Consider the following 114,623-nt stretch of genomic DNA (forward strand, 5'->3'; position numbering starts at 1 on the left):
TTCGTTGAGCACTCATGTGCGCACACTCCGAAAAACAGAAAGCCCCGGCGAATGGCTGCGCGGGGCCTTTGTCGATGGGCCTCGGCGGGTGCATGGATGCACGTCCGGCCGGGGCGGTCGGTGTGCGTGTCAGGTGTTCAGGAAAAGCTTCATTGATTGGTGCTGTCGCCCGGGAGGTTGGTCGTCACCGGGCGCGGTGAGAAAAGAAACTGTTGCCGAAAAACGAAGGGCGGATTCTGGCGAGCGCCTGCACGAACCGCAAGGCCGACATGCGCGGCTGTGGCGCAAAGCCGACGCGGCACAAATCTGCAACCGGGTGCGAATCCAAACGCGAAGCGGCCCCGTATCCGATCCAAGCGCATCGCGCCTCCGAGCTGTTGGCGGTTTCCACAGACACCTTCAAGAACCATTCTTTCCAGGAGCCTTCAATGAAAAAACTCATGATTGCGGTCGGCGTTTCGGTCCTGCTCGGCGCTTGCGCTGGCGGCATGGGCATGAGCGGCAGTGGCAGCAGCGGCATGTCGTCGAACCCGATGGTCGGCGGCGCCGCGATGTACCCGACGAAGGACATCGTCGACAACGCCGTGAACTCGAAGGATCACACGACCCTGGTCGCCGCGGTCAAGGCCGCAGGCCTGGTCGACACGCTGAAGAGCCCCGGCCCGTTCACCGTGTTCGCGCCCACCAACCAGGCCTTCGCCGCGCTGCCGGCAGGCACCGTCGACACGCTGCTCAAGCCCGAGAACAAGCCCACGCTGACCAAGGTGCTGACGTACCACGTGGTGCCCGGCCGCATGGACGGCCCCGCGCTGATGAGCGCGATCAACGCGGGCGGCGGCAAGGCCGTGCTGAAGACCGCCAGCGGCGGCACGCTGACCGCGACGATGAACGGCGGCAACATCTGGGTGACCGATGCCAAGGGCGGCACCGCGATGGTCACCATCGCCAACGTGTACCAGTCGAACGGCGTGATCCACGTGATCAACAAGGTGCTGCTGCCGGGTTGATCCTCCTTCAGGTCCGCTGCGCGGCGTCCGCCTCGTCGCGCAGCCATTGGGCGAAGTCCTGCGCGTCGCGGTTGCCCGCGGCGCGCTTCGACATCTCGACGAAGTAGGCGCGGCGCGACACGGCGCCTTCGCCCAGCGGCGCCACCAAGCGGCCGTCTCTCACGAGTTCGCGCAGCAGCGGCATCCGGCCGATCACCACGCCCTGCCCCGCCACCGCCGCGGCCACCGCGTCGGCATAGTGGGTGAAGCGCAGCGTGCTCTTCATGCGCAGGTCGGCCAGGCCCATCACGCGCAGCCAGGGTTCCCAGTCGGTCGTCGCCGTTTCGCTGGGGTCGGCGTAGTCGACCGTGAGCAGCGTGAGGCCCGACAGGTCCGACGGCGCATGCAGCGCATCGGCGAGCCTGGGCGCGCACAGCGGCACCACCGATTCCTCGAACAGCGCCGGCCCCACGCCACGGCTGATCGGCGCGAAGCGCACGGCGATGTCGATGCGGCTGCTTTCCAGGTCGAGCACATCGAGCGTGGCCGACACGCGCACGTCCACCTGCGGATGGGTGCCGGTGAAGCGCGCCAGCTTGGGAATGAGCCAGAGCGACGCGAAACCCGGCGTGGTGGTGATCGCCACCTGGCGCGGCGCGGAGTTGGCGCGCACGCGCGCGGTGGCGTCGCGCAGGCGCTCCAGGCTGTCGGTGACGGCGCGCTGCATGACGCCGCCGGCCTCGGTGAGCGACAGCGCGCGGTGGCGCCGCTCGAACAGCAGCACGCCCAGGCTGGCCTCCAGCTGCTGGATCTGCCGGCTCACCGCCGACTGCGTCAGGTGCAGTTCGCCGGCCGCGAGCGTGAAGCTCAGGCGCCGCGCCGCGGCCTCGAAGGTGCGCAGCAGCTCGAGCGGCGGCAGCTCGCCGGCCGGGGCTTTCGCATTCTCTGGGTGCATGCAACGAGTTCCGAATGACCGCGTGTAAGTGCGGGGCCGGCTCACTATATTCATTCGTATCACGAATGCAATGGAGCTTGCCATGAGCACCTCTCCCACCAAATCCGGAGCCACCCCGCGCTTTCACGTCAGCCTGCCGACGCGTTCCGTCTTTGCCGTGCCCGACGGCGCCGGCGTGGGCATCGAATGCCGCAGCGGCTCGGTCTGGGTCACCCTGGACCGCGACACGCGCGACATCGTGCTCGCGCCGGGCGAGCGCTTCGAGAGCACCGAACACCGGCGAGTGCTGGTGTCGGCGCTGGAGCCGTCGTGCATCACCGTGTCGGATGCGCAGCCGGCCGCGATTCCCCTCGCCAGGCGCACCGGCACGCGGTCGCCTTGGCGACTCCTGCCCCACGGGTTGTCCCCGGCTTGACCGGGCACCATGGGCGTCGAACCATCGATGCCCATGAGCCCCGATGCATCCCGATTGCCGCCGCTGTCTGACGGGCGGCTTTTTTGCTTTGGGGCGTCCGGCATTTCACAGGCTTCCTGAACGAAGGACATGAACATGGCAGAGGCATACATCGTTGCCGCGGCGCGCACGGCCGGCGGCCGGCGCGGCGGCAAGCTCGCGGGCTGGCACCCGGCGGACCTGGCGGCGCAGGTGATAAACGCGCTGGTGGCACGCAGCGGCATCGACCCGGCGGCGGTGGAGGACGTGATCCTCGGCTGCGTGAGCCAGGTGGGCGAGCAGGCCACCAACATCGCGCGCAACGCGGTGCTGGCGTCGAAGCTGCCTGAATCGGTGCCGGGCACATCGGTCGACCGGCAATGCGGCTCGTCGCAGCAGGCGCTGCACTTCGCGGCACAGGCCGTGATGTCGGGCAGCATGGACGCGGTGATCGCGGGCGGCGTCGAGAGCATGACGCGCGTGCCGATGTTCACGCCCAACGTGCTGCCCGCGAAGGCGGGGCTGGGCACCTACATGAGCCCCGCGATGAAGGCGCGCTACCCCGGCGTGGAGTTCAGCCAGTTCACCGGCGCGGAAATGATCGCCAGGAACTACGGCATCGAGAAAAGCGCGCTCGACCGCTACGCGCTGGAGAGCCACCACCGCGCGATCGCCGCGACCCGCGTGGGCGCGTTCGACGACGAGATCGTGCCTGTCGACGTGCTGCTGGCCGACGGCACCCGCGGCGGCGAGGCGCACACGGTGGACGAAGGCATTCGCTTCGACGCGACGCTCGAAGGCATCGCGGGCGTGAAGCTGATCGCCGAGGGCGGGCGCTGCACCGCCGCCACCGCGAGCCAGATCTGCGACGGCGCGAGCGGCGTGCTGGTGGTGAACGAGCGCGGCCTGAAGGCGCTGGGCGTGAAGCCGCTGGCGCGCATCCACCACATGAGCGTGATGGGGCACGACCCGGTCATCATGCTGGAAGCCCCGCTGCCCGCGACGCAGCGCGCGCTGAAGAAGGCCGGCATGAAGATCGGCGACATCGACCTGTACGAAGTGAACGAAGCCTTCGCGCCGGTGCCCATCGCATGGCTGCAGGCGCTCGACGCCGACCCGGCGCGGCTCAACGTGAACGGCGGCGCCATCGCGCTGGGCCATCCGCTGGGCGCCTCGGGCACCAAGCTCATGACCACGCTGATCCACGCGCTGGCGAAGCGCGGCAAGCGCTACGGCCTGCAGACCATGTGCGAAGGCGGCGGCATGGCCAACGTGACCATCGTGGAAAGGCTTTGAAGGCGATGAGCGACCAGGCTTTCATCCTCCACGCGCTGAACGACGGCATCGCCACGCTCACGCTGAACCTGCCGGCCAAGCTGAACCCGATCGCGCGCGAACTGCAGGTCGAGCTGCGCGACGCGCTCGAGCGCATACGCGACGACCGCACGGTGCGCGCAGTGATCCTCACCGGCGCCGGCAAGGCCTTCTGCGTGGGCGCCGACCTGAGCGCGATGGCGCCAGGCGAAGCCGGCAAGTCGCTCGGCACGCAAACCGCCGAGTGGATGCAGGAACTCAGCAATCCGCTGATCGAGACGCTGCGCACCCTGCCGGTGCCGGTGGTGGCCGCGGTGAACGGCCCGGCAGCCGGCGCGGGCGTGGGCCTGGCGCTCGCGGCCGACGTGACCATCGCGGCGCGCAGCGCCTACTTCTACCTGCCCTTCCTGCCCAAGCTCGGCATCGTGCCCGACCTCGGCTGCACCTGGGCCATTCCGCGCCGCGCCGGACGGGCGCGCGCGATGGGCATGGCGCTGCTCGACGAGCGCGTGGACGCGGAGCGCGCGGTGCAGTGGGGCCTGATCTGGTCCTGCGTGGACGACGCGCAGCTGATGGAGGAAGCCACCGGCGTCGCGCAGCGCCTCGCCCGGCTGCCGGCGCATGCGGTCGTCGAGGCGCGCGAGGCCTTCGACGCCTCGGAGCGCCACTCGCTGGGGGAACAGCTGCACTACGAGAGCGAACGCCAGCGCGAGCTGATCGACCGGCCGAGCTTTCGCGAAGGCGTGAGCGCCTTCCTGCAGAAGCGCCCGCCGGTCTTCGAGAGCCGCTGACATTCCGACACCGGCGTCCGCTGGCGCCGGCCCGGGGGCTGCGTGACAATGCCGCGCATGCCCATCCCCAATGCCTTCTACGCCCAATCAGGCGGCGTCACCTCGGTCATCAACGCGTCGGCCTGCGGCGTGATCGAGACGGCGCGCCGGCACCCGGAGCGCATCGGCAAGCTCTACGCCGGGCGCAACGGCATCATCGGCGCGCTGACCGAGGAGCTGATCGACACCGGCGCCGAACCGGCCGAAGCCATCGCGGCGCTGCGCACCACGCCGTCCGGCGCCTTCGGCTCGTGCCGCTACAAGCTCAAGTCGCTGGAGAAGAACCGGCGCGAGTACGAGCGGCTGATCGAGGTGTTCAAGGCGCACGGCATCGGCTACTTCTTCTACAACGGCGGCGGCGATTCGGCCGACACCTGCTTCAAGGTGAGCCAGCTGTCGCAGTCGATGGGCTATGCGCTGCAGGCCATCCACGTGCCCAAGACCATCGACAACGACCTGCCGCTGACCGACTGCTGCCCGGGCTTCGGCTCGGTCGCGAAATACGTGGCGGTGTCGACCATCGAGGCCTCGTTCGACGTGCGCTCGATGGCGGCGACATCGACCAAGGTGTTCGTGCTCGAGGTGATGGGGCGGCATGCGGGATGGATCGCCGCGGCCGGCGGGCTCGCCGCGGACCAGGGCATTCCGGTGGTGGTGCTGTTCCCGGAGATCGAGTTCGACAAGGTGCGCTTCCTGGCGCGTGTCGACGAACTGGTGAAGCAGCACGGCTATTGCTCGGTGGTGGTGTCCGAGGGCTGCCACCACCTCGACGGCACCTTCCTCGCCGAACAGGGCACGCGCGATGCCTTCGGCCATGCGCAGCTGGGCGGCGCGGCGCCGGTGGTGGCGCAGATGGTCAAGGACGCGCTGGGCCACAAGTTCCACTGGGCCGTGGCCGACTACCTTCAGCGCGCGGCGCGCCACATCGCCTCGGCCACCGACGTGAAGCAGGCCTACGAGCTGGGCCAGCGCGCGGTGGAGCTTGCGCTGGAAGGCCGCAACGCGGTGATGCCGACCATCGAGCGCATGTCCGACGTGCCGTACACCTACCGCATCGGCAGCGCACCGCTGGAGGCGGTGGCGAATGTCGAGAAGCCGATGCCGCGCGATTTCATCTCGGACGACGGCTACGGCATCACCGAGAAGTGCCGCCGCTACCTGCTGCCGCTGATCGAGGGCGAGGACTACCCCGCCTACAGCGGCGGCCTGCCGGTGTACACCACGCTGCGCAACCTGGCCGTGCCGAAGAAGCTGCCGGCCTTCGAGATCGCATGATGGCAACCGGCACGGCGGTCATCGACGCCACGCGCTGCCCGCTGTGCGGCGGGCCGAACCGCTGCGCGATGGAGATCGAACGCGAGACCGGCCGGGCGCAGCCGCCCTGCTGGTGCATGCAGGTCGACTTCAGCAATGCGCCGCTGACCAACCTGCCGGAAGAAATGCGCGGGCTGGCGTGCATCTGCATGCGCTGCGCAACGGGCGCCGCGCCGCAGCGTCAGGACTGAGCGGCGTCCTGGGACTGCGACTGGGTCTGCGTCTGCGATTGCGTCTGGGGCTGCACAGCCTCCGGCGCGGCCACCTCGCCCGACATCACCATCGACGGCGTATCGCCCTGCCGCTGCTGCGTGATCACCTGGTGGATGAACTGCAGCTTGCCCACGGCCGTGCGCGGCAGCACGAAAGGGTAGTAGTCGGGCTGGCCCATGCTGCGCGACAGCTCGTTGAGCACGTTGGTGAGCAGCACCCAGCCGTTGATGAAGTCGAGGAACTGGCCGGCATCGGGGTGGTCCGGCTGCCACAGGTCGTCGAGGGTGAACAGGTCGTTCGTGAGCTCGACGTTGGCCGCATCCACGCCGAAGCTCATCGCGGTGTCCGCCGTGTCGGCCATGTGCAGGTAGTGCGCCCAAGTCTCGGCCCAGTCTTCCCACGGATGCGTGCTGGCGTAGCTGCTGACGTAGCGGTCGGTCCAGTCGGGCGGCGGGCCCTGTTCGTAGTGGGTCTGCAGCGCGGCCGCGTAGTCGGCGCGCTCGTCGCCGAAGAGCGCGCGGAAGTCGTCGATCCACGGCGTGGGCTGCACCAGCAGGTCCCAGTAGTAGTGGCCGATCTCGTGGCGGAAATGGCCGAGCAGCGTGCGGTAGGGCTCGCGCATCTCGGCGCGGATGCGCTCGCGCACGGCGTCCTCCGCCTCTTCGGCGTTGAGGGTGATCACGCCGTTGTCGTGGCCGGTCATGACGTGCGGGCCGCCCGGCACGTTGCTCAGGAAGTCGAAGGTCATGCCGTGCACCGGATCGGCGTGGCGGCTCACCACGGGCAGGCCGAGCGCGAGCAGCTGCGATATGAGCCGGCGCTTGGCGGTTTCCAGCTTGCGCCAGAGTTCGCCGTTGCTCTCCATCGACAGGTCGGGAATGGTGCGGGTGACGCTGCACGCGAGGCAGTAGCCCGGTGCCAGGCCGTGCGGGTCGGCGGGCGGCTGCTCGCCTTCACGCGCGGCCGGCACCATCCAGCTGCAGGCGGCGGGCGTCATGAGGTTGGCGCAGCGGTGGTAGGTGGGGCCGTGCGGGTCGCCGAACACGGTGAAAGTGTCGGGCTGCGCGCCTTCGCCTTGCGCCGGCGCGAGCGGCACGACGCCGAGGCGGTCGACCACGTAGCCCAGCGGCGTGTGGCAGGCCAGGCATTCGCTGTTGCGCAGGAACACGGGGCGCCCGCACTGGCAGCGGTAGGCCCGGCTGACGGTGGGCGCGGCGAGCTCGGTGGCGAGCGTGGACGCGCCTTCGGGTTCGGCGGCGGCCGGGGCGCCGCCTTGCGGATCTTGGGCTTCGGTCAGGGAATCCATGTGGTTGTCTTGATCTTCTGGAAGACGTCTTCTGGAAGACGCGGAGGGGACAGCCGGGCCATTGTGCGACCCGCGCGCACGGCCCCCATCGCGCAAACACCGATATGCTTGTAGGACGACGGACCCCGAGACATTCCGCCGCCCCATGACCTCCCCACAGACACCCGAAGAAGCCGCGAGCACGCCGGCCCCGCCCTCCATCGGCACGCTGCGCCAGCGCTATGGCGAACGCTATCGCTGGTACCTCCTGCTGTCGGTCATGGTGGGGACGATGGCGTCGATCATGTCCTCGACCATCGTCAACGTGGCCATTCCGGGCATGAGCCATCACTTTTCGCTCGGGCAGGAGCGCGCGCAGTGGGTGAGCTCGGGCTTCATGGTGGCGATGACGGTCTCGATGCTCACCACGCCGTGGCTGCTGTCGCGCTACGGCTACCGGCGCACCTATGTCGGCACGATGGTGCTGCTCCTGCTGGGCGGCATCGTGGGCGGCGTGGCCAACGACTTCTCGCTGGTGCTGTTCGCGCGCGTGGCCGAAGGGCTGGCGGCGGGGGTGGTGCAGCCGATTCCGGCCATCATCATCCTGCGCGCCTTCGAGCCGCACGAGCAGGGGCGCGCGAGCGGCATCTTCGGCATGGGCGTGGTGCTGGCGCCGGCCATCGGGCCGAGCATCGGCGGTGTGCTGGTCGACCTGTTCGGCTGGCGCTCGATCTTCTTCATGGTGGTGCCGTTCTGCCTGGCCTCGCTCTGGCTGGCCTACAAGTTCGTGCCGACCACGGCGCCCGGCGGCGTGGCGGCGGTGCGCGGCGGCGGGCTCGACGGGCGCGGGCTGGCGCTGGGCACCATCGGCACGCTGTGCCTGCTCAACGGGCTGGTGGCGCTGCGCGGCGATTCGCCCCTGCAGGCAGGGCTGCTGCTGGCCGGCGCGCTGGCGGCGTTCGGCGCCTTCGTGTGGTGGCAGCGGCGGCTGGCGGCTTCGGGCGGCACACCGCTGATGAACCTGGCGCTGTTCCAGTACCGGCAGTTCGCGATGGGCAGCGTGGTGGCGTTCATCTACGGCACGGCGCTGTTCGGCTCGACCTACCTGCTGCCGGTTTACATGCAGGTCGGGCTGCACCTGTCGGCCTCGCACGTGGGCACCATCCTGCTGCCGGCGGGCATCGTGCTGGCGCTGACCATCGCCGGCGTGGGCCGGCTGGCCGACAGGCATCCGACCTGGGTGCTGGTGACCATCGGGCTGGCGCTGCTGGCCGCGTCGTTCGCGCTGATGATGGTGCTGCGGCTGGACAGCGCGCTGTGGCTGCTGGTGGCGTTCGCGATCATCGGGCGCATCGGGCTGGGTTTCATCCTGCCCTCGCTCAACCTGGGCTCGATGCGGCCGCTGGCCAAGCCGCTGATTCCGCAGGGCGCCAGCGCCATCAACTTCGTGCGCATGCTGGGCGGCGCGGCCGGCGTGAGCCTGTGCGCCATCGTGCTCGAGTGGCGGCTGGCGGCGCACGGCGATTCGCTCGCCAACCCGATGAGCAGCCCGGCGCGGCTGGCCGCCTTCGACGAGGTGTTCGCGATGCTCGCGGGGCTGTGCGCGCTGGCGATCTGCGCGGCCTGGCAGCTGCGGCAGGGGCCGGCGGAGACTGTGCGCAAGCCTGGGTAAACCCCGGCGGCGGAAGACGGGGCTTTCGATTTCAATTGTTATCAGTTGTATCGAACTCGCCAGCGAGCCCCATTCCCATGCATCGCAGAAATTTCATTGCCGCTTCGGCGGCGGCCGTCGCCGTGCCCGCGCTCGGGCTCATGGCTTCCGCCCAGGCCGCCGAAAGCGGCGTGGCGGACACCGAAATCGTGCTCGGCCTCACCGGCATCCTGAGCGGGCCGCTCGGGGCGCCGATCAAGGTCGTGGTGGCCGGCGCGGGACTGGCTTTCGACGCGGTGAATGCGCAGGGCGGCCTGTCGGGTCGCAAGATCCGGCTGGTGTCGCTCGACGACGAGCTGGTGCCCGAGAAGGCGGTGGCCAACTACGAGAAGCTGCTCGCCGAGCACCGCGCCTTCGCCTTCTTCGGCTGCGTGGGCTCGGGCACCACCGCGGCGGCGGCCAAGTTGCTGAACCAGAGCGGCGCGCCGATGGTCGCCGGCTATGCGGTGTCGGATTCGGCGCGCGAGAAGGTCGCGGGCTCCGGCTACTTCGTGCGCGCCACCTTCGCGCGCGAGGCGCAGGCGCTGGTTCAGCACCTGACGACCATCGGCGTCTCGCGGATCGCGGTGGCCTACCTCGACAACCCCGGCGGCGCCGAAGTGGCCAGGCTGGTCGAGGCCGCGCTCGCCACGCTGCAGCTCAAGCCCGTGGCCGCCGTGCCGGTGAAGGGCGACGGCTCGGCCAACGAGGCCTCGGGCAAGGCGCTGGCGGACAGCAAGGCGCAGGCGGTCATCATGTACCTGGGCGGCGGCATCGGCGGCGAGGTGATGAAGAGCGCCTGGGCCGCGGGCGGGCGCCAGATGTTCTATGGCATGTCGATCGTGCCGGGCGACGTCACGGCGCGGCTGGTGGGCGACAAGACCAGCGGGCTGGCCATCTCGCAGATCGTGCCCTACCCGTGGAGCGAGGTGGACGCCGGCGCAAGAGAGTATCGGCAGCTCGCCGAGCGCGCCAAGGTCGACGTGGGCTATCTGAGCTACGAAGGCTACGTGAACGCGCTGGTGATGATCGAGGCGCTGCGCCGCACCGGGCGCGACCTGACGCGCGCCAGGCTGCATGCCACGCTCAAGGCGATGAAGCTGCGGGTGAACAACATGGATATCGATTTCACCGGCGCCAGCAACACCGGCTCGCGCTTCATCGAGATGGTGCGGGTGACGAAGGAAGGCAAGTTCCTGCGCTAGCGGACGCCCGGCCGCGCGAATCGCGGTCTAATTGCGGGCATGTGTCAATTGCTAGGGATGAACTGCAACACGCCGACCGACGTGACCTTCAGCTTCACGGGGTTCGCGCAGCGCGGCGGCCGCACCGATCACCACGCCGACGGCTGGGGCATCGCGTTCTTCGAGGACCGCGGGCTGCGCCACTTCGTGGACCACCAGCCGGCGTGCGAATCGCCGGTGGCCGAGCTGATCCGGCGCTATCCCATCCAGAGCCGCAACGTCATCGCGCACATCCGCAAGGCGACGCAGGGCGAGGTCAACCTGCAGAACTGCCACCCGTTCGTGCGCGAGCTGTGGGGGCGCTACTGGGTGTTCGCCCATAACGGCGACCTGAAGGAATTCCGCCCGCGCCTGCACGGCAACTTCCACCCGGTGGGCAATACCGACAGCGAGCATGCCTTCTGCTGGATCATGCAGGAGCTGGCCAAGTCGCACGCGGGAGTGCCGAGCATCGAGGAGCTGACGCTCACGCTGCGCGAACTGGCGCCGCAACTGGCGAGCCACGGCACCTTCAACTTCATGCTGTCCAACGGGCAGGCGCTGTGGGCCCACGCGTCGACCAACCTCTGGTACGTGGAGCGGCAGCATCCGTTCGTCACCGCGCAGCTCTCCGACGAAGACCTGGCGATCGACTTCGCGCAGCACACCACGCCCAGCGACCGCGTGGCGGTGGTGGTGACGGCGCCGCTCACGACCAACGAAACCTGGACGCAGTTCGCGCCCGGCGAGCTTCATGTGTTCGTGGACGGACGGCTTTCGGGGTACTGAAGCCGAGGTTGCAACCTTTCTACTGACACATTTTCGCAACAGTGCAATAAAGTATCAGCGGACGGACGAAAGTGCGAGAACAATAACTGTTCTCATTTGCATCTTTCGAACCGTCCATGCCCGCATCTCATTTCCATCTTCGGCCTGTCGTGGCCGCAACGCTGCTCGCGCTCCATGCCGTGGCGGCACTGGCCCAGAACAACGCGGCCGAACCGGCCGCCGCAACGGCGTCGAGCGGCACGCTGGCCACGGTGAACGTGGAAGCCAGCGCCGACGCATCGGCCGAGGGCCTGGCCAAGCCCTATGCCGGCGGCCAGGTGGCACGCGGCGGGCGCGTCGGCATCCTGGGCACCCAGGACATGATGAGCACGCCCTTCTCCAGCACCAACTACACCAACGAGCTGATCCAGGACCAGCAGGCCAAGAGCGTGGCCGACGTGCTGCTGAACGACCCGTCGGTGCGCCAGGCGCGCGGCTTCGGCAACTTCCAGGAGCTGTACGTGGTGCGCGGCTTCCCCGTGTACTCGGACGACGTGTCGTACAACGGCCTCTACGGCATGCTGCCGCGCCAGTACATCGCCTCCGAATTCTTCGAGCGCGTGGAAGTCTTCCGCGGCGCCAACACCTTCCTGAACGGCGCGGCCCCCGGCGGCAGCGGCATCGGCGGCGCGATCAACCTGCTGCCCAAGCGCGCGCCCAACGAAGCGCTCACGCGTGTCGGCTTCGGCGTGCAGAGCGGCGGCCAGGGCTTCGTCAATCTCGACCTGGCCCGCCGCTTCGGTCCCGACGACAGCCTGGGCGTGCGCGTGAACGCGGTGCGCCGCGAAGGCGGCACCGGCGTGAACAAGGAAAGCCAGCAGCTCAGCGCCTTCGGCGTCGGCCTCGACTGGCACAACCGCAACGTGCGCCTGTCGGCCGACTTCGGCTACCAGGACTACGACCTGAAAGACGGCCGCCCGAGCCTGACGCCCTCGTCCACGCTGCCGATCCCGCGCGCGCCCGACGCCCGCACCAACTTCGCCCAGCCCTGGACCTATTCGAAGGAAAAGGACAAGTTCGCCACCTTCCGCGGCGAAGTCGACATCACCGACAACATCACCGCCTGGGCCGCCGGCGGCGTGCGCCGCAGCAGCGAAGACAACGTGCTGTCGAACCCGACGCTCACCGACGCCTTCGGCAACACCAGCAACACGCGCTTCAGCAACACCCGCGAAGACCGCATCGGCACCGGCGAAATCGGCGTGCGCGGCAACTTCACCACCGGCCCGGTGAAGCACACGCTGGTGGCCTCGGCCGCCAAGTACAGCAACGACCGCGACAACGCCTACGCCATCTCGGCGCAGAGCGTGCGCAACAACATCTACACGCCGTACGCGTCGCCCTACCCGGTCGCCAACGGTGCTTTCGTGGGCAACACGCTCGACGACCCGCGCCTGACCGACCGCATCGAAACATCGAGCGTGGCCGTCGCCGACACCATGGCGTTCATGGACGACCGCCTGCTCGTCACCCTCGGCGCGCGCCGCCAGACCATCAAGCAGACGAGCTACGCCTACAACACGCTCAAGCAGACCAGCGACTACGACAAGAGCAAGACCACCCCGGTGGCCGGCGTCGTGTTCAAGATCACGCCGACCGTCTCGGCCTACGCCAACTACATCGAAGGCCTCGTCAAGGGCAACGTGGCGGGCACCACGGTGAACAACCGCCCCGTCACCAATGCCGGCGAAATCTTCGCGCCGTACCAGGCCAAGCAGAAGGAGATCGGCGTCAAGTACGACGGCGGCACGCTCGGCGCCAGCGCCGCGTTCTTCACCACCGACCAGCCGACTTACTACTACGCCGGCCAGACCTACGGCCTGTACGGCAAGCAGCGCAACCAGGGCCTGGAGTTCTCGGTGTTCGGTCAACCGGCCAAGGGCCTGCGCCTGCTCGGCGGCCTGACGCTGCTGGACGCCAAGCAGAAGAACACGCAAGGCGGCGCCACCGACGGCCTGACGGCCATCGGCGTGGCCAAGCAGCAAGCCAACCTGGGCGCCGAATGGGACGTGCCGGGCCTGCGCAACCTGTCGCTGAACGCCCGCGTGCTCTACACCTCGAAGCAATACGCCAACGCCGCCAACACCCAGTCGGTGCCGTCGTGGACGCGCTTCGACATCGGCGCGCGCTACCTGGTCGACCTGGGCAACGGCCGTGCGCTCACGCTGCGTGCGCGCATCGACAACCTGTTCAACAAGTCGTACTGGGCCTCGGTGGGCGGTACGCAGGGCAGCAACTACCTGGTGCTGGGCGCGCCGCGCACCTTCTCGCTGAGCGGCACCATCGACTTCTGACGCTGGAGCTCAGCGGCCCTGCGGCTGCAGGGTCGCTTCCAGCGCATCGATGAACATCGCCGGCACGTCGAAGCCGGTCTGCTCGGTGATTTCCTGGAAGCAGGTCGGGCTGGTCACGTTGATTTCGGTGACCGAATCGCCGATCACGTCGAGCCCGATCAGCAGCAGCCCGCGCGGCGCGAGCACACGGCCGATGGTTTCCGCGATCTCGCGGTTGCGCGCGGTCAGCGGCTGCGCCACGCCCTTGCCGCCGGCCGCAAGGTTGCCGCGCACCTCGGTGCCTTGCGGAATGCGCGCCAGCACGAAGGGAGCCGGCTCGCCCGCGATGATCAGGATGCGCTTGTCGCCCTGGACGACCTCGGGCACGAAGCGCTGCACCATGATGGTCTCGGCGCCGTCCTTGTTGAGCGTCTCGACGATGGAGCCGAGGTTCAGCGCGTCCTGCTTCACGCGGAAGATGCCCATGCCGCCCATGCCGTCGAGCGGCTTCAGGATGATGTCGCCGTGCTCCGCGTGGAAGTCGCGCACTGCCTGCGCGCTGCGCGTGACCAGCGTGGGCGTGACGAACTGCGGAAACTCCATGATCGCGAGCTTTTCCGGGTGGTCGCGCAGCGCGCGCGGCGAGTTGACCACCCGGCCGCCCTCGCGCTCGGCCTGCTCCAGCAGGTGCGTCGCGTAGATGTACTCGGCGTCGAAGGGCGGGTCCTTGCGCATCAGCACCGCGTCGAAGTCCTTCAGCGCCTTCGACTCGGTGATGTCGACGCGGTACCAGTCCTTCGCGTCGCCCGTCAGCGTGATCTGCTGCACCGTGGCGGTGACGAAACCGCCCGACTTCCACTGGATGTCCTGCGGCAGGCAGGCGGCGATGCGGTGGCCGCGGCGCTGGGCCTCGCGCATCATCGAGAAGGTGGTGTCCTTGTAGATCTTGAAATGATCGAGCGGGTCGGCGACGAAGAGGATGTTTTTCATCAGGCGTTCTTTCTTGCGGTGCCACGAACGGCGGGCGCCGCCGGGTATCGGGGCGCGATGTTGCCGGAAGCGGCGATGTCCTTGCCGGCCGGGGCTTTTTCTCCATGCGCGCGGCCGGGCTGGAGCAATCGCATCGCGCGATTGTGCCGGGAGCCGTCAGCGCCAGATTGTCAACAATCTGAGCGACACAATGTCAACCATCGGGCACGGGACTTGCACGAACCCGCTTGCGACATCCCGCCGTGCACCGCCATGGCCCAGCAAGATTGGAGAACCCCGTGGAAGCATCCGTTTCGCAGCAGCACCATCCCGCGCTCGACCCCGCCGCCGTGGTGGACGAGTTCCTTCGCCTGGTGATGATTCCCGACCCCCAGTCGGCCTCGCGCTTCACCGCACCGGACATCCGCATCCGCTTCACCGGCAACCGGCCGATGCAGGCACCCGGCGACACCTCGGCCTTCAATGCGAAGCGCTATGCGTGGGTCAAGAAGAAGATCGAGCGCACCGAGACGGTGGCCGGCGGCACGCCCGAGGAAACGGTGGTCTACAGCCTCGGCACGCTCTACGGCGCATGGCCCGACGGCACGGCGTTCGACGGCAATCGGTACGTCGACCGCTACGTGGTGCGCCACGGCCTGATCGTGCAGATGGACGTGTGGAACGACAGCGCCGAATGGCTGCTGGTGCGCGCCGGCCTCGCCGTGCTGTGACGAGGCCGCCGGCATGACGACGCGCTGGCCCGACCGGCTCCCCACGCACGACCGCTTCGACTACCTGCCCATCACGCGGCGGCCCGGCTACGTGTGGCCGAACGGCGCGCGGCTGGCGGTGTACATCGGCTTCAATGTCGAGCACTTCGCCTTCGGCGACGGGCTGGGCGCATGCATCGGCCCGGCTTCGCCGCAGCCCGACGTGCTCAACCACGGCTGGCGCGAGTACGGCAACCGCGTCGGCGCATGGCGCTGCCTCGATCTGTTCGACGCGCTCGCGCTGCCCACGGGCGCGCTCGTCAACACCGCGCTGTACGACCACTGCCCCGAACTGGTCCAGGCGCTGGTGGCGCGCGGCGACGAACTGATCGGCCACGGCCACAGCAACGCCGAACGCCAGGGCGTGCTCGACGAGGCGCACGAGCGCGCGCTGCTTCAGCGCTGCCGCGAACGCATGCTGCGCGAGAGCGGGCAGGCGCCGGCCGGGTGGCTCTCGCCATGGATCTCGGAAAGCGCCGTGACGCCCGACCTGCTGGCCGAGACCGGCTACCGCTACACGCTCAACTGGTGCCACGACGACCAGCCTCTGCGCATGCGCACGCGCGGTGGAGAAGGCTCGCTGTGGTCGGTGCCGTATCCCCAGGAGCTCAACGACATCCCGATGATCGTCGGCCGCCTGATGGACGCGAAGGACTTCAGCGCGATGGTGATCGACAACTTCGAGGAAATGCTCGAACAGTCGCGCACGCAGCCGCTGGTGATGGGCCTGGCGCTGCATCCGTACATCGTGGGCCAGCCCTACCGGCTGCGGCATTTGCGCACCGCGCTCGCTTATCTGGCGCGTGCGCGCGACCGGGGCGACATCTGGTTCACCACGCCGGGCGCGATCGCCTCGCACGCGGAACAGATTGCGAAGGAACGGCCGGGGGAGTTCGCCTGAGGCGCTCCGCCAGGCCTCAGATCTCGATCTTCGAGCCCAGCTCCACCACCGCGTTGTTCGGTAGTCCCAGGAACGCCGCCGCTCCGCTCGCGTTGTGGTGCATCTGCGCGAACAGCTTCTCGCGCCACGGCGCCATGCCGCTGCCGAGCGTGGGAATCACCACGTCGCGCGACAGGAAGTAGCTGGTCGTCATCGCCTCCAGCTGGCAGCCGCGCATGCGCGCGTTCTCGAGCGCGCGCGGCAGGTCGATGTCGTTCTTGAAACCGTAGTGCACGATGATCTGCCAGCAGTGGTGGCCCAGCGGCTCGATCTCGATGCGCTTGTCCATGGGGATCCAGGGCACCTCGTGGTTGCGCACCGTGACGAACATGTTCTGCTCGTGCAGCACCTTGTTGTGCTTGAGGTTGTGCAGCAGCGCATTGGGCACCACGCCCGGCTCGGCCGTGAGGAACACCGCCGTGCCGTCCACGCGCACCGGCGGGCTCACGAACACCGAGTCGAGGAAGGACTTCAGGTCGATGGCGTCGGCATGCTGCGCCTCGCCCATGAGGCGGCGGCCTTCCTTCCAGGTGATCATCAGCGTGAAGACGAAGCCGCCGATCATCAGCGGGAACCAGCCGCCTTCGAACAGCTTGAGCAGGTTCGAGGCGAAGAACATGAAGTCGACGAAGAAGAACACCGCCGTCGAGCCGATGCACAGCAGCAGCGGCAGCTTCCATGCATAGCGGATCACGAAGAAGGTCAGCACCGTGGTGATCAGCATGTCGGTGGTCACGGCAATGCCGTAGGCCGCGGCCAGGCTGCTCGACGAGCGGAACATGACCACCGCCAGCACGATGGCCACGAACAGGCCCCAGTTGACCAGCGGAATGTAGATCTGCCCGGCCGTGCGCACGCTGGTGTGCTCGATGTTCAGGCGCGGCAGGTAGCCCAGCTGGATGACCTGGCGCGTGACGCTGAAGGCACCGGTGATGAGCGCCTGCGACGCGATCACCGTGGCCAGCGTGGCCAGCAGCACCAGCGGAATGAGCGCCCATTCGGGTGCCATCATGAAGAACGGGTTCTTCACCGCCTCGGGGTTCTCCAGCAGCAGCGCGCCCTGGCCGAAGTAGTTGAGCGTGAGCGCCGGCATCACCACCGAGAACCACGCGATGCGGATCGGGCTCTTGCCGAAGTGGCCCAGGTCGGCATAGAGCGCCTCGGCACCGGTCACGCACAGCACGGTGGCGCCCAGCAGGATGAAGCTGGTGCCGGGGTTGTCCCAGATGAACTTGAGCGCGTAGAACGGGTTCAGCGCCTTGAGGATTTCAGGGTGGTGCACGATCTGCGACACGCCCAGCACCGCGATCGACAGGAACCACACCAGCGTGACCGGCCCGAAGAACTTGCCGATGCCCGCCGTGCCGCGCTTCTGCACCACGAACAGGCAGAACAGCACGACCAGCGTCAGCGGAATGACGTAGTGCGTGAAGTGCGGCGACACCACTTCCAGGCCTTCCACGGCCGACAGCACGGAGATGGCCGGCGTGATGACCCCGTCGCCATAGAACAGCGATGTGCCGAAGATGCCCACCACCAGCAGAAGATGGCGCAGCCTGGGCTTGTCCGCCACCGCGCGCGAGGCCAGCGCGAGCATCGCGACCAGCCCGCCCTCGCCTTCATTGTCGGCGCGCAGCACCAGCACCACGTACTTGATGGAGACGATGACGGTGAGCGTCCAGAAGAACATCGACAGGATGCCGTAGACGTTCTCGACCGTGAACGGCACGTGGCCGTGGCCGAAGACTTCCTTGACGGCATACAGGACGCTGGTGCCGATGTCGCCGTAGACGACGCCGATGGCGCCGACGATCAGGCCGGCGGAGATGGTTTTGGGGGCTGACACGAAGTCGATGGGAAAAGGGCTGGCTGTATCAATCGACGTGTCAGACACGCGGGGGAGCGATGGCGGCGGATTCCGCGCCATGCATCCCCTCCGCCCTTTGGGTTCCGTTGATGTGGGGCCGCTATTTTGCCGCCGCCCGCCGCCGCCGCAAGCCGGCCCCCGCAATCATTCGTAGATTTCGGCGTCCGGGTTGGTGGCTTCCATCTCGTAGCTGGCGGCCACCATGGCCAGCCGGCCGACGACGCCGTACATGTAGAAGCGGTTCGGCGCACTGGCGCCGGGCTTGGCGCCGGGCTGCGGCAGATGTGCGCTCTCGGAGAAGGCCAGCGGCACGAAGCTCGCGCCCGGCAGCTTGAGGTTTTCGTCGGGCGCCTGCTCGGCATGCACGCGGTAGAAGCCGCCGACCACGTAGCGGTCCATCATGTAGACGACCGGTTCGGCCACGCCGTTGTGCACGCGCTCGTTGGTGAGCACGCCTTCCTGGACGATAAGCTCGGTGGGTTCGCGCAGCTCGCGCAACTCGCGTGCTTCCCGGCTGTTGGCGGCCTTGGCGGCCGACGCGCCGCGCGGCTTGCCGATCAGCGCCTCGACGTCTTTCACGTCTCGCACCGTCACCACGCCCGGGCTGCCGCTGTCGCTGTGGCCGCCCTTGACCACCACGAACGGCTTCTCGTTGATGCCGTATTCCTTGTATTTGCGGCGCACCTTGGTCAGCACCGCGTCCACGTGGCTGGTCAGAACGTCGATGCCGCGGCCCTCGGCCACGTCGACGCCCTCGGCGCGCGCATAAATCGGGTTGATGAGCCATGGGTCGATGCCCAGCAGCTTGCCGAAGCGCTTGGACAGCTCTTCGTAGCTGTGCAGGTGGTTGCTCTTGCGACGCACCGACCAGCCCGCGTGCAGCGGCGGCAACAGGTACTGCTCGTGCAGATCCTCGAGGATGCCGGGCGTTCCCGCGGAAAGCTCGTTGTTGAGCAGAATTGTGCAGGGATCGAAGTTCTTCAGCCCCAGGCGGCGCTTGGTGCGCACCACCGGCTCCAGTGTGACGACGTCGCCGCCGGGCAGTTCGATCTTCTTGGGCGACTTGATGGCCGGGTCGATCGACCCGACGCGCACGTTGAGTCCCGCCATGTGGAAGATGCGCACCAGTTGCGCGACGTTGGCTAGATAAAACGTGTTCTTGGAGTGATTTTCCGGAATGACGAGCAGGTTGCGCGCCTCCGGACAGATCTTCTCAATGGCTGCCTGCGCCGCCTGCACGGCCAGCGGCAGCATTTCCTTGGTGAGGTTGTTCCAGCCGCCGGGGAACAGGTTGGTGTCGACCGGGGCGAGCTTGAAGCCGGCGTTGCGGATGTCCACGGCGCTGTAGAACGGCGGCGTGTGTTCCATCCATTCGAGCCTGAACCAGCGCTCGATGGCGGGCATCGAGTCGAGCACCCGCTGCTCCAGTTCGTTGATCGGGCCGGTCAGGGCGGTGACGAGATGCGGAACCATGCGGCGGCCTTGTTGGTTTTGTGCTTAAAGGTAGAGCGGAATTGTAGGATTTGGGGATGGCCGCCCCAATGACAAGACGGGAGAAAGCGGACTTGCCTCAGCCGATCCGCTCTCCACGGCTTCTCAACTCCGGACTTCGCCCTGCCCGAGCACGACGTACTTGAGCGAGGTCAGTCCTTCGATGCCGACCGGTCCGCGGGCGTGGAACTTGTCGGTGCTGATGCCGATTTCGGCACCCAGCCCGAACTCGAACCCGTCCGCGAAGCGGGTGCTCGCATTGACCATGACGCTGGCCGAGTCGACCTCGCGCAGGAAGCGCTGCGCATGCACATGGTCGCGCGTGACGATGGCGTCGGTGTGATGGCTCGAATAGCGGTTGATGTGGGCGATGGCCTCGTCCACGCCGGCCACCACCTTGATGCTGATCACGGCGGCCAGGTATTCCTCGGACCAGTCCGACTCCACTGCATCGACCACCCTGGCCTGCGGATCGATGGCGCCGTCGGCGCGCAGGATGCGGGCGGCCTCCGGGTCGCAACGCATTTCCACGCCCTTGGCCGCGAAGATGGCGGCGATCTCGGGCAGGAAGTCTTCGGCGACCGTGGCCGACACCAGCAGGCCTTCGGCGGCGTTGCAGGGGCTGTACTTCTGGGTCTTGGCGTTGTCGACGATGCGCAGCGCCATGTCGAACTCGGCCGTGTCGTCCACGTACACGTGGCAGTTGCCGTCCAGGTGCTTGATGACCGGCACCTTGGCGTCGCGGCTGATGCGCTCGATCAGACCCTTGCCGCCGCGCGGGATGATCACGTCCACGAACTCCGGCATGGCGATCAGCTGGCCGACGGCTTCGCGGTCGGTGGTCTGCACCAGTTGCACCGCCTCGACCGGCAGGCCGGCTTCGGCCAGCGCCTCGGACACCAGCAGCGCCAGCGCCTTGTTCGATTCGATGGCTTCCGAGCCGCCGCGCAGGATGGCCGCGTTGCCGCTCTTGATGGCCAGGCTCGCGGCCTCGATGGTCACGTTGGGCCGGCTCTCGTAGATCATGCCGAAGACGCCGATCGGCACGCGCATCTGGCCCACGCGGATGCCGCTGGGCTGCTGCTTCATGCCGATGATTTCGCCGATCACGTCGGCCATGCCGGCCAGTTGCTCGGAGCCCTGGGCGACGGTCTCGATGACCTTGGGCGTGAGCTTGAGGCGGTCGACCATCGGCGCCGAGAGGCCGGCGGCCGTGGCGCGCTCCAGGTCTTTCTGGTTGGCCGTGGCCAGCACCGGGCCGGCTTCGCGCAGGCGCCGGGCCAGCGCCTTCAGTGCTATGTTTTTGGTAGCTGCATCCGCACGGGCCATGAGGAATGCAGCGGCTTTGGCTTGCAGACCCAGGGTCTGCATGTGCTCGCTGACGTTGAACGCGTTCATGCCCCTATTTTCCCACGCCGATCCGCGGCCGGGCTGCGGCGGGCTTTTTGATGGCTGGAGCCATCCTCGGATCAGGCGCGGATCAAGCCAGTCAAGCGCGCCTGGGGCCTGCCGCCGCGCTGCTGCAGGCGCGGCACAGCATCAGCGCCAGCCGCTGCAGCGCCTGCCAGCCGCTGGCGGGCCAGTCGGGCTGCTTCAGGCCCTTCACGATGCCGTCGACCACGTGCGCGGCGCGCAGCAGGCGGGTCAGCATGCGGTCGTCCAGCCGGGGCAGCACGCGCTCGAAGGCACGCTCGCGCGGACCCCAGATGCGGTTCTCGCGCAGCGCCATCGGCAGCGGACGGCCCGAGGCCATGGCGTCCTTCACGCGCTTGAGTGCGCGGATGTCCTCGGCGATCGTGTAGTGCACCAGCACCTCGGCCTCGCCCTCGGCCTGCAGGCCGTCGAGCATGCGCGCCACGCGCTGCGGGTTGCCGGCCAGCACGGCTTCGGACAGCTTGAACACGTCGTAGCGCGCCACGTTGTTGACTGCGCCCTCCACCTGTTCCCAGCTGAGTTCGCCCGCCGGGTGAAGCAGCGCGAGCTTCTGGATTTCCTGGTGCGCCGCGAGCAGGTTGCCCTCGACGCGGTCGGCAAAGAACTGCAGCGTGCGCTGGCCTTCGTCGCCGGGCATCACGCGCTGGCCCTGCTGGCCCAGTCGCTGCGCGATCCACTGCGGCAGCGCATTGCGCTCGATCGGGTCGACCTGGATGCTCGCGCCGTTGTTCTCCAGCGCCGAGAACCAGGCGCCGGTGCGCGTGGCCTTGTCCAGCCGCGGAAGCATCACCAGCGTGAGCGTGCTGTCGTTGCCGGGCGCCGACTCGGCCAGCTGCTGCAGCGCCGCGCTGCCGTCCTTGCCGGGCTTGCCCGACGGAATGCGGATCTCCACGATCTGCTTGTCGGCGAACAGCGAGAGCGAGCCGCCGGCCGCGAGCACCGCGCTCCAGTCGAAGTGCGCGCCGGCCACGGTGTACGAGCTGCGCTCGGTGTAGCCCTGCGCGCGCGCGGCGGCGCGGATGGCGTCGGCCGCTTCCTGCGCGAGCAGCGGCTCGTCGCCGTGGATCGTGTAGAGCGGCTTCAGGCCCTTCTGCAGATGGGCCCCGAGCGAGGCGCTGGCGAGTTGCATCGACGGATTACAGCGACTTGACCGCGGCGATGCGGCGCATCAGCTGCTGCGCGATGTCCGACTGCATGTCGCGGAACAGCAGGTCGGCTTCGCCTTCCTTGGCCAGCGCGTTGGTCTCGTTGAAGCTCAGGTCGCGCGTCTGCGAGACATCGGCGGCCGGAATCAGGTCCTTGCCGCCGGGAGTGCGCAGCCGGAAGCGGATGCGCAGCTGCAACTGCAGCTCCCGCACCAGGCCCGCCGAATTGGTCGAGATCACGATGCGGTTGCGGTCCTCGCCCAGGATCTCCAGGATCACGTCGGCCTTGGACGCGTCTTCCGGCGGCAGCACGGTCACCGAACCGGTGGCCCGCAGCTCGCGCCGGATCTGGTTGATCATGGCCGTGTTGCCCGACACCGACAGCGTCTTGAACGCAAACACCGGCGCCTTGCGCAGCTCGAAGCCGCAGCCGGCCAGGCCGAGCGAGGCGCCGGCCGCCGCCAGTCCGAGGAGAAGGCCGCGGCGCGGCAGCGAGACATTGCGATTGTTCATGCTTGAGTCGTTCGTTCAGAGAACCACGTTGACCAGGCGGCCGGGAACCACGATCACGCGCTTGGGTGGCGCGCCTTCGGCGAAGTTGACGAAGTCGTCGCAGGCCAGCGCGAGCTTCTCGATCTCGTCCTTCGAGGCGCCGGCCGGCACGCTGAGCTTGCCGCGCAGCTTGCCGTTGACCTGCAGCATGAGCTCGATCTCGTCCTGCACCAGCGCGCCGACGTCGACCGTGGGCCAGGGCGCGTCGAGCAGGCCGCCCAGGTCCTTGTCGTAGCCGAGTTCGTTCCACAGCTGCTGCGCGATGTGCGGCGTGGCCGGGTACAGGCAGCGCAGCAGGATGCCGAAGCCCTCGCGCACCGCGGCGGCGTCGCCCGCGCTGCCGTCGGGCTTGAAGCCTTCCAGCGCGTTGAGCAGCTTCATCGCGCCCGACACCACCGTGTTGTATTGCATGCGCTGGTAGTCGTAGTCGATCTGGCGCAGCACGGTGTGCACTTCGCGGCGCAGCGCCTGGGCGCCCTTGCCGAAGGTCTGGCCGGCCAGCGCGGCGGGAGCGACGTCGGCCTGCGCCGCGCCGAAGTTCCACACCCGGCGCAGGAAGCGGTAGCTGCCCTCGACGGCCGCGTCGTTCCACTCCAGCGTGGCTTCGGGCGGCGCGGTGAACATGGTGTACAGGCGCGCGGTGTCGGCGCCGTACTTCTCGATCAGGTCCTGCGGGTCGACGCCGTTGCGTTCGCTCTTGCCCATCTTGCCGACGCCGCCGTACTCGACCTTCGTGCCGTCTGCAGTGGTGCCGCCGATGATGCGGCCCTGCGCGTCGAGCACGGTCGTGACCTCGGCGGGCGGGAAGTAGTCCTTGCCGCCCTTCTCGTTGCGCTTGTAGAAGATGTGGTTGAGCACCATGCCCTGCGTCAGCAGCTTGCTGAAGGGCTCGTCGGCCTTCAGCAGGCCGAGGTCGCGCATCACCTTGGTCCAGAAACGCGCATACAGCAGGTGAAGAATGGCGTGCTCGATGCCGCCGATGTACTGGTCCATCGGCATCCAGTAGTCGGCGCCACCGGCCACCATGGCTTCGTCGTTCTTCGGGTCGCAGTAGCGCATGAAGTACCACGACGAGTCGACGAAGGTGTCCATGGTGTCGGTCTCGCGCCGCGCGGGCTTGCCGCAGACGGGGCAGACCACGCCGGCATGGAAGCCTTCGTGCTTGTGCAGCGGGTTGCCCGAGCCGTCCGGCACGCAGTCGGTCGGAAGCACCACGGGCAGGTCCTTCTCGGGCACCGGCACCGCGCCGTGTTCTTCGCAATGGATGATCGGGATCGGCGTGCCCCAGTAGCGCTGGCGGCTCACGCCCCAGTCGCGCAGGCGCCAGGTGGTCTGCAGCTCGCCCAGGCCCTTCTGGCCCAGCGCATGCGCCACGGCGGCCACGGCCTCCTTGTAGCTCATGCCGCTGAAGTTGTCGGAGTTGATGGTCACGCCGCGCTGCTTGTCGCCGTACCAGTCCTGCCACTTGTGATAGTCGAAGTGCGGCTCGTCGTCGACCAGCACCACCTGGATGATCTCGATGCCGTACTTGTTGGCGAAGGCGAAGTCGCGCTCGTCGTGCGCGGGCACGCCCATCACGGCGCCGTCGCCGTAGCCGATCAGCACGTAGTTGCCGACCCACACCGGCACCTGCTCGTCGGTGATCGGGTGCGTCACCGTGAGGCCGGTGGGCACGCCCTTTTTCTCCTGCGTGGCGAGCTCGGCCTCGGTGGTGCCGCCGCTCTTGCACTCCTCGATGAAGGCCGCGACCTTGGGGTCGAGCGTGGCGGCGTGCGCGGCCAGCGGATGCTCGGGCGCCACGGCGCAGAAGGTCACGCCCATGATGGTGTCGGCGCGCGTGGTGAACACGTACATGCGGCCGTCCTGGATCAGCTTGCCGTCGGCACCCTTGATGTCATGGGTGAAGGCGAAGCGCAGGCCTTCGCTCTTGCCGATCCAGTTCTCCTGCATCAGCTTGACGCGCTCGGGCCAGCCCGGCAGCTTGTGCTGGGTGTGCTCGAGCAGTTCCTCGGCGTAGTCGCTGATCTTCAGGTAGTAGCCCGGGATCTCGCGGCGCTCGACCGTGGCGCCGGTGCGCCAGCCCTTGCCGTCGATCACCTGCTCGTTGGCCAGCACGGTCTGGTCGACCGGGTCCCAGTTCACGACCTGGGTCTTGCGGTAGGCAATGCCCTTTTCGAGCATCTTCAGGAACAGCCACTGGTTCCACTTGTAGTAGCTCGGGTCGCAGGTGGCGATCTCGCGGCTCCAGTCGATGGCCAGGCCCATGGCCTGGAGCTGGCCCTTCATGTAGGCGATGTTCTCGTAGGTCCACTTGGCCGGCGGCACGCCGTTCTTCAGCGCCGCGTTCTCGGCCGGCAGGCCGAAGGCGTCCCAGCCCATGGGCATCAGCACGTTGTAGCCGCTCATGCGCAGGTAGCGCGTGAGCATGTCGTTGATGGTGTAGTTGCGCACGTGGCCCATGTGCAGCTTGCCGCTGGGATACGGCAGCATCGAGCAGGCGTAGTACTTCTTGCGGCTCGCGTCCTCGGTGACGCGGTAGGCATCGGCGGCGCTCCATTGCGCCTGGGCAGCGGACTCGACGTCGCTGGGTTTGTAGCTGGGATTCATGGCGGTTCGGCAAGAGCCCGGCGCAAGGCGGCCGGGAACGCGGGATTATCGCGCCGGACTAGACTCGTCCCCAGGCTTCGCGCACTTCGTGTCGCTTCTCCTTCCCCCTGCCGGGGGCAATGCCGGCGGCCCGCCGAAGCCGGCTCCACGGCATTTCGCGGAATAACGAAGCCCGAACAGTGCGCCACGGGATGGAATTCGCCATGAAATTGTTTTTGAAACATCTTGTCCTGTGCTTCGCCGCAGTCGCCGCCACGCCGCTGTGGGCACAGCACAACGACAAGCCCCTGCGCATCGTCGTGCCCTTCGCCACCGGCGGCGCCCAGGACGTGATTGCCCGCTACCTGGGCGCCAAGCTGACCGACAGGCTGGGCCAGCCGGTCATCATCGACAACAAGGCCGGCGCCGGCGGCATCGTGGCCGCCGACGCGGTGGCCAAGGCGACCGACGGCGCCACGGTGCTGCTGGCCACGGGCGGCGCGGTCACGATCGCTCCCCACCTGCAGGCCAGGCTGCCCTACGACCCGGCGCACGAGCTGGTGCCGGTGGCCCTGGTGGCCGACACGCCCATGACGCTGTCGGTGCGCACCGAAAGCCCCTACAGGACCGTGGCCGACGTGCTGCGCGACGCCAAGGCCAGGCCGGGCCAGGTGACCTACGCCTCGACCGGCAACGGCACCGTCTCGCACCTGACCGGGGCGCTGCTGGCCCAGGCCGGCGGCGTGGACCTGCTGCACGTGCCCTACCGGGGCGCGGCGCCCGCCATGACCGACCTGCTGGGCGGGCAGGTGGCGACCATCGTGACCAGCGTGGCCTCGATCGAGCCCATGGTGGCCAGCGGCAAGGCGCGCGTGCTGGGCACCTTCTCGCGCGTGTCCCTCCCCGGCATGGGCTCGGCGCCCACCATCGGCGAGGCCACCGGCCTGCCGGGCATGGAAGTGCCGGTCTGGGTCGGCGTGATGGCGCCGGCACGCATGCCGGCGTCAGGCATCGAGAAGCTGTCGGCGGCGCTGATGGAGGTGTGCAACCTGCCGGAGACGAAGCAGCGCTTCGCCCAGCTGGGCGCCGTCAACACCTGCGGCGGCCCGGCCGCGCTGGGCAAGGTCGTGACGGAAGACAGCCAGCGCTGGGCCAAGGTCATCAAGCAGGGCGGGATCAAGGTTGAATAAATCGGCACACCGCGTCGGCATCGCCGGCGCAGGGGCGATCGCGCTGGCCAGCGCGGCGTGGCTGCGGCAGGCGGGGCACGGCGTGACCGTGTGGTCGCCGGGCGGCCGGGGCGCGGAGGCCCTGCGGACGCAGGCGCTGGAAGCCGGCGGCATCCAGTCGTTCTCGGTGACGGTCGAGGTCGCCGGCGACGCGGCCGGCCTTTGCGCGGCGTCGGACGTGCTGCTGCTCGCCCTGCCCGTCAACGGCCACAGGCGGGTGATGGACGCGCTGCTGCCCTTCCTGCGCGACAGCCAGACGGTGATCGTCAGCTCGATGGCCTCGCTGTCGTCGCTCTATCTCCATGAGGCAGCCAGGCAAGCCGGCCGGCAGATCACCGTGGCCAGCTTCGGCACGACCGTGCTGACCGCGCGCCGGGCGTCGGCCACGCAGGTCAAGGTCATGACGCGGCGCAAGGCGGTCGGCGTGTCCGCCCTGCCCGGCGCGAAGGCGCACGAGGCCGTCGCCCTGTGCAGCGCACTCTTCGGCGACGGCTTCTTCGCGCAGGAAAGCGCCCTCGCCAGCGCGCTGGCCAACGTCAACCCGCAGTCGCACGGTCCGCTCGCGGTGTTCAACTGGACCCGCATCGAGCGCGCCGAGAACTGGCCGCAGTACCACTGCATGACGCCCGGCGTGTCGCGCGCAATCGAGGCGCTCGACCAGGAGCGCCGCGCCGTGGCGCGGGCCTTCGGCATCGAGCTCGGCCCCATCGAGGCGCACTTCGCGCGTTCCTTCGGCACCACGTCGGAAAAGCTGGCGGACATCGCCGCCGAACTGCACGCCAAGCGCGGCGGCCCGCCCGGCCCGGTGCAGGCCGACACCCGCTACGTGACCGAGGACATGCCCTACGGCCTGGCCTTCATCGAGGCACTGGGCGCCATCGCCGGCGTGCCCACGCCCGCGACCCGCACCATCGTGGACGCGGCCTCGCTGGTCAACGGCATCGACTTCCGCCGCGAGAACGACCTGCTCGAACCGCTGGGCCTGGCGAACGAAACCGTCGCCGGGCTGCTCGCGCGGCTGTAGCAAGGGCGGCGGCCCGGGGCGCGCACGGGGCTTGCCACTGGCCCGAATCTCGCATGCCACAATGATTTTTCCGACCACAGGGACCGGCATGGGCACCAGCGACAAGAGCAGCGACAAAGGCGGCAGCGAATGGTGGCGCGGCGCGGTGATCTACCAGATCTATCCGCGCAGCTTCAGCGACAGCAACGGCGACGGCATCGGCGACCTGCCCGGCATCACGGCCCGGCTCGACCACGTGGCGGCGCTCGGCGTCGATGCGGTCTGGGTCTCGCCCTTCTTCCGCTCGCCGATGAAGGACTTCGGCTACGACGTGTCCGACTACCGCGCGGTCGATCCGCTGTTCGGCACGCTGGCCGACTTCGACGCCATGCTCGCGCGCATGCATGCGCTGGGCCTGAAGCTCATCATCGACCAGGTGCTCTCGCACACCTCCGACCAGCACGCCTGGTTCGCCGAAAGCCGCAGCTCGCGCGACAACCCCAAGGCCGACTGGTACGTGTGGGCCGACCCCCGGCCCGACGGCACGCCGCCCACCAACTGGCTGTCGGTGTTCGGCGGCTCGGCCTGGCAGTGGGATTCGCGGCGGCGGCAGTACTACCTGCACAGCTTTCTGGCCGAGCAGCCCGACCTGAACTTCCATTGCGCCGAGGTGCAGGAGGCCTTGCTCGGCGAAGTGCGCTTCTGGTGCGAGCGCGGCGTCGACGGCTTCCGCTTCGACGCCTGCAACCACCAGTTCCACGACGCGCTGCTGCGCGACAACCCGCCGGCCTCGCCCGCGTCGATCGACGAAGTCAGCACGGTTCGCGCCGACAACCCGTATGCGATGCAGCAGCACCTGTACGACAAGAGCCAGCACGAGAACCTGGCGTTCCTCGAAAACCTGCGCCGGCTGCTCGACGGCTACGGCGCGGTCGCGCTGGGCGAGGTCGGCGACGAGAACGCACCGCCCGTCATGGCGCAATACACCGAGAGCGGCAGGCGCCTGCACCTGGCCTACAGCTTCAGCCTGCTCACGGCCGACCACAGCCCCGGGCACCTGCGCCACCAGGTGGAGGCGCTCGACGGCGCGCTGGCGCCCACCGGCGGCTGGGGCTGCTGGGCCGTGTCGAACCATGACGTGCCGCGCGTCGCCACCCGCTGGAGCGGCGGCGCACCCGCCGACACGCGCCGCGACCGCCTCTGGCTGACGCTGCTGCTCACGCTGCGCGGCAGCGCCAGCATCTACCAGGGCGAGGAACTCGGCCTGCCCGAGGCCGAGGTGCCCTTCGAGCTGCTGCAGGACCCCTACGGCCGGGCGTTCTGGCCTGAGTTCAAGGGCCGCGACGGCTGCCGCACGCCGATGCCCTGGACCGCCGACGCGCCGCACGGCGGCTTCACCACCGGCACGCCCTGGCTGCCGGTGTACGGGCCGCACCTGCCGCTGGCCGTCGAGCGGCAGGCCGACGAACCGGGCTCGATGCTGGCCTTCAGCCGCGCCCTGCTGCGCTGGCGCCGCACACAGCCGCTGCTGCGCACCGGCGGCATCGCCTTCATCGACGCACCCGAGCCCCTGCTGCATTTCGAGCGCAACGACGGGAACCAATCGCTCCACGCGATCTTCAACCTGGGAAGCGCGCCGGTGTCGATGCCCTCGACCGATCGGTTGCAGTCAGTGCAGCCTCTCGTCGGACAACCGCTCGCGCCGACTTCCGCCGTGCAGACCGTGAACGAAAAGCGCATGCTGGTGCTGGCGCCCTATGGCGTCTTCATCGGCATGCCCGCCGAAGAAGGAATGAGCTGACCGCCATGCCCCCGAAGCCGTTGTCCGAATCAGAAATCCACGCGCTCATGCGCGCCGAACATGGCGATCCGTTCGCCGTGCTGGGGCCGCACGAGACCGCCGAGGGCCTGGAGGTGCGCGCGCTTCTGCCCGGCGCGCAGCGCGTGGCGGTGGTGCATTCGCGCACCGGCTGGCCGCTGTCGATCCTTTCGCGCCACGGCGAGTCGGACCTCTTCAGCGGGCTGGTGCCGGCGGCCGAGGCCCGCATGGGCTATTCGTTCCAGATCGACTGGGACGCCCACACCTCGCGGCTCGAGGACCCCTACCGCTTTCCGTTCGTGCTCGGCGACACCGACGTCTGGCTGCTGGCCGAGGGCACGCACCTGCGACCGTGGGAGCGGCTGGGCGCGCACCTGCGCGAGATGAACGGCGTCAAGGGCGTGGCCTTCGCGGTCTGGGCGCCGAATGCGCGGCGCGTGTCGGTGGTCGGCAACTTCAACAACTGGGACGGCCGGCGCCACATGATGCGGCTGCGCCGCGAGTGCGGCGTGTGGGAGATCTTCGCGCCGCACGTGACGGTGGGCGATGCCTACGAATTCGAGATTCTTTCGGCCCACGGCGAAGTGCTGCGCAAGGCCGACCCGTTCGCGTTCTCGGCGCAGCTGCGGCCAGACACCGCCTGCGTGGTGCAGCCGCTGCCGGCCGCCGTGAAGATGCCCGAGGGCCGCGCCGAGGCCAACGGCCGCCACGCGCCCGTCAGCATCTACGAAGTGCACCTGGGCTCGTGGCGCCGCAAGAACAACGGCCACGAGTGGCTCGACTACCGCGAGCTGGCCGACACGCTGGTGCCCTATGCGCGCGACATGGGCTTCACGCACATCGAGCTGCTTCCGATCAGCGAGCACCCGTTCGACGGCTCCTGGGGCTACCAGCCGATCGGCCTGTACGCGCCGACCTCGCGCTTCGGCACGCCGGGCGACTTCCGGCATTTCGTCGAGGCCGCGCATGCGGCGGGGCTGGGCGTGATCCTCGACTGGGTGCCCGCGCACTTCCCGACCGACGCGCACGGCCTGGGCCGCTTCGACGGCACCGCGCTTTATGAGTACGCCGACCCGCGCGAGGGCTTCCACAACGACTGGCAGACGCTGATCTTCAACTACGCGCGCACCGAGGTGCGCAACTACCTCGTCGGCAATGCCCTCTACTGGCTGGAGCGCTACGGCGTGGACGGCCTGCGCGTGGACGCGGTGGCCTCGATGCTCTACCGCGACTACAGCCGCAAGGCGGGCGAGTGGATACCCAACACCTTCGGCGGACGCGAGAACCTCGAGGCCATCGACTTCCTGCGGCGCATGAACCGCGTGGTGGGCGTCGAGCGGCCCGGCGCGGTGACGCTGGCCGAAGAGTCGACCAGCTTCCCCGGCGTGACCCGCCCGCCCGAAGACGGCGGCCTGGGCTTCCACTACAAGTGGAACATGGGCTGGATGAACGACACCCTGGCCTATGCGGGCACCGACCCGGTCTACCGCAAGCACCACCACCAGAAGATCACCTTCGGGCTGATGTATGCGCACAGCGAGAACTTCGTGCTGCCGCTGTCGCACGACGAGGTGGTGCACGGCAAGGGCTCGCTGATCGGGCGCATGCCGGGAGACGAGTGGCAGAAGTTTGCCGGGCTGCGCAACCTGTATGGCTACCTCTGGGCGTATCCCGGCAAGAAGCTGTTGTTCATGGGGGGCGAGTTCGCGCAGTACGCCGAGTGGAACGCGGACCGCAGCCTGGACTGGCATCTGCTGGAGCACGCGGCGCACCAAGGCGTGCGGCGGCTGGTGCGCGACCTGAACAACGTGTACCGGCATTTTCCGGCGCTGCACGAGCTCGACCATGACGGCGGCGGATTCGAGTGGATCGTGCATGACGATGCGGATCAGTCGGTGTTTGCTTTTATCCGGCGGGCTCGTGACGGAGCATTCGTCATTGCTGTCTGCAACTTCACGCCTGTGCCTCGGCATGGGTATCGGCTGGGGGTTCCTCTTGCTGGTTCTTATCGGGAGATCATCAATACGGATGGGGTTGTTTATGGCGGGAGTGGCGTGGGAAACGGGGTTGTCGAAAGCGAGCCTGTTGCTTGGCATGGGAAAGCGGACTCCTTGTCTGTCAGCTTGCCGCCTTTGGGTACTGTGATGTGGGTGTTGGTTTGATGTTTTTGGGTGTTTGTTTTCCGGGGCCGGGTCTCGCCCCGGCAGGCGACCTACTTTTCTTTGCTTCGCCAAAGAAACGTAGGCAAAAGAAAGGCGACCCTGCTGTCTGCGTCCCTTCGCTTCGCTACGGGCAACCTGCGGTGCTCGACTCCGGCGGGGGTCCGCAGAACTCGCTTCGCTCAAACAGCTGCGGCCCTGATCCCGCCTGCGTCTGCGCTCCTCGGCGCAGCCAGAAGGGATTGGGAAACCAAACGCGCCATCGCTGCGCTCGGCGCGGTGGCGCAGCCGCGCAGCGGCTTTGCCACACGGGGCCGAGCGACGCAAAGGCCCGAGTGGGTTCCCCTCCCCTCTGGCTGCGCCGAGGAGCGGAGCGTTTCGCGGATCAGGGCTCGCAGCTGTTTGAGCGAAGCGAGTTCTGCGAGACCCCGCGAAACGCGAGCACCGCAGGTTGCCCCGTAGCGCAGCGAAGGGGTCGCAGACAGTGGGGTCGCCTTTCTTTTGCCTACGTTTCTTTGGCGAAGCAAAGAAAAGTAGGTCGCCTGCCGGGGCGAGACCCGGCCCCGGGCAGCAAGCCCCCTGCAAGGCAAGCAGCATGCTGAGCCCAGGCCACCCCTTCCCCCTGGGCGCAACGGCCACAGAACAAGGCATCAACTTCGCCCTGGCGGCCCCAGCAGCCGAGGCAGTAGACCTCTGCATCTTCGACACCACAGGCAATAACGAACAACAGCGCCTGAGACTCCCGCAACAGACAGACGGCATCTGGCACGGCCATCTCCCCAGCGGCAAGCCAGGCCTCGTCTACGGCTACCGAGTCCACGGCTCCTGGTCCCCAAAAGAGGGCAAGCGCTTCAACCCCGCCAAGCTTCTGCTAGACCCCTACGCCCGCGAAATCGTCGGCACCTACGACGGCAGCGACATTTTCCTAGGCCACGACCCCGCCAACCCATACCAGAGGGACACGCGAGACAACGCCGCAGCAGCCCTCAAAGCCCGGGTAGCGGCAGCAACACCACAAAGCAGCGAACGCCTGGCCGGCCACGCCCGCATCCCTGCATCCGACCGCGTCCTCTACGAACTGCACGTCAAGGGCCAGACAAAGCTCCACCCCGCCGTGCCCGCACCCCTTCGAGGCAGCTACGCGGGACTGGCCGAGCCCGCCGTGCTCGACCACCTCCAGCGCCTGGGGGTCACCACCCTGAGCCTCATGCCCGTGCAGCACCGCGCCGACGAACAGCGCCTGCTGCACATGGGCCTGAGCAACTACTGGGGCTACAGCACCATCGGCTGGTTCGCGCCCGAAGCCCGCTACTGGAGCGGCCGTCCCGGCACCACGCCCGCCGGCGAGTTCCGGGCGATGGCCGACGCGATCCACGCGCGCGGCATGGAGCTGGTGATCGACGTCGTCTACAACCACAGCGCCGAGACCGACGAGTTCGGCCCCACCCTGTCGCTGCGCGGCATCGACAACGCCCTGTACTACCGCCTGCGCCCCGACGACCGCGCGCTCTACGAGAACTGGGCCGGCACCGGCAACTGCCTCGACCTGACCGAGCCGCGCGTGCTGCGGCTGGTGATGGACAGCCTGCGCTTCTGGGCCTGCGAAATGGGCGTCGACGGCTTCCGCTTCGACCTGGCCCCGGTGCTGGGCCGCAGTGCAGGCAACGGCGACTTCGACCCGCGCGCGCCGTTCTTCGCGGCCATCGCGCAAGACCCGGTGCTGTCTCGCACGCTGCTCATCGCCGAGCCCTGGGACCTGGGCCCCGGCGGCTATCGCCTGGGCGAATTCCCGCCCGGCTGGCTCGAGTGGAACGACCGCTACCGCGACACCCAGCGCGGCTTCTGGCTGCGGCAGGACCACGAGGGCGACGGAAAGGCCGGCCTTGGCGAGTTCGCGCACCGCTTCACCGCCTCGAGCACGCAGTTCGCGCACGACGGCCGCGCGCCGACCGCCAGCGTCAACTTCATCACCGCGCACGACGGCTTCACGCTGCGCGACCTCGTCAGCTACAACGAGCGCCACAACCTCGCCAACGGGGAAGGCAACCGCGACGGCCACGGCCACAACCTGAGCGACAACTGCGGCGTCGAGGGTCCGAGCGACGACCCCGGCGTGCTGGCCCTGCGCGAGCGGCTGCGGCGCGCGCTGCTGGCCACGCTGATGCTTTCCCAAGGCACGCCGATGCTGCTGGCCGGCGACGAGCTGGGCCACACCCAGCAAGGCAACAACAACGCCTACTGCCAGGACAACGAGACCACCTGGCTTGCCTGGATCGGCGCCCCGTCCGATCCCGCGAGCGACGCGGCCCGCATGAGCGCCTTCGTGGCGCGGCTGGCGGCGCTGCGGCGCGAAGCCCCGGCGCTGCGCAACGCGCGCTGGTGGCCGGCCGAGCCGCCCGAAGGCACGCCCCCCGGCATCCGCTGGCTGCGCCCCGACGGCGAGCCGATGACCCCCGCCGACTGGCAGACAGGCACGGCCCTTGCAATCCTCTTTGCCGCGAGTGATGCAACGGATGAAGCAAGCGAAAGAAAGCAAAGCGCATGGCTGGTGATGGTGAACGCGGGGCCGGACACCGTGCAGTTCAGGCTGCCCGGGGGCGCCTGGCGGCTGTGCCTGTCGAGCGATCCCGCATACGACCCGGGGAACCTGGCGCGGCCGCTCGACGGCACGGCGCAGGTGCCTTTCTCGAGCCTCGGAATTGCAAGAACGTAGGAGCCAGCCGCGCAGCGCGGTGCTAGTCTCGATGCAGAAACTCTGACGGCGGACGAATCACGACAAGCAAACAAACGAACGAATGGAGACTTCAGGATGGACAACCTCGCACCCCAAGCGCCACAGCAACCGCAGCACGAGCTGCAGGCCCACCAGCTGGTCCGCCGCACCATCGCCCTGGTGCTGGCCGGCGGCCGCGGCTCCCGCCTCAAGCAGCTGACCGACCGCCGCGCCAAGCCGGCGGTGTACTTCGGCGGCAAGTTCCGCATCATCGATTTCGCGCTGTCCAACTGCCTGAACTCGGGCATCCGGCGCATGGCGGTGGTCACGCAGTACAAGTCGCATTCGCTCATGCGCCACCTGCAGCGCGGATGGAGCTTCCTGCGGGCCGAGCTCAACGAGATGGTCGACGTGCTGCCCGCGCAGCAGCGCGTGGGCGACGAGCACTGGTACCGCGGCACGGCCGACGCGGTGTTCCAGAACCTCGACATCATCCAGACCCGCTCCACGCCGCACGACTACGTCGTGGTGCTGGCCGGCGACCACATCTACAAGATGGACTACTCGATCATGGTCAAGGACCACGCCGAGCGCGGCCTGGGCTGCACCGTCGGCTGCATCGAGGTGCCGCGCATGGAGGCCACCGCCTTCGGCGTGATGCACGTGGACGGCGACCGCAAGGTCACGGCCTTCCTGGAAAAGCCCGCCGACCCGCCGGCCATGCCCGGCAAGCCGGACGTGGCACTGGCGAGCATGGGCATCTACGTGTTCGATTCCGCCTACCTCTACCGCTTGCTGGAGGAAGACAGCAAGGACCCGAACTCCGACCACGACTTCGGCAAGGACATCATTCCGCGCGCCGTGGCGGAGGGCCGCGCGCTGGCGCATCCGTTCGGCATGTCGTGCGTGACCCGCGCCATGCGCGGCGGCGACAGCCCGACCTACTGGCGCGACGTGGGCACGATCGACGCCTTCTGGGCCGCCAACCTCGACCTGGCCTCGATCACGCCGGAGCTCGACATCTACGACACCAACTGGCCCATCTGGACCTACCAGCGCCAGCTGCCGCCGGCCAAGTTCGTGTTCGGGCGCGACGGCAAGCCCGGCCTCACGACCAACACCATCGTCTCGGGCGGCTGCATCGTGTCGGGGTCGTCGGTGAGCGACTCGGTGCTGTTCTCGGGCGTGCGCGTCCACTCGTTCTGCAACATCTCGCAGGCGGTGCTGCTGCCCGACGTCGAAGTGGGACGCGGCTGCCGCCTGAGCAAGGTGGTCATCGACCGCGCCTGCGTGATCCCCGACGACATGGTGATCGGCGAGGACGCCGAGGCCGATGCCGCGCGCTTCGAGCGCACCGAAAGCGGCGTGGTGCTGGTCACGCGCGAAATGCTCAAGCGGCTTGCGCCCGCCTGATACCCACCTCCCAGCCTCCACGATGCGAATCCTGCAAGTCAGCGCCGAACTCTTTCCCCTGCTCAAGACCGGCGGCCTGGCCGACATCGCCGGCGCCTTGCCGCTGGCGCTCATGGCCGAGGGGCAGGACGCGCGCGTGCTGCTGCCGGGCTTTCCGGCCATCGTCCGCGGCGTGCGCGAACTCGCGCCCGTGGCCGAGTTCGACGCGCCCTGGGGCGAGCGATTCGCGCTGCGGCTCGGGCGCGTGGCGGTCGACGGCACGCCGGGCATCCCGGCCTACGTGATCGATGCGCCCGCGCTCTACGACCGGCCCGGCAACCCGTACGAGGACAGCGCGCGCCAGCCCTACGGCGACAACCACCGGCGCTTCGCGTTGCTGGGCTGGGCCGCGGCGCGGCTCGCGCAGGGGCTCGATCCGTCCTGGCAGCCCGAGGTGGTGCATGCGCACGACTGGCACGCCGCGCTGGCGCCGGCCTACCTGCACTTCGCGCGCGAGGCCGGCCAGATGGGCGCATCGCGCGTGGGCAGCGTGTTCACGGTGCACAACCTGGCCTACCAGGGCCTCTTCGCGCCATGGAACTTCGCGGACCTCGGGCTGCCCGGGCCCGCGTTCCAGATGAACGGCATCGAATACCACGGCCAGGTCTCCTTCATGAAGGGCGGCCTGTGCTACGCCGACCGGCTCACCACGGTGAGCCCGACCTACGCGCTGGAGATCCAGACGCCCGAGCAGGGCTGCGGGCTCGACGGGCTGCTGCGCCAGCGCAGCGGCGTGCTGAGCGGCATCCTCAACGCGGTCGACGACCAGGTCTGGAACCCGGCGACCGATGCGGCGCTGGTGCAGGGCTACCACACGCCCGAAGGCCGCCACATGGCCGGCAAGGCGCGCTGCAAGTCGGTGCTGCAGCACCAGCTGGGGCTGGCCGAGCGGCCGGACGCGCCGCTGTTCATTCTGGTGAGCCGCCTGACCGAGCAGAAGGGCCTGGGGCTGGTGCTCGACGGCCTGGACGCGCTGCTCGCGCAAGGCGGCCAGCTCGCGCTGCTGGGCAGCGGCGAGGGCTGGCTCGAAGACGCATTCAGGCAGCGCGCGGCGGCCGCGCCGCAATCGGTCAGCGTGACCATCGGCTACGACGAGACGCTCGCGCACCAGCTCTTCGGCGCGGGCGACGTGACGCTGGTGCCCTCGCTCTTCGAGCCCTGCGGCCTCACGCAGATGTACGGCCTGAAGTACGGCAGCCTGCCGCTGGTGCGCCGCGTGGGCGGGCTGGCCGACACGGTCGTCGACAGCACGCTCGAGGACCTGGCCAGCGGCGAGGCCACCGGTTTCGTGTTCGACCGCTTCGACGTGGCCGGCTACGAACGCGCCGTGCGCCGCGCCTTCGCGCTCTACCAGCGCGCGCCGGACTGGCGGCGCGTGCGCGGCAACGCGATGCGGCGGCCGGCCGACTGGGGCACTGCGGCTGCTCAGTACATCGATGTCTATCGCCAGGCGCTGGGATGAACGCCTTCTTTTCTTTTTGCCGTTTCGCGTGCTGTTCGGGGGGCGCTCACGCCAGCGGGGTACCTTGCTCCGCGAATGTCCTCCGCCCTTCGGGCTCCCCCTTTATTTCGCTGCGCAAGGCACCCCGCCGGCGTGAGCGTTCAGAGCACTGGTTGATCAGCCAGCAAGAAAGCTGCGTCCATCGTGTACAGGGCGCCGGGTGCTCCCCGCAGCGAAATAAAGGAGGAGGCCGCAGGCCGGGGGACATTCGCGGAGGGGAGTACCCGGTGCCCTGTGCACACACCCCCAACGCCTCCTGACGGCAGATCAGACACACCACCACCCACCCAAAGAGCGCCAACCATGACGATCAAAGACTTCGCCTACGACCATCCCGACCGCGACGTCGCGGCCTTCAAGCGCGCGGTGGCCAACAAGCTGATCTATGCCGTCGGCAAGGACCCGGTCGCGGCCAGCCAGGACGACTGGCTCAACGCCACCTCGCAGGCCGTGCGCGACCAGCTCGTCGAGCGCTGGATGATGACCACGCGCGCCAACTACGCGCAGGACCTCAAGCGCGTCTACTACCTGTCGATGGAATTCCTCATCGGGCGCACCTTCACCAACGCGCTGCTGGCCGTGGACCTGTACGACACCGTGCGCGAGGCGCTGGCCGACTTCGGCGTCGACATGGACGCGCTGGCCGAACGCGAGCCCGACGCGGCCCTGGGCAACGGCGGCCTGGGCCGGCTCGCCGCCTGCTTCCTCGATTCGATGGCCACGCTCGGCGTGCCGGGCATGGGCTACGGCATCCGCTACGAATACGGCATGTTCCGCCAGCGCATCGTCGACGGCCAGCAGGTCGAGACGCCCGACTACTGGCTCACGCGCGGCAACCCCTGGGAATTCCAGCGGCCCGAGGTCAACTACCGGGTGCGCTTCGGCGGCCACGTGCAGAAGCGCGAGGGCGCCAACGTGCCGCCCGGCGCGGTCGACTGGGTCGACACCCACGACGTTCTGGCCGTGGCCTACGACACCATCATCCCGGGCTACGGCACGCAGGCCACCAACACGCTGCGGCTGTGGTCGGCGCGCGCCACCGAGGAAATCGACCTCTCGGCCTTCAACCGCGGCAACTACATGGGCGCGGTCGAGAGCAAGAACCAGTCGGAGAACGTCTCGCGCGTGCTCTACCCCGACGACTCCACGCCCTCGGGGCGCGAACTGCGGCTGCACCAGGAGTACTTCTTCTGCAGCGCCAGCATGCAGGATCTGCTGCGCCGCTACCTGCGCAACCACACGACCTTCGACCAGCTCTCGGAAAAAGTCAGCATCCACCTGAACGACACCCACCCGGTGCTCGCCGTGCCCGAGCTCATGCGGCTGCTGCTGGACGAGCACGGCATGCCGTGGGACGAAGCCTGGGCGCACACGCAGAAGGTGTTCAGCTACACCAACCACACGCTGATGCACGAGGCGCTGGAGACCTGGCCGGTCGAGATGCTGGGCCGCATCCTGCCGCGGCACCTGCAGATCATCTACGACATCAACGCGAAGTTCCTGGCCACCGTCGCGCAGAAGCTGGGCAACGACGTCGAGCTGATGCGCAGGCTCTCGCTGGTGGACGAGACCGGCGAGCGGCGCGTGCGCATGGCCTACGTGGCGGTGCTGGCGAGCCACTCGGTCAACGGGGTGTCGGGGCTGCACTCGGAGCTGATGAAGCAGTCGATCTTCTCGGACTTCGCGAAGCTCTTTCCCGAGCGCTTCAACAACAAGACCAATGGCGTCACGCCGCGCCGCTGGCTGGCGCAGGCCAACCCGCCGCTGGCGGCGCTGCTCGACCAGCGCATCGGCAAGGGCTGGCGGCGCGACCTGTCGCAACTGGAGGCGCTGAAGCCGATGGCCGCGCAGCCCGCCTTCGTGCGCGCATTCCGCCATGCCAAGCGCGAGAACAAGCTTCGGCTGGCCAACTGGGTCGAGCAGCACCTGAAGGTGGACATCGATACCGACGCGATGTTCGACGTGCAGGTCAAGCGCATCCACGAATACAAGCGGCAGCTGCTCAACGTGCTGCACGTGGTGGCGCGCTACCACCGCATCCTCGACGCGCAGGCCACGGGTGCGCCGGTCGACATGGTGCCGCGCGTGGTGGTGTTCGCGGGCAAGGCCGCATCGGCCTATGTGATGGCCAAGCTGGTGATCCGGCTCATCAACGACGTGGCCGGCACCATCAACGCCGACCCGCGCGTGGGCAAGCTGCTGAAGGTGGTGTTCCTGCCGAACTACAGCGTGAGCCTGGCCGAGATCATCATGCCGGCGGCCGACCTGTCGGAGCAGATCTCCACGGCGGGCACCGAGGCCTCGGGCACCGGCAACATGAAGTTCGCGCTCAACGGCGCGCTGACCATCGGCACGCTGGACGGCGCCAACGTGGAAATGCGCGAGAACGTGGGGCCGGAGAACATCTTCATCTTCGGCAACACCACGCCCGAGGTCGCCGACATCCGCGCGCGCGGCTACCAGCCGCGCGACATCTACGAAGGCAACGCCGAGCTCAGGCGCGTGCTCGACGCGATCCGCGACGGCGCTTTCTCGCCGGGCGAGCCGGGCCGCTACCAGGGCATCTACGACGCGCTGGTGAACTGGGGCGACCACTACCTGCTGCTGGCGGACTACGCGAGCTACGTGGCGAAGCAGGCCGAGGTGGATGCGCTGTATCGCGATTCGGATGCGTGGACGCGGATGGCGATCCTGAACGTGGCGGGCATGGGCGCGTTTTCATCGGACCGCACGATTGCGCAGTACGCGCATGAGATCTGGCACACCAAGCCGGTCGTGCTGGGCTGAACCACCTTCGAGGCAACACGCCATGGCATACGCCCGGATGAAAGTCCACGCGGCCGCAGTGCTCGCGGCACTGGCTCTGTGCACGGTCGCGCACGCCCAGAAGGGCACTCCGCGGGAGCACACCTGGCAACGCAGCACCACGGCGGGCCAGGAGGTGCGCATATTCACCTACGTGCAGCAACGCTCCGATTGCAGCCAGGGGCCCGATCCGGTCGTCACCATCCGCACGAAGCCCGCGCACGGCACCGTGAGCGTGCGACCGGGCGCCGTCACCGTCGGCCCGCCGCGGTTCGGCGCGGTCGATTGCAGCGGCCGTACGTTGTCGGGGCAGGGCATCTGGTTCGTGCCGGAAGCGGGATTCAGCGGAACCGACCAGTTCGACTACGAGGTGCAGTTCACCAACGGCGTGGCGCACGACACTGCCATGGTCGAGGTCAAGCCCTGATGCTTCTACGCGCGCGCGGGGCGTTCAGCGCTTGGCGGGCGCGGTGGGATCGGTGGCCGGCTGCGGCGCGTCGGTGACGAAGCCGATGCGGCTCAGGCCCGCCTTGTTGGCGATGCCCATCAGCGCCACCACCTTGCCGTAGGGCACGGTCTGGTCGGCGCGCAGCTGCACCTCAGTGTCCTTGCTGTCGGCCGCGGCCTTCTCGAAGCGGTCGGCCAGTTCCTCGTCGGTCACGGCCTGGTCGTTGAAGAAGACCTTGCCGGAGGCGTCGACCGACACGCTCACGAACTTGGGCGTGTCGTTGGGCTGGCCCGCGTCGGTCTGCGGAAGGTCGAGCTTGATCGAGCTGGCCATCAGCGGCGCGGTGATGATGAAGATCACCAGCAGCACCAGCATCACGTCGACCAGCGGCGTCACGTTGATGTCGGACAGCGGCCGCTGCGCGCCGCCGCCCATCGCGCGCCCGCCGCCTGCGGCGCCGCTGCCCAGTGAAGTGCGACCGAAGGCCATGGCGCGGCTCAGAGCGGCATCGGCCGCGCGGGCGGCGGCGCGGCGGGCTTCGGCGGCTCGCCGAAGCTGCCCAGCAGGTCGTGCGCGAAGCCTTCGAGCTCGGCTTCGATGCGGCCGATGACGCGGCCGAACACGTTGTAGGCCAGCACTGCCGGAATGGCCACGGCCAGGCCGAACGCCGTCATCACCAGCGCCTCGCCGACCGGCCCCGCGACCTTGTCGATGGTGAAGCCGCCGGTCTGGCCCGCGATGCCCGACAGCGCCCGGTAGATGCCCCAGACCGTGCCCAGCAGCCCCACGAAAGGCGCGGTGGCGCCCACGGTGGCGAGCAGGATCTGGCCGGCCTGCAGGCGGCGCAGCGCGCCATGCAGCGCATTGCGCAGGACGCGGGTCAGGCGCTGGTTACGGTCGACCGCGGCGCCCAGCGTGCCCTCAGGGGCGCCGGCGGCCGCGCCGCGGATGGCCGACACCGCCGGCAGCACCAGCGCCGCGCGGTCGAAGGCCCGGAGTTTCTGCTCGGCGTCGGCCAGCGTGGCCGATTGCCAGAAGGCGGCGATGCTGCGCAGCACGTCGCGCGTGCCGCCGCGCAGCAGCCAGGCCTTCCAGAGAATGATGACCCAGCTCGCGATCGACATCGCCAGCAGCAGCGCGGCCACCGAACGGCTGACGCCGTCGCCATGGGTCAGCAGTTCGAGCACGCTCATCGGCCGTCCTTTGGTTTTCTAGCGCAGGCCCAGCACGTCGTACATGTCGAACAGGCCGGTGCGCTGCTCGGCCAGGAAGCGCACCGCGCGCAGGCTGCCCTGGGCATAGGTGACGCGGCTCGACGACTTGTGGGTGATCTCGATGCGTTCGCCGGTACCCGCGAACAGCACGGTGTGGTCGCCCACGATGTCGCCGCCGCGGATGGCCGAGAAGCCGATGGTGGAAGGATCGCGCTCGCCGGTGATGCCTTCGCGGGCGTACACGGCGCAGTCCTTGAGGTCGCGGCCCAGCGCGTCGGCGATGACTTCGCCCATCTTGAGCGCGGTGCCCGAGGGTGCATCGACCTTGTGGCGGTGGTGCGCCTCGATGATCTCGATGTCGTAGCCGGTCGACATGGCCTTGGCGGCCATCTCGAGCAGCTTGAGGGTGACGTTGACGCCCACGCTCATGTTGGGCGCCATCATGATGGCGATGTCCTTGGCGATCCCGGCGATCTCGGCCTTCTGCGCGTCGCTGAAGCCGGTGGTGCCGATGACCGCCTGAACGCCCAGTTCGCGGCACACCGCGAGATGCGCGAGCGTGCCTTCGGGGCGGGTGAAGTCGATGAGCACCTGCGCGTCCTTCAGGCCGGTGCGCAGGTCGGACACGATGGACACGCCGCTGTCGAAGCCCAGGAAGCCGCCGGCATCGGCGCCGAGCGCCGGGCTGCCCGCGATGTCGAGCGCGCCGGCCAGGCGCAGGTCGGGCGCGTTGCGCACGGCCTCGATCAGCATGTGGCCCATGCGGCCCGATGCCCCGGCGATGGCGACGCGGCGCGGCGCGGAAGCGGGATTGCTGGAAGGATTGGAGGTGGATTCGGTCACGCGGATTCAGTCTTCGAAATGGCCAATGGCATGCATGGATTCGGGACGGACGCCGCCTGACTCGGCGGGCGCCGCCCGCTGTTTTCTTCTATCGCTTCGGCTCGTAGCCGCAGCACGCTCAGCGCGTGGCTTCGAGCGGAGGGTACGCGGCCGGCAGCGGCGGCAGGCTGGCCGACGGCGACGAGGTGGCGCTGTTGTCGGCCTTCTTCTCGTCCTTGGAGGGAGCGAATTTCTTGAGTTCGTCCTCGGATGCCTCGAGCGTGGGCACCTTGCCGGAGCGCTTGCGGGTGTCCAGCGTGGCGACGAATTCTTCCTCGCTGGGCATCTCGTCGCCTTCGAAGCGGTCCATCAGTTCGCCGTTGAAGAACACGGTCAGGTGGCGTTCCTGCGGTTCCACGCCCTGGCGGCGGATGGTGAAGACGTAGTCCCAGCGGTTGTTGTGGAAAACGTCGCTCAGCAGCGAGGTGCCGAGGATTTCGCGCACCTGCTGGCGCGACATGCCGGGCTTGAGCGCCGCGACCTGCTCCTTCGAGACGAAATTGCCCTGCACCACTTCGACTTTGTAAGGAGTGACGGCCGTCAGGGCGTTACGCGTGCGCTCGCTGAAACCGCTGCAGGCACCGAGGCCGAGCGTCGCGGCGATGGCGGCGACCAGCAGCCAGGGACGGCGTTGGAGAATGGCAGGCATGGGAGGAAGGGGGGTAGCGATATGATCGGCCATTGTAGCGGCTGCCCTTTTCAGGGCCTTTGCCGCAGCCAAGGGCGCAGGAATCAACATGGCCAACATCGACGAACTCAAGAATACCGGCCTCAAGGCCACCTTGCCGCGGCTGAAGATCCTCGAGATCTTCCAGACCGGCAGCCAGCGGCACATGACCGCGGAAGACGTGTTTCGCGTGCTTCTGAACGAACACTCGGACATCGGCCTGGCCACCGTCTACCGCGTGCTGACCCAGTTCGAGCAGGCCGGCATCCTCGAGCGCAGCCACTTCGAGAGCGGCAAGGCCGTCTACGAACTCAACGAAGGCACCCACCACGACCACCTGATCTGCACCTCGTGCGGCAAGGTCGAGGAGTTCTACGACGCCGAGATCGAACGCCGCCAGCAGATGATCGCCAAGGACAAGGGCTGGATCCTGCAGGACCACGCCATGTCGCTCTACGGCCTCTGCGGGGATTGCGCCAGGAAGCGCTGAACCCGCACCTGTTCCCGCGGCAGGAAGCCAAAGAAAAAAGGGGCGAATGCCCCTTTTTTGCTTTCAGTCGTTGTCGCGGGCGTTTTCCATCGCCTTGTGGTGGCGTGCCACGAAATCGGCATAGGTGTCGATGCCGCGCAGCTGCAGGATGGAGTTGCGCACCGCCGCTTCGACCAGCACGGCGATGTTCCGCCCGGCCACCACCTGGATGATGACCTTGCGCACCGGGATGCCCAGCACGTCCTGCGTGAGCGGTGCCGAGGGCATGCGTTCGTAGTCGCGCTCGAAGCTGTCGCGACGCACCAGGTGCACGATGAGCTTGAGCCTCATCTTCCGGCGCACCGCCGTCTCGCCGAAGATCGCGCGGATGTCCAGCAGGCCGATGCCGCGCACTTCGAGCAGGTTCAGCAGCAGGTCGGGGCAGCGCCCCTCGATGGTGTTCTGGTTGATGCGGTAGAGGTCGACCGCGTCGTCGGCCACGAGGCCGTTGCCGCGCGAGATCAGCTCCAGGCCCAGCTCGCTCTTGCCCAGGCCCGACTCGCCCGTGATCATCACGCCCATGCCCAGGATGTCCATGAACACGCCGTGCATCGACGTGCGCTCGGCGAAGTGCTTGGACAGGTAGGCGCGCAGCAGGTCGATCACGAAGGCCGAGGATTCGCGCGTGGCAAAGAGCGGCAGCTGCGCGCGCTCGCAGATCGACAGCAGCTCGTCCGGCGCGGCCTGGCCGTCGGCCAGCACCAGCATCGGCGGCTCCAGCGTGACGATGCGGGCAATGCGGCGGGCGCAGTCTTCCTGGCTGCCACGCGTCAGGTAGGCCACTTCGCGCGCCCCCAGGATCTGCACGCGGTACGGATGGATGTAGTTGAGGTAGCCGACCAGGTCGGCCGCCGACTGCGCGCGGCTGATGACTTCGGGGTCGAACTGGCGCTCTGACGCCCCGAGCCCGGCGAGCCATTCCCAGCGGAGCGACCCGCGGAACTCCTCGAACATGGCATCGGCGCTGATGACGGTCGGCTTCATGCGTTCAGGAGATGGCGCTCACGCACCAGATTTGTGGCAGGCCAGAATACCGCGGAACCGGCTTTGCCGGGCCGCTGGTATTGCCCCCGGTAGGGGGTTGGCGAAGCGACACGAAGTGCGCGAAGCCTGGGAGCGAGCCACAGGTCAGGCGATTTGGGTGGAGTGCCAGCCGGCGATGAGGCCGTGCAGGGCGGCGGCGTCGGTGCTGGACTTGATCTGTTCGCGCAGGCTGGAGTCGCTCAGCAGCTCGGCGATTTCAGAGAGGATTTCGAGGTGCTTCTGCGTGGCCGCTTCGGGCACCAGCAGGAAGATCAGGAGCGCGACGGGCTGTTCGTCGGGGGCGTCGAAGCCGATCGGGTTGGCCAGCTGGAACACGGCGGCCATCGGCGCCTTGAGGCCCTTGATGCGGCCATGGGGAATGGCGACGCCGTGGCCCAGGCCGGTGGAGCCGAGGCGCTCGCGCGCAAACAGGCTGTCGGTGATCAGGGCGCGTCCCAGGCCGTGAAGGCTTTCGAACAGCAGACCTGCTTCTTCGAAAGCACGTTTCTTGCTAGTAGCGTCAACGCTCACAAGCACTTGAGCGGGCGGCAGGATGGACGCGAGGCGATTCATGGTGGGTGCAGAGCGGGGGCGATTATGCACCCGCTTGGTAAAAACCCCCAGTCCCCCTATTTACTTTCTGTCTACACGTGGTCCGGAGGCCCCGTCCGCCCTCTGAGCGAAGGCAATGCCCCAGCGCAATAGTCGGAAAACAAAAAGCCGCCCGAGGGCGGCCTGTGGGGGAGCCGAGGGCTCCGGTTTACATCAGGCGCTTGGGCGCCGCGTGATGGTGGTCCTGCAGGCGATCCTTGTGGCGGACCACCTGGCGGTCGAGCTTGTCGACCAGTTCATCGACCGCAGCGTAGAGATCAGCGTGGCTCGACTCCGCGAACATGTCATTGCCCTTGACGTGAATGTTGCACTCCGCCCTTTGGCGGCGTTCCTTTTCCTTCTGCTTTTCCACCGTGAGGATCACCTTGACATCGACTACCTGGTCGAAATGTCGCGTGATCCGGTCCAGCTTGCTCGTGACGTAGGTGCGCAAGGCAGGTGTGACGTCGAGGTGATGACCGCTGATCGTCAAATTCATGAATGACCTCCTGGAATTGACGGTTGGGGAAATGACCGCACTCCGGAATGGAGCTTGGCCGGCGAAACAGGTGTGTGGGGAAGCGGGGAGAGAAGAAGAGACTGGGTAAGAAGAAGAAATCTGGGAAGGTCGATTCACTATGCCCAAGCTGTCACGCTATTGCAATACCGGAGTTGCCCAAAGCTGCGCGCGCATCGCGTGCTTCCTGCGGCACGCTAGCGAATCAATAGCAGCATCCGCGCGCGGGACAGGCGCCGCGGCGTTTCGCTCAAAAATGTTTCAGCAGGAAAGACCCCGAAACCCTGCCGCCGTGAGGGCCAGCGGACGGGCTCAGCGCCAGGCGGCGCGCATGCGGTTTCGCAGGTCGATCACGGCAGCGGGCGGCGGCACGGCCGGCGGCCGCTCGGGTGGCGGCGGCCAGGTCTGCTGCTCAAAGCCCGCGAGGTCGGCATCGGCGATGAAGCGCGTGCGGTTGGCATACAGATGCCGGTCGCCGCGCGCCGACTGCTGCGTGACGTAGAAGCGCTGCGGCACCAGCAGGTGCAGGTGGTCGCGCGCCCGGGTCATCGCCACGTAGAGCAGGCGGCGTTCTTCTTCGAGCTCTTGCGCGCTCTGCGCCACGTCGGCCGGCAGGCAGCCGTCGACCACGTTGATCACATGCACCGAGTTCCACTCCTGCCCCTTGGCCGAATGGATGGTCGAGAGGATCAGGTAGTCCTCGTCGAGCAGCGGCGGACCCGGGCGGTCGCTGGTGGCCTCGGGCGGATCGAGCGTCAGTTCGGTCAGGAAGCGTTCGCGCGACGCGTAGCCGGCGGCCAGCCGCGCGAGCTGCTCGACGTCGGCGCGCCGCACGCCCGAGGTGTCCTCGTACAGCCGCTCCAGGTGCGGCTGGTACCAGGCCATCGCCACCTCCACGTCGGCCGGCCATGCGAGCGCAGGAGAGCGCAGCGCCTCGTAGGCCTTGGCGAAATCGGCCCATTGCTCGCGCGCCGCGGAAGGCGGCACGAAGTCGCGCACTGCGGCCACCGGATCGGCGGCCTGGTCCATCGCGTCGAGCAGCCGCGTGCCGGTGACGGGCCCGATGCCCGGGATCAGCTGCGTCACGCGAAAGCCCGCCATGCGGCCGCGCGGGTTCTGCGCGAAACGCAGCACCGCGAGCAGGTCCTTCACATGCGAGGCCTCGAGAAACTTGAGCCCGCCGAACTTCACGAACGGAATGTTGCGCCGCGCCAGCTCGAGCTCGAGCGCCGCGCTGTGCGACGAGGTGCGAAACAGCACCGCCTGCGACTTCAGCGCCAGCCCGCCCTCGCGGTGCGCCAGCACCTTGTCGGCCACCCAGCGCGCCTGCTCCGCCTCGTCGGGCACGAGCACCAGCAGCGGCTTGCCGGCCGATGGCTTGTCGGTCCACAGCGTCTTGGCGTGCCGCTCGGCTGCTTGCGCGATGACGCGGTTCGAGGCGTCGAGGATCGGCTGCGTCGAGCGGTAGTTGCGCTCCAGCGTGACCACGCGTGCGTCCTGCGTGAACTGCGACGGGAAGTCGAGGATGTTGCGCACCGTGGCGCCCCTGAACGAATAGATCGACTGCGCGTCGTCCCCCACCACCGTCACGCCGCGCCCGTCGGGTTTGAGCGCCAGCAGGATCGAGGCCTGCAGCAAGTTGGTGTCCTGGTACTCGTCGACCAGCACATGGTCGAAGCGCGCGCCGACGTGCGCGGCCAGCGCGGGCTCGGCGACCATGCCGGCCCAGTAGAGCAGCAGGTCGTCGTAGTCGAGCACGTTCTGCTGCTGCTTGGCCTCGACGTAGGCGCCGAACAGCTTCTTCAGCTCGGCCTCCCATTCGCCGCACCACGGGAACGACTCCCGCAGCACCTCGGCCAGCGGCGCGCGCGTGTTCACGCAGCGCGAGTAGATCGACAGGCAGGTGCCCTTGCGCGGAAAGCGGTTGACGGTGGAAGACAGGCCCAGCTCGTGGCGCGCCAGCCCCATCAGGTCTTCGGCGTCGCCGCGGTCGTGGATGGTGAAGTTCTCGTCCAGCCCGATCTGCGCGGCGTACTCGCGCAGCAGCCGCGCGCCGATGCCGTGGAAGGTGCCTGCCCACGGCAGCGAAGGCGGCGCCTCCGACTTCAGGCCCAGCACCTTCGCCAGCACCTGGCCGGCGCGCCGCCCCATTTCCTGCGCGGCGCGGCGCGAGAAGGTCAGCAGCAGCAGGCGCTGCGGATCCACCCCGCCGGCAATGAGGTGTGCCACGCGGTGCGCCAGCGTGCTGGTCTTGCCCGACCCTGCGCCGGCGATGACGAGCAGCGGCCGCTCGTCGCGCTCGGCAATCGCCGCTCCCACCCCGTGCTCGACCGCCGCGCGCTGCGCGTCGTTGAGCGTGGCCAGCGCGGCGGCCAGGCGCTCGGCCTGGGTCTTCGGGGCGGTGGAAAGAACGGGGAGCGCAGCGGTCTGCATGGGCACGACTTTACTGTATGCCCGTCCAGTCCAGCCACCTTGCTGCCATGTGGCCGGTGACATAATCGCGCCTCGCTGCAACCGGAGACTCTTCCCATGGAAACCGCCCCGTCTCGGCAGCTTTCAACTCCCTTTCACTGACGCGTTTTCCTCACGCACGTCGGGCCCGGGAATTGAAAGCGCCCCTCCCTCGCCCATCGTCCAGTCACCCCCGGGAGTGAGCCAATGCTCAACATCTTTACGCTCGCCAACGGCCGCCTCGTCCAGGAAGAGATCGAGGCGCTCGAAGAGCTTTCCAAGTTCCAGCCGATCTGGGTCGACCTCGAATCGCCCACGCTCGAAGAGAAGCGCTGGATCAAGCAGTACTACGGCCTGTCCATCCCCGAAGACGCGATGGACGAGGACATCGAGGAATCCGCCCGCTTCTACGAGGAAGACAACGGCGAGCTGCACATCCGCTCCGACTTCCTGATCGACGACGACGAGAACCCGCGCACCGTGCGCGTCGCTTTCATCCTGAACCAGCACAACACCGACCTGCGCAGCCGCGGCGTGCTGTTCTCGATCCACGACGAGGACGTGCCCGTGTTCCGCCTGCTGCGCATGCGCGCGCGCCGCGCACCGGGGCTGATCGAGGACGCCAAGGAAGTGATGCTCAAGCTGTTCGACGCCGACGCCGAGTATTCGGCCGACACGCTGGAGAACATCTACGACGAGCTCGAAGTGGCCGGCAAGAAAGTGCTCTCGGGCAACGTGAGCGACGAGCTGGCCGGCGAGGTGCTCGGCGCCATCGCGCGGCAGGAAGACTTGAACGGCCGCATCCGCCGCAACGTGATGGACACGCGCCGCGCGGTCAGCTTCATGATGCGCAGCAAGATGCTCAACGCCGAGCAGTTCGAAGAGGCGCGCCAGATCCTGCGCGACATCGAGTCGCTGGACAACCACACGGCCTTCCTGTTCGACAAGATCAACTTCCTGATGGATGCGACCGTCGGTTTCATCAACATCAACCAGAACAAGACCATCAAGATCTTCTCGGTGGCCAGCGTGGCGCTGCTGCCGCCCACGCTGATCGCCAGCATCTACGGCATGAACTTCAAGTTCATGCCGGAGCTCGACTGGGCCATGGGCTATCCGTATGCCATCGTGCTGATGGCGGCCAGCGCGCTGGTGCCGATGTGGTACTTCCGCCGGCGCGGCTGGCTCAAGTAGCCGCGCCACTACCCGCGTCTTGCGCGGGCAGCGTGGCCAGCCACGCGCCCACCAGCGCGAGGCTGTAGCGGCTCGCCACCTCCACCACGAAGCGCGCGAAGTCGCCATGCGCGGCATCGTCGGCGCGGTCCGAAATCGTGCGCATCGCGGCAAACGGCACGCCGTAGTCTTGACACACCTGCGCCATCGCAGCGCCTTCCATCTCGACCGCGAGCGCATCGGGCAGCTCGCGCTGCAAGGCCTCGCTCTCCGCGGTGGTGGAGACGAAGCGGTCGCCGCTCACCAGCAGGCCGCGATGCACCCCGGGCTGCCGGAGGCTGAATTCATCCACGGCCTGCTGGCCGACCAAGGCCACGGGGTCGCGCAGCACGTCGGCCGCCACGGCCGCCAGAGCGTTGCCGATGGCAGCATCGGCCGCGAAGCGCGCCATGCCCATCAGCGGCACCTCGTGCTTCGGGAAAAGCGGCGAGGCGTCCATGTCGTGCTGCAGCAGTTCGGTGGCCACGACCACGTCGCCCACCTTCACGCCCGGCGCCAATCCACCCGCCACGCCGGTGAACACGATGGCCCGCACGCCGAAGCGCTCGATCAGCACCGTGGCCGTCACCGCCGCCGCGACCTTGCCGATGCGCGACAGCACCGCCACCACCGGCTGGCCCTGCAGATGGCCCACCCAGAAGTCGCGGCCGGCCACGCGCACACGCTGCTCGTCGGGCATCTGCGCAAGCAGGGCACTCAGTTCCTCGTGCATGGCAGCGACGATGGCGACAGGCGCGCGCGGCAAAGAACTCAAGACATTTCTCTTTCCAGGAACACCGCGGAACCGGCTCTGCCGGGCCGCAGGTGTTGCCCCCAGCAGCGTGGGGGGTTACTTGATATCCACACCATAGAAAGTGTGGCGCCCGAATGGGCTCAGCTTGAAGTCGACCACTTCCTTGCGCACCGGCTTCAACTGCACCGCATGGGCGATGGTGAACCACGGCGCCTGCTCCTTGAAGATGACCTGGGCCTTCTTGTAGAGCGCATCGCGGTCGGCCTGCTTGGTCGCGCTCTTGGCCTTCACCACGAGGTCTTCGTAAGGCTGGTAGCAGAACTTCGAGATGTTGCTGCCGCTGGCCGACTTGGCCGATGCGCAGCCCAGCAGCGTGTAGAGGAAGTTGTCCGGATCGCCGTTGTCGCCGGTCCAGCCCAGCATGCCCATCTGGTGCTCGCCGGCCTGCAGGCGCTTGCGGTACTCGCCCCACTCGAAGCTCTTGATCTCTGCCTTGACGTTGATCTTGGCCAGGTCGGCCTGCATCAGTTCGGCGATGCGCTTGGCGTTCGGGTTGTACGGGCGCTGCACCGGCATGGCCCACAGGTCGGTCGAGAAGCCGTCGGGGTAGCCGGCCTGCGCCAGCAGCTTCTTCGCGGCTTCGGGGTCGTACGGATCGTCCTTCACCGCGTCGTTGTAGGACCACATGGTCGGCGGAATCGGGTTCTTCGCAGCCACGCCGGTCGTGAGGTACACGCCGTCGATGATGGCCTTCTTGTTGATCGCCATGTTGATGGCCTTGCGCACGCGCACGTCGTCGAAGGGCTTCTTCGTCGTGTTGTACGAGAGGTAGCCCACGTTCAGGCCGGGCTGCTCCAGCACCTGCACGTTCGGGTCCTTGCGGATCGCGTCGAGGTCGGCCGGGTTCGGGTACGGCATGACGTGGCACTCGCCCTTCTGCAGCTTGGCCCAGCGCACCGAGGCATCGGGCGTGATGGCAAACACAAGGTCGTCGATCTTGGCCTTGCCGCCCCAGTACTGCGGAAAGGCCTTGAAGCGGATGATCGCGTCCTTCTGGTACTGCACCAGGTAGAACGGACCGGTGCCGATCGGGTCCTGGTCGACCTTCTCGGGCGTGCCGGCCTTCAGCATGGCAATGGCGTATTCCTTCGACTGGATGCCCGCGTACTGCATCGCCAGGTTCGCGAGGAAAGGCGCCTCGGGCTGGTTGAGCACGATCTTCACCGTGTAGTCGTCGATGCGGTCCACCGTCTTCAGCAGCTTGGGCATGCCCATGTCGTTGAAGTACGAGTGGTTCTGGCTCGTGACCTTGAAGAAGGGATCGCTCTCCTTCCACTGGCGCTCGAGCATGAAGATGAAGTCGTCGGCGTTGAAGTCGCGCGTGGGCTTGAAGCTCTTGCTCGTGTTGTGCCACTTCACGCCCTTGCGCAGGTGGAAGGTGTAGACCGTGCCGTCGGCGGAGATGTCCCACTTCTCGGCCAGGCCCGGCACGACCTTGGTGCCGCCGCGCTCGAACTCGACGATGGTGTTGTAGACCTGCGTGGTCACGTCGAACGAGGTGCCGGTGGTGTTCATGCCCGGATAGAAATTCTCCGGGCTGCCTTCCGAGCAATACACCAGCGTCTTGGCTGACACCGCGCCGCAGGCCAGGGTAAGGGCCGCAATCGCTGTCGGTGCCAGGAGCGCCAGGCTTCGTGAGCGGCGCGAAACGGTGGGCTGGGTCTTCATTTGGACTCCTTGGGACACGGTTGAAAAAGCAGGTTGCTAGGGATTCGTCGCCATCGCGATGGCGGCCGGCGGAACATCGGCGCGCACGAGCGGCGCGCCTTCGAGGAACTTCTCCGAGAAATGGCACGCCACCAGCCGCTCGTCGAGCAGGCGCGGCAGCGGGCGTTCTTCGCGGCAGCGCTCGGCCACGTGCGGGCAGCGCGTGCTGAACACGCAACCGGCAGGCGGGTTCAGCGGCGAAGGCAGTTCGCCCTTGAGCACGATGCGCTGGCTGCTGAGCCCCGGCGTCGAAGCCAGCAGCGCCTGCGTGTACGGATGCAGCGGCCGCGCGAAGATGCGTGACTTCGGCCCCTGCTCCACCGCATGGCCGAGGTACATCACGAGCACGTCGTGCGCGATGTGCCGCACCACGCCAAGGTCGTGCGAGATGAAGAGATACGCCAGCCCCAGCTCGGCCTGCAGGTCGGCCAGCAGGTTCAGCACCTGGGCCTGGATCGACACGTCGAGCGCCGACACCGGCTCGTCGGCCACCAGCAGGCGCGGGTTCAGCATCAGCGCACGCGCAATGGCGATGCGCTGGCGCTGGCCGCCGGAGAACATGTGCGGATAGCGGTTCGCGTACTCGGGCCGCAGGCCCACGCGCGCCAGCATCTCGCGCGCCTTGGCTGCGCGCTCGGGCTTGCCCATGGTGGTGTTGATGGCCAGCGGGTCTTCGAGCACCGCCGAGATCTTCTTGCGCGGATTGAGCGAGCCGTACGGGTTCTGGAACACCAGCTGCACGGCCTGTCGCAACTCGCGCTTGCGCTCGGGCGGCGTGTTCACCGCGTCGGCGCCCACCAGCGTGAGCTGGCCCGCGGTCGGCTTCTCGATCAGCGCGACCATGCGCGCGAGCGTCGACTTGCCGCAGCCCGACTCGCCGACCACCGCCAGCGTGCGGCCGCGCTCGATGCGGAACGAGATGTCGCCCACCGCGCGCAGATGCGACGGCGCGCGGAACATGCCGCGGCGGATGTCGTAGGTGCGCTGCAGATGGGTCGCCTCGACGACCACTTCGTTCGAGGTACCGGCCGATGCTTCGCTCATGGCAGCACCTCGTCGGCCGTTCGCCGCTTCGGCGGATCGCTTTCGATGGCCGCCTCGCGCCCCGGCTCGCCGAGCGGAAAGTGGCATCGCACCTCCGCGCCCTGCCATTCGCGCAGCGCCGGCCGCACATGGCAGGCGCGCTCGGTGACGTAGCCGCAGCGCGGCGCGAACAGGCAGCCCGCCGGCCGGTCGTGCACGCCCGGCACCATGCCGCTGATGGTGGCGAGCCGGCCCTCGGGCGCGACGCGTTCGGGCAAAGCCGCGAGCAGGGCCTCGGTGTAGGGATGCTGCGGCGATGCGAAGAGCCGGTCGACGCGCTGGTGCTCCATCACCTGGCCCGCGTACATCACCGCGATGCGCTGCGCCATCTCGCTCACCACGCCCATGTTGTGCGTGATGAGCACCAGCGCCATGCCGCGCTCCCTCTGCAGGTCGCGCAGCAGGTCGAGGATCTGCGCCTGGATGGTCACGTCGAGCGCGGTGGTCGGCTCGTCGGCGATCAGCAGGCGCGGGTTGCAGGCGATGGCCATCGCGATCATCACGCGCTGGTTCATGCCCCCCGAGAGCTGGTGCGGATAGCTGCCCAGGCGCGACGACGCGGCGGGAATGCCGACCTGTTCGAGCAGCTCCGTCGCGCGGCGCTTCGCATCGCGCTTGTCGAGCTTCAGGTGCAGCCGCAATGTCTCCATCAGCTGGAAGCCGATGGTGAAGCAGGGGTTGAGGCTGGTGGTCGGCTCCTGGAAGATCATGGCCACTTCCTTGCCGACCAGCGAGCGCCGCGCCTTGTCGGAAATGCCCAGCAGTTCCTTGCCGGCAAAGCGCATATGCTCCGCGCGCACGCGGCCCGGAAAGCCGACCAGGCCCATCAGCGCCATCATCGTGACGCTCTTGCCCGAGCCCGATTCGCCGACGATGCCGAGCACCTCGCCCTCCTCGAGCGTGAGGCTCACGCCATCGACCGCGTGCAGCACGCCGCCTTGCGTGGGGAACTCGACATGCAGGTCCTTGATGTCAAGCAAAGGCATATCAGTGGCTCCGTCCCGAAAGGCCTGTTCCAGAAACACCGCGGAACCGGCTTTGCCGGGCCGCTGGTGTTGCCCCCTGCAAGGGGGTAGGAGGCCACACGAAGTGGGCAAGCCTGGGGGTGTGCTTCATGCTAGCGCTTGAGCTTGGGGTCGAGCGCGTCTCGCAAGCCGTCGCCCAGCAGGTTGAAGGCTAGCACGGCCATCAGGATCGCCAGGCCCGGGAAAGTGACGACCCACCAGGCGCGCAGCACGAACTCGCGCGCGTCGGCCAGCATGGTTCCCCACTCGGGCGACGGTGGCTGCGCGCCGAGGCCCAGGAAGCCGAGCGCCGCCGCGTCGAGGATGGCCGTGGAGATGCCGAGCGAGGCCTGCACGATCAGCGGCGCGGCGCAGTTGGGCAGCACCTCGCGGAACATCAGGCGCAGCGTGCCTGCGCCGCTCACGCGTGCGGCGGTCACGTAGTCGCGCGAGACCTCGGCGATGACCGCCGCGCGCGTGATGCGCACATAGTGCGGCAGCACCACGATGGCCACCGCCAGCATCGCGTTGACCAGCCCCGGCCCGAGGATAGCGACGATCACGATGGCCAGCAGCAGGCTGGGCAGCGTGAGCACGATGTCCATGAGCCGCATGATCGCGATCTCGAGCACGCCCCGGAAGAAGCCCGCGATGAGCCCGAGCACCACGCCCGCGACCACCGATATCGCCACCACCGCCACGCCGATCGACAGCGAAAGCCGCGCGCCGTGCATGAGCCGCGAAAGAATGTCGCGCCCGATGGCATCGGTGCCAAGCAGGTAGCTCATGGAGCCGCCCTGCTGCCATGCCGGCGGCAGCAGGAAGACGGCGCTGTTGGTTTCGTTGGGCGCATGCGGCGCAATCCACGGCGCGAACAGCGCGACCAGCAGCAGGAAGACGATGGTGGCCAGCCCGATGACCGCGCCGCGGTTGGCCGAGAAGGCCGTCCAGAACTCGCGCCAGGGGCCGGGAGGGGCGGTGCTTTTCGCACCGTTGGAAATGGTTTGTGTCGAGGCCATGAGCTCAGCGCCGGATGCGCGGGTTGATGACGCCATAGGCCACGTCGACGAGCAGGTTCACCAGCATCACGATGCCGCCGAGCAGCAGCATGCCGCCCTGCAGCACCGGGTAGTCGCGCCGGCCGATGGCCTCGATGAGCCACTTGCCGACGCCCGGCCACGAGAAGATGGTCTCGGTAAGGATGGCGCCGGTGAACAGCACGCCCACCTGCAGGCCGATCACGGTCACCACCGGTATGAGCGCATTGCGCAGCGCGTGCAGCCCGACCACGCGAAAGCGCGACAGGCCCTTGGCGCGCGCGGTGCGGATGTAGTCCTCGCCCAGCACCTCGAGCATGGCCGAGCGCGTCATGCGCGCGATCACCGCGAGCGGCACGGTGCCGAGCACGACCGCCGGCAATATCAGGTGATGCAGGGCCGACCAGAACGCGCCGGTGTCGCCGGCGCGCAGCGAGTCGATCAGCAGGAACCCGGTCTCGGGCTCGATGTAGTACTGCACCGCGATGCGCCCCGACACCGGCGTCCATCCGAGCTGCACCGAGAAGAACAGGATCAGCAGCAGCCCCCACCAGAAGATCGGCATCGAGTAGCCGGTGAGCGACGTGGCCATCACGCCGTGGTCGAAGATGGAGTTGCGCCGCACCGCCGCCAGGATGCCGGCCGGCAGGCCCAGCAGCAGCGCGAAGAGAATCGCGCAGACCGCGAGCTCGACGGTGGCCGGGAAGAGCGCGAGGAACTCGCTCATCACCGTGTCCTGCGTGATGAGCGACTTGCCCAGGTCGCCGTGCAGCACGCGGCCGATGTAGATGCCGTACTGCACGATCACCGGCTTGTCGAAGCCGTAGGCGGTGCGCAGTTCGGCGTGGCGCGCGGGGTCGATGCCGCGCTCGCCGGCCATCGTCTCGATGGGGTCGCCGGGTACGAGCCGGATGAGAAAGAAGGCGAGCAGCGTCATGCCGATGAAGGTCGGCACCAGCAAGCTCACGCGGGTCAGGATGAATCGAAACATCGACCCGCGAATATGCAAGATCGATGCCGTGGCCCTACCCGGGCCGAACCCTTACTTTCTGGCGTCGCGCAACTCGCGGCGCAGGATCTTGCCGACCGGCGTCTTCGGCATGTCGGTACGAAACTCTACGATTCGCGGCTGCTTGTAACCCGTAAGGTTTGCCCGGCAGTATTCGCGCACCTGCGCCTCGGTGAGCGACGGGTCTTTCTTCACGATCACGAGCTTCACGGCCTCGCCGGTCTTCTCGTCGGGCACGCCGACCGCCGCGCATTCGAGCACGCCCGGAATCAGTGCCACCACGTCTTCCACCTCGTTCGGGTACACGTTGAAGCCCGACACCAGGATCATGTCCTTCTTGCGGTCGACCACCTTGAAGTAGCCGCGCTCGTCGACCACGCCGATGTCGCCGCTCTTGAAGTAGCCGTCGGGCGTCATGACCTTGGCGGTCTCGTCGGGACGCTGCCAGTAGCCGGCCATCACCTGCGGGCCCTTGATCGCGATTTCGCCGCGCTCGCCCATGGGCACTTCGTTGCCTTCGTCGTCGAGCAGCTTGAGCCATGTGCTCGGCAGCGGCAGGCCGATGGTGCCGGTGTAGGCGGTGCTGTTGGTCGGGTTGCAGGTGGTCGACGGCGAGGTCTCCGAGAGGCCATAGCCCTCGCAGATGGGGCAGCCGGTCTTCTCGAGCCAGAGCTTGGCCACCGCGGCCTGCACGGCCATGCCGCCGCCCACCGAGATCTTCAGGTTCTTCCAGTTGACGGTGTTGAAGTCGGGGTGGTTCGCCAGGCCGTTGAACAGCGTGTTGACGGCCGGGAAGCTGTGGATCGTGTGCTTCGACAGTTCCTTCAGCACGGCGGGGATGTCGCGCGGATTCGGGATCAGGATCAGCTTGCCGCCCGTGCGCATGCTCAGCATCATGCCGACCGTGAACGCGAAGATGTGATACAGCGGCAGCGCGCACACGCCCGTGGGCTGCTCGTTGGCAGGCACCTTGGCCATGGCCGGTTCGTTCCAGGCTTCGGACTGCAGCACGTTGGCGATCACGTTGCGATGCAGCAGCACCGCGCCCTTCGACACGCCGGTGGTGCCGCCGGTGTACTGAAGCACGGCCACGTCGTCCGGGCCGATGGCCGCCGGCTTGAGCGAGCCGCTCGCGCCCTTGTCGAGCGCGTCGTTGAAGCGCACTGCGCCGGGCAGGCTGAAGTGGGGCACCAGCTTCTTGACGTTGCGCACCACGTAGTTGACCAGCGCGCCCTTCAGGAAGCCGAGGCGGTCGCCCATGGAGGCCAGCACGATGTGCTTGATCGGCGTGGACGCGATGCACTGCTGCAGCGTGGTGCCGAAGTTCTCCATGATGACGATGGCCTTCGCGCCCGAGTCCTTGAGTTGGTGCTCGAGTTCGCGCGGCGTGTAGAGCGGGTTCACGTTGACCAGGATCAGGCCGGCGCGCAGGATGGCCGCGACCGCGATCGGGTACTGCGGGCAGTTGGGCATCATCGCGGCGACGCGGTCGCCCTTCACCAGGCCCAGTCCCTGCAGGTAGGCCGCGAAGGCCTTGCTCTGCCTGTCGGTCTCGCCGTAGCTGATGTCCTTGCCCATGAAGCTGTAGGCCGTGCGGTCGGCGTACTTCGAGAAGCTCTCTTCCATGAGCGCAACCAGCGAAGGGTGGTGCGATGCATCGATATCTGCGGGCACACCCTGCGGATAGCTGCTGAGCCAGGGACGATCGGTCATTGGATTTGTCTCCTCCGGGGTCGGACTGTTGAAAACGAAAACGGCGCACGAAGCGGCGCCGAGAGGAAGCGCGCCGCTCGGCGCGGCACGGACCTGGGCCTATTCGATGGCCTTGCCCATATCTTCCACTACTTTCTTGGCATCCCCAAAGACCATCATGGTCTTGTCCATGTAGAACAGTTCGTTGTCCAGTCCCGCATAGCCGGCGGCCATGGAGCGCTTGTTCACGATGACGGTCTTGGCCTTGTAGGCCTCCAGGATGGGCATGCCGTAGATCGGGCTGCCCTTGGTGTGCGCGGCGGGGTTCACCACGTCGTTGGCGCCCAGGATGATCGCCACGTCGGCCTGGCCGAACTCGCCGTTGATGTCCTCCATCTCGAAGACCTGGTCGTAGGGCACCTCGGCCTCGGCCAGCAGCACGTTCATGTGGCCGGGCATGCGGCCGGCCACCGGGTGGATGGCGTACTTCACGGTGATGCCCTTGTCGGTGAGCTTCTGCGCGAGCTCCTTCACCGCATGCTGCGCGCGCGCCACCGCCAGGCCGTAGCCCGGCACGATCACCACCGTCTCGGCGTTGCCCAGCACGAAGGCCGCGTCGTCGGCGCTGCCGGTCTTCACCGGGCGCTGCTCCTTGGCCGCGCCGCCGGTGGTGGCCGCCTCGCCGCCGAAGCCGCCCAGGATCACGTTGAAGAACGAGCGGTTCATGGCCTTGCACATGATGTAGCTCAGGATCGCACCCGAGGAGCCCACCAGCGAGCCCGCCACGATCAGCATCGCGTTGTTCAGGCTGAAGCCGATGCCCGCGGCCGCCCAGCCCGAGTAGCTGTTGAGCATCGACACCACCACAGGCATGTCGGCCCCGCCGATCGGGATGATGATGAGCACGCCCATCACGAAGGCCAGCGCCAGCATCGCGAAGAACGCGCCCCAACTCTCGGTGGCCACGAACAGCAGGCCCAGTGCGATGGTCAGCAGGCCCAGCACCAGGTTGAGCATGTGCTGGCCCTTGAACTGCACCGGCGCGCCCTGGAACAGGCGGAACTTGTACTTGCCCGACAGCTTGCCGAAGGCGATGACCGAGCCGCTGAAGGTGATGGCGCCGATGGCCGCGCCCAGGAACAGTTCGAGCCGGTTGCCGTACGGAATGGCGTAGCGCACGAAGCCGTCCAGCACCACGGCACCGTCGGGCGTCTGCGCGCCGATGAGCGCGGCCACGGGTGCGGCCGTGATGCCGAAGGCCCAGGGCTCGGCCACCGCGGCCACGCCGATGAACACCGCCGCCAGGCCGATCATGCTGTGCATGAAGGCGACCAGCTCTGGCATCTTGGTCATCTCGACCTTGTTGGCCATGAAGGCGCCCAGCCCGCCGCCGACGACCACGGCCGCCAGCACCCAGCCGATGCCGGTGGCGAAGTTCACGCCGAGCGAGCGCGTCAGCCCGTGGATCAGCGCGATGGTCGTCAGCACGGCGATCGCCATGCCGGTCATGCCGAAGATGTTGCCGCGGATCGAGGTGGTGGGATGGGACAGCCCCTTCAGGGCCTGGATGAAGCAGACGCTGGCCACAAGGTACAGCAGCGTGACGAGGTTCATGCTCACTTGGCGGCTCCCTCTTCGGCCTTGGGGGCGCTCTTCTTTTCTTTCTTCTTGAACATCTCCAGCATGCGCCGCGTGACCAGGAAACCGCCGAAGACGTTCACCGCGGCCAGCGCCACGGCCAGCACGCCCATGGTCTTGCCCAGCGGCGTGGTGGTGAGCGCGGCCGCCAGCATGGCGCCCACGATAACGATGGCCGAGATCGCGTTGGTCACGGCCATCAGCGGCGTGTGCAGCGCGGGCGTGACGGTCCACACCACGTGGTAGCCCACGTAGATGGCCAGCACGAAGATGATCAGGTTGATGACGGTATGGGATACGGGATCCATTTGCTCTTCTCCTCGCGTGTTCGCTGGCTTACTTGCGGGTGACCTGGCCGTCCTGCGTCATGCGGCAGGCGGCGACGATGTCGTCCTCGAGGTCGATCTTCAGCGCGCCCTCCTTGGTGACGATGAGCTTGAGGAAGTCGAGCACGTTGCGCGCATAGAGCGCCGACGCGTCGGCCGCCACGAGCGCCGCGAGGTTGGTCTCGCCCACGATGGTCACGCCGTGCTTGACCACCGTCTTGTCGGCTTCCGACAGCGGGCAGTTGCCGCCCACGCCATCGGCGCCCTTGCCGGCGGCGATGTCCACGATCACCGAACCCGGCTTCATGGCCTTGACCATGTCCTCGGTGATGAGCGTGGGCGCGGCGCGCCCGGGGATGAGCGCGGTGCTGATGACGATGTCGGCCAGCGCCACGCGCTTGGCCACCTCGACCTGCTGGCGCGCCAGCCAGCTCGCGGGCATGGGCTTGGCGTAGCCGCCGACGCCGACGGCGGCTTCCTTTTCTTCATCGGTGTCGTAAGAGACTTCGATGAACTTGCCGCCCAGCGATTCGATCTGCTCTTTCACGCTCGGGCGCACGTCGGAGGCCTCGATGACGGCGCCCAGGCGCTTGGCCGTGGCAATGGCCTGCAGGCCGGCCACGCCGACGCCCAGGATGACGACGCGCGCGGCCTTCACGGTGCCGGCCGCCGTCATGAGCATGGGGAAGAAGCGCTGGTATTTGTCGGCCGCGATCATCACGGCCTTGTAGCCGGCGATGTTGGCCTGAGAAGAGAGCACGTCCATGCTCTGGGCGCGCGTGGTGCGCGGCGCGGCTTCCAGCGCGAAGGCGGTGACGCCGGCGGCGGCCAGGCGCTGCAGGCCGGCCGCATCGAATGGGTTGAGCATGCCGATGACGACGGCGCCGGGCTTGAGCAGCCCCGCCTCGGCATCGTCGGGCGTGCGCACCTTGAGCACCAGCTCGGCGGAGAAGGCACCTGTTCGATCGGTGATCTCCGCGCCGGCGGCCTGGTACGCCGCATCGGTCACGCTGGCTGCAACGCCGGCCCCGGACTGCACGCGCACCGTGTGCCCCGAGGCCGAAAGTTTCTTCACCGTCTCGGGTGTCACGGCCACTCGGGTTTCGCCAGCCAGTGTCTCGGCAGGCACGCCTATCAGCATAGAGTTCTCCTCAGAGCAAGGGGGCACACGGAATGCGGGCAGAGCTTACAGCAAGATTACAGCCCGCCGTTGTCGCGCAGATTCCCTTCCCGCTTCTTTTGGAAGGCCTGTATTTGCTGGCCTAGCAGCTATTCAATTGATAGCAAATTCGGGTATTCGATAGCCTGCATATCGGCACTCGGATCGACCTGGACACAACGGCAAGCCTGCGGCAACGCCTTGAATTAACAAGTTGGCTAACAAGTCAATAGAACCGTTTATTTAAAAACCCGATATCTGCATTCAAAAGTAGCTAATTGTTATTAGATCGATTTATAAAAATCAGAATAGCGTGCATTAGTTGCATCCCGATTTTTCTCGCGCCAGTGACCGGTGGATAGACTGCGCCCACCTATCGCCAGCTCATGGAGGCTGGCGAAGGGAGGAAAAAGAGGGATGGAATGCGTATTGCTGTACTCGACGATGGCCCCGACCAACGCAGGCTGATCAACCAAACCATGGTGGCGCTCGGCCATGAGTGCCATACGTTCACTGCAGGAAAGGTGCTGCTGCAGTCGCTGCGCCGGCAAACCTTCGACCTGCTCATACTCGACTGGAACCTGCCCGACATGACGGGCCCCGAAGTGGTGAAGAGCATCCGGGTCGATCTCAAAAGCCGGCTGCCCATCCTGTTCGTGACCGACCGTCGCGACGAGGACGACATGATCGAGGGGCTCAACGCCGGCGCCGACGACTTCATGGCCAGGCCCATCAGGGCGGGCGAGCTCGAAGCCCGCGTCAATGCGCTGTTTCGCCGCTCCTACCCCGCCCGCCACGAGCCCGAGCTGGTGTTCGGTCCCTATCACTTCTATCCGCCTTCACGGGTACTGAAAGTGCATGGCAAGGAGGTCGAACTGAAGAACCGCGAGTACGAACTGGCGCTGTTCCTGTTCCAGAACATCGGGCGGCTGCTGTCGCGCGAGCACCTGCACGAAGCCGTGTGGGGGCTGGGCATCGAGGCGCTGTCGCGCTCGCTCGACACGCATGTCTCGCGCCTGCGCACCAAGCTCGACCTGCGGCCCTCCAATGGCTTCCTGCTGCTGGCCATCTACGGGTTGGGATACCGCCTCGAGACGATTGACGCGGACAGCGTGCTCAAGATCGGAAGGGCACGCTCACAGGCCTGCGGGGAATCTATGCCCCGCTGAAGTCTCCAAAGGTCTTTGGCCATATCGAAGCGAGACAAATGAAACCCATGATCAGGCTCCTGCTCGCCGCCATGCTGTCCTGGAGCTGGATCGGGCCGGCCACCGCCCAGGAGGTGGAGGCCGGCGACATGGTGCGAGGCGGCATGCAGGCGATCCAGATGATCGACCAGGGCAAGACCGGCGAACTCTGGGACGGCGCCACGGCCGCCACCCGCAAGCGCGTGACGCGCGCCGAATTCATCGACCAGGTCGCCAGCAGCCGTGCGCCACTCGGCGCGCCGCGCATGCGAACATGGGTCGCGGTCAACCGCCAGGTCGTGGCCGACCCCGACCACGACACCGACGGCCAATATGTCAGCATCGAATACGAAACCCGCTTCGCCAACCGCCCCGACAGCACGCTGCGCGAACTCGTGAGCTTTCACCTCGACCACGACCGCATGTGGCGCTTCAGCGGCTACGTGCTGCGCTAGAACACAACAAGGACAAGAAAAGATGGCTGCCGCCGCGCGCTGGAAACCCAATGTCACCGTGGCCGCGGTGATCGAACGCGACGGACGCTTCCTGCTCGTCGAAGAACAGGCCGGCGACGGCCTGAGGCTCAACACGCCCGCCGGCCACCTCGACCCCGGCGAATCGCCGGCCGAGGGCTGCGTGCGCGAAACGCTCGAGGAAACCGCCCACCACTTCACGCCCACGGCGCTGGTCGGCATCTACATGGCGCGCTCCCGTCCGCCGGCCGAGCGCGGCGAAGACGTGACCTACATGCGCTTCTGCTTCACCGGCACGCTGGGCGCCTTCGAGGCGGGCCGCGCGTTGGACGACGGCATCGTGCGCACGCTCTGGATGACGCCGGACGAAATCCGCGCCAGCGTGGCGCGGCATCGCACCCCGCTGCTGCTTCAGTGCGTGGAGGACTACCTCGCCGGCAAGCGCTACCCGCTCGAACTCGTGCAGGTCGACGAATCGGTGCGCTCGGCTCCCTGAATCAGACGATGACGCCGCCGCCCAGGCAGCGTTCGCCGTCGTACAGCACGGCGGACTGGCCCGGCGTCACGGCCCATTGCGCCTCGCCGAAGCGCAGGCTGAACGCCGCCGCATTGCCGCCGTCGCGCGCCCCCATCTCGCAGGCCGCGTCGGCCTGGCGGTAGCGCGCCTTCGAGCCGTAGCTCCCGGCGACGGGCGCCTCGCCCGACACCCAGCTCGCATCGTCCGCCTTCAGTTCCGACGACAGCAGCCACGGATGGTCATGCCCCTGCACCACCCAGAGCGTGTTTTTCTCGACGTCCTTGCGCGCCACGAACCAGGGCGAATGGTCGCCCGAGCCCCTCTGCGCGCCCTTCTCCTTCACGCCGCCGATGCCCAGCCCCTGGCGCTGCCCCAGCGTGTAGAAGCTCAGCCCCTGGTGCTCGCCCAGCTTGCGGCCGCGATCGTCCTTGATCGGGCCCGGCTCCTTGGAGATGTAGCGGTTGAGGAAATCGCGGAACGGCCGCTCGCCGATGAAGCAGATGCCGGTCGAGTCCTTTTTCTTCGCATTGGGCAGGCCGATTTCCTCGGCGATGCGGCGTACCTCGGTCTTGTGCAGTTCGCCCACCGGGAACAGCGTCTTCGACAGCTGGGCCTGGTTCAGCCGGTGCAGGAAGTAGCTCTGGTCCTTCGACGGGTCGAGCCCCTTCAGCAGCTCGTGCCTGCCGGTGGCCTCGTTCAGACGAACACGCGCGTAATGCCCGGTGGCGATCTTCTCGGCGCCCAGCCGCATGGCGTGGTCGAGAAACGCCTTGAACTTGATCTCGGCGTTGCACAGCACGTCGGGGTTGGGCGTGCGGCCTGCCTTGTATTCGCGCAGGAACTCGGCGAACACGCGGTCCTTGTAGTCGGCCGCGAAGTTGACGTGCTCGATCTCGATGCCCAGCACGTCTGCCACGCTGGCCGCATCCACGAAGTCGATGTTCGACGAGCAATATTCACTGTCGTCGTCGTCTTCCCAGTTCTTCATGAAGATGCCGACCACCTCGTGCCCCTGCTGCTTGAGCAGGTGCGCCGTCACCGCGGAGTCCACCCCGCCGCTCAGTCCCACCACGATCCGTTGCTTTGCCATAAGCCCGCCATTGTCCCAGCCTCGCGTTAGGGGCTCCCGGTGTGTGGGAAATCGGGAAAACCCGTGTCGCCGGCTTGTCAGCTGCCGCTGCGCGATGCGAAAGGCCGGCGCTAAAGTGCCGCAAAAGCACAGCGGAGACAAGACGCATGGCCACCCCCTTCCCCGCCGCCCGGTCCGGCAACGACACCCCCTGGACGCGCAACTACCCGCCCGGCATGCGCTGGGACGCCGAGCTGCCCGTCAAGCCGGTGCAGCAGATGCTCGACGAAGCTGTCGCGCGCTGGCCCGACCATTCCGCCGTGGAGTTCATGGGCCAGGCCATCACCTACCGCCAGCTCGGTGCGGCCGTCGAGCGTGCCGCCAAGGGCCTGCAGGACCTGGGCGTGAAGCCCGGCGTGCATGTGGGCCTGTACCTGCCGAACACGCCCCACTACCCGATCGCCTTCTTCGCCGTGCTGAAAGCCGGCGGCACGGTGGTGAACTACTCGCCGCTCGACGCCGAGCGCGTGCTGGCCCACAAGATCGAGGACAGCCGCACTGACATCCTCATCACGCTCGACCTCGTCAACCTGTATCCGCAGATGGCGCGCCTGCTCGACAGCTCGCGCCTGCGCAAGCTGGTGGTCGGCAGCCTCGGCGACTACGGCGCCGCGGGCGACAAGGTGCAGGGCCAATTGCAGGGCGCCGGCCAGATCGCGCCCGTGCCCACCGACGACCGCCACCTTCGCTTCACCGACCTGCTCAAGAGCGAAGGCACGCACCAGACGCACCCGCTCGGCGACCTGGCCGAGGAAATCGTCGTGCTGCAGTACACCGGCGGCACCACCGGCCTGCCCAAGGGTGCGATGCTCACGCACGCCAACCTCACGTCGGCCTCGGCGCAGTACTACGAGTCGACCAGGGGCGATCCGCCGATCCTCGACGAGGGCAGCGAGCGCTTCCTGGTCGTGCTGCCGCTCTTCCACATCTTCGCGCTGAGCGCCGCCATGCTGCTCGGCGTGCGCCTGGGCGCCGCGCTGGTGCTGCACACGCGCTTCGACGTGGATGCGGTGATGAACGAGCTGGCCGCCAGCAGGATCAGCGTGTTTCCCGGCGTGCCGACGATGTACACCGCCATCCTCTCGCACCCCAAGGCGAAGGAGATGGACCTGCGCTCGCTCAAGTTCTGCGGCTCCGGCGGCGCGCCGCTGCCGGTGGAAGTGGAGCAGCGCTTCTTCGAACTCACCGGCTGCCACCTGAACGAAGGCTGGGGCATGACCGAGACCTCGCCCGTGGGCACCTTCACGCCCGCGCGCGGCGTTCGCAAGGCGGGCTCGTGCGGCATGCCGCTGCCGCAGGTGCGCATCAAGCTGGTGAGCCTGGACGATCCGTCGAAGGACGTCACCGCGTTCGGCGAAGCAGGCGAGCTCTGCATCAAGGGCCCGAACGTGATGAAGGGCTACTGGAACAACCCCAAGGCCACCGCCGAGTCGATGACGCCCGACGGCTACTTCCGCAGCGGCGACGTCGCGAAGATGGACGCCGACGGCTATTTCTACATCGTCGACCGCACCAAGGACATGCTGCTGTGCGGCGGCTACAACGTCTATCCGCGCGTGCTGGAAGAAGCGGTGTACGAGCACCCCGCCGTGGCCGAGGTCTGCGTGATCGGCATTCCCGACGAATACCGCGGCCAGTCGCCCAAGGCCTTCGTGAAACTGAAGGAAGGCGCGGGCGAACTGACGCTCGATGCGCTCAAGGCCTTCCTGAAAGACCGCCTCGGCAAGCACGAGATGATCGGCGCGCTGGAGATTCGCGCGGAGCTGCCCAAGACCGCCGTGGGCAAGCTCTCGAAGAAGGACCTGGTGGACGAGGAAGCGCGCAAGCGGGCCTGAGCCCCGGCGCTACTGCTTCGCCGTCTGGCCGAAGGCCGCGGCGAGCAGCTCGTAGGAGCGCAGCCGGGCAGCGTGGTCGAACACCTGCGAGGTGATCATGAGTTCGTCGGCGCCTGTGCGCGCGACGAACGCTTCCACGCCCTTCTTCACCGTCTCGACCGAGCCGACCGCGGAGCACGACAGCACCGAGTCGAGCAAGGCGTTTTCCGCGGGGCCGACCTTCTGGCGGTAGTTCTCGACCGGCGGCGGCAGGCGGCCGGGCCGCCCGCTGCGCAGGTTCACGAAGGCCTGCTGCCACGAGGTGGCGCGGAACTCGGCCTCCTCGTCGGTGTCGGCCGCGAACACGTTGAAGCCCAGCATCACGTACGGCTTGCTCAGCTGCGCCGAGGGCTTGAAGGTCTCGCGGTAGATCTGGATGGCCTGCATGATCTGCTGCGGCGCGAAGTGCGAGGCAAACGCATAGGGCAGCCCCAGGTGCGCCGCCAGCTGCGCGCCGAAGGTGCTGGAGCCGAGGATCCACACCGGCACCTCGAGCCCCGCGCCGGGCACCGCGCGCACCGCCTGCTGCGGGTTCTTCGACATGAAGTCCATCAGCTCGATCACGTCCTGCGGGAACTGGTCGGAATCCGATTCGAGGTTGCGGCGCAGCGCCCGCGCGGTGCGCTGGTCGGAGCCGGGCGCGCGGCCCAGGCCCAGGTCAACGCGCCCCGGGTAGAGCGACTCGAGGGTGCCGAACTGCTCGGCGATCACCAGCGGCGAGTGGTTCGGCAGCATCACGCCGCCGGCGCCGATGCGGATGGTGGACGTGCCCGCGCCCACGTACGACAGCAACACCGCCGTGGCCGCGCTCGCGATGCCCGGCATGCCGTGGTGCTCGGCCAGCCAGTAGCGCGTGTAGCCGAGCTTCTCGCCATGCTGCGCCAGCGAGAGCGAGTTGCGGAACGACTGCGCGGCGTCGCTGCCCTCGGTGATCGGGGAGAGGTCGAGGATCGATAACGGAATCATGGCTCGATCATGGCGCGAACCGCCCAACGCCGTCGCGGGAGGGGCTATTCGGTTTGGTATAGCGTGGTCACGCTCGCGAAGTCCCGGCCGTTCTGCTCCACGTTCACCTGGAACGGCACGCTCTCGCCCGGCGCGATGGCCGGCAGGTTTTCCACCAGCTTGAAGCCCGTGAGCTGCCCGCCGCGGTCGCGCAGGCTCACCCACAGCCGCACCTTGCCGACGATGCCGTTGCCCGGGTTCTTCACGCTGCCCGTCACTTCCACGCTCTTGTAGGTGAAGCGCTGGGTGAAGTTCAGCAGCACGCTGCCGGTCTGGGCCTTGGTGCCCGTCACGCGCACTTCCAGCGGCTTGCGCGGGCCCGGCATGGCGGCGCGGCGCATCGGCTTCCACTCGATGCGTGTCTCGGTCAGCTTTTCCATGTCTTCCGGTTCGAGGAAGATGGGAAAGCGCTCGCCGGGGTACAGGTAAGCCAGCCCGGAGATGTTGGTCGTGCCGCGCGCCTTGCTGCCGCTGAAGCGCGAAATCACGCCGCCCGGCGCCAGCACGATCGCGTCGGCGCTGCGGTTCACCAGCTCGGTCAGGAACAGCCGCTGCTGGATGTTGTTGCGCCCGTCGATCAGCGGCAGCAGCTCCAGCTGCCTGGCGTCGAAGCGCTCGCTGTCGCTGGCCAGCAGGTCGTCGGTCCCCAGCCGCAGTTCGGGGTTGAAGTTCTCCGGTCCGCCGGTGGCGCGGATCACGCGGTCGGCGCTCAGCACCGGCGTGCGCGCGCCTGAAGCCCCGACGATGCTGTAGCCGATGCGGTAGTCCCAAGCCGCGACCGCAGCCGCACGGCCGAAGCGGGCGATGCTGACGTCCACCGAGGTCTGCGCGCCCGGCTGGATCTCGTTGGCCTGCCCGTAGCCGTGGCCGATGCCGATCACCTGGCCGGCGTCGTCGTACAGTGTGGCCAGCACCTCGATGCCGCCGATCTCCACGCCGTCGGTGCGCGCATTGGCGATGCGGCCCACCAGCCGCACGCGCTCGCCCTGCTGCACCAGCCGCACGCGCGAGAAGGTCATGCGCGGCCCCTCGGTGGCGCTGTAGGGCTCGGCCAGTTTCTGCACGCGCAGCTCCTGCCGCGTGATGTTCTTGCCGCTGGGCATGTCGATGAGCGCAGGCGCGCTTTCGCCGGGCTGCAGCACCGACACCGGCAGCATCTCGCTGCGCTCGTCGAGCCGCGAGTCGCCGTCGTAGTAGATGGCGCGCACGCCGGCACGCGAAAGCGGCTTGCCGGTCTCGTTGCGCGCCACCACCAGCAGCTTGGGCAGGGCCGAGCTGCCGGTGCCCACCAGCACCTGGCGCGGCTCGCCGAGCTTCAGCCCGTCGGGCGGAATGGTGCGGTCGATCGCGGCCACCGCAGCGGGCCGCGCATCGGGCGACGGCTTGCCGGAGCCGATCAACAGCCCCACGATGCGCCCCACCAGCACCACGCCGAGCACCGCGATCACGCCGATGCCGATCTTGCGCAGCATCAGTTTCTGCTTGAGCGCCTCCTCGGCCGCGAGCCGCCGGCCGGCCTCGTTCTTCACCTGGTCGAGCACGCGCTCCAGCCGGTCGGACACGTTGTCCTCGACCAGCGTGACCGAGCCGCAGTGCTCGCAGGTGTATTCGTTGAGGCCCGTGCGCTTGAGCACGCTGCTGCCGCATTCGCCGCACCTGAGCGTCTGGAGGTCGATGGTCATGAATTGCTCCCGGGTTCTTTTTCTTGATTGCCTGCCTGCGCGGCGCCGCTACCAGTCGAACGCGGCCGCCAGGCCTTCCGCCGCCGCGGCACCGCCGAGCAGCGGTGCCAGCCGTTCGACCAGCCGCGCGCGGTACAGCGGATTGACGGAATCGTCGTCCAGGAAGATGTCTTCGCCGGCTTCCTCCCAGACCTGGCCCATGGTTCCGAGGCACGCGGCCATCTCGAGGATGTCGGCAAAGATCGGTTCGTCGTCCTGCCACGCGCCCGCGCCGTGGAAGGCGAACTGTATCGCGCCGGTGCGCAGGTCGAAGATGAACGGGTCCGCGCCCTGGTCGGCCACCACCAGCCAATGATCGGGCCAGCCGGCCAGTCGCTCGCCGGTGATGCCGTGCCAGCGGTAGCCGGCCTGCAGCTGCCACAGGCGCGCGAGCGGCGGGATGCTGAAGTCGTTGCCGGCGGTCGGGATCGAGAGGCCCGCGTGGCCCACGCGCTCGTTGATCCAGTCGCCCAGCGGGCCGACCTGCGCATAGAAAGCCTCGATGGCGGGCGGCAGCGCGATGTCGCCGCGCCAGTGCTCGGCCGCGGACTGCGGCGCCAGCGCGCCGTGGGGAGCCAGGGCCGCTCGGGCCTGTTCGATCGATGCCATGTGTGTTGTTCTCCGTTCAGTTACTGCAGGCGGCGCGCAAGGCGGCGCGCAGCGATTCCACGTCGCCCGGCGCGACCTCGCGCACGCCAGGCAGGGCCGAGAGGCCGCAGGCGGTCGAGGCCACCACCGGCACGCCGGCCGCCACCGCGCGCAGGACCGCGCGCGGCGCATGCTCGATGTGCGCCGGCAGCACGACCACGCTGGCGCCCGCCAGCGCGTCGCCCCGCCAGTTCATGTGCTCGACCTGCGCAATGCCTTGCCAGAGCCGCGCGTCGCTCGACGGCGCGCCCAGCACGCGCAGGCGGCACGGCCAGCCTTGCAGCGCGGCGGCAAGTTCGCGCGCGCCCTTGCGGGCCAGTGCGCTTGCCGCGAACACGACGAGGGGCGGGTCGGCGCGCCCACCGGCAACGGTCTTGGCCTGGGGCAGCACCCAGTCGAGCCGCACCACCTCGGCCCGTGGCGCAAGCCGCTCGATCCGTGCCGCGGCCTGCGCATGCGGCGTGACCACGGCCACCGCGCGTGCAAGGGCCTGCGCCTCGGCAAGCGCCAGCGCGGGGTCGGCGCGGAAGTCGCGCAGCGTTTCATCGCCGGGCCAGCGGTGGGCGGCGGCATCGAGCCGGCGTTCGATCTCGGCCATCGGCAATGCGCCGGCCAGCACGGTGACACGGCGTCCGTCGAGCGCGCCGATGCGCTGCAGGTGCGGCAGCAGCGATTGTTCGACCACGAGTTGCGTGTGCGCCGGCTTCAGCCGCGCGGCGAATGCCAGCGCGAGCCAGCGCTGCCCGTCGATCAGGCTCGCCTGCCGCCGCCCCGCGTGCCGCGCCCAAAGCCGCTGCCACAGCGCCCGCCGCAGGCTCACGGCCCACAGCGCTTGCGTGGCCTGCGTGCCTTGCGCGACGGCTTCGCGCTGCCAGCCGGTCGCGGGCCGGCGCCAGAACGCGAGCCGCAGCGGCACGGGCTGCATGCGCTCGGCCTGCGGATGGGCGGCGTGCAGGTAGCGCGCGAACTCCGGCGTCCAGCCGTCCACCAGCACGGCGGTGCGCCCCTGCGGTTCGACGTCGACGCGGGGGCGGTGGCGAAAGCACGTGGCCTGGTCGCAGCTCAGGCAGCCGCGAGCCAGAGGCAATGCGGCTGGCGCATCCACTGCGTTCGCACGCCGCAGCACGAGCGGCGCGGCAGCCGCCGTGGGCGGGGAACGCGCGCGGATGCGCAACACCAGTTCGCTGTCGGTCAGCTCCACTTCGAGCCGCCATGCGTGCCTGGCGCGCAGCTTGAGATCGACGTAGTTCCAGAACACGGTCGCGTCGATCGCATCGCCATCGGCGTCGCCGGCCTGCTCGATGCGCGCCGTATGCCCGTGGCGCTCGACCAGTTCGAAACCCGCGCGCACGGCGACAGTCGCCAGCGCATTCGACAATTGGCAGAGGCCGCCGGCCAGCGTCGGCACCACGCAGCCGCCGCGCAATTCGCGCCCGACCACGAAGCCGCGCCAGGCAGCGGGCCGCCCGAGCTGCCGCCAGAAGCTCAGCAGCTCGCCCGCCGGCACCTCGACCGCGTCGAAGGCGCGCCGCGCCACGCGCAGGTTCTGCACCTTGCCGGCCACCAGCGGAAATTCATCGGCGCGGCCGTCGGACCAGAGGGGCGTGCGGTGTTGCGCAATGACGGGCGCATCGGCCAGCGCTTGACTGCCGCGGTGCCAGCGCCGGGCCGAGGGCCGCAGTGCTTCGCGCACTGCATGGGCCGTGGCCAGCAGCCGCGAGCGCAGCCAGAAATCGATGGCGTCGATGCGGCGCGGCGGCTGCCAGGCCTGCACGCTCACGCGGAGGGGCCTCGCTTGCGCCATTGGCCGAGGTCGGCTTCGATGCGCTCGTTGATGTCGCCGCTCCAATTCGCGCCGAAGCCCGCGGCGCGCAGCAGCTCGACGATGCGGCGGCCGACGACGACGGTGTTGGCTTCGCGCTGGTCGATCTCCGGGATCATGCCGCCGCTGAACGCCAGGTGCAGGCGGCCGGTACGCACCGCCGTGTCGAGGTCCTGCGAGTGATAGAAGCAGCAGCCGCGGATGCCCGACGACAGGCGCCCCGCGGCGCGCCATTGCTCGCGCACGTCGTCATGCCCGTCGGCCAGCGTGTTGCCGGCGCGGTGCAGCGCGATGATCTTCTCGGCGCGCAACTGCGCGAACACGGCTTCGAGCCGGTCGTACTCGGTCTGCGCGGGCCAGCCCGCTTCGGCGGCGCGCTTGGCGGCGCATGCGCGCGCGGCCTCGGCCTTGATCCATGCACGGTCTTCGCCCGTGAGCTCGTCGGGGTCCAGATACTCGTCGGTGATCATCCATTCGACGTCGGCGTCGGGATAGAAGCCGCACCACACGAGATCATGGATGCGTCCGCGCGTGTCTTCGGGGTCGAGAGTAAGGGCCATGCGTGAGGGGTTGCCACCTTGGCGGCGAAGGATCGTGCTTTCGTTTTTCCTGGCAGGAGCGCTTGGTATTTTCGCCCGAGTGCACCACCATGGCGCATTAATGCGAAAGCATGACGTCTCGCGGCCCGCCCTTCCGCACCACACCATCATGCGGGATGCCCAGCGGCAAGGCAATGCGCCTTTTGGCGGAGGCGGCAGCTATGCTGCGCGCCTTCATGCAAGAGCACCAGCCCGCCATCGACCTGCCGCCCATCGACGAACTGCTCCCGGACCAATGGACTTCGGGCGCACCGCAGGACACCGAGCGCGCACCGAAGTCGCCCGCCGATCGGCTCGGCTGGCTGATCGCGCTCACGGTGCTGGCTTTCTTCGCAGTCTTCGGCTTCCAGGCCATGACCTGGGCACTGGCCGGCGGCTGGCAGTGGCTGTGGATGCTGGTCGGCCTGCCGGTGTTCGCGATGTTCTCGGTGCTGACCGTGGTGTTCGTCCGCACCTCGCTGCGCGAGCGGCGCCGCGTGCGCGTGGCGCTGGCGGACATCCGGCTGGAGCGCGGCGAGGGCCTGCGCATCGGCGAGCCGCTCGAGCTGCGGCTGCGCGCGACGGTGCCCGCTGCCCGCCAGGGCGAACGCACGAGGGCGCCGGAGCGGCTCACGCTGCGCCTGATGAAGCGCGTCGACGCCTCGCTGCCCGACACCTGCTGCGACGAGACCGCCGTGCATTGCGAGGACGCGCAAACGGCGCGGCTGCTCTACATGGGCACGCTGTGCGCGCGGCCGGAGGACGCCGGGGCAGCGCGGTGGTTCGTCACGGTCCACGAGACGGGCGCAGCCGGCACCGCGCCCTTCCTGGTCGCTGCGCTGCGGCTGCTGCCCGCGCGCTGAATCAGCGCTGCTGCTGCCCGGCAGCCGTGGCGATGGCCTCCAGCACCACCTCGGTCGACCGCACGCGGCCCATGCGCGGGAACACCTGCTGGTTCGCGAAGTCGTGCGGCTCGGCCGCGAGCGAGGTCATCGCGTCTTCCACGAACACCAGTTCGTAGCCACGGTCGAAGGCCGCGCGCGCCGTGGATTCGACGCCGAAGTTGGTCGCGATGCCGCTGATCAGCAGCGTCCTGATGCCGCGGCGGCGCAATTGCTGGTCGAGGTCGGTGCCGTAGAAAGCGCCCCACTGGCGCTTGGTGATCCGCACGTCGGCAACCTGCACTCCGAGCTCGGGCACCAGTTCGGAGAACTCGGGCGGCGGCACGGGCGATCCGGCCGGGCGGCTGATGGAGGCGTCCGCCGGCAGGCTCAGCAGCGCGTTGACGTCCACCCTCACCCAGACCACGGTGCCGCCCGCCTCGCGCAGGCTGTCGGCGATGCGCTTGCCACGCTGCACCACGTCGGCTGCAGAATGCGGCGCAAGCTGCCGCGCGACGTTGCTGTTCTGCAGATCGATGGAGATAAGTGCAGTTTGACCGGGGTTGATGTCTAGATGTTGGATTTGCATGCAGGCCATGATACGGACGCCGTATGAGCCCGCCATGAGCATGCCATACGCAAAAAAGCCGGCCCATGCATCTGCATGGTCCGGCTTTTTATCGAAAGATGCCCAACGAAGCAGGCATGCTGCCGAAGATTACAGCGGCAGGGCGTCGCCGTGCGCTGCGGCACGGGCTGCTGCGCGAACTGCGGCGCGGTCCACGGTGCTGGCGACCACGGGGGCTACGCCCGACGAAGCGCCTTCGGCGTAGGGGTCGGCGCTGTGCGCGGCGGCAACGGCGTCGGCACGGACGGCAGCGCGGCTGGTGTTCGACACGAACACCTGGGCCGGGCCGGCGTTGGCACCGGTGGCGTAGGGGTTGGCGCTGTGTGCGGCCACGACGGCCTGGCTGGCGACGTCGGCGCGGCTGGCGGCCGAGGTCAGCTGATGCACGCCTTCATAGGTTTCGGCGTGGGCGGCACCGGCGGCGGCCAGCAGGGCGATGGAGATGGCGGAGAGGAGCTTCGAGGCGGTCATTTGGATGTCCTTCAATTGGTTCGGTTCTTGTTTCTTGGTCTGGATCAGCTGAAGGGCTGGTCCATGGAAAGAATTGTGCGCCGATATCTAAGTAAAAACCCTTAGCAAACGGAACCGCGGTGTTCACACGGTGGAAACAATCACCGCTCCGAAAAGGAGAAAACGGCTTGTCGTAGAGTGCCGGGATGAGCGCGCAGCCCCCCTCTTCCATCCTTCCGCCCCAAGCTCCCTGGGACGGTCCGGACACCGTGTTCGACGCGCTGGCGGGCGCCTGGGCCCTGGCGCGAACCATCGAGGGCCAGGCCACCATGACCGGCAGCGCGGTGTTCACGGAAATCGCCCAGGACATGCTCAAGTACCGCGAGGAAGGCCGCATACGGCTGGCCGACGGCAAGGAATTCGACGGGCATCGCGAATACCTCTTCGAGCGCGCGCCGGGCGGCTTCGTGGTGCACTTCGCCGAAACCCCGCCGCGCCTGTTCCACGCCATCGGCATCGCGCGCGACGGCACGGCGCTCGCCGGCTCGGCCATGCACCTGTGCACGCCAGACACCTACGACAGCAGCTACCGCTTCCTGCCGGACGGCTCGTTCGAGATCCGCCACACGGTGCGCGGCCCGCGCAAGGACTACCTGTCGGCCACGGTCTTCACCCGTCAGGGCGCGCGGCCCGGCTGAAGAAGACGATCAGTCGCGGTCGAGCCGCCAGCCCGGCATGCCGCGCATCACCGTCTGCACGAGCATCGCGCAGATGCCGCACTTGATGAGGTCGCCGGGAATGAAGACCAGCATCGCCAGCGCGGCCTGCGACAGCGACATGTGGGCGATCAGCGAAAGCCCGACGATGCCGAAGGCGTAGACCACCCCGATGCCGCCGACCACCGACGCCAGGAAGGCCGCCGCCAGGAGCCCCATGCCGGTGGCGCCGGCCATGCGCCGCATCGCCAGGCGCATCAGCAGGCCGCAGGCGAAGGCACCGAACATCCAGCCGAAGAGAAAGCCGCCGGCCGGCGCCACGAACACGCTCAGCCCGCCGCGTCCGCCCGGCAGCAGCGGCAGCCCGAGCGCCACGGCCAGCAAAAACAGCGCGATGGCCAGGAAGCCGCGGCGCGGCCCCAGCAGGCAGCCCGCGAGCATCACGCCCAGCGACTGCAGCGTGATCGGCACGCCGAACGGCAGGTCGATCTTCGGGATCAGGCCGAACACCGCCATCAGCGCCGCGAACAGCGCGATGTAAGACAGTGAGCGGGACGAACTGAGGGAGCCGGTGGTGGTCATGGCGGTCGATCGCAATCGAAGAAAAAAAGAAGAAGCTCGGTCAGCGGCCGAGCCGTGCGGCCAGCGCGTCGGCCACGCGCTCGGCGGTCTGCAGGGTGCGGATGGTCAGCGGCGCCAGCAGCCGCAGGCCGCCGCCGTGGCCCGCGCGGACGCGGTAGGCGTCGTCCAGGCGCTGCCATTGCACATAGAAATTTTCGGCGAAGCGCAGCATCAGGCCAAGGCCGAGCGCGATCCGCTCGGTCGGCACACCCACGCGCTGCAGCGGATGCAGCACCGCTTCGAGCACCGCCAGCAGGTCTTCGAAGCGCGTAGTCAGCGTCAGCATCAGCGCCAGCGTGGCCGCGCTCGCGAGCCGCAGCGCGCTGGCCACGCCCAGCGGCGTCGTGCCCATGGCCCAGTGGAAGCCGATGATCAGCGCGCCCGCGATCGCCACGCCGAGCAGCATGCGCACGCGGCGCCACGCCGGCGGCCCGAGCGACGCGAAGATGCCCAGCACCACGACGCAGGCCACGGCCAGCGTCAAAGGCCGCTCGACCAGCACCAGCAGCGTGCCGCACACCGACAGCACCGCGAGCTTGGCCCACGCCGCGATCGCATGCATCCACGTCGGCTGTTCTGAATAAAGGCTATGCACGGCGCCCCCGCTCCAGTGCGGCGCGCTCGCGCACGTTCTCTGCGTAGGCTTCGCACACCTCGCGGCCCGGCCCGTCGGCGCGCACCTTGCCCTGGTCGAGCCACAGCACGCGCTCGAAGTCGTGGACGTGTTCGAGCAAGTGCGTGGAGACGACGATCTGGTGGCCGCCGTCTTCGAGCTGCGCGGCCAGGCGCGCCTGGCTCAGCAGGTCGAGGCTGGCGAAGGGCTCGTCCAGCAGCAGCGTGGCGGGCTCGCTGATCTGCAAGGCCAGCAGGCACACCTGCTGGCGCTGCCCCTGGCTCAGTTCGCCGACCGCGCGCGCGGCCCAGGCCTCGAGCCCGCGCCGGGCGAGGAACTCGCGCGCCTGCTGCCGCGCCGCCTGGCGGGTCTCGCCGCGCGCCGTGAGGCTGAAGGCCAGCTCCTCGGCCACGGTGGGAAAGATGATCTGGTCGTCGGGGTTCTGGAACATCAGCCCGACGTGTTTCGACAGCTGCTTGCGGTCGGCCTGCGTATCGAGGCCGTGCACGGTCACGCGCCCGTGCTGCGGCTGGTCGAGCCCGCTGATCAGCCGGAACAGGCTGCTCTTGCCGGCCCCGTTGTCGCCGATCAGCCCGATGCGCGCTTCCTGCAGGCTCAGCGTGAGCCCTTCGAAGACATGCTGGTTGCCGCGCACCAGCGTCACCGCGTCGAGGCGGATGCTGTGCGTGGACATGGGTTCTGGCGGGGTCGGCTGCGGCAAGGGGCGCCCACTGTACTCGAACCTACCCGAACCCGCCCTGGCGGCAGGCAGGCGGCTCAGGGCGTGGCGGGAAAGAGCCCGTTGATCTCGCCCACCGACAGCATGCCCTCGCCCATCGCGTCGAACCGGCCCTGCGCAAAGGCTTCGCCAGCGATGCGCCCCACGAGCCCCAGCGCCGATTGCAGCGGGCCGCAGCCCAGGCTGATGCGCCGCGCGCCGGCGCGCGCAAGCTCGCCGGCCGGCGGAGCGCCCGCATAGCCGGCGTATACGTTCAAGGGCAGTCGCACGGCATCGGCCAGTTCAGCGATCTCCTCGGGGCTGGACATGCCGGGCACGAAGATGCCGTCGGCGCCCGCCGCCGCGTAGAGCCGCGCGCGGCGCAGCGCCTCGCCGAAGCGCGCCGCCGGGTCGTCCCAGGGCACGAAGTAGGCGTCGGTGCGCGCGTTGATGAAGAAGCGCGCGTCGAGCTTGCGGATGGCGGCGATGCGCTCGCACAGCACCTCCGGCGGCGCCAGCTCGCGCGTGCCCGGCTGCGTGCCGTCCTCGATGTTGATGCCGGCCGCGCCCATGTCGACCAGCGCGCCGGCCACGTCGCGCACCGCTTGCGTGCTGTCGCCGAAGCCGCGTTCGATGTCCACGCTGACCGGCACGCCGGCCACGCGGCAGATGCGCGCGCAGGCCGCGACCAGCTCGCCGGCGGGCATGCGCTCGCCGTCCGCATACCCGAGCGACCAGGCCATGCCGGCGCTGGTGGTGCCGATGGCTGCCGCGCCCGCGCGCTCGACGATGCGGGCGCTGACGGCATCCCAGGCGTTGACGAGAACCAGCGGGGCGGGGCCCTCGTGCAGGCGATGAAAGGCATCCGTCTTGTGTTGTCGTTGCGCGTCGCTGGCTCGCATGGTCATTCGTCCGGAAAGTCGCGGAATGACCCGAGCGTAGGCAAGGCGCGCCGCCGCGACTTGGAAAAAACTGCTATTTCACGCCGTACCGGCGGGCGGCCCGCAGCGCCGCCAAGCTCACCAGCACGCCGAAGCCCACGTAGAACGCCGGTGCGATCTTGCTGCCCGTGGCCGTGATGAGCCAGGCGCTGATGAAAGGCGCGAAGCCGCCGAAGATCGCCACGCCGAAGCTGTAGCTGACCGACAGGCCGGTGCCGCGCGTGGCCGCCGGGAACAGCTCGGACATCGCCGCGGAGATGGGGCCCCAGTAGGCCGAGGCCACCACGCCCATGGCGGTGAGCGCCACCATCAGCGCCGGCACCGACGGATGGTTCACCAGCAGGTAGAACAGCGGCACGATCATCACGAGCATGACCAGCGCCGCGCCGCGCATGATGGCCAGGCGCCCCACCCGGTCCGACAGGCTGCCGAACACCGGCACCAGCGCGAACTGCAGCACGCCGAACCAGAAGGTGCCGGCGAAGGCCATCGACGGCGGCAGGCCCAGCTGGCGCACCGCGAAGGTCGGCATGAACAGGCCCGTGTAGGACACGATGGTCGCGAGGATGATGAGCCCCATGGCCGCCAGGGTGCGCCCGCGCTGGTCCACCAGCGTGGTGCGCACCGGCGTGGCTTCCTGGGCCGCGCGCTTGAACTCCAGGCCTTCGTCCAGGTGGCGGCGGATGTACAGGCCGGCCGGCCCGATCAGCAGGCCGAAGAAGAACGGAATGCGCCAGCCCCAGGACAGCAACTGCTCGGGCGTGAGCAGCGTGTTGAGCCCCATGCCGAAGCCCGCCGCCAGGAAGGTGGTGATGCCCTGGCTCGCGAACTGCCAGCTCGAGAAGAAGCCGCGCCGCCGCGGATCCTGCTCGGCCAGCAGCGCGGTGGCGCTGCCGAACTCGCCGCCGGCAGCGAAGCCCTGCAGCAGCCGCGCGAGGATCACGAGCCCCGGCGCCCACAGCCCGATCTGCGCGAAGGTCGGCGACACCGCGATCAGCAGCGTGCCGAGCAGCATGAGCGCCATCGACAGCGTCAGCGCGTTCTTTCGCCCCCTGGCATCGGCATAGGCGCCGAGCACCAGCGAGCCGACCGGGCGCATCACGAAGGTCACGCCGAAGGTGCCCAGCGTGATGAGCAGCGACACGGTGTCGTTCTCCGCGGGGAAGAACAGCTTGGAGATGGTCACGGCGAGGAAGCCGTAGATCACGATCTCGAACCACTCCAGCGCATTGCCGATGGAAATGGCGGTGATGACCCGCAGCGTGCTCTGCCGGGAGGCAGGCTCGGCGGGTTCGGATAGCTCGGCGGCGCGTGGGGCGAGTGTGCTCATGGTGCTTCGTGCTCCAGGGATGGTTGAACTGCAAGGTCCGCGCCCGTCTCGGGCCGGACGCCGAAGTGATGCAGCACGTTGCGCAGCACCCCTTCGAAACAGGGATCGACGCCGAGCACCCAGCTCGCGCCCACGGCGCCGGCGTTGAACACGCGGCCGCCCCGGGGGCGTTCCCAATAGATCATCTCGGCCGAGAGTCCGTCGAGCGACTCGGTCACGTTCGAGAAGTAGTCGAGATACGCGTCGAGCCGGCCCGGCCGGTGGCGGCGCCCCTGCGCGATGACCTCAATGCCGCGCTGCGGCTCGGGCAACTGCTGGCCGGCCGGCAGCGCGAGCGTCATGCGGCACAGCGTCGCCACGCTCAGGTCCCACTCGTGGCCGATGGCGCGCGGCAGGCCGCCGCCCGGCGCATGGCCGAAGGTCGCGCCCTCGGTCAGGCCCAGCGCATTCGGCTGCGTGAACAGGAAGTGCCGCGGCTGCGTGGCGTGGTACACGCCGAAATCGCCGCCGTCGGCAAAGGCCCAGCCCGCCGACTCCAGCCCGATGATCTCGGCGCACGAGCGCCCGGCCTGCCTGAAATGGCCGCCGCGCGCCCAGTCCTGCGAGTGGTACTGCTCGCCGTAGGGGCCGGCGGGCGGGCGCACCTTGGCGGCCTCCTCGCTGTCCAGGTCGTTCGCGCCGAGCACCTTGCGCTGCTCCATCACCGTGCCCTCTTCGTTGTAGCTCACGCGCAGGTACATGGTGTTGCCCGACAGCACGATGGCCGTGCCGCCGCCGCACAGGTAGTCGTCGAGCCCGTCGCAGGCCGGCAGCGACCAGTACTCGCTGTGGCCGTTGACGATCACGGTCTTGTAGGCCTTCAGCAGGCCCGGGTCGCGGTGCAGGTCGAGGTCGCTCACCACGTCGTAGTCGTAGCCGGCCTGGTCCAGCCACACATGCAGCCGGCGCTCCAGCCGGGTCCACTGGCTGAAGCCCGCGTCGGCGGGGTCGTACAGCGCGTTGGGGCTGGCATTGGGCCAGGGCATGCGCAGGCCCACCTGGTAGGTCGGCTGGCCGCCGCGGTGGTAGGTGTAGCTGCAGTAGGCCGGGGCCTCGGGATGGCTGTTCTCCAGGCCCGCCGAACGCCGCGGCCACACGGGATCGCCGGCCGTGTTCTTCGCGAAGGGCGTGCTGGCATAGGCCAGCCAGCTGTTGGTGGCGCACAGCACCAGCACCGGCGCGGGAGCCCGGTGCGCGGCGCGGCGCACGATGAAGGCGATGTCGTATTCGGCGGGCTCGCCGTCCAGCAGGTAGCGCACGCGTCCCACGTACACGCCGGACTTCGCATCCGGCGGAATGCGCAAGGCATGGCTCTCGGGCCAGCGGCAGTCGTACAGGTCGTCGCTCGCCAGCCGCAGGCCGTGGCCGCGCGTGGGGTCGGCCAGCGGGTCGTAGCCGTCGTCGGAGAACTCGTTCACCCGCTGTGGCTCGAAGGCCGGGCCGACGATCATCCAGGTGCCGTGGTTGACGATGCGTCCGGTGCGCTGGTGGCCGCTGGCGTCGGCCACGGTGTCGCCGCGCTCCTCGCGCAGCGGCCAGCAGGCCAGCACCGTGCGACCGCGCGGCGTGTGCAGGCCGCGGTCGGCGAAACGCGCGCGCACTTCGGCCGGCTGCAGCGCATGCGAATAGATCGCGGGCATGACGATGTCGCCCTCCAGGAACGCATCCGCCAGGCCGTCGATGCCGCTGCCGCCCAGGCGCAGCGGCGCACGGCCCGGCTGCATCGGGCCGGTCCACCGGCCGCGCGCGACCGCTTCGCCGTCGATCCACAGCACCGTCTGCTCGCCGTCCCATGTGGCGACGAGGTGGTGCCAGCGCTTGGCCCGCAGCGCGCCGCCCGCGATCTGGCCCTGCGCACGGAACGCGCCGCCGTCGCCCAGGTAGAACACCGCGCGCCCGGCCTCGTCGATGAAAAGGCCGTAGCCGCAGGCGCCCGGCAGGTCGTATTGCCCGACGACGCTCTGGCGCGTGCCGATGCTCCAAGGCTGCACCCAGCACTCCAGCGTGAGCGCGCGCAGCGGCTGGTCGAGCCCGCGCGCCACCTGCACGTAGGAGCCGGGGTGGATCGGATGCACGCGCGCGGCGGAAGGCGCGAAGGCATGCAGCACGGTGTCGGCCGTGCGGCCTTCGACATCGGGGCCGAGCCGGCACACCGAAAGCGCATAGGGCACGTCGCTGCTCAGGTGAAAGCGCACCACCTCGCCGGCGGCCACGCTCTTGCGGTCGGTGTAGCCATGCACGCCGGGCACTTGCAGCGCGCGGTGCGGCGGAATGGGTTGCGGCATCGCGGCTGCCTTCATTGCACCGAGGTGGCCAGGCCCTTGGCCGCGATCTCGTCGGCCAGGCCGCGCAGCGAAAGCGCGAGCAGGTCGGCCAGTTCGTCGATCTCGGCGGGCGTGATGGTCAGCGGCGGCGTGATCATCTGGAAGTCGCCGAAGGCCCCCAGGTTCGCGCGCCGGTTGTACAGCGCGATGCCGTGCTTCAGCCCGTGCTCGGTGAGGCGCGCCGGTGCATTGAAGCTGGCCGGCAGCTGCCGCTTGGTCGCCTTGTCGGCCACGATCTCGATGGCGGTGAAGAGCCCCTTGCCGCGCACGTCGCCCACGATGGGGGAGCGCTCGGCCACTTCGCGCAGCCGGGCCATCAGCAGCTCGCCCATGTCGCGCGCGCGGCCGACCAGGTCTTGTCGCATCACCTCGCCGACCACCGCGTTGGCCACGGCGCACGACAGCGGATTGGTGAAGTAGGTGTGGCCATGCACGAAGCCGCCGCTGCCGGCGACGGCGTCGACGATGCGATCGGGCGCCAGCAGCGCGCCCAGCGGCGTGTAGCCCGCGGCCAGCCCCTTGGCCAGCGTGACCAGGTCGGGCCGTGCGCCGGCCCAGTGGTGCGCGGCCAGGAAGGCGCCGGTGCGGCCCGCGCCGCTCATGATCTCGTCGTAGATCAGCAGCACGCCGTGGCGGTCGCAGATCTGCCGCACGCGCTCGAAGTACGCCGCCGGCGACACCACCGCGCCGGTCGAGAGGCCACCGATGGGCTCCAGGATGAAGGCCAGCACGGTGTCGGGTCCTTCGCGCACGATGGTGGCCTCCAGCTCGTCGGCGCAGGCCATCGCATGGCTCTCGGCCGTGTGGCCGTCGGGCACGCGGTACGACAGCGGCGCGGGCACCTTCGGCATCTCGCGCACCATCGGCCCGTAGATCGACTGCGTGTGCGCGTCGCCCGTCACCGCCAGCGCGCCGAGCGTGGAGCCGTGGTAGCTCGGGTTGCGCGAAATCACCTTGGCGCGGCGCGGCTGGCCGCAGACCACGGCGTACTGCCGCGCCAGCTTGATGGCCGACTCGTTGGCCTCGGAGCCCCCGGAAACGAAGAAGGCCCTGTCGAAGCCATCGCCCGCCAGCGCGCACACGCGGTCCGCCAGCTCGATGCTGTGCTCGCTCTCGAAGAAGCGCGGGTAGGCAAAGGTGACCTGCGCCGCCTGCGCCTGCATGGCCGCCAGCACGCGCGGGTTGCCGTGGCCGATGTTGGCGACCACCGCGCCGGCGGTGGCGTCGAGGAAGCGGCGGCCGCCGGCATCCCACAGGTAGATGCCTTCGCCGCGCGCGATGCGCGGTGGCCTGGGCGAGCCCTTGGCGGCATAGAAGCCGAGCACGGAGCCGCCCTTGGGCGTGTCGCCCACGGTGCGGGCGGTGTCTTCGATCGTGGCGCTCATCGGGAAATATCCATTCGAATGTCTTGAACGGGCCCGACGATAGGCAGAGCCGGGCGACATGGGTAGACGTATGGGACGATGAAGTGATATACGTCTGGCGCATGAAGAACGCGCATGACCGGCTCGACCTGCTGGACACTTTCATCAAGATCGGCGAGAGCGGTTCGCTCAGCAAGGCGGCACGGCTGCTCGGCACCACGCAGCCCACGGTGAGCCGCCGCCTGCTGGAACTGGAGCGCCTGCTGGGCTGCAAGCTGGCCATCCGCAACACCGCCAACTTCTCGCTCACCGACGAGGGCCGCTCGCTGCTGGCGGAGGCGCACGACCTCACCGACCGCTGGTCGGGCCTGTCACAGCGGCTGCTGGGCGGACAGAGCCGGCCCGAGGGCACGCTGCGCGTCATCGGCCCCTCGGGCTACGGCACCGGCTTCCTGACCGATGCGGTGACGGACCTGCGCGCGGCGCATCCGCAGTTGCGCGTCGAGCTCACGCTGACCGACCGGGTGGTCGACCTCGCGGCCTCGGGTGCCGAATGCTGGGTGTGCGTGGGCGAGGTGCGCGACCCCGGGCTGGTGTGCCGCCCGCTCGGACGCATGGACCGCGTGCTGATCGCCACGCCCGAGCTGCTGAAGCGCATCGGCCCGGTCACGCTGGCCCGGCTGCCGCAGCTGCCGTGCGTGGGACTGATGCCTTACGTGACGGGCAACGTGCGCCTGATCGACCGCAGCGGGCGTTCGCGCATCGTGGCGCTGGACACGCCCATCCGCACCGACAGCCTGCTGGCAAGCTACCGCGCGGTGCTCAACGGCGCGGGCATCGGCGCGGCGGCGCCATGGATGTGCCACGAAGACGTGCAGGCCGGCCGCCTGAAGCGCGTGCTGCCGAACTGGTGGCTGGAGCCGGTGGGCGTGCATGTCGCGCTGCCGCCGGGGCTGTACCGGCCGGCGCGCGTCACCGCATTCGTGGAAGCGCTGCGCGCGCGCATGCACGCGCTGCCGGGGTTCAGGCCCGCGCAGTGACGAGCGGCACGGCCTGCATCAACGCCACCACCGGATAACGCCGCCACTCCGGCTCCGCATGGCGCCTGCCGTGCGCAAAAAGAAAACCCAGCACCGCGCCCTGGTCGGACAGCTTCGCGGGGTTCGCGGTCTTCCACTCTTCGAAACGGCGCCTGAGGTCCGGCTCGTCTTCCAGCATCTGCAGCGCGGTGTCTTCGAACACATAGGCGGAGAAGGCCTCCTTCTTCTCCAGCACGCTGTTGAAGAAGCCCCAGCGAAAGAAGCTGTCATGGGCTTCGGGCTCCAGCGTCTCGACGGCATAGCGGGCGTTGGGCTGGTCCAGCGGCACCCACATGTCGCCCGCGCGCGCCTGGAAGGGCTCGGTGTGCGAGGCGAGCGTCACCTGGTCATGGAACATATGGCCTTCGTAGGCGCCCGGGCGCGAGGCCACCTGCTGCACGCGGTACACGCGGGCCGCGTCGAACAACTGGTCGGCCTCCAGGCGCCGCATCTCGACGCCGTTCCATTGCAGGCGCTCGATCACTTCGCGCCAGGCCTGGGGCACCAGGTAGGCCTTGGGCGCCGCGACCGCGATGTCTTCCACGCAGCGGTCGAAGTGGACGATGTCTTTTTCCCACGGCTGGCTGCGGTCGTAGGCCAGCCGTTCGTAGTTGCCGAGCCTGCTGGGCGTGCGCACGGCCTGGTAGCCCCTGAAGCGCAGGCTGGCCGGGCGGTCGTGGTCGTTGCGCCATGTCAGCGGCCAGCGCGCCTGTTGCGCGGCGGCGGACCGGGCTTCGTTGCGCAGCGCCTGGATGCGCGCCGCGTTGGCCACGGTGAACGCTAGCACCACTTCCACCAGCGTGCGCATCGACGCCACGCGGTCGGCGAAGGGCTTGAGCATGTGGGTCTCGGGCATGAAGCCGATGGTGTGGTGCAGCGCGGCGTAGCCGGTGGAAAAGCGCGGCAGGTCGAGGAAGTCTTCGATGCCGTCGTCCGGCGTCTCGGCCAGCAGGTTCACGTAGGGGCAGGTGGGCCAGCCGCGCCGGTCCATGTCGCCGTAGATCGCGGGCAGCATGCGCTCGCGCAGGAAGTCGCCCAGCCCGCCGCCCAGCTTGTCGGGCTGGGTCGGGATCAGCGTCATGGTGCAGGCGTAGTCCGCGCCGTTGGACGTGTGGGTGTCGACCATCACGTCAGGGTCCCACGCGGTGAAGAACCGGTTGAACACCTGCGCGGCGAGGCTGTCGCACTTGATGAAGTCGCGGTTCAGGTCCAGGTGCCGGCCGTTGCCGCGGAAGCCGAAGGACTCGGGCCCGAGCTGGTTCACGCGCGAGGTGGCCTGGCGGTTGATGCAGCCGTCCACGTTGTAGACGGGAATGAACAGGAACACCGTGTCGCCCAGCGCCGCGAGCCGATCGGGCTGCAGGCAGAAGTCGCGCACCAGCGCCATGCAGGCGTCGATGCCCTCGGATTCGCCGGGGTGGATGCCGTTGTTGTTGAAGAACACCGGGCGGCGCTGACGCTGCAGCGTCTCGCGGTCGAACACGCCGTCTGCCGTGACCACGCCGGCGTGCATCGGCGCGCCGGTGTCCGACAGGCCGATCTGCCGCCAATGCAGCACGCCGGGGAACCGCGCGGCCAGCCGCTCGTAGAAGGCGGTGCATTCGGCCCAGGTGGCGGTCCGGTTGCCGTTGCCGGATTCGAAGGGCGTGGGATACGGATCGTCTTGTGCAGCGGTCATGGAAAAAAAGCTCCGTTCATGCGGCAACGGCGCGGCGCTGCTGCCGTTTACGGGCTTTTAGCACGGCCTCCGGCTACAGTAACGGCCCCAACCGGTCATCCAGCCCTTCTGCGGAGAGCCAGACACGGCCGCAAACACACACTCGAGAAGGAATCAGCCATGGGCGCCCAATGGAAAGCGAAACACAAGGACCTGGCAGCCAATGCCAAGGGCCGGTTGTTCGGCAAACTCGCCAAGGAAATCATGATGGCCGCGCGCAACGGCGCCGATCCGGCCGGCAACTCGCGTCTTCGCCTCGTGGTGGAACAGGCCCGCAAGGTCTCGATGCCCAAGGACACGCTCGATCGCGCCATCAAGAAAGGCGCCGGCCTCACGGGCGAGGCGGTGCATTTCGAGCACGTGATCTATGAAGGCTTCGCGCCGCACCGCGTGCCGGTGATGGTCGAATGCCTGACCGACAACGTGAACCGCACCGCGCCTGAAATGCGCGTGCTGTTCCGCAAGGGCCAGCTGGGCACCTCGGGCTCGGTGTCATGGGACTTCGACCACGTCGGCATGATCGAAGCCGAACCCGCCAGGCCGGACGCCGATGCCGAAGTGGCCGCCATCGAGGCCGGCGCGCAAGACTTCGAGCCGGCCGGGGAAGGCAATTCCGTCGTCTTCCTGACCGACCCGACCGACCTCGACCTGGTGAGCCGCGCGCTGCCGGCCCAGGGCTTCACCGTGCTGTCGGCCAAGCTGGGCTACAAGCCCAAGAACCCGGTCGACCCGGCGAGCCTGAGCGCGGAAGACCTGGAAGAGGTCGAGACCTTCCTGGCGGCCATCGACGCGAACGACGACGTGCAGAACGTGTTCGTCGGGCTGGCGGGCTGAGGCGTCCGCCAAAAGACAAAAGGGCTGGCTCCCGCGGGAGCCAGCCCTTTTTGCTGCAGGAACTCGACGGGCCGTTTTCTGTTTAGAACGGAATATCGTCATCCATGTCGTCGAAGCCCGACGACGACTTGGCCGGTGCCTGGCGCGGAGCCGGTGCCGGAGCACGCGGAGCCGCCGCGGGTGCGCGGGGTGCGTATCCGCCGCCACCACCACCGCCGTTGCCGCCCTGCGAGTAGCCACCGCCGCCACCTTGCGAGTAGCCGCCGTCGTCCTCGGGACCGCCCGAGGGGCCGCCCTGGCCCTGGCGGCTGCCGAGCATCTGCATCTGGTCGGCGCGGATTTCGGTGGTGTACTTTTCGATGCCGTCCTTGTCGGTCCACTTGCGCGTGCGCAGGCTGCCTTCGACATAGACCTGCGAGCCCTTGCGCAGGTACTGGCCGGCGATTTCGGCCAGGCGGCCGTTGAAGACGATGCGGTGCCATTCGGTGGCTTCGCGCATTTCGCCGCTTTGCTTGTCTTTCCAGCGATCGGTGGTGGCCACTGTGACGTTCGCGACCTGATCGCCGCTCGGGAAGGTCCGCATTTCGGGGTCGCGCCCCAGGTTGCCGACGACGATGACTTTATTGACCGATGCCATATGCACTGCCCCTGATAAGTGGATAAAGGAGAAGGTTGAGAGGAACCCTCCATTGTGCCCGAAGGCCGACACGGCCAATACCCCGCCGGTGCCAGAATGCTCTCTCATGAACCGCGAACCCGATTTCCTCGAGCACCTGCGCGCCGAGCTGTCCAGCGGCCGCGTCTGGCTCGACCGGGCCATCGTGCTGGGCTACGCCATCGCGGCCGGGCTTTTCGTGGTGGGCTTCACGCTCGCCAGCGACTGGGTCTTCGGCCAGTTCCACCGCTTCTACCGCGCCTGGCCCTGGGCCGTGCTGCTGACGACGCCGCTGATCACGGCGGGCATCGTGTGGTTCACGCTGCGCTTCTTTCCCGGCGCGGCCGGCTCCGGCATTCCGCAGATCAAGGCGGCGCTGCACCCCGCCCTGCCGGAAGAGCGCCGCTTCTTCTTCGCGTCGCTGCGGCTCACGGTCGCCAAGATCGGGCTGGGCGCGGCGGGTTTCGCGGCCGGGCTGTCGATCGGGCGCGAGGGGCCTTCCGTGCAGGTCGCGGCCGGGGTGATGCAGCACGCGCGGCGCTGGCTCTCGCCCAACACCACCATCGACAGCCGCGCGCTGCTGGTGGCCGGCGGCGCCGCGGGCATCGCGGCGGCCTTCAATGCGCCGCTGGCGGGCGTGGTGTTCGCCATCGAGGAGCTCTCGGGCCGGCTCGAGGCGCGCTCCAGCGGGCTGATCATCACGGCCATCGTGCTGGCGGGCCTGGTGGCCGTCTCGGCTTTCGGCAACACCAGCTACTTCGGCGTGATCCGCGTGCCCCGGCTGGGCTGGGACGCGCTCGGGCCCGGCCTGCTGGTCACGCTGCTCAGCGGCGCGGCCGGCGGGCTGTTCGCGCGGCTGCTGACCGCCTCGCTCACCGGCGCGCCGGGGCGCTTCAACCGCTGGCGGGCGCGTTTTCCGGTGCGCTTCGCGGCCGCAGGCGGGCTGGCGGTGGCCGTCATCGGGCTGGCCACGGGCGGCGTCACCTTCGGCGCGGGCTCCGAGGCGGTCAAGCAGATGCTGCAGGGCCATGACGAGCTGACCCCGCTCTACACGCTGCTCAAGTTCGTCGCCACCTGGCTCACGGCGTGGTGCGGCGTGCCGGGCGGCATCTTCGCGCCGGCGCTGTCCATCGGCGCGGGCATCGGCGACGCGGTGTCGCAACTGGGCAGCAGCGAACTCGGCCCGGCGCTCATTGCGCTGGGCATGGCCGCCTTCCTGGCGGCAGTGACGCAGGCGCCGCTCACCGCCTTCATCATCGTGATGGAAATGGTCGACGGCCATTCGATGGTGCTGAGCCTGATGGCCGCGGCCATGCTGGCCAGCCTGGTCTCCCGCATGATCAGCCGCCCGCTGTACGACACGCTGGCCGAATACATGGTCGGGCGGGCCATCAGCGCCGCCGGGCCGGTGCATCCGCCGCCGCCGGAAGCCCCCGCGCCCGGGGCGCCGGAACCCGCCCGCTCGCCATGAATTCTCCGGCGGTCTATCATGTCCGGTTGCCCTCGGACGATCGCCTCCTTTGAATTCCAAAGCCACTGAACCAGCCGCGGCAGAAGCCGCCGAAGCTGCAGAACGCGCCCGCGATGCGGAACGCGAACGCGACACCTACCTCGGCGCGGTGCTGGCGCAGCAGCGCATCAGCATCCGCGGCGCGCGCACCCACAACCTGAAGAACGTCGACCTCGACATTCCGCGCAACAAGCTGGTGGTCATCACCGGCCTGTCGGGCTCGGGCAAGTCGAGCCTGGCCTTCGACACGCTGTATGCCGAAGGGCAGCGGCGCTATGTGGAGAGCCTGTCGGCCTATGCGCGGCAGTTCCTGCAGCTCATGGACAAGCCCGACGTCGACGTGATCGAGGGCCTGTCGCCCGCCATCAGCATCGAGCAGAAGGCCACCAGCCACAACCCGCGCTCCACCGTGGGCACGGTGACCGAGATCCACGACTACCTGCGCCTGCTGTACGCGCGCGCCGGCACGCCCTACTGCCCCGACCATCACCTGCCGCTGCAGGCACAGACCGTCTCGCAGATGGTCGATGCCACGCTCGCCCTGCCCGGCGAGCCGCGGCTGATGATCCTGGCGCCGGTGGCACGCGAGAAGAAGGGCGAGTTCCTCGAACTCTTCGCCGAGATGCAGGCGGCCGGCTACATCCGCTTCCGCGTCGACGGGCAAACATACGAATACAACGACCTGCCCAAGCTCAAGAAGACCGAGAAGCACGACATCGACGTCGTCATCGACCGCCTGCGCGCTCGCCCCGACATGCAGCAGCGGCTGGCCGAGAGCTTCGAGGCCGCGCTGCGCCTGGCCGAGGGCCGCGCCATCGCGCTGGAGCTGGGCGCAGAGGGCGCGGCCGACAAGGAGCACCTGTTCAACGCCAAGTTCGCCTGCCCGATCTGCCACTACTCGCTGTCGGAGCTGGAGCCGCGCCTGTTCTCGTTCAACTCGCCGGTGGGCGCCTGCCCGAGCTGCGACGGCCTGGGCCACCGGGAAGTGTTCGACCCGGCGCGCGTGGTGGCCTTCCCCTCGCTGTCGCTGGCCAGCGGCGCCATCAAGGGCTGGGACCGCCGCAACGGCTACTACTTCAGCATGATCGAGAGCGTCGCCAAGCACTACAAGTTCGACGTCGACGCGCCCTTCGAGTCATTGCCGGCCTCGGTGCAGCAGGTGCTGCTGCACGGCTCGGCCGCCGAGGAGATCAAGTTCAACTACACCATGGAGTCGGGCAACTTCGCGGGCAAGAAGCTCACGAAGAAGCACCCCTTCGAGGGGATCATCCCGAACATGGCGCGGCGCTACCGCGAGACCGATTCGGTGATGGTGCGAGAAGACCTCGCGCGCTTTCGCAACCTGCAGCCCTGCCCCGACTGCGGCGGCTCGCGGCTGCGGCGCGAGGCCCGCAACGTGTTCCTGGTCGATGAATCGGCGCGCCCGGCCGACGGCGGCGAGCCGCCGCGCATGGCGATCTTCGAGCTCAGCCACCTCACCCTGCGCGATTCGCTGGCCTGGTTCCAGAAGCTCAAGCTGCGCGGCGCCAAGGCCGACATCGCCGACAAGGTGGTGCGCGAGATCGGCCTGCGCCTGAAATTCCTGAACGACGTCGGCCTGAACTACCTGAGCCTGGACCGCAGCGCCGAGACGCTCTCCGGCGGCGAGGCGCAACGCATCCGCCTGGCGTCGCAGATCGGCTCGGGCCTCACCGGCGTGATGTACGTGCTCGACGAGCCCAGCATCGGCCTGCACCAGCGCGACAACGACCGCCTCATCGGCACGCTGAAGCACCTGCGCGACATCGGCAACAGCGTGATCGTGGTCGAGCACGACGAGGACATGATCCACGCCGCCGACCACGTGATCGACATGGGCCCCGGCGCCGGCGTGCACGGCGGCCGTGTGATGGCGCAGGGCACCTATGCCGAGGTGTCGGCAAACCCCGATTCGCTCACCGGCCAGTACCTGTCGGGCACGCGCAAGATCGAAGTGCCCAGGCGCCGCACCGCATGGCTGCCGGTGGTGAACAAGCCCGCGTTCAACGAAGGCAGGAAGCCCTCGCGCTTTCCGCAGAGCCCGGCCGCCGAGCGCCGCGCGGCGCGCGAGGCCGCCCACCTGGCCACGCAGACCGACCTGCAGGAGATCCGCGTGGTCGGCGCCACCGGCAACAACCTGAAGAACGTGAGCGTCGCCTTCCCGGTCGGCCTGCTGACCTGCGTGACGGGCGTCTCGGGCTCGGGCAAGTCGACGCTCGTGAACGACACGCTCTACACCGCGGTGGCGCGCACGCTGTACCGCGCGCACGAGGAACCGGCCGAACACGAATCGGTCGAGGGCATCGAGTATTTCGACAAGGTCATCAACGTCGACCAGAGCCCCATCGGCCGCACGCCGCGCAGCAACCCGGCCACCTACACCGGCCTGTTCACGCCCATCCGGGAGCTGATGGCCGAGACCAACACCGCGCGCGAGCGCGGCTACGGCCCGGGCCGCTTCAGCTTCAACGTGGCCGGCGGGCGCTGCGAGGCCTGCCAGGGCGACGGCGTGGTGAAGGTGGAGATGCACTTCCTGCCCGACGTGTACGTGCCCTGCGAGGTCTGCCACGGCCAGCGCTACAACCGCGAGACGCTCGAGGTGCTCTACAAGGGCAAGAACATCGCGCAGATCCTCGAGATGACGGTCGAGACCGCGCACGAGTTCTTGAAGGCCGTGCCGACCATCGAGCGCAAGCTGCGCACCCTGCTGGACGTGGGCCTGAGCTACATCAAGCTCGGCCAGTCGGCCACCACGCTGTCGGGCGGCGAGGCGCAGCGCGTGAAGCTCGCGCTGGAACTCAGCAAGCGCGACACCGGCCGCACGCTCTACATCCTCGACGAGCCGACCACCGGCCTGCACTTCGCCGACATCGAGCTGCTGCTGAAGGTGCTGCACCAGCTGCGCGACGCGGGCAACACCATCGTCGTGATCGAGCACAACCTCGACGTCATCAAGACGGCCGACTGGCTGATCGACATGGGGCCGGAAGGCGGCGCCGGCGGCGGCACGGTGGTGGGCGAAGGCACGCCGGAAGACATCGCGGCGAACGAGGCGAGCCACACGGGGCGGTATCTGAAGCGGCTGCTGTAGCCGCTCCCGGCCTGGGAAAGACGCTCAGGTCGTCGTCTGCACGTGCAGCCGGCTGGTCTTGCAGCGGTGCAGCGCGCGGTAATGCTCCAGCGGCCTGCCGTTGGCGCCGTAGGCGATGGACTCGATGCGCAGCAGCGGCTCCGGCGTGGGCAGGTTCAGCAGCTCGCAGGTGTCGGCGTCGGGCAGCACCGCGTCGATCCAGCGTTCGGCGCGCACCAGGCGCAGGCCGTACTGGCGGCGCAGCACGTCGTACAGAGAACGGTCGTCCAGGCGCGTGCGGTGCAGGCCCGGTGCCAGGTCGGCGGGCACCACGGTTTCCACCAGCAGGCGCAGTTCGCCGTCTACGCTGCGCAGGCGCTTGAGCGCCACCACCTGCGTGTCGTCGGTGAGGCCGAGGGAGGCCGCTTCCTGTTCGGTGGGCGCGCGCAGTTCCTGCGTGAGGATCTGCGTGCGCACCGAGCGGCCCTTGCGCTCCATCTCGTCGGAGAAGCCGAGCACGGTGGAGACGAAATCTTCGTCGCGCTCGCGTGCCGACACGAAGGCGCCGCGGCCCTTGATCTTGTAGATGAGGTTGTTGCGCACCAGGTCTGCCAGCGCCTCGCGCACCACGATGCGCGAGATGCCGAACTGCTCGCCCAGCTCGGCTTCGGACGGCAGCTTGGCGCCGATGGGCAGCACGCCCTGCAGGATCTGCAGGCGCAGCGCGTCGCGGAACTGCGCCCACAAAGGCGATTCGGAGCCACGGTCGAGCACGGTCGATATTTCGGTCGGAGAGTTCACGTCGAGGGTTGGCCCAGGGCCTGAGGAGTCGTCAATGATGCATCGAAAGATGCGGGCGCATCGGCGGCCACCGGCGAAAGCCGCACGCCGTGGCGCTCGCGCAGGGCGGCGGAGCACGCCAGCAGTTCGCGCCGCGCCAGGGCCGCGTCCCACCCCAGTGCCTCGGCCGCGATGCCCGCCATTTCCGCCAGCGCAGCGCCGGTGACGAGGCCGCGGATCGCGAGCAGGGTCCGGCGGATCACGAGATCGTCGAGATGGATCACGCCCGTCTCGAGGCACAGGTAGGACAGCTCGGCGACCGAGTAGTCGGGCGCGTGCTGCAACGGCACGTCGCCCGAGGCTCCGAGCCGCTGCGCCAGCGGCAGCGCCTTCGAGCCGTAGCGGCGCAGCAGCACCTGCGCGCGCGCACGGCCCAGGCCGGAGGCCGTGACCATGCGGTCGAGAAAGCGTTCAGTGGCCTGCGCATCGGCAGGCAGCTCCGCACCACCGCCGATGGGCAGCAGCTCGGTCGATGCGGTGCGCGGGCGGCCCAGTTGCTGCAGCACTTCGTTTGTCGCCTCTTCGGCCAGCGCGCGGAAGGTCGTCCACTTGCCGCCGACCAGGCCGACGATGGGAATGTCGCGCGTGGCGTTGGGCAGGTCGACCACCACCGAATGGTCGCGCGAGATCTGCCCCGGCTTGTCGGCGTCGGAACGCGCGAGCGGACGCACGCCGACATAGGTGTACACCACGTTGCCGCGGCCGAACGAGAGGTTCGGGAACACTTCGGCCAGCACCTCGAGCAGGTAGTCGACCTCGGCCGGCTCGGTGGCGATCTGGTCGGGGTCTTCCACCGGAATGTCGGTGGAGCCCACCAGCACGCGGTCGAGAAAGGGATAGACGATGCACACGCGCCCGTCCACCGCCTCGAAGTAGGCCATGCGCCCCTGCAGCGCATCGCGCAGCGCGGGATGGTCGAGCACCAGGTGCGAGCCCTTGGTGCCCATCACGCGCGAGCCCGCGCCGCCCAGCACCGCCGTGCTGCGGTCCAGCCACGCGCCGCTGGCATTCACCACGGTGTCGGCCGTCACGCGCACCAGCGCGCCGGTGATCTCGTCGCGCAGGGTGAGGATGTTGCCCGCGCAGCCCATCACGCGGCAGTAGTTGGCGGCGGCCGAGCGCGGCTGGTCGCGGCAGGCGTCGCCGATGAGTTCCAGCACCAGCCATTCGGGGTGGCTGATCCACGCGTCGAAGAAGGTCGCGGTCCAGCGCACTGCCGCGCGGAACAGGCTGCGGTCGGCGGTGGGCACGCGGCTGATGCGGTGGTTGGGCATCACGCGCTGGCGGCGGCCCAGCAGGTCGTACAGGCGCAGGCCCGCCGCCACCGCCAGCAGGCCGCGCGTGCGCTGCGGCGGCGTGCGGCCGAAGAACTTGAGCGCGCTGCTCATGAGGCCGCCGAAGAAGCTCGACAGCGGCACCACCGTCTTCAGCGGCTGCACCAGGTGCGGCGCGTTGCGCAGCAGCAGGTTGCGCTCGCGCGTGGCCTCGGCCACCAGCGAGAAGCTGCCGTTCTCCAGGTAGCGCAGGCCGCCGTGGATCATGCGCGAAGGCGCGCTGCTGGCGCCCGCGCTGAAGTCGCCCTTGTCGACGATGAGGCAGTCGACGCGCTGCAGGCACAGGTCGCGGAACACGCCCACGCCGTTGATGCCGGCACCGACGATCACCGTCGAAAAGTGGCGATCCGCCAGGGAAGCCGGACGCACGAAAGGCAGTTGCCAGGCGCTCATTGCTTGCCCCCGGCCAGATGTGAAAACACAGGAGACATGGTGTCGATCAGTTCGTTGAAGCCGGCCATGAAGCCGGCATGGGCGCGCGCCTGCGCGGCGTCGGGTTCGACGGTGTCGCAGGGCGCGAGCAAGGCGCTGTCCTGCCCGGCGTGGTCGATGCCCTGCGACATGGCGGCGTAGATGGCCGCGCCGCGCGCGCCGGTTTCGTCGTCGGCGCAGCGCTCGACCGGATGCGCCAGAAAGCCGGCCAGCAGGCGCACGAGACGGGTGTCGCTCGCACCGCCGCCGAGCACGGTCGATGCCGACACCGGCAGGCCGCAGGCCGCGAGCCGCGCCGTGTGGCGCGCATGCAGCGCGGCCACCGCATCGACCACGGCGCGCGCCATGTCGCCGCGCGTGTGATGGCTCTTGAGGCCGACGAAGCCCGCCGTCACGCCGCCGCCGCCGTTCACGAACGGCAGAAAGCGCAGGCCGCCCGCGCCCAGCGGCACCGACATCGCCAGGTCGACCACGGCGCGCGAATCCGGCAGGCCCAGCACGCCGGCCAGCCATGCGATGTTGGCCATCGACGACGGGCTGTTCTCCATGTAGAGCCGCCTGTCCGCGCGACCGAAGTTCACGACCGCCGCCACGTCGGGCTTGGGCTCGATCACCGGTCCGATGACCGCGTTCACGCACCAGGTGCCGAAGACCGACACCGCACGCTCGCGGCCTTCGGCGCAGATCGCGGTCATCGATGCGAGCAGGTCGATGGCGCCCATCGCCACGGGAATGCCGGCGGGCAGGCCGCACAGCGCGGCTTCGGCAGGCCGCAGCTTGCCGACGACCTCGCCGCTGGGCACCAGAGGACCGAAGGCACGCGGGCCGAGGTCGGCGATGCCCGAGGCGTCGAAGGCCGCCTGCGACCACGTGCCGGTGGCGATCGACACCAGCCCGGCGGTGCTCGCATCGCTCGCGTCGGTCGCGATCTCGCCGGTCAGCAGGAAGCCGAGGTAGTCCTTCGCGAACAGCAGCCGGCGCACCTCGCCGCGCTGCACGGCGTCGGTGCCCAGCAGCTCGGCCGCGATCACGGTGGGCTGGCCCGGCCAGGGCCTGCAGCCGACATCGGCGAACAGCGCGTCCCCGTGGCTCAGCGACAGCGAACGCGCACGCGCATCGGCCCGCTGGTCGGTCGAGGCGACGGCCCTGCCGCCCACGAGTTCGTTGCGCGCGTCCAGCGCATAGAGCCCGGCGCCGTGGCCGGTGCAGCCGATGGCGCGGACCTCGGACACGCGGTTGCCGAGCTGGTGGGCGACGTCGCGCAGCACGTGAGTCAGGGCGGAGCGGATGGCGGTCGCCCCCACTTCGCATCCCCCCGCGGGCAGCCGGTCGTGCGGCAATGGCATGCGGGACAGGGCGACGGCCCGGCCGCTCCCGGCTTCGAGGGCCAGGGCTTTCAGGCTGCTCGACCCCATGTCGATGCCGATCAGTATTTTTGTCTTCATGTCATAACAGCTTCGGCGGAATAAAAGCGCATCGCCAGTAGCGTTTCCCCTAGTTATCCCTTCAAACGGCCAGCGCGTACATTCTATCCTGTCATAACAACTGTCGTGACAACGAGGATCGAAAGGCTGCCCTCAAAGGCAGCATCAGCAAGCTGTGCCACACAACGTGAGGAGACAAAAAATGAGGCGTAATTTCCTGAAGTCCGCGGCGGCCGCCGGTATCGGCCTGGCCGGTGCGAGCGCGCTTGCGCAGCAGCAAGCGGCAGCCCCCGCCGCGGGCGCCGGCCTGCGCGGCAATGCCAGCGACGTCTACGTGATGAACGTGATGGTGTCGGGCGTGGAGTACTGGTTTCCGGTCTACGAAATGATGAAGCAGCTCGGCCGCACGCTGGGCGTGAAGACGCGCTACACCGGCACGCCCGAATACGACGTGAACAAGCAGCTCGCGTCCTTCGAGCAGGAACTGGCGCGCAAGCCGGCCGGCATCCTGCTGCATCCGATGAACCCCGACCCGTTCATCGAGCCGATCAACCGCGCGGCGGCGATGGGCATCCCGGTCGTCACCTTCGCGGCCGACTCGCCCAACTCCAAGCGCACCTCGTTCATCACGTCCGACAACGACCGCGAAGGCACGCAGGCGGCCGACGCCATCGCGGCCTCGATGGGCGGCAAGGGCGAATACGCCGTGCTGGAGAACCCCGGCCAGGACAACCACGACCGCCGCATCGCCGCCTTCATCAACCGCATGAAGACCAAGCACCCGGGCATGAAGCTGGTCGGCCGCGCCGCCAGCAACCAGGACCCGAACAAGGCCTACCAGGCCGTGCTGAGCCTGGCGCAGGCCAACCCGAACCTGGGCGCCCTGTTCATGCCCGAGGCCAACTCGGCGCTGGGCGCGGCGCAGGCCAAGGTCGAGACCAAGAAGAACATCAAGGTGATGTGCTGCGACGTGAACGCCAAGATCCTGGACATGATCAAGTCGGGCGACGTGTTCGGCTCCATCAACCCGAACCAGGGCATGCAGGGCTACATGGGCATGATGATGCTGTTCCTGGCCAAGAACCCGACGCTCATCGACCCGATGAACGACGCCAAGCGCAACGGCACCAACCCGATGTCCGTGCCCTTCCTGGACAACGGCCTGGCCGTGGTCAGCAAGGCCAACGCGGACGACTTCTACTGGGACAAGTACCTCGCCCGCCGCGGCACCAAGGGAATCGGCGAGTGAACGCAGTGAGCGCATTGCTCGAACTGAAGGCGATCAGCAAGCGCTTCGGCGCTTCGCGCGCGCTCGCGGGCGTGGACTTCTCGCTGCACGCCGGCGAGATCCACGCCCTGTGCGGCGAGAACGGCGCGGGCAAGTCCACGCTGATGAACATCATCGACGGCATCCACCAGCCGGACGAGGGCGAGATCTCGCTCGACGGCCGCAAGGTGGTCATCGACGGCCCGGCGCACGCCATGCGCCTGGGCATCGGCCTGGTGCACCAGGAGATCGCCCTGTGCGGCGACGCCACCGTGGCCGAGAACATCTTCATGCCGGAGATCAACGCCGGCAAGCATGCGTGGATGGACTACGCCAGCCTCAACGCGCGCGCCGCCCGCGTGCTGCAGCGGCTGGGGCAGGACGTCGACCCGTCGGCGCTGGTGAAGGACCTGAGCATCTCGACGCAGCAGCTCATCGAGATCGCCAAGGCGCTCACGCTCGACTGCAAGGTGCTGATCCTCGACGAGCCCACCGCCGCGCTCACCGACAACGAATCGGCCGCGCTCTTCAAGGTGCTGCACGACCTGAAGGCGCAGGGCATCGGCATCATCTACATCAGCCACCGCATGGCCGAGATCTTCGCGCACTGCTCGCGCGTGACGGTGCTGCGCGACGGGCGCAACGTGCACTGCGGCCCGCTGGCCGAGCTGGACGCCGACGCGCTGGTGCGCCGCATGGTCGGGCGCGACCTGGGCAACTACTACCCGCCGAAGCACGGCGACGCGGCGCACGGCGAGCCGGTGCTCGAAGTGAGCGACATCGCCGACGGCGAGCGCGTGCACGGCATCTCCTTCACGCTCAGGCGCGGCGAGATCCTCGGCATCGCGGGCCTCATGGGCGCCGGGCGCAGCGAACTCGCCGAGACCGTCTGCGGCCTGCGCACCGCCACGCGCGGCAAGGTGCGCCTGCGCGGCAGGACGCTGACGATCCGCAAGTACAGCGACGCGCTGCGCGAAGGCATCGCCTATCTCAGCGAAGACCGCAAGGCGGCGGGCGTGTACCTCGACCTGCCCATCGCGCAGAACATCGCGTCGATGGCGCTGAAGCGCGTGAGCTCGCGCTTCGGCCTGCTGCAGCGCGCGGCCGAGCACAAGCTGGCGGTGGACCTGGGCGCCAAGCTCAAGCTCAAGTCCGACGGCGTGGCCATCGACGTGGCGAGCCTGTCGGGCGGCAACCAGCAGAAGGTGGCCATCGCCAAGCTGCTGGCCACCAACCCGTCGGTGCTGCTGATGGACGAACCCACGCGCGGCGTGGACGTGGGCGCCAAGTCGGAGATCCACCACATCCTGCGCGAGCTGGCGAGCCAGGGCGTGGGCGTGGTGGTGATCTCCTCGGAGCTGCCCGAGATCATCGGGCTGTGCGACCGCGCGCTGGTGATACGCGACGGCCGGCTGGCCGGTGAAGTGCAAGACAACGAAATGACGGAAGAGGCGCTGCTGCGGCTGGCCTCGGGACTTTGCGAAGAGGAAGCGACAGCATGAACTACCCGGCACAACTCGACGCGGGGGCCGCACCGGGCCTCCAGCCACACCAGTCGGCGGGCGGCCCCGTCAAGCCCGCCAGCAAGCTCGGCAGCATGCGCGAGATGGGCCTGCTGCTCATCATTGCCGCGCTGTGCGTGGGCATGAGCTTCGCTTCGCCCTACTTCCTCACGTGGGACAACGTGCGCGCGATGCTGCTGTCGTTCTCCATCGAAGGCATCGTGGTGGTGGGCATGACGATCCTGCTGATCGTCGGCGGCATCGACCTGTCGGTGGGCTCGGTGGTGTGCTTCGCGATGGTGGTCACGGGCAAGCTGTTCCTCATGGGCTTCGACCCGTGGACGGCGGGGCTGGTGGCCATCGGCGCGAGCGCGCTCATCGGCGCCATGATCGGCGGCTGCGTCACGCGCATCGGGCTGAACCATTTCATCGCCTCGCTGGCCTTCATGGTGATCGTGCGCGGCCTGTGCCTGGCGCTCACGCAGGGCACGCCGCAGTCGCTGTTCTCGCTGCCGGCGGAGTTCAAGTTCATCGGCCAGGGCACGCTGTTCGGCATTCCGGCCGTCATCCTGATCTTCCTGCTCATCGTGGTGGTGAGCGACTTCGTGCTGCGCCGCTCCACCCTGCTGCGCCGCGTTTTCTACACCGGCAGCAACGAGAAGGCCGCGCTGTACTCCGGCATTCGCGTGGGCCACGTGAAGTTCTGGGTCACGGTGCTGTGCTCCGCTTCGGCGGGCCTGGCCGGCGTGATCTACACCGCGCGCTTCGGCGCGGCCACGCCCACCTTCGGCATGGGCATGGAGCTGAACGTGATCGCCGCCGCGGTGATCGGCGGCGCCAGCCTCAAGGGCGGCTCCGGCACGGTGCTCGGCGCGGTGCTCGGCCTGGCGCTGCTGTCGGTGGTGACCAGCTCGCTGATCCTGCTGGACGTGTCGCCCTACTGGCAGGACGTGATCAAGGGCCTGATCCTGCTCGCGGCCGTGACCATCGACCACATCATGAACACCAGAAAGACCAAGCGATGAACAACGCATCGATGAAGAAGACAACGCTCGGCCCCTCGGGCATCGAGTGCTCGGCCATCGGCCTGGGCACCTGGGCCATGGGCGGCTGGATGTGGGGCGGCGGAGACAACGCCGCCGCCGTGCTGGCCATCCAGGCATCGCTGGACGCGGGCGTGAACCTGATCGACACCGCGCCGGCCTACGGCCTCGGCCGCTCGGAGAGCATCGTCGGCACCGCGCTGAAAGGCCGCCGCCACGAAGCCGTGATCGCCACCAAGTGCGGGCTGGTGTGGCACACGCAGAAGGGAACGCACTTCTTCGAAGAAGACGGCCACCCGGTGTACCGCTACCTCGGGCGCGAATCGATCATTCACGAATGCGAAGAGAGCCTGAAGCGCCTGCAGACCGACTACATCGACCTCTACATCACGCACTGGCAGGACGCCACCACGCCCGTGGCCGAGACCATGGACGCGCTGCTCGCGCTGAAGAAGCAGGGAAAGATCCGCGCCATCGGCGTGAGCAACGTGAGCCCCGAGACGCTGGCCGAGTACCTGCGATACGGCCCGGTGGATGCGGCACAGGAGCGCTACAGCCTGATCGACCGCGAGATCGAGCAGACGCTGGTGCCGCTGTGCACCGAGCACGACGTGGCGGTGCTGGGCTATTCGTCGCTCGCGCTCGGCCTGCTGGCCGGCCCCATCGACCCCGCGCGCCAGTTCACGGGCGACGACCAGCGCGCGAGGAACCCGCGCTTCAGCGCCGGGAACCGCGCGAAGCTCAAGGCCTTCTTCGAAGAGCTGGAGCCGCTGCGCAAGCAGCTCGAATGTTCGTTCGGCCAACTGATGATCGCGTGGACGCTGGCGCGCGGCAGCGTCGCGGTGGCGCTGTGCGGCGCCCGCGTGAGCAAGCAGGCCGTCGAGAACGCGGCCGCCGGCTCGGTGCGCCTGCAGGGCGACGCGCTGGCGCTCATCGACGCCGCCGCGGCCCGGCATCTGGCCGCGCTGGGCTGAGGCCCCTTCCATCCCATCTCAACACAAGGATTTCTTCCGTATGTCGAAGGACAAGACCGCACGCCTGAACCGGCTGCTGAACAACGGGCGCTGCCTGGACATCGCGCTGGACCACGGCGTGTGCAACGAGCCCTCGTTCCTCAACGGGCTCGAGGACATGCCGGCGGTGATCGACAAGCTCGTGGCCGCCGGCCCCGACGCGATCCAGCTCAACCACGGCCAGGCCGACCTGCTGCAGGACCGCCCGGGCCGTGACAAGCCGGCGCTGGTCCAGCGCATCGACATGGGCAACCCCTACAACGCCACGGCGCACCGCGTGATGTGGGCGGTGCTGCAGAACGAGCACGACCCGGTGCTGCCGGCCGTGCAGCGCGACGCGGCCTGCGTGGTGGTCAACCTGTTCATGCTGCCGAACGAGCCCGACCTGTTCCGCCAGTGCGTGCAGAACATCGCGCGGGTGCGCGCCGACTGCGACCGCTACGGCATGCCGCTGATGATCGAGCCGCTGGTGATGCGCCCGCACAGCGAGCAAGGCGGCTACATGGTCGACGGCGACGCCGAGAAGATCGGCACGCTCGTGCGGCTGGCGCGCGAGATGGGCGCCGACATCGTCAAGGCCGACCCCACCACCGACCCCGCCGACTTCCACCGCGTGGTGCAGGCCGCGCGCTGCCCGGTGCTCGTGCGCGGCGGCGGACGCGAAGACCTGCAGCAGGTGTTCGCCCGCTCGCGCGTGCTGATGGACCAGGGCGCGGTCGGCATGGTGTACGGGCGCAACGTGTACCAGCACGCCAACCCGTCGGCGGTGGTGGATGCGCTGATGGACATGATCCACCGCGGCGCGAGCGCCAAGGAGGCATGGGACATCTACGAATCGGGCGGCGCGAAGAAGAGCTGAGCCGGGCCGATCCGGCGGGAGCTGAGCGACGGCGCAACGCCGTCCAGAAAAACGAGGAGGGAGAGGCTGTACGGCCGGCGACGCATGTCGCCGGCCGGGGTGCGCCCTGCGCGCGCGCTTTTGCAAGTGACCGATACAACAACCTGGAGGCGACGATGAGAATCCGGTATTACTTGATGGCGTTCCTGCTGCCGTTCGTCACGCTGCTGACGCACGCTGCAATCACCGGGGTCAGTCCGATGACGACCCTGAACAACATGGCGGCGGCGGTTTCCGCTGCGGTCGCCGACCCGCTCCCGCTGCAGGGGCCGGGCCTGGGCAACCTCACCTACACCTCGGCGGAACTGTTCAAGCCGGTGTCGATGATCACCAGCGCCGCGCATCCGCTCGACCCGGCGCACAGCAGTGCCTACGAATCGCGCGAGGTGCCCGCCACCTACCCGGGCCGCAAGGACTACGGCATGAACGCGGGCATCATGATCAACGGCTACTTCCTCACCTCCTTCGCGCCGGACAGCGGCCTGGGCCCGGGAGGCTTCCTGCTGTACGACGTGTCGAACCCGCGCCAGATCCAGCTCGTCAAGAAGATCTACGAACCCGAGGGCCGCACCAAGGAGTTCCGCGAGACGCACTCCTTCGGCACGGCCAAGGTCGGCGGCAAAACGTACGTGGTGCTGCCCAGCATCAACGGCGTGGAGTTCTGGGACTTCACCGACATCAACGACATCAAGCAGGTGAAGAAGCTGGCGCTGCCCGGCGTCAACGGCGGCGACTACGAAGACGTGGCCTGGCAGCTCTGGTGGCAGGCGCCCTACCTGTACGTGGCCTCGGCCGGCCGTGGCATCTTCATCGTCGATGCCACGGACCCCGCGAACGCGGTGGTCGCGAACCGCGGCGCCGGCAAGCCCAACCCCGTGCCCACCGGCGAACTCGGGGGCTTCCGCATCGGGCCGATCTTCACGATGGGCAACCACATGGTGCTGACCGCGATGGAAAGCAACGGCGGCTTCGCGAGCCTGGACATTTCCGATCCGCTCAACCCCAAGGTGCTCGACTCCATCGTGGGCACCACGCCGTTCTACTACGCGACCTGCTTCGACGGCAGGAACCTGCACGTCTCCACGCGCAACAGCGGCGCGAAGATGTACAGCTACGACCTGAGCGACCGCTCGCGCTTCGTGGCCGAAGACAACCGCCTCGTCATCGACGAGCAGCTCTACTGCGCCACGCAGGACAACTACGTCATACAGGGCGCGCAGACCCGCATCCACAAGGTCGACGTGAGCAACCCGCTCAACCACGTGGAGGTGGGCCGCGGCAGCATCCTGCGCGAGGACGACCCGAACTTCTCGCATTCGGACAACGGCCAGGTCGCGATGTTCGGCAACCTGGTCTTCGTGGGCAACGACCACGGCTCGGGCAGCGGCTTCATCGTGCATTCGGTGGATCCCGACATCACCAGGCCCGAAGTGAAGCAGGTCTCGCCCGCCAGCGGCGCGAAGCAGCAGGCGCTGACCTCGCGCATCGGCCTGGGCATGACCGACAACATCCGGCCGGAGAGCGTGAACGCCAACACCTTCATCGTGCGGCCGCTGGGCGGCAACACGCTGGCAGGCACCTACAGCGTGCAGCTGGGCATCATCAACTTCTCGCCCGACCAGCCGCTGCAGCCCGGCACCAGCTATGAAGTGTTCCTGCCCGCCAACGGCGTGAAGGACTATGCGGGCAACGCCATCGCGGCGGACTACAAGTCGGTGTTCCACACCGGCAACGCGAGCGACATCAGCCTCATGCACTACTGGACGCTGGCGGGCAGCCTGTCGGACCAGATCGGCGCCAACAACGGCACGCCGGCCACCGGCGACGCCTTCGAGAGCATCGGCCTGAACTTCGCCAACCGCACGGCAGGCGTGCCGCTGAAGAACGACACCGTGGCCACCGTGCTCGGCGGCACCGCTTCGCTGAGCTTCTACATGAAGACCACGCAGACAGGCGCGGCCAACTCGTGGACCGCCCCCGGTGTCTTCGGGCGCGACCAGGCGAACGGCACAGACGACGTGTTCTGGGGCTGGCTCGACACCAGCGGGCGCATCAAGCTGTCGGTCGGCAACGACGCGGGCACGGCCTCCTCGGCCGCGGTGAACGACGGCAACTGGCATCACGTGGTGATGACGCGCGACGCCGCCTCCGGCGCGCAGGCGGTGTACGTCGACGGGGTGAAGACCACCTCCGCCGGGCTCGCCGGCACCAAGGGCCTCGCGAACAAGTTCCAGCTGCTGGGGCAGATCCAGGGCAACGCCGCGCTCTTCAAGGGCACGCTGGCGGAAGTGCGGGTGTACGGCCGCGTGCTGAGCGATTCCGACGTGGCCACGCTGCGCGGCCAGGCCATCATCGGCGACCCCGGCATCGGCGGCGGGCCGAAGCTGGTCAACGGCCAGCTGGTGTTCAACCCCGCGACGCTGGGCGCGAGCGGCGCGCAGTACCGCTGGAACTTCGGCAACGGCACGCAGACGGCCTTCTCGAACCAGGCGAACTACACCTACACCTACAACACGCCCGGCCACTACACCGTGACGCTGACGGTGCGCGACGCCCAGGGCCGCGAGACCTACTACACCTACAACCTGACGGTGATCGCGCCGGTCACCGCACAGGCGCCCACGCACACCACCAACATCGCGGGCGACGCCAACTCGGTGTACTCGGTCAACCCCGACAGCGGCACGGTGGCCGCCATCGATGCGCAGACCCTGGCCAAGCGCTGGGAGACCCGCGTGGGCGACGAACCGAAGACGCTGGCCGTGGGCCCCGACGGCCGCATCTGGGTGCCGGTGCACGGCGAGGACAAGCTGGTGGTGCTCAACCCGGCCGACGGCACCATCTCGGCCACCGTGGCGCTGGCCTACGGCAGCGGCCCCTACGGCGTGGTCTTCACGCCCAACGGCAGCAAGGGCCTGCTGACGCTGGAGAGCAAGTCGGTGCTCATGAGCTTCGACCCCGCCAACGGCAGCACCACCGGCGCGGTGGCGCTCGAGGGCGATGTGCGCGGCATCGCGGTGGCGGCCGATTCGCAGGTGGCCTACGTCACGCGCTTCAAGTCGAAGATGACGGGCAACCAGCTGCACAAGGTCAACCTGCAGAGCATGAGCGGCATGGGCGCCATCGCGCTGCCGGTGGACACCACCACCGTCGACACCGAGAGCCGCGCGCGCGGCGTGGCCAACTACACCGCGCAGGTGGTGATCTCGCCCGACGGCAAGCGCGCCGTGCTGCCTTCGAAGAAGGACAACATCGTGCGCGGCAAATTCCGCGACGGCACGAACCTCGTGCACGACCAGACGGTGCGCTCCATCCTGTCGCAGGTCGACCTGCAGGCGGCGGCGCACAAGTTCGACGAGCAGATCGACTTCGACGACCGGGCCCCGGCGCGCGCCGCGCTGTTCTCGCCGGCCGGCGACTACATCTTCGTCGCGCAGATGGAAGGCAACCGCGTGGCCATCGTCGACGCCTACAGCCGCTCGATCCGCGGCGAGATCAACGCCAGCAGCGCGCCGCACGGCCTGTACCTGGACGCGGCGCGCAAGCGGCTGTTCGTCAACAACTTCCTGGCGCGCTCGGTGTCGGTGCACGACGTGGCCTCGGTGCTGTCGTCGGAGACCAACGCGCCGAGCTTCCTGCAGAACGTGCAGACGGTGGCGGTGGAGCCCATGGGCGCCGCGGCGCTGCGCGGCAAGCAGGTGTTCTACAACGCGTCGGACCGCCGCATGAGCAAGGACAACTACCTGTCTTGCGCAAGCTGCCACGCCGACGGCGGCGACGACGGCATGGTGTGGGACTTCACCCAGCGCGGCGAGGGCCTGCGCCGCACCATCAGCCTGCAGGGCCGGCGCGGCATGGGCCACGGCAAGCTGCACTGGACGGCCAACTTCGACGAGGTGCAGGACTTCGAGAACGACATCCGCAACGAGTTCGGCGGCACCGGCTTCCTGAGCAATGCAGACTTCGCGGCCACCTCCGACCCGCTGGGCGCGCCCAAGGCCGGCAGGAACGCGCAGCTCGACGATCTGGCGGCCTACCTGACTTCGCTGAACAAGTTCATGCGCAGCCCGGCGCGCGCGGCGGACGGCAGCCTCAGCGTGGACGCGGTGCGCGGCCAGACCGTGTTCAACACGGCACAGTGCGCCACCTGCCACACCGGCGCCACCTTCCGCGACGGGGTGCGGCATGACGTCGGCACGATCCAGGCCTCCTCGGGCAAGGGCATGAACCAGTCGCTGGCGGGCGTGGGCTTCGACACGCCGACGCTGCTGGGCACCTGGAACACCACGGCGTTCTTCCACAACGGCCAGGCGGCCACGCTGCAGGACGTGCTCGCCAGCGGCCACGGCAATGCGTCCAGCCTGCCGGCCAACGACGTGGTGGCGCTGCGCGAATACGTTCGCTCGCTCGACAACGACCCGACGCCGGTGGTCACGCGCATACGCTCCAACCTCAGCAACCTGTGCGTGAACGTGAAGGGCGCGGCAACCACGAGCGGCACGACGGTGGTGCAGTGGCCGTGCGGAAACGCCGGCAACGAGCGCTTCACCATGACGCAGACCGGCGACGGCTTCGTGCAGTTCAAGGTCGAGCACAGCGGCCTGTGCCTGGCGCAGAGCGGCACCGCGACCACCAACGCGGCCGTGGTGCAGCTGGCCTGCTCGGCCGGCAACACGACGCATTGGAGCCTGGTGGGCTCGACCCTGCGCAACCGCGCCTCGGGCTCCTGCCTGGACGTGCCCGGCGGCGCGACCGCGCAGGACACGGCGCTGATCACCTGGACCTGCAACGGCGGCAACAACCAGAACTGGACGCAGGCGCCCTGAGGCTTCAGGACGCTCCGCCTGCGAGCCGGCCGTATTCACGGCCGGCTTTTTTTTCGCTTGCCCCATGACCTCCCACGTCATGGACCGTGCGCACCCGCTCTGGGAAAGTCTCTCCATCGATCAACCAACCAGGAGAAAACATCATGACCGGCTTCAACATCCTTCCGCTCGCAGTCGCATTGCTGATCGGCATTGCCGCACTCGGTTCGTGCCTCGGCATCGGGCTGGTGGGCCAGAAGTTCCTGGAAAGCAGCGCGCGCCAGCCCGAGATGGTGGACACGCTGCAGACCAAGTTTTTCCTGATCGCCGGCGTGACCGACGGCGCATTCATCATCGCCACCGGCATCGGCCTGTGGTTCGCCACGGCCAACCCCTTCGGCTGAACGGAAACGACACGACGCACTGGCACCATTCGTGCTAGTACCGTTGACACCAAATCGTTTATGGCTAAAGTATTTAGCTATCAACGGTTCGGTGCCATGGCTGCCGCAAGACGCGGCAGCCGGTGCGTCGTTTCATCCTTCCACGCCGGAGAATCCATGAGCCATCTGCCCCCGAAGTCGCCCGCGCTGCCGCGCACCCTGCTGTCGCTGCTGCTGTGCGGCGCCGCCCTTGGCACCGCCGCGCAGGCCATGGCCGCACCCGTGAAGGTGGGCCTGGCGCTCGACATCTCGGGGCCCTTCGCGGCACTGGGCGCCGAAGCGCGCGACGGCTTCGCGCTGGGCATCAAGCAACTGGGCGGCAAGCTCGGCGGACAGGACGTGGAGTTCGTGCAGGCCGACATGGCCGGCAGCCCCGACCAGGCCAAGCAGCTGGTCGACCGCATGATCCAGCGCGACAAGATCGACCTCTTCAGCGGCCCCATCGGCTCCAACGTGGCGCTGGCCGTGGGCCCGACGCTGTTCAACGCCAAGGTGCCGTACCTCTCGGCCAACGCCGGCCCGAGCCAGTTCGCCGGTGCGCAGTGCAACGCCTACTTCTTCGGCACCGCCTACCAGAACGACCAGTTCCACGAAGCCGCCGGCAAGTTCGCGCAGGACCGCGCGTTCAAGAAGATCGTGCTGATCGCGCCCAACTACCCCGCCGGCAAGGACGCGCTGGGCGGCTTCAAGCGCCAGTTCAAGGGCCAGGTGGCCGACGAGCTCTACACCAAGCTCGGCCAGATCGACTACGCCGCCGAACTCGCGCAGCTGCGCGCGGCCAAGCCCGACTCCATCTACTTCTTCCTGCCCGGCGCGATGGGCATCAACTTCATCAAGCAGTTCGTGGGCGCGGGCCTGTCGAAGGACATCACGCTGGTGACCAGCGGCTTCTCGGCCGACGAAGACGTGATCGGCGCCGTGGGCGATCCGATGCTCGGCCTGTTCAACACCTCGCACTGGGCGCACGACCTCGACAACCCCGCCAACAAGGCCTTCGTGGCCGCGTTCCGCAAGGAATACAACGGCCGCTATCCGTCGGTGTACGCGGCGCAGGCCTATGACGCGATCCTCGCGATGGACGCGGCGGTGAAGCAATCGGGCGGCAACGCGCAGAACCGCGAAGCCGTGGTGGCCGCGCTGAAGAAGGCCAACTACGCATCGACGCGCGGCAGCTTCAAGTACGCCAACAACCACTACCCCATCGAGAACTTCTACCTGCGCGTGATCGGCAAGGATGCGCAGGGCAAGGTCACGAACAAGCTGATCAATACGGTCCTGACCAACTACGGCGACTCCTACGCCGACAAGTGTCCGCTCAAGTAGCTCGCCCCCAGGCTTCGCGCACTTCGTGTCGCCTCGCCTACCCCCTGCCGGGGGCGACACCTGAGGCCCGGCGAAGCCGGTTCCTCGGTGTCTCCTGAATGAAAACGCGGGCAACCCTGTTGGTTCTTCTATGAGTGGAATTCTTGTTCTGGAGCAGCTGCTCAACGGCCTCGGCTACGGGCTGATGCTGTTCCTGCTGGCAGCCGGGCTGACGCTGGTGTTCGGCATCATGGACGTGCTGAACCTCGCGCACGGCTCGCTGTTCATGGCGGGCGCGTACGTGGCGGCCGAGGCGCACACGCGCACCGGCTCGTTCGCCGCGGCCATCGTCATCGCGGTGGCGGTCACCGTCGTGGTGGCGCTGCTGCTCGAAGTGCTGCTGATGCGCCGGCTCTACACACGCGACCATCTCGCGCAGGTGCTCGCCACCTTCGGCGTGATCCTGGTGGCCGATGACATCGTGACGATGGCCTGGGGCCCCTCGCCGGTGATGGCGCCGACGCCCGCCGCGCTCTCGGGCCCGGTGCAGCTCATGGACGGCCTGCCCTATCCGGCGTACCGCCTGGTGATCCTCGTGGGCGGGCTGCTGGTGGCGCTGGCGCTGTACCTGCTGGTGAACCACACGCGCATCGGCATGCGGGTGCGCGCGGGCGCCTCCGACCGGCCGATGGCCGAGCTGATGGGCGTGCGCGTGGGCCGCATCTTCAACGGCGTGTTCCTGCTGGGTGCCGCGCTGGCGGCGCTGGCCGGCGCGCTGATGGGGCCGATCGTCGCGGTGCAGGTCGGCATGGGCGAAGCGATCCTGATCCCGGCGCTGGTGGTGCTGGTGATCGGCGGCATCGGTTCGGTGCGCGGCGCCTTCGTGGCCGCACTGTTGGTGGGCGTGGTCGACACCGTGGGGCGCGCCTTCGTGCCGATGCTGCTGCGCGCCACGCTGCCGCCGGCCACCGCCGCCGACCTGGGGCCGCTGTTCGCCGAAGTCGCGATGTACGCGCTGATGGTGGTGGTGCTCATCTTCCGGCCATCAGGCCTTTTCTCGGCACGCGCATGAAGTCACCCTCACGCTACATCGGCCTCGGGCTGCTCCTTGTGCTGCTCGCGGCGTTTCCGCTGGTCGCGCCGCTGTTCGGGCTCGAGTTCTACATCGGCTTCGTGCGGCGCGTGCTCATCGTGGCACTGGCGGCGGCGAGCCTCAATTTCATCCTCGGCTTCGGCGGCATGGTGGCGCTGGGGCATGCGGGCTTCATCGGCATCGGCGCGTACACGGTGGTGGCGCTGAGCGACGCGGGCGTGATGTCGGGCTGGATCATGTGGCCGGCCGCCGCGCTCATGGCCGGCCTGGTAGCCACGCTGATCGGCACGGTGGCGCTGCGCACGCGCGGCGTGTACTTCATCATGACCACGCTGGCCTTCGCGCAGATGCTGTACTTCGTGGTGGTGTCGCTGCGCCGCTATGGCGGCGACGACGGCTACACGCTGATGTCGCGCCCCACGCTGCTGCCCGGCCTCGACCTGGGCAACGAATCGAACTTCTACTGGGTGGTGCTGGCGATCGTCGCGCTGGCGCTATGGTGGCTGCACCGCGCGACGCAATCGCGCTTCGGCCATGCGCTGATGGGCATCCGCGACAACGAGACGCGCATGCGGGCGCTGGGCTATCCGGTGTTCCGGCTGCAGCTGGTGGCGTTCGCCATCGCGGGCGCCATCGCGGGGCTGGCGGGTGCACTGCTGGCCGGCGGCAACGGCTTCGTGAGCCCGGCCACGATGCACTGGACGCAGTCGGCCACACTGCTGGTGATGGTGGTCATCGGCGGGCTGGGGCGCAGCTGGGGCGGGCCTGTGGGGGCTGTCGTGTGGCTGGTGCTGGAAGAAGCGCTCAAGCAGCACACGGAGCATTGGCACATGCCGCTGGGACTGTTGCTGATTGCCGTTGCCCTGTGGGCGCCCAAAGGATTGGCCGCACTGTACAAGCGCCGCCTGCCCCTCACCCCAACCCTCTCCGCAGAGGGGCGAGGGAGTAAAGCACCATGAGCCTTTTCAGAATCGAAGGGTTGGTCAAGCGCTTCGGCGGACTGCTGGCCACCGACCATGTGAACCTCACGGTGGAGCGCGGCGAAGTGCATGCGCTCATCGGGCCCAACGGGGCGGGCAAGACCACGCTGGTGAACCTGATCACCGGGCTGCTGAAGGCCGACGCCGGCCGCCTGCTGCTCGACGAGAAGGACATCACCTCGCTGAAAGACCACCAGCGCGTGGCCGCCGGCATGTCGCGCTGCTTCCAGGTGACGCGCGTCTTCGCCAAGGAAACCGTGCACGACAACCTGATGCTCGCGGCGCAGGCCCATGCGGGCAGCAGCCTGCGCTTCATGGCGCCGCGCGCGAAGGAGCGCGACCTCGTCGACCGCGCGGTGGCACTGGCCGACCGCGTGGGCCTGGGCAGCGAGCGCGACCGCATCGCCGGCACGCTGCCGCACGGTGCGCAGCGCGCGCTCGACGTGGCGCTGGCACTCGCGGCCGAGCCCAAGCTGCTGCTGCTCGACGAGCCGATGGCCGGCATGGGGCCGGACGAATCCGCGCGCATGGTCGAGCTGATCGAATCGCTGCGCGCGTCGATGGCCATCCTGCTGATCGAACACGACATGGACGCGGTGTTCCGCCTGGCCAACCGGCTCACCGTGCTGGTGCAGGGCAAGGTGCTGATGAGCGGCACCGCCGACGAAGTGCGCGGCCACCCGGATGTGCAAGCCGTGTACCTGGGCACCGAAGCGGAAGGGCACTCATGAACACGGCCACTACATTGCTCGAAGCGAAATCCATCGAAGCCGGATACGGCGCGAGCCAGGTGCTGTTCGGCATCGACATCGACATCCGTCCCGGCGAAGTGCTGGCGCTGCTGGGTCGCAACGGCATGGGCAAGAGCACGCTGCTCAAGGTGCTGACCGGCACGCTGGCACCGATGCGCGGCGACGTGCGTTTCGACGGCGCGGCCATCGGCGGGCACAAGCCCGACGCCATCGCGCGGCGCGGCGTGGCCATCGTGCCCGAGGGGCGGCATGTGTTCCCCAACCTCAGCGTCGACGAGCACCTGCGCGCCTTCGCACGGCCGCGCCCCGGCAGCGCGCCGCGCTGGACGGTCGAGGCGCTCTACGGCCTGTTCCCGCGCCTGTCGGAGCGCAAGGCCAATGCGGGCAACCAGCTCTCGGGCGGCGAGCAGCAGATGCTGGCCATCGCGCGCGCGCTGTCCACGCACCCGCGCCTGCTGATCCTGGACGAAGCCACCGAAGGCCTCGCACCGGTGATCCGCGAGGAAATCTGGAATTGCATCGCCACGCTCAAGGCAGAGGGCGAAGCGATCCTGGTGGTCGACAAGTACGTGCAGCGCCTGCTGCCGCTGGCCAACCGCCATGTGATCCTGGAGCGCGGACGCGTGGTGTGGCAGGGCGACTCGGCGGCGCTGGATGCCGACCGGTCGCTGTGGACGCGCTACCTGGGCGTTTGAGCCTGGGGCGCCGCGTCGAGCTGCAGGATCAGGTCCTGGCTGGCGCGGTTGAGCCCGCTCACTTCCACCACGCTGCCATGCTTGCGCAGCCGCTCGACCACCTTCCTGAGTGCGGCCACGGCCGTCACGTCCCAGAAGTGCGCGCCTGACACGTCGATGCGCACCGGCGCACCGTCGATCTCGCGCACGTCGAATGCATCGACCAGCATGTCGGCCGATGCGAAGAACACCTGCCCGGTGACGCGGTACACGCGCGTGCCGTCCGCATCCTGCGCGGCATGCACGTGCAGCAGCCGCGCCACCTTGAAGGTGAAGAACACGCCGCTGAGCATCACGCCCGTGGCCACGCCCGCGGCCAGGTTGTCGGTTGCCACGGTGACGGCCACCGTCGCGAGCATCACCGCGCTGGACATGCGCGGATGCCGCACCAGCGCGCGCAGAGAACCCCAGTCGAAGGTCGATGCCGACACCATCACCATGATCGCCACCAGCGCCGCCACCGGCACCCGCGACACCCAGGGCTTGAGCAGCACCATGAGGATCAGCAGGAACGCGCCGGCGAACAGCGTCGACAACCGCCCTCGCCCGCCGTAGCGCACGTTGCTCACCGTCTGGCCGATCATTCCGCAGCCCGCGATGCCGCCGAAGAAGCTGGCGGCCACGTTGGCCACGCCCAGGCCGCTGCATTCGCGGTTCTTGGAGCTGGGCGTGTCTGTCAGCTCGTCGACCACGCTGGCGGTCATCATCGATTCGAGCAGGCCGACCATCGCGATGGCAAACGCGGGCAGCGCGATGATGCGCAGCGTCTCCAGCGTCAGCGGCACGTCGGGCAGCGCGAACGCCGGCAGCGCGCCGGGCAGTTGCCCGAGGTCTGCCACCGTCTTCAGCGGCAGGCCCAGCCAGTGGCCCGCCAGCGTCACGACCACGATGCACACCAGCGGCGACGGCACAGCCGTGGTGATGCGCGGCAGCAGGTAGATGACGGCCAGCCCCAGCCCGACCATGGCCCAGGTCGCGGTGTTGGCGCCGATGAAGTGCGGCATCTGCGCCGCGAAGATCAGGATGGCCAGCGCATTGACGAAACCGGTGCGCACCGACGACGACACGAAGCGCATCAGCACCCCGAGCCGCAGCAGCCCGAACACGATCTGCATCAGGCCCGCGAGCACGCCGGCCGCGAGCAGGTATGGCAGGCCATGCGCATGCGCCAGCGGCGCAGCCACCAGCGCCACCGAACCGGCCGCGGCCGACACCATGGCCGGCCGCCCGCCCGTGAAGGCAATGACGATGCCGATGACGAAGGAAGCGAACAGCCCCACGGCCGGATCGACGCCAGCCACGAAAGAGAAAGCGATGACTTCGGGAATGAGCGCGAAGGTGGCGACGGCGCCGGCCATCAGCTCGCGGGGAATGCTCGGGCACCACTCGGCGCGCAGGCGGCTGTGCGGGGAAGAAGACATGAGAAGAAGAAATAGAAGGCTGCCCGCATCGGCCGACGAGGCGATGCGGGACATGCATGGCAGGAGGCAAAAGGAAGCCGGCTTACTCGCGGCTCCCCTGGGTGTGGCGGCGGCCGGAGCAGGCCGCCGCGCATCACTGCGCAGCCTTCATCAAGGAGGCGTGGGCCGCGAGCAGCCTGACTGCCGGCGGCGGATGGGGAAACGGGGCATCCTCGGACACATGGGCCGCAATTGTAGGCAGCCCGACGGGCGCCCTCTACGACTTGCTCACTTAAACCGAACGCGTGATGCCGCCGTCCACCCGCAGGTTCTGCCCCGTGATGTAGCCGCCGCCCTCCGACGCCAGGAAGCCGATGACCGCCGCGATCTCGCTGCTCTTGCCGTAGCGGCCCATCGGAATTCGCGAACGGAACTCGGCTTTCTCGGGCAGGCTGTCGATGAAGCCCGGCAGCACGTTGTTCATGCGCACGTTCTGGGCGGCGTACTTGTCGGCGAACAGTTTGGTGAAGGCCGCGAGCCCGGCGCGGAACACGCCGGAGGTCGGGAACACCGGGTCGGGCTCGAAGGCGGCGAAGGTGGAGATGTTGATGATGCTGCCGCCGCCCTGCGCCACCATCAGCGGCGCGACGAGCCGGCTGGGCCGCACCGCGCTCAGCAGGTAGACGTCCATGCCGCGGTGCCAGTCTTCGTCGGTGATCTCGAGGATGGGCGCGCGCGGACCATGGCCCGCGCTGTTGACCAGCACGTCGACGCGACCCCACTGGTCGGTGACCTTGTCCACCAGGCGCTTGATGTCGTCGTTCGACTGGTTGGAGCCCGTCACGCCGATGCCGCCCAGTTCCGCGGCCAGCGCCTCGCCTTTGCCCGACGACGAAAGAATGGCGACACGAAAGCCATCGGCCGCGAGCTTGCGTGCGGCGGCGGCGCCCATGCCGCTGCCACCGGCGGTGACTATGGCTACTTTTTTCTGTGCTTCGGAAGACATGTATGGGGTCCTTGGTTCATGCTGGACCTGCATTTTTAGCCGAGGATTTTCTAGGGTGTGTGCACAGGCCACCGGGTACTCCCCTCCGCGAATGTCCCCCGGGGCTTCGCCCCTCCTCCTTTGTTTCGCTGCGGGGAGCACCCGGTGTCCTGTGCACGGGGCACGCTGCTGGTGCGCGACCGATCAACCGGCGCTGCGTCCAACGCTCACGCCGGCGGGGTGCCTTGCGCAGCGAAATAAAGGAGGAGGCCGCAGGCCGGGGGACATTCGCGGAGCAAGGTACCCCGTCGGCGTGAGCGCTCCCCGAGCCGAACGAAACTCAGGCAGTAGGCAAAGTGGCCTGCATCGACGAACGCTGGTTGAACACCTCGAACCACTTCGCGCTGTTAGGTGCTTCGGCACGCCAATCCACATCGGGAAAGCGGAAGTCCATGTACCCCAGCGCGCAACCGAATGCGATGGTGCCGATGTCCAATCGGTCGCCGAAGGAAGGCGACGCAGTCTCGAGCCATTCGAGCCCGGTTCGCACCTTCGACAGCTGGCCATCGGTCCAGTCGGCCCAGCGCAGCGACTCGGGACGCAGCACGTTCTCGTAGCGTGCGAGCAATGCGGCACCCGTCATGCCGTCGGCCAGCGACAGCTCGGTCAACCGCGCCCAGCGCTGCGCACCTTCTGCCGGAAACAGCTTGCCCGACTGCGTGGCGTTGAGGTACTCGCAGATCACGCGGCTGTCGAACAGCACCTGCCCGTCGTCCGTGAGGAACGTCGGCACCTGGCCGAGCGGGTTCTTCGGGATGATGGTGGCGTCGCGCTTCACGGGGCCGGCCGCGCTCGGCAGCTTCTCGATGCGATCGGCAATGCCGAGCTCGTGCGCCACGACCATGCACTTGCGGACGAAGGGGGATGCGGGAGAGAAGAAGATTTTCATGACGAGGTGCTGTTGTCTTTCAATGGTGTTCGGCGGCGGCGCCGTGTGCCAGGTGCATGCCCGCCACCCAGCCGAAGGTTAGCGCGGGTCCGAGCGTGATGCCCGGCGCGGGGTACTCGCCACCCATCACGGAGTGCATGTCGTTCCCGGCCACGTACAGGCCAGCGATGGGCTCGCCCTGCG

99 protein-coding genes (2 of these 99 cut by a window edge) are annotated in these 114,623 nt (G+C 68.4%); 45 read left to right on the plus strand and 54 right to left on the minus strand.

Annotation, left to right across the window (positions count from 1 at the left end; genetic code table 11):
* Together QRN67_RS08780 and QRN67_RS08785 are read right to left on the minus strand one after the other, a co-directional pair.
* Positions 1-16, minus strand: the beginning of a protein-coding gene (locus tag QRN67_RS08780) for a hypothetical protein (RefSeq protein ID WP_106935961.1). The gene continues 200 nt to the left of window position 1, outside the view; only the first 16 of its 216 coding nucleotides appear in the window; the start codon lies at positions 14-16; the stop codon falls past the left edge of the window.
* Between the two features lie 168 nt (positions 17-184).
* Positions 185-442, minus strand: a complete 258-nt coding sequence (locus QRN67_RS08785) for a hypothetical protein (protein ID WP_285411500.1) — start codon at positions 440-442, stop codon at positions 185-187.
* Between QRN67_RS08785 and QRN67_RS08790 the strand changes: the two genes are divergently transcribed.
* Entirely contained in the window at positions 429-1,007 is a 579-nt protein-coding gene (locus QRN67_RS08790; protein WP_106935962.1) for a fasciclin domain-containing protein, read from the plus strand. The two genes, QRN67_RS08785 and QRN67_RS08790, sit on opposite strands and share 14 nt — an antisense overlap.
* A gap of 7 nt (positions 1,008-1,014) precedes the next feature.
* Here the strand turns inward: QRN67_RS08790 and QRN67_RS08795 are convergent, their stop codons facing one another.
* Positions 1,015-1,941, minus strand: coding sequence for a LysR substrate-binding domain-containing protein (locus QRN67_RS08795; RefSeq protein WP_285411501.1), 927 nt, complete (start codon positions 1,939-1,941; stop codon positions 1,015-1,017).
* 82 nt (positions 1,942-2,023) lie between these two features.
* Here QRN67_RS08795 and QRN67_RS08800 point away from each other — a divergent pair, with 82 nt between their 5' ends.
* The 5 genes from QRN67_RS08800 to QRN67_RS08820 all read left to right on the plus strand — a co-directional run bounded on the left by QRN67_RS08800 (position 2,024) and on the right by QRN67_RS08820 (position 6,023).
* Positions 2,024-2,356, plus strand: a complete 333-nt coding sequence (locus tag QRN67_RS08800) for a DUF2917 domain-containing protein (RefSeq protein ID WP_285411502.1) — start codon at positions 2,024-2,026, stop codon at positions 2,354-2,356.
* 135 nt (positions 2,357-2,491) lie between these two features.
* Positions 2,492-3,670, plus strand: coding sequence for an acetyl-CoA C-acetyltransferase (locus QRN67_RS08805; protein WP_285411503.1), 1,179 nt, complete (start codon positions 2,492-2,494; stop codon positions 3,668-3,670).
* Between the two features lie 5 nt (positions 3,671-3,675).
* Positions 3,676-4,479, plus strand: coding sequence for an enoyl-CoA hydratase-related protein (locus tag QRN67_RS08810; RefSeq protein ID WP_285411504.1), 804 nt, complete (start codon positions 3,676-3,678; stop codon positions 4,477-4,479).
* A gap of 57 nt (positions 4,480-4,536) precedes the next feature.
* Positions 4,537-5,793: a 6-phosphofructokinase gene (locus tag QRN67_RS08815; RefSeq protein WP_285411505.1), complete on the plus strand. Its 1,257-nt coding sequence runs from the start codon at positions 4,537-4,539 to the stop codon at positions 5,791-5,793.
* Positions 5,793-6,023 carry a cysteine-rich CWC family protein gene (locus QRN67_RS08820; RefSeq protein ID WP_106937590.1) on the plus strand — a complete coding sequence of 77 codons (231 nt, stop codon included), beginning with the start codon at positions 5,793-5,795 and terminating at the stop codon, positions 6,021-6,023. The genes QRN67_RS08815 and QRN67_RS08820 overlap by 1 nt, the downstream gene beginning before the upstream one ends.
* Here QRN67_RS08820 and QRN67_RS08825 read toward each other — a convergent pair.
* Positions 6,014-7,351 (minus strand): zinc-binding metallopeptidase family protein, encoded by a 1,338-nt coding sequence (locus QRN67_RS08825; protein ID WP_285411506.1) that lies wholly within the window; start codon positions 7,349-7,351, stop codon positions 6,014-6,016. The two genes, QRN67_RS08820 and QRN67_RS08825, sit on opposite strands and share 10 nt — an antisense overlap.
* Before the next feature lie 145 nt (positions 7,352-7,496).
* Between QRN67_RS08825 and QRN67_RS08830 the strand changes: the two genes are divergently transcribed.
* From QRN67_RS08830 to QRN67_RS08845, 4 genes are all read left to right on the plus strand, one after another.
* Entirely contained in the window at positions 7,497-9,002 is a 1,506-nt protein-coding gene (locus tag QRN67_RS08830) for an MFS transporter (protein WP_081270078.1), read from the plus strand.
* A gap of 77 nt (positions 9,003-9,079) precedes the next feature.
* Positions 9,080-10,225, plus strand: coding sequence for an ABC transporter substrate-binding protein (locus QRN67_RS08835; RefSeq protein ID WP_285411507.1), 1,146 nt, complete (start codon positions 9,080-9,082; stop codon positions 10,223-10,225).
* A 39-nt stretch (positions 10,226-10,264) separates the two neighbouring features.
* On the plus strand, positions 10,265-11,032 hold the full coding sequence (locus QRN67_RS08840; RefSeq protein WP_081270080.1) for a class II glutamine amidotransferase: 768 nt from the start codon (positions 10,265-10,267) through the stop codon (positions 11,030-11,032).
* Between the two features lie 116 nt (positions 11,033-11,148).
* A complete protein-coding gene (locus QRN67_RS08845) occupies positions 11,149-13,365 on the plus strand; it encodes a TonB-dependent receptor (protein WP_285411508.1) in 2,217 nt (738 codons plus the stop codon).
* 9 nt (positions 13,366-13,374) lie between these two features.
* Here the strand turns inward: QRN67_RS08845 and gshB are convergent, their stop codons facing one another.
* Positions 13,375-14,334 carry a glutathione synthase gene (gene gshB, locus QRN67_RS08850; protein ID WP_081270082.1) on the minus strand — a complete coding sequence of 320 codons (960 nt, stop codon included), beginning with the start codon at positions 14,332-14,334 and terminating at the stop codon, positions 13,375-13,377.
* Positions 14,334-14,468: a hypothetical protein gene (locus QRN67_RS08855; RefSeq protein WP_285411509.1), complete on the minus strand. Its 135-nt coding sequence runs from the start codon at positions 14,466-14,468 to the stop codon at positions 14,334-14,336. Before QRN67_RS08855 ends, gshB begins: the two co-directional genes overlap by 1 nt.
* Before the next feature lie 222 nt (positions 14,469-14,690).
* Between QRN67_RS08855 and QRN67_RS08860 the strand changes: the two genes are divergently transcribed.
* Entirely contained in the window at positions 14,691-15,044 is a 354-nt protein-coding gene (locus QRN67_RS08860) for a nuclear transport factor 2 family protein (RefSeq protein ID WP_503010886.1), read from the plus strand.
* Positions 15,045-15,057: 13 nt separating this feature from the next.
* Entirely contained in the window at positions 15,058-15,984 is a 927-nt protein-coding gene (locus tag QRN67_RS08865) for a polysaccharide deacetylase family protein (protein ID WP_285411511.1), read from the plus strand.
* Positions 15,985-16,000: 16 nt separating this feature from the next.
* Here the strand turns inward: QRN67_RS08865 and QRN67_RS08870 are convergent, their stop codons facing one another.
* The 6 genes from QRN67_RS08870 to leuS all read right to left on the minus strand — a co-directional run bounded on the left by QRN67_RS08870 (position 16,001) and on the right by leuS (position 25,119).
* Positions 16,001-17,869 (minus strand): potassium transporter Kup, encoded by a 1,869-nt coding sequence (locus QRN67_RS08870; RefSeq protein WP_081270084.1) that lies wholly within the window; start codon positions 17,867-17,869, stop codon positions 16,001-16,003.
* A 165-nt stretch (positions 17,870-18,034) separates the two neighbouring features.
* On the minus strand, positions 18,035-19,363 hold the full coding sequence (gene gshA, locus QRN67_RS08875) for a glutamate--cysteine ligase (protein WP_106935969.1): 1,329 nt from the start codon (positions 19,361-19,363) through the stop codon (positions 18,035-18,037).
* Positions 19,364-19,486: 123 nt separating this feature from the next.
* Entirely contained in the window at positions 19,487-20,779 is a 1,293-nt protein-coding gene (locus tag QRN67_RS08880) for a glutamate-5-semialdehyde dehydrogenase (protein ID WP_285411512.1), read from the minus strand.
* Between the two features lie 91 nt (positions 20,780-20,870).
* A complete protein-coding gene (gene holA / locus QRN67_RS08885; RefSeq protein WP_081270087.1) occupies positions 20,871-21,944 on the minus strand; it encodes a DNA polymerase III subunit delta in 1,074 nt (357 codons plus the stop codon).
* Positions 21,945-21,951: 7 nt separating this feature from the next.
* Positions 21,952-22,473: an LPS-assembly lipoprotein LptE gene (locus tag QRN67_RS08890; protein ID WP_081270088.1), complete on the minus strand. Its 522-nt coding sequence runs from the start codon at positions 22,471-22,473 to the stop codon at positions 21,952-21,954.
* Positions 22,474-22,488: 15 nt separating this feature from the next.
* A complete protein-coding gene (gene leuS, locus QRN67_RS08895; protein ID WP_081270089.1) occupies positions 22,489-25,119 on the minus strand; it encodes a leucine--tRNA ligase in 2,631 nt (876 codons plus the stop codon).
* A gap of 203 nt (positions 25,120-25,322) precedes the next feature.
* Between leuS and QRN67_RS08900 the strand changes: the two genes are divergently transcribed.
* From QRN67_RS08900 to QRN67_RS08940, 9 genes are all read left to right on the plus strand, one after another.
* Positions 25,323-26,288 carry a Bug family tripartite tricarboxylate transporter substrate binding protein gene (locus QRN67_RS08900; RefSeq protein WP_285411513.1) on the plus strand — a complete coding sequence of 322 codons (966 nt, stop codon included), beginning with the start codon at positions 25,323-25,325 and terminating at the stop codon, positions 26,286-26,288.
* A complete protein-coding gene (locus QRN67_RS08905) occupies positions 26,281-27,351 on the plus strand; it encodes an NAD/NADP octopine/nopaline dehydrogenase family protein (protein ID WP_285411514.1) in 1,071 nt (356 codons plus the stop codon). Before QRN67_RS08900 ends, QRN67_RS08905 begins: the two co-directional genes overlap by 8 nt.
* Positions 27,352-27,439: 88 nt before the next feature.
* Positions 27,440-29,131 carry an alpha-amylase family glycosyl hydrolase gene (locus tag QRN67_RS08910; protein WP_285411515.1) on the plus strand — a complete coding sequence of 564 codons (1,692 nt, stop codon included), beginning with the start codon at positions 27,440-27,442 and terminating at the stop codon, positions 29,129-29,131.
* 5 nt (positions 29,132-29,136) lie between these two features.
* Positions 29,137-31,311 carry a 1,4-alpha-glucan branching protein GlgB gene (gene glgB / locus QRN67_RS08915; protein ID WP_285411516.1) on the plus strand — a complete coding sequence of 725 codons (2,175 nt, stop codon included), beginning with the start codon at positions 29,137-29,139 and terminating at the stop codon, positions 31,309-31,311.
* A gap of 592 nt (positions 31,312-31,903) precedes the next feature.
* Positions 31,904-34,021, plus strand: a complete 2,118-nt coding sequence (glgX, locus tag QRN67_RS08920; RefSeq protein ID WP_285411517.1) for a glycogen debranching protein GlgX — start codon at positions 31,904-31,906, stop codon at positions 34,019-34,021.
* A 96-nt stretch (positions 34,022-34,117) separates the two neighbouring features.
* Positions 34,118-35,434, plus strand: coding sequence for a glucose-1-phosphate adenylyltransferase (gene glgC, locus QRN67_RS08925; RefSeq protein WP_285411518.1), 1,317 nt, complete (start codon positions 34,118-34,120; stop codon positions 35,432-35,434).
* A 22-nt stretch (positions 35,435-35,456) separates the two neighbouring features.
* On the plus strand, positions 35,457-36,935 hold the full coding sequence (glgA, locus tag QRN67_RS08930) for a glycogen synthase GlgA (protein WP_285411519.1): 1,479 nt from the start codon (positions 35,457-35,459) through the stop codon (positions 36,933-36,935).
* A 342-nt stretch (positions 36,936-37,277) separates the two neighbouring features.
* On the plus strand, positions 37,278-39,761 hold the full coding sequence (locus QRN67_RS08935; protein WP_285411520.1) for a glycogen/starch/alpha-glucan phosphorylase: 2,484 nt from the start codon (positions 37,278-37,280) through the stop codon (positions 39,759-39,761).
* Positions 39,762-39,783: 22 nt separating this feature from the next.
* Complete coding sequence (locus QRN67_RS08940) at positions 39,784-40,206, plus strand: Ig-like domain-containing protein (RefSeq protein WP_155742644.1); 423 nt, start codon at positions 39,784-39,786, stop codon at positions 40,204-40,206.
* A 24-nt stretch (positions 40,207-40,230) separates the two neighbouring features.
* On the opposite strand, the gene QRN67_RS08945 is transcribed toward QRN67_RS08940, so the two are convergent.
* From QRN67_RS08945 to QRN67_RS08960, 4 genes are all read right to left on the minus strand, one after another.
* Complete coding sequence (locus tag QRN67_RS08945) at positions 40,231-40,716, minus strand: ExbD/TolR family protein (RefSeq protein WP_285411521.1); 486 nt, start codon at positions 40,714-40,716, stop codon at positions 40,231-40,233.
* 8 nt (positions 40,717-40,724) lie between these two features.
* Entirely contained in the window at positions 40,725-41,420 is a 696-nt protein-coding gene (locus QRN67_RS08950) for a MotA/TolQ/ExbB proton channel family protein (protein ID WP_285411522.1), read from the minus strand.
* An 18-nt stretch (positions 41,421-41,438) separates the two neighbouring features.
* On the minus strand, positions 41,439-42,284 hold the full coding sequence (gene dapB, locus QRN67_RS08955) for a 4-hydroxy-tetrahydrodipicolinate reductase (RefSeq protein ID WP_285411523.1): 846 nt from the start codon (positions 42,282-42,284) through the stop codon (positions 41,439-41,441).
* A gap of 118 nt (positions 42,285-42,402) precedes the next feature.
* Positions 42,403-42,972 (minus strand): outer membrane protein assembly factor BamE, encoded by a 570-nt coding sequence (locus QRN67_RS08960; RefSeq protein WP_081270772.1) that lies wholly within the window; start codon positions 42,970-42,972, stop codon positions 42,403-42,405.
* 88 nt (positions 42,973-43,060) lie between these two features.
* Between QRN67_RS08960 and fur the strand changes: the two genes are divergently transcribed.
* Positions 43,061-43,480 carry a ferric iron uptake transcriptional regulator gene (gene fur, locus QRN67_RS08965; RefSeq protein ID WP_081270771.1) on the plus strand — a complete coding sequence of 140 codons (420 nt, stop codon included), beginning with the start codon at positions 43,061-43,063 and terminating at the stop codon, positions 43,478-43,480.
* 63 nt (positions 43,481-43,543) lie between these two features.
* Here fur and hprK read toward each other — a convergent pair whose 3' ends face one another.
* From hprK to QRN67_RS08985, 4 genes are all read right to left on the minus strand, one after another.
* On the minus strand, positions 43,544-44,503 hold the full coding sequence (hprK, locus tag QRN67_RS08970; protein ID WP_081270770.1) for an HPr(Ser) kinase/phosphatase: 960 nt from the start codon (positions 44,501-44,503) through the stop codon (positions 43,544-43,546).
* Positions 44,504-44,647: 144 nt separating this feature from the next.
* Positions 44,648-45,115 carry a PTS sugar transporter subunit IIA gene (locus QRN67_RS08975; protein WP_081270769.1) on the minus strand — a complete coding sequence of 156 codons (468 nt, stop codon included), beginning with the start codon at positions 45,113-45,115 and terminating at the stop codon, positions 44,648-44,650.
* A gap of 187 nt (positions 45,116-45,302) precedes the next feature.
* Positions 45,303-45,632: a ribosome hibernation-promoting factor, HPF/YfiA family gene (hpf, locus tag QRN67_RS08980; protein ID WP_081270768.1), complete on the minus strand. Its 330-nt coding sequence runs from the start codon at positions 45,630-45,632 to the stop codon at positions 45,303-45,305.
* Positions 45,633-45,962: 330 nt separating this feature from the next.
* The gene (locus QRN67_RS08985) at positions 45,963-48,083 is read right to left on the minus strand and encodes an ATP-dependent helicase (protein ID WP_285411524.1); all 2,121 of its coding nucleotides are present in this window, start codon (positions 48,081-48,083) and stop codon (positions 45,963-45,965) included.
* Between the two features lie 225 nt (positions 48,084-48,308).
* Here QRN67_RS08985 and corA point away from each other — a divergent pair, with 225 nt between their 5' ends.
* Positions 48,309-49,295: a magnesium/cobalt transporter CorA gene (gene corA, locus QRN67_RS08990; RefSeq protein WP_081270766.1), complete on the plus strand. Its 987-nt coding sequence runs from the start codon at positions 48,309-48,311 to the stop codon at positions 49,293-49,295.
* On the opposite strand, the gene QRN67_RS08995 is transcribed toward corA, so the two are convergent.
* The 10 genes from QRN67_RS08995 to QRN67_RS09040 all read right to left on the minus strand — a co-directional run bounded on the left by QRN67_RS08995 (position 49,288) and on the right by QRN67_RS09040 (position 60,764).
* Entirely contained in the window at positions 49,288-50,046 is a 759-nt protein-coding gene (locus tag QRN67_RS08995) for a 5'-methylthioadenosine/adenosylhomocysteine nucleosidase (RefSeq protein ID WP_503010887.1), read from the minus strand. The genes corA and QRN67_RS08995 overlap by 8 nt on opposite strands.
* A 117-nt stretch (positions 50,047-50,163) precedes the next feature.
* Positions 50,164-51,795: an ABC transporter substrate-binding protein gene (locus QRN67_RS09000; RefSeq protein ID WP_081270764.1), complete on the minus strand. Its 1,632-nt coding sequence runs from the start codon at positions 51,793-51,795 to the stop codon at positions 50,164-50,166.
* Positions 51,796-51,831: 36 nt separating this feature from the next.
* Entirely contained in the window at positions 51,832-52,878 is a 1,047-nt protein-coding gene (locus QRN67_RS09005) for a dipeptide ABC transporter ATP-binding protein (RefSeq protein WP_285411526.1), read from the minus strand.
* The gene (locus QRN67_RS09010; protein WP_285411527.1) at positions 52,875-53,903 is read right to left on the minus strand and encodes an ABC transporter ATP-binding protein; all 1,029 of its coding nucleotides are present in this window, start codon (positions 53,901-53,903) and stop codon (positions 52,875-52,877) included. Before QRN67_RS09010 ends, QRN67_RS09005 begins: the two co-directional genes overlap by 4 nt.
* Before the next feature lie 131 nt (positions 53,904-54,034).
* Positions 54,035-54,940 carry an ABC transporter permease subunit gene (locus QRN67_RS09015; RefSeq protein WP_285411528.1) on the minus strand — a complete coding sequence of 302 codons (906 nt, stop codon included), beginning with the start codon at positions 54,938-54,940 and terminating at the stop codon, positions 54,035-54,037.
* Positions 54,941-54,944: 4 nt separating this feature from the next.
* Complete coding sequence (locus QRN67_RS09020; RefSeq protein ID WP_285411529.1) at positions 54,945-55,949, minus strand: ABC transporter permease subunit; 1,005 nt, start codon at positions 55,947-55,949, stop codon at positions 54,945-54,947.
* A gap of 51 nt (positions 55,950-56,000) precedes the next feature.
* Positions 56,001-57,680: a long-chain-fatty-acid--CoA ligase gene (locus tag QRN67_RS09025; RefSeq protein ID WP_285411530.1), complete on the minus strand. Its 1,680-nt coding sequence runs from the start codon at positions 57,678-57,680 to the stop codon at positions 56,001-56,003.
* Positions 57,681-57,779: 99 nt separating this feature from the next.
* The gene (locus tag QRN67_RS09030) at positions 57,780-59,279 is read right to left on the minus strand and encodes an NAD(P)(+) transhydrogenase (Re/Si-specific) subunit beta (protein ID WP_081270758.1); all 1,500 of its coding nucleotides are present in this window, start codon (positions 59,277-59,279) and stop codon (positions 57,780-57,782) included.
* The gene (locus tag QRN67_RS09035) at positions 59,276-59,605 is read right to left on the minus strand and encodes an NAD(P) transhydrogenase subunit alpha part 2 (protein WP_081270757.1); all 330 of its coding nucleotides are present in this window, start codon (positions 59,603-59,605) and stop codon (positions 59,276-59,278) included. The genes QRN67_RS09030 and QRN67_RS09035 overlap by 4 nt, the downstream gene beginning before the upstream one ends.
* Before the next feature lie 28 nt (positions 59,606-59,633).
* Positions 59,634-60,764, minus strand: a complete 1,131-nt coding sequence (locus QRN67_RS09040; RefSeq protein WP_285411531.1) for a Re/Si-specific NAD(P)(+) transhydrogenase subunit alpha — start codon at positions 60,762-60,764, stop codon at positions 59,634-59,636.
* Between the two features lie 440 nt (positions 60,765-61,204).
* Here QRN67_RS09040 and QRN67_RS09045 point away from each other — a divergent pair, with 440 nt between their 5' ends.
* From QRN67_RS09045 to QRN67_RS09055, 3 genes are read left to right on the plus strand one after another with little or no spacing between them, the layout of a single operon-like run.
* Positions 61,205-61,951, plus strand: a complete 747-nt coding sequence (locus tag QRN67_RS09045) for a response regulator transcription factor (RefSeq protein WP_285411532.1) — start codon at positions 61,205-61,207, stop codon at positions 61,949-61,951.
* Positions 61,952-61,998: 47 nt separating this feature from the next.
* Complete coding sequence (locus QRN67_RS09050) at positions 61,999-62,424, plus strand: DUF4019 domain-containing protein (RefSeq protein ID WP_285411533.1); 426 nt, start codon at positions 61,999-62,001, stop codon at positions 62,422-62,424.
* 22 nt (positions 62,425-62,446) lie between these two features.
* Complete coding sequence (locus QRN67_RS09055) at positions 62,447-62,938, plus strand: NUDIX hydrolase (RefSeq protein WP_285411534.1); 492 nt, start codon at positions 62,447-62,449, stop codon at positions 62,936-62,938.
* Position 62,939: 1 nt separating this feature from the next.
* Here QRN67_RS09055 and mnmA read toward each other — a convergent pair whose 3' ends face one another.
* Complete coding sequence (gene mnmA, locus QRN67_RS09060; protein ID WP_285411535.1) at positions 62,940-64,049, minus strand: tRNA 2-thiouridine(34) synthase MnmA; 1,110 nt, start codon at positions 64,047-64,049, stop codon at positions 62,940-62,942.
* Positions 64,050-64,195: 146 nt separating this feature from the next.
* Between mnmA and QRN67_RS09065 the strand changes: the two genes are divergently transcribed.
* Positions 64,196-65,923: a long-chain-fatty-acid--CoA ligase gene (locus QRN67_RS09065; protein ID WP_285411536.1), complete on the plus strand. Its 1,728-nt coding sequence runs from the start codon at positions 64,196-64,198 to the stop codon at positions 65,921-65,923.
* Between the two features lie 9 nt (positions 65,924-65,932).
* Here QRN67_RS09065 and QRN67_RS09070 read toward each other — a convergent pair whose 3' ends face one another.
* From QRN67_RS09070 to QRN67_RS09090, 5 genes are read right to left on the minus strand one after another with little or no spacing between them, the layout of a single operon-like run.
* Positions 65,933-66,928, minus strand: a complete 996-nt coding sequence (locus tag QRN67_RS09070; protein WP_081270750.1) for an LLM class flavin-dependent oxidoreductase — start codon at positions 66,926-66,928, stop codon at positions 65,933-65,935.
* Positions 66,929-66,972: 44 nt separating this feature from the next.
* Complete coding sequence (locus tag QRN67_RS09075) at positions 66,973-68,649, minus strand: FxLYD domain-containing protein (RefSeq protein WP_081270749.1); 1,677 nt, start codon at positions 68,647-68,649, stop codon at positions 66,973-66,975.
* 48 nt (positions 68,650-68,697) lie between these two features.
* Positions 68,698-69,297, minus strand: coding sequence for a hypothetical protein (locus QRN67_RS09080; RefSeq protein WP_285411537.1), 600 nt, complete (start codon positions 69,295-69,297; stop codon positions 68,698-68,700).
* A 16-nt stretch (positions 69,298-69,313) separates the two neighbouring features.
* Positions 69,314-71,116 (minus strand): VanW family protein, encoded by a 1,803-nt coding sequence (locus tag QRN67_RS09085; protein ID WP_285411538.1) that lies wholly within the window; start codon positions 71,114-71,116, stop codon positions 69,314-69,316.
* Complete coding sequence (locus QRN67_RS09090; protein WP_081270746.1) at positions 71,113-71,718, minus strand: DUF6891 domain-containing protein; 606 nt, start codon at positions 71,716-71,718, stop codon at positions 71,113-71,115. The genes QRN67_RS09085 and QRN67_RS09090 overlap by 4 nt, the downstream gene beginning before the upstream one ends.
* 200 nt (positions 71,719-71,918) lie before the next feature.
* Between QRN67_RS09090 and QRN67_RS09095 the strand changes: the two genes are divergently transcribed.
* The gene (locus tag QRN67_RS09095) at positions 71,919-72,599 is read left to right on the plus strand and encodes a hypothetical protein (RefSeq protein ID WP_285411539.1); all 681 of its coding nucleotides are present in this window, start codon (positions 71,919-71,921) and stop codon (positions 72,597-72,599) included.
* A gap of 1 nt (position 72,600) precedes the next feature.
* Here the strand turns inward: QRN67_RS09095 and QRN67_RS09100 are convergent, their stop codons facing one another.
* Together QRN67_RS09100 and QRN67_RS09105 are read right to left on the minus strand one after the other, a co-directional pair.
* Entirely contained in the window at positions 72,601-73,206 is a 606-nt protein-coding gene (locus QRN67_RS09100; RefSeq protein WP_285411540.1) for an isochorismatase family protein, read from the minus strand.
* A 129-nt stretch (positions 73,207-73,335) separates the two neighbouring features.
* Positions 73,336-73,716 (minus strand): helicase SNF2, encoded by a 381-nt coding sequence (locus QRN67_RS09105; RefSeq protein ID WP_081270745.1) that lies wholly within the window; start codon positions 73,714-73,716, stop codon positions 73,336-73,338.
* A gap of 185 nt (positions 73,717-73,901) precedes the next feature.
* Here QRN67_RS09105 and QRN67_RS09110 point away from each other — a divergent pair, with 185 nt between their 5' ends.
* Positions 73,902-74,393 carry a DUF6314 family protein gene (locus QRN67_RS09110; RefSeq protein ID WP_285411541.1) on the plus strand — a complete coding sequence of 164 codons (492 nt, stop codon included), beginning with the start codon at positions 73,902-73,904 and terminating at the stop codon, positions 74,391-74,393.
* A 9-nt stretch (positions 74,394-74,402) separates the two neighbouring features.
* Here QRN67_RS09110 and QRN67_RS09115 read toward each other — a convergent pair whose 3' ends face one another.
* From QRN67_RS09115 to QRN67_RS09145, 7 genes are all read right to left on the minus strand, one after another.
* Positions 74,403-74,993, minus strand: a complete 591-nt coding sequence (locus tag QRN67_RS09115; RefSeq protein ID WP_081270743.1) for a biotin transporter BioY — start codon at positions 74,991-74,993, stop codon at positions 74,403-74,405.
* A gap of 40 nt (positions 74,994-75,033) precedes the next feature.
* Entirely contained in the window at positions 75,034-75,627 is a 594-nt protein-coding gene (locus tag QRN67_RS09120) for an energy-coupling factor transporter transmembrane component T family protein (RefSeq protein WP_285411542.1), read from the minus strand.
* Positions 75,620-76,339, minus strand: coding sequence for an energy-coupling factor ABC transporter ATP-binding protein (locus QRN67_RS09125; protein WP_285411543.1), 720 nt, complete (start codon positions 76,337-76,339; stop codon positions 75,620-75,622). Before QRN67_RS09125 ends, QRN67_RS09120 begins: the two co-directional genes overlap by 8 nt.
* 83 nt (positions 76,340-76,422) lie before the next feature.
* Positions 76,423-77,265 carry an isocitrate lyase/PEP mutase family protein gene (locus QRN67_RS09130; protein ID WP_285411544.1) on the minus strand — a complete coding sequence of 281 codons (843 nt, stop codon included), beginning with the start codon at positions 77,263-77,265 and terminating at the stop codon, positions 76,423-76,425.
* Between the two features lie 73 nt (positions 77,266-77,338).
* Positions 77,339-78,634 (minus strand): MFS transporter, encoded by a 1,296-nt coding sequence (locus tag QRN67_RS09135; RefSeq protein ID WP_081270739.1) that lies wholly within the window; start codon positions 78,632-78,634, stop codon positions 77,339-77,341.
* Positions 78,631-80,958, minus strand: a complete 2,328-nt coding sequence (locus tag QRN67_RS09140; RefSeq protein WP_285411545.1) for a LamG domain-containing protein — start codon at positions 80,956-80,958, stop codon at positions 78,631-78,633. The genes QRN67_RS09135 and QRN67_RS09140 overlap by 4 nt, the downstream gene beginning before the upstream one ends.
* Positions 80,959-80,969: 11 nt before the next feature.
* Positions 80,970-82,382: an aminotransferase family protein gene (locus QRN67_RS09145; RefSeq protein WP_081270738.1), complete on the minus strand. Its 1,413-nt coding sequence runs from the start codon at positions 82,380-82,382 to the stop codon at positions 80,970-80,972.
* 101 nt (positions 82,383-82,483) lie between these two features.
* On the opposite strand from QRN67_RS09145, the gene QRN67_RS09150 reads away from it, so the two are divergent.
* Positions 82,484-83,401: a LysR family transcriptional regulator gene (locus QRN67_RS09150; protein WP_081270737.1), complete on the plus strand. Its 918-nt coding sequence runs from the start codon at positions 82,484-82,486 to the stop codon at positions 83,399-83,401.
* On the opposite strand, the gene QRN67_RS09155 is transcribed toward QRN67_RS09150, so the two are convergent.
* Positions 83,385-85,118 (minus strand): M14 family zinc carboxypeptidase, encoded by a 1,734-nt coding sequence (locus tag QRN67_RS09155; RefSeq protein ID WP_285411546.1) that lies wholly within the window; start codon positions 85,116-85,118, stop codon positions 83,385-83,387. The two genes, QRN67_RS09150 and QRN67_RS09155, sit on opposite strands and share 17 nt — an antisense overlap.
* A gap of 159 nt (positions 85,119-85,277) precedes the next feature.
* On the opposite strand from QRN67_RS09155, the gene QRN67_RS09160 reads away from it, so the two are divergent.
* Entirely contained in the window at positions 85,278-85,991 is a 714-nt protein-coding gene (locus QRN67_RS09160; RefSeq protein WP_081270735.1) for a YebC/PmpR family DNA-binding transcriptional regulator, read from the plus strand.
* Positions 85,992-86,073: 82 nt separating this feature from the next.
* Here the strand turns inward: QRN67_RS09160 and ssb are convergent, their stop codons facing one another.
* Positions 86,074-86,628 carry a single-stranded DNA-binding protein gene (gene ssb / locus QRN67_RS09165; RefSeq protein ID WP_106936004.1) on the minus strand — a complete coding sequence of 185 codons (555 nt, stop codon included), beginning with the start codon at positions 86,626-86,628 and terminating at the stop codon, positions 86,074-86,076.
* Positions 86,629-86,734: 106 nt separating this feature from the next.
* On the opposite strand from ssb, the gene QRN67_RS09170 reads away from it, so the two are divergent.
* A complete protein-coding gene (locus QRN67_RS09170) occupies positions 86,735-88,117 on the plus strand; it encodes a chloride channel protein (RefSeq protein ID WP_106936005.1) in 1,383 nt (460 codons plus the stop codon).
* A 49-nt stretch (positions 88,118-88,166) separates the two neighbouring features.
* Positions 88,167-91,265 (plus strand): excinuclease ABC subunit UvrA, encoded by a 3,099-nt coding sequence (gene uvrA / locus QRN67_RS09175; protein ID WP_442805192.1) that lies wholly within the window; start codon positions 88,167-88,169, stop codon positions 91,263-91,265.
* Positions 91,266-91,289: 24 nt separating this feature from the next.
* Here the strand turns inward: uvrA and QRN67_RS09180 are convergent, their stop codons facing one another.
* The 3 genes from QRN67_RS09180 to QRN67_RS09190 are packed head-to-tail and all read right to left on the minus strand — an operon-like array spanning position 91,290 to position 95,295.
* Positions 91,290-92,045, minus strand: a complete 756-nt coding sequence (locus tag QRN67_RS09180; RefSeq protein WP_081270732.1) for a GntR family transcriptional regulator — start codon at positions 92,043-92,045, stop codon at positions 91,290-91,292.
* Positions 92,042-93,811, minus strand: a complete 1,770-nt coding sequence (locus QRN67_RS09185) for a glycerol-3-phosphate dehydrogenase/oxidase (protein ID WP_285411547.1) — start codon at positions 93,809-93,811, stop codon at positions 92,042-92,044. The genes QRN67_RS09180 and QRN67_RS09185 overlap by 4 nt, the downstream gene beginning before the upstream one ends.
* Complete coding sequence (locus QRN67_RS09190; protein ID WP_285411548.1) at positions 93,808-95,295, minus strand: FGGY family carbohydrate kinase; 1,488 nt, start codon at positions 95,293-95,295, stop codon at positions 93,808-93,810. Before QRN67_RS09190 ends, QRN67_RS09185 begins: the two co-directional genes overlap by 4 nt.
* Before the next feature lie 181 nt (positions 95,296-95,476).
* On the opposite strand from QRN67_RS09190, the gene QRN67_RS09195 reads away from it, so the two are divergent.
* From QRN67_RS09195 to QRN67_RS09250, 12 genes are all read left to right on the plus strand, one after another.
* Positions 95,477-96,523, plus strand: coding sequence for a substrate-binding domain-containing protein (locus QRN67_RS09195; protein WP_081270729.1), 1,047 nt, complete (start codon positions 95,477-95,479; stop codon positions 96,521-96,523).
* Positions 96,520-98,043, plus strand: coding sequence for a sugar ABC transporter ATP-binding protein (locus QRN67_RS09200; protein WP_285411549.1), 1,524 nt, complete (start codon positions 96,520-96,522; stop codon positions 98,041-98,043). Before QRN67_RS09195 ends, QRN67_RS09200 begins: the two co-directional genes overlap by 4 nt.
* Positions 98,040-99,068: an ABC transporter permease gene (locus QRN67_RS09205; protein WP_285411550.1), complete on the plus strand. Its 1,029-nt coding sequence runs from the start codon at positions 98,040-98,042 to the stop codon at positions 99,066-99,068. Before QRN67_RS09200 ends, QRN67_RS09205 begins: the two co-directional genes overlap by 4 nt.
* An 11-nt stretch (positions 99,069-99,079) precedes the next feature.
* Positions 99,080-100,060: an aldo/keto reductase gene (locus tag QRN67_RS09210; protein ID WP_285411643.1), complete on the plus strand. Its 981-nt coding sequence runs from the start codon at positions 99,080-99,082 to the stop codon at positions 100,058-100,060.
* Positions 100,061-100,100: 40 nt separating this feature from the next.
* Positions 100,101-100,958 carry a class I fructose-bisphosphate aldolase gene (locus QRN67_RS09215; protein ID WP_285411551.1) on the plus strand — a complete coding sequence of 286 codons (858 nt, stop codon included), beginning with the start codon at positions 100,101-100,103 and terminating at the stop codon, positions 100,956-100,958.
* Positions 100,959-101,113: 155 nt separating this feature from the next.
* Positions 101,114-105,823: an RICIN domain-containing protein gene (locus QRN67_RS09220; protein ID WP_285411552.1), complete on the plus strand. Its 4,710-nt coding sequence runs from the start codon at positions 101,114-101,116 to the stop codon at positions 105,821-105,823.
* Between the two features lie 143 nt (positions 105,824-105,966).
* Positions 105,967-106,206, plus strand: a complete 240-nt coding sequence (gene atpE, locus QRN67_RS09225; RefSeq protein WP_081270724.1) for a F0F1 ATP synthase subunit C — start codon at positions 105,967-105,969, stop codon at positions 106,204-106,206.
* Between the two features lie 156 nt (positions 106,207-106,362).
* Positions 106,363-107,568, plus strand: a complete 1,206-nt coding sequence (locus tag QRN67_RS09230) for an ABC transporter substrate-binding protein (protein ID WP_081270723.1) — start codon at positions 106,363-106,365, stop codon at positions 107,566-107,568.
* A gap of 130 nt (positions 107,569-107,698) precedes the next feature.
* Positions 107,699-108,619: a branched-chain amino acid ABC transporter permease gene (locus tag QRN67_RS09235; RefSeq protein WP_081270722.1), complete on the plus strand. Its 921-nt coding sequence runs from the start codon at positions 107,699-107,701 to the stop codon at positions 108,617-108,619.
* Complete coding sequence (locus QRN67_RS09240; RefSeq protein WP_285411553.1) at positions 108,616-109,599, plus strand: branched-chain amino acid ABC transporter permease; 984 nt, start codon at positions 108,616-108,618, stop codon at positions 109,597-109,599. Before QRN67_RS09235 ends, QRN67_RS09240 begins: the two co-directional genes overlap by 4 nt.
* Positions 109,596-110,351, plus strand: a complete 756-nt coding sequence (locus tag QRN67_RS09245) for an ABC transporter ATP-binding protein (protein ID WP_081270720.1) — start codon at positions 109,596-109,598, stop codon at positions 110,349-110,351. Before QRN67_RS09240 ends, QRN67_RS09245 begins: the two co-directional genes overlap by 4 nt.
* Positions 110,348-111,067: an ABC transporter ATP-binding protein gene (locus QRN67_RS09250; RefSeq protein WP_285411554.1), complete on the plus strand. Its 720-nt coding sequence runs from the start codon at positions 110,348-110,350 to the stop codon at positions 111,065-111,067. The genes QRN67_RS09245 and QRN67_RS09250 overlap by 4 nt, the downstream gene beginning before the upstream one ends.
* On the opposite strand, the gene QRN67_RS09255 is transcribed toward QRN67_RS09250, so the two are convergent.
* From QRN67_RS09255 to QRN67_RS09270, 4 genes are all read right to left on the minus strand, one after another.
* Positions 111,052-112,527: a SulP family inorganic anion transporter gene (locus tag QRN67_RS09255; protein ID WP_285411555.1), complete on the minus strand. Its 1,476-nt coding sequence runs from the start codon at positions 112,525-112,527 to the stop codon at positions 111,052-111,054. The two genes, QRN67_RS09250 and QRN67_RS09255, sit on opposite strands and share 16 nt — an antisense overlap.
* Before the next feature lie 271 nt (positions 112,528-112,798).
* A complete protein-coding gene (locus QRN67_RS09260) occupies positions 112,799-113,512 on the minus strand; it encodes an SDR family oxidoreductase (protein ID WP_081270717.1) in 714 nt (237 codons plus the stop codon).
* Between the two features lie 319 nt (positions 113,513-113,831).
* Positions 113,832-114,440 (minus strand): glutathione S-transferase, encoded by a 609-nt coding sequence (locus tag QRN67_RS09265; protein WP_285411556.1) that lies wholly within the window; start codon positions 114,438-114,440, stop codon positions 113,832-113,834.
* A 19-nt stretch (positions 114,441-114,459) separates the two neighbouring features.
* Positions 114,460-114,623: the 3' portion of an FAD-dependent oxidoreductase gene (locus QRN67_RS09270; protein WP_350226835.1), read on the minus strand. 1,531 nt of this gene lie beyond the right edge of the window; the window shows 164 of its 1,695 coding nt (coding positions 1,532-1,695); the start codon falls outside the window, past its right edge — the gene reads right to left on this strand; the stop codon is at positions 114,460-114,462.

This window comes from Variovorax sp. efr-133-TYG-130, assembly GCF_030208835.1.
Classification (GTDB): Bacteria; Pseudomonadota; Gammaproteobacteria; order Burkholderiales; family Burkholderiaceae_C; genus Variovorax.

Bases quoted from the DNA above. Each gene is read 5' to 3' on its own strand.
- QRN67_RS08790 (WP_106935962.1), top strand. From the start codon at position 429: ATGAAAAAACTCATGATTGCGGTCGGCGTTTCGGTCCTGCTCGGCGCT.
- QRN67_RS08785 (WP_285411500.1), bottom strand. From the start codon at position 442: ATGAGTTTTTTCATTGAAGGCTCCTGGAAAGAATGGTTCTTGAAGGTG.
- QRN67_RS08795 (WP_285411501.1), bottom strand. From the start codon at position 1,941: ATGCACCCAGAGAATGCGAAAGCCCCGGCCGGCGAGCTGCCGCCGCTC.
- QRN67_RS08800 (WP_285411502.1), top strand. From the start codon at position 2,024: ATGAGCACCTCTCCCACCAAATCCGGAGCCACCCCGCGCTTTCACGTC.
- QRN67_RS08805 (WP_285411503.1), top strand. From the start codon at position 2,492: ATGGCAGAGGCATACATCGTTGCCGCGGCGCGCACGGCCGGCGGCCGG.
- QRN67_RS08810 (WP_285411504.1), top strand. From the start codon at position 3,676: ATGAGCGACCAGGCTTTCATCCTCCACGCGCTGAACGACGGCATCGCC.
- QRN67_RS08815 (WP_285411505.1), top strand. From the start codon at position 4,537: ATGCCCATCCCCAATGCCTTCTACGCCCAATCAGGCGGCGTCACCTCG.
- QRN67_RS08820 (WP_106937590.1), top strand. From the start codon at position 5,793: ATGGCAACCGGCACGGCGGTCATCGACGCCACGCGCTGCCCGCTGTGC.
- QRN67_RS08825 (WP_285411506.1), bottom strand. From the start codon at position 7,351: ATGGATTCCCTGACCGAAGCCCAAGATCCGCAAGGCGGCGCCCCGGCC.
- QRN67_RS08830 (WP_081270078.1), top strand. From the start codon at position 7,497: ATGACCTCCCCACAGACACCCGAAGAAGCCGCGAGCACGCCGGCCCCG.
- QRN67_RS08835 (WP_285411507.1), top strand. From the start codon at position 9,080: ATGCATCGCAGAAATTTCATTGCCGCTTCGGCGGCGGCCGTCGCCGTG.
- QRN67_RS08840 (WP_081270080.1), top strand. From the start codon at position 10,265: ATGTGTCAATTGCTAGGGATGAACTGCAACACGCCGACCGACGTGACC.
- QRN67_RS08845 (WP_285411508.1), top strand. From the start codon at position 11,149: ATGCCCGCATCTCATTTCCATCTTCGGCCTGTCGTGGCCGCAACGCTG.
- gshB (WP_081270082.1), bottom strand. From the start codon at position 14,334: ATGAAAAACATCCTCTTCGTCGCCGACCCGCTCGATCATTTCAAGATC.
- QRN67_RS08855 (WP_285411509.1), bottom strand. From the start codon at position 14,468: ATGCGATTGCTCCAGCCCGGCCGCGCGCATGGAGAAAAAGCCCCGGCC.
- QRN67_RS08860 (WP_503010886.1), top strand. From the start codon at position 14,691: ATGATTCCCGACCCCCAGTCGGCCTCGCGCTTCACCGCACCGGACATC.
- QRN67_RS08865 (WP_285411511.1), top strand. From the start codon at position 15,058: ATGACGACGCGCTGGCCCGACCGGCTCCCCACGCACGACCGCTTCGAC.
- gshA (WP_106935969.1), bottom strand. From the start codon at position 19,363: ATGGTTCCGCATCTCGTCACCGCCCTGACCGGCCCGATCAACGAACTG.
- QRN67_RS08880 (WP_285411512.1), bottom strand. From the start codon at position 20,779: ATGAACGCGTTCAACGTCAGCGAGCACATGCAGACCCTGGGTCTGCAA.
- holA (WP_081270087.1), bottom strand. From the start codon at position 21,944: ATGCAACTCGCCAGCGCCTCGCTCGGGGCCCATCTGCAGAAGGGCCTG.
- QRN67_RS08890 (WP_081270088.1), bottom strand. From the start codon at position 22,473: ATGAACAATCGCAATGTCTCGCTGCCGCGCCGCGGCCTTCTCCTCGGA.
- leuS (WP_081270089.1), bottom strand. From the start codon at position 25,119: ATGAATCCCAGCTACAAACCCAGCGACGTCGAGTCCGCTGCCCAGGCG.
- QRN67_RS08900 (WP_285411513.1), top strand. From the start codon at position 25,323: ATGAAATTGTTTTTGAAACATCTTGTCCTGTGCTTCGCCGCAGTCGCC.
- QRN67_RS08910 (WP_285411515.1), top strand. From the start codon at position 27,440: ATGGGCACCAGCGACAAGAGCAGCGACAAAGGCGGCAGCGAATGGTGG.
- glgB (WP_285411516.1), top strand. From the start codon at position 29,137: ATGCCCCCGAAGCCGTTGTCCGAATCAGAAATCCACGCGCTCATGCGC.
- glgX (WP_285411517.1), top strand. From the start codon at position 31,904: ATGCTGAGCCCAGGCCACCCCTTCCCCCTGGGCGCAACGGCCACAGAA.
- glgC (WP_285411518.1), top strand. From the start codon at position 34,118: ATGGACAACCTCGCACCCCAAGCGCCACAGCAACCGCAGCACGAGCTG.
- glgA (WP_285411519.1), top strand. From the start codon at position 35,457: ATGCGAATCCTGCAAGTCAGCGCCGAACTCTTTCCCCTGCTCAAGACC.
- QRN67_RS08935 (WP_285411520.1), top strand. From the start codon at position 37,278: ATGACGATCAAAGACTTCGCCTACGACCATCCCGACCGCGACGTCGCG.
- QRN67_RS08940 (WP_155742644.1), top strand. From the start codon at position 39,784: ATGGCATACGCCCGGATGAAAGTCCACGCGGCCGCAGTGCTCGCGGCA.
- QRN67_RS08945 (WP_285411521.1), bottom strand. From the start codon at position 40,716: ATGGCCTTCGGTCGCACTTCACTGGGCAGCGGCGCCGCAGGCGGCGGG.
- QRN67_RS08950 (WP_285411522.1), bottom strand. From the start codon at position 41,420: ATGAGCGTGCTCGAACTGCTGACCCATGGCGACGGCGTCAGCCGTTCG.
- QRN67_RS08960 (WP_081270772.1), bottom strand. From the start codon at position 42,972: ATGCCTGCCATTCTCCAACGCCGTCCCTGGCTGCTGGTCGCCGCCATC.
- fur (WP_081270771.1), top strand. From the start codon at position 43,061: ATGGCCAACATCGACGAACTCAAGAATACCGGCCTCAAGGCCACCTTG.
- hprK (WP_081270770.1), bottom strand. From the start codon at position 44,503: ATGAAGCCGACCGTCATCAGCGCCGATGCCATGTTCGAGGAGTTCCGC.
- QRN67_RS08975 (WP_081270769.1), bottom strand. From the start codon at position 45,115: ATGAATCGCCTCGCGTCCATCCTGCCGCCCGCTCAAGTGCTTGTGAGC.
- hpf (WP_081270768.1), bottom strand. From the start codon at position 45,632: ATGAATTTGACGATCAGCGGTCATCACCTCGACGTCACACCTGCCTTG.
- QRN67_RS08985 (WP_285411524.1), bottom strand. From the start codon at position 48,083: ATGCAGACCGCTGCGCTCCCCGTTCTTTCCACCGCCCCGAAGACCCAG.
- corA (WP_081270766.1), top strand. From the start codon at position 48,309: ATGCTCAACATCTTTACGCTCGCCAACGGCCGCCTCGTCCAGGAAGAG.
- QRN67_RS08995 (WP_503010887.1), bottom strand. From the start codon at position 50,046: ATGCACGAGGAACTGAGTGCCCTGCTTGCGCAGATGCCCGACGAGCAG.
- QRN67_RS09000 (WP_081270764.1), bottom strand. From the start codon at position 51,795: ATGAAGACCCAGCCCACCGTTTCGCGCCGCTCACGAAGCCTGGCGCTC.
- QRN67_RS09005 (WP_285411526.1), bottom strand. From the start codon at position 52,878: ATGAGCGAAGCATCGGCCGGTACCTCGAACGAAGTGGTCGTCGAGGCG.
- QRN67_RS09010 (WP_285411527.1), bottom strand. From the start codon at position 53,903: ATGCCTTTGCTTGACATCAAGGACCTGCATGTCGAGTTCCCCACGCAA.
- QRN67_RS09015 (WP_285411528.1), bottom strand. From the start codon at position 54,940: ATGGCCTCGACACAAACCATTTCCAACGGTGCGAAAAGCACCGCCCCT.
- QRN67_RS09020 (WP_285411529.1), bottom strand. From the start codon at position 55,949: ATGTTTCGATTCATCCTGACCCGCGTGAGCTTGCTGGTGCCGACCTTC.
- QRN67_RS09025 (WP_285411530.1), bottom strand. From the start codon at position 57,680: ATGACCGATCGTCCCTGGCTCAGCAGCTATCCGCAGGGTGTGCCCGCA.
- QRN67_RS09035 (WP_081270757.1), bottom strand. From the start codon at position 59,605: ATGGATCCCGTATCCCATACCGTCATCAACCTGATCATCTTCGTGCTG.
- QRN67_RS09040 (WP_285411531.1), bottom strand. From the start codon at position 60,764: ATGCTGATAGGCGTGCCTGCCGAGACACTGGCTGGCGAAACCCGAGTG.
- QRN67_RS09045 (WP_285411532.1), top strand. From the start codon at position 61,205: ATGCGTATTGCTGTACTCGACGATGGCCCCGACCAACGCAGGCTGATC.
- QRN67_RS09050 (WP_285411533.1), top strand. From the start codon at position 61,999: ATGATCAGGCTCCTGCTCGCCGCCATGCTGTCCTGGAGCTGGATCGGG.
- QRN67_RS09055 (WP_285411534.1), top strand. From the start codon at position 62,447: ATGGCTGCCGCCGCGCGCTGGAAACCCAATGTCACCGTGGCCGCGGTG.
- mnmA (WP_285411535.1), bottom strand. From the start codon at position 64,049: ATGGCAAAGCAACGGATCGTGGTGGGACTGAGCGGCGGGGTGGACTCC.
- QRN67_RS09065 (WP_285411536.1), top strand. From the start codon at position 64,196: ATGGCCACCCCCTTCCCCGCCGCCCGGTCCGGCAACGACACCCCCTGG.
- QRN67_RS09070 (WP_081270750.1), bottom strand. From the start codon at position 66,928: ATGATTCCGTTATCGATCCTCGACCTCTCCCCGATCACCGAGGGCAGC.
- QRN67_RS09075 (WP_081270749.1), bottom strand. From the start codon at position 68,649: ATGACCATCGACCTCCAGACGCTCAGGTGCGGCGAATGCGGCAGCAGC.
- QRN67_RS09080 (WP_285411537.1), bottom strand. From the start codon at position 69,297: ATGGCATCGATCGAACAGGCCCGAGCGGCCCTGGCTCCCCACGGCGCG.
- QRN67_RS09090 (WP_081270746.1), bottom strand. From the start codon at position 71,718: ATGGCCCTTACTCTCGACCCCGAAGACACGCGCGGACGCATCCATGAT.
- QRN67_RS09095 (WP_285411539.1), top strand. From the start codon at position 71,919: ATGCTGCGCGCCTTCATGCAAGAGCACCAGCCCGCCATCGACCTGCCG.
- QRN67_RS09100 (WP_285411540.1), bottom strand. From the start codon at position 73,206: ATGCAAATCCAACATCTAGACATCAACCCCGGTCAAACTGCACTTATC.
- QRN67_RS09105 (WP_081270745.1), bottom strand. From the start codon at position 73,716: ATGACCGCCTCGAAGCTCCTCTCCGCCATCTCCATCGCCCTGCTGGCC.
- QRN67_RS09110 (WP_285411541.1), top strand. From the start codon at position 73,902: ATGAGCGCGCAGCCCCCCTCTTCCATCCTTCCGCCCCAAGCTCCCTGG.
- QRN67_RS09115 (WP_081270743.1), bottom strand. From the start codon at position 74,993: ATGACCACCACCGGCTCCCTCAGTTCGTCCCGCTCACTGTCTTACATC.
- QRN67_RS09125 (WP_285411543.1), bottom strand. From the start codon at position 76,339: ATGTCCACGCACAGCATCCGCCTCGACGCGGTGACGCTGGTGCGCGGC.
- QRN67_RS09130 (WP_285411544.1), bottom strand. From the start codon at position 77,265: ATGCGAGCCAGCGACGCGCAACGACAACACAAGACGGATGCCTTTCAT.
- QRN67_RS09135 (WP_081270739.1), bottom strand. From the start codon at position 78,634: ATGAGCACACTCGCCCCACGCGCCGCCGAGCTATCCGAACCCGCCGAG.
- QRN67_RS09140 (WP_285411545.1), bottom strand. From the start codon at position 80,958: ATGCCGCAACCCATTCCGCCGCACCGCGCGCTGCAAGTGCCCGGCGTG.
- QRN67_RS09145 (WP_081270738.1), bottom strand. From the start codon at position 82,382: ATGAGCGCCACGATCGAAGACACCGCCCGCACCGTGGGCGACACGCCC.
- QRN67_RS09150 (WP_081270737.1), top strand. From the start codon at position 82,484: ATGAAGAACGCGCATGACCGGCTCGACCTGCTGGACACTTTCATCAAG.
- QRN67_RS09155 (WP_285411546.1), bottom strand. From the start codon at position 85,118: ATGACCGCTGCACAAGACGATCCGTATCCCACGCCCTTCGAATCCGGC.
- QRN67_RS09160 (WP_081270735.1), top strand. From the start codon at position 85,278: ATGGGCGCCCAATGGAAAGCGAAACACAAGGACCTGGCAGCCAATGCC.
- ssb (WP_106936004.1), bottom strand. From the start codon at position 86,628: ATGGCATCGGTCAATAAAGTCATCGTCGTCGGCAACCTGGGGCGCGAC.
- QRN67_RS09170 (WP_106936005.1), top strand. From the start codon at position 86,735: ATGAACCGCGAACCCGATTTCCTCGAGCACCTGCGCGCCGAGCTGTCC.
- QRN67_RS09185 (WP_285411547.1), bottom strand. From the start codon at position 93,811: ATGAGCGCCTGGCAACTGCCTTTCGTGCGTCCGGCTTCCCTGGCGGAT.
- QRN67_RS09190 (WP_285411548.1), bottom strand. From the start codon at position 95,295: ATGAAGACAAAAATACTGATCGGCATCGACATGGGGTCGAGCAGCCTG.
- QRN67_RS09195 (WP_081270729.1), top strand. From the start codon at position 95,477: ATGAGGCGTAATTTCCTGAAGTCCGCGGCGGCCGCCGGTATCGGCCTG.
- QRN67_RS09205 (WP_285411550.1), top strand. From the start codon at position 98,040: ATGAACTACCCGGCACAACTCGACGCGGGGGCCGCACCGGGCCTCCAG.
- QRN67_RS09210 (WP_285411643.1), top strand. From the start codon at position 99,080: ATGAAGAAGACAACGCTCGGCCCCTCGGGCATCGAGTGCTCGGCCATC.
- QRN67_RS09215 (WP_285411551.1), top strand. From the start codon at position 100,101: ATGTCGAAGGACAAGACCGCACGCCTGAACCGGCTGCTGAACAACGGG.
- QRN67_RS09220 (WP_285411552.1), top strand. From the start codon at position 101,114: ATGAGAATCCGGTATTACTTGATGGCGTTCCTGCTGCCGTTCGTCACG.
- atpE (WP_081270724.1), top strand. From the start codon at position 105,967: ATGACCGGCTTCAACATCCTTCCGCTCGCAGTCGCATTGCTGATCGGC.
- QRN67_RS09230 (WP_081270723.1), top strand. From the start codon at position 106,363: ATGAGCCATCTGCCCCCGAAGTCGCCCGCGCTGCCGCGCACCCTGCTG.
- QRN67_RS09235 (WP_081270722.1), top strand. From the start codon at position 107,699: ATGAGTGGAATTCTTGTTCTGGAGCAGCTGCTCAACGGCCTCGGCTAC.
- QRN67_RS09240 (WP_285411553.1), top strand. From the start codon at position 108,616: ATGAAGTCACCCTCACGCTACATCGGCCTCGGGCTGCTCCTTGTGCTG.
- QRN67_RS09245 (WP_081270720.1), top strand. From the start codon at position 109,596: ATGAGCCTTTTCAGAATCGAAGGGTTGGTCAAGCGCTTCGGCGGACTG.
- QRN67_RS09250 (WP_285411554.1), top strand. From the start codon at position 110,348: ATGAACACGGCCACTACATTGCTCGAAGCGAAATCCATCGAAGCCGGA.
- QRN67_RS09255 (WP_285411555.1), bottom strand. From the start codon at position 112,527: ATGTCTTCTTCCCCGCACAGCCGCCTGCGCGCCGAGTGGTGCCCGAGC.
- QRN67_RS09260 (WP_081270717.1), bottom strand. From the start codon at position 113,512: ATGTCTTCCGAAGCACAGAAAAAAGTAGCCATAGTCACCGCCGGTGGC.
- QRN67_RS09265 (WP_285411556.1), bottom strand. From the start codon at position 114,440: ATGAAAATCTTCTTCTCTCCCGCATCCCCCTTCGTCCGCAAGTGCATG.